110 protein-coding genes and 2 tRNA genes (2 of these 112 cut by a window edge) are annotated in these 111,335 nt (G+C 66.2%); 69 read left to right on the top strand and 43 right to left on the bottom strand.

Annotated elements, in window-relative coordinates; translation table 11 throughout:
* Window positions 1–469, top strand: partial view of a hypothetical protein gene (locus tag WKW77_RS01650; protein WP_340355085.1) — the 3' portion only. It extends 320 nt beyond the left edge of the window; the window shows 469 of its 789 coding nt (coding positions 321–789); its start codon lies beyond the left edge, outside the window; it ends in the stop codon at window positions 467–469.
* Here the strand turns inward: WKW77_RS01650 and WKW77_RS01645 are convergent.
* The gene (locus WKW77_RS01645) at window positions 466–3,495 is read right to left on the bottom strand and encodes an AAA family ATPase (protein ID WP_340355084.1); all 3,030 of its coding nucleotides are present in this window, start codon (window positions 3,493–3,495) and stop codon (window positions 466–468) included. The genes WKW77_RS01650 and WKW77_RS01645 overlap by 4 nt on opposite strands.
* 245 nt (window positions 3,496–3,740) lie before the next feature.
* Complete coding sequence (locus tag WKW77_RS01640) at window positions 3,741–4,214, bottom strand: Lrp/AsnC family transcriptional regulator (protein ID WP_340355083.1); 474 nt, start codon at window positions 4,212–4,214, stop codon at window positions 3,741–3,743.
* Window positions 4,215–4,419: 205 nt separating this feature from the next.
* Here WKW77_RS01640 and WKW77_RS01635 point away from each other — a divergent pair, with 205 nt between their 5' ends.
* The 4 genes from WKW77_RS01635 (at window position 4,420) to WKW77_RS01620 (ending at window position 8,647) form a co-directional block, all read left to right on the top strand.
* Window positions 4,420–5,397 carry an ABC transporter substrate-binding protein gene (locus WKW77_RS01635; RefSeq protein WP_340355082.1) on the top strand — a complete coding sequence of 326 codons (978 nt, stop codon included), beginning with the start codon at window positions 4,420–4,422 and terminating at the stop codon, window positions 5,395–5,397.
* A 133-nt stretch (window positions 5,398–5,530) separates the two neighbouring features.
* Window positions 5,531–6,460 carry an ABC transporter permease gene (locus tag WKW77_RS01630; protein WP_340355081.1) on the top strand — a complete coding sequence of 310 codons (930 nt, stop codon included), beginning with the start codon at window positions 5,531–5,533 and terminating at the stop codon, window positions 6,458–6,460.
* Entirely contained in the window at window positions 6,460–7,254 is a 795-nt protein-coding gene (locus tag WKW77_RS01625) for an ABC transporter ATP-binding protein (protein ID WP_340355080.1), read from the top strand. Before WKW77_RS01630 ends, WKW77_RS01625 begins: the two co-directional genes overlap by 1 nt.
* A gap of 166 nt (window positions 7,255–7,420) precedes the next feature.
* On the top strand, window positions 7,421–8,647 hold the full coding sequence (locus WKW77_RS01620) for a Glu/Leu/Phe/Val dehydrogenase dimerization domain-containing protein (protein ID WP_340355079.1): 1,227 nt from the start codon (window positions 7,421–7,423) through the stop codon (window positions 8,645–8,647).
* A gap of 6 nt (window positions 8,648–8,653) precedes the next feature.
* Here the strand turns inward: WKW77_RS01620 and WKW77_RS01615 are convergent, their stop codons facing one another.
* Window positions 8,654–10,171: a helicase HerA-like domain-containing protein gene (locus WKW77_RS01615; RefSeq protein ID WP_340355078.1), complete on the bottom strand. Its 1,518-nt coding sequence runs from the start codon at window positions 10,169–10,171 to the stop codon at window positions 8,654–8,656.
* 103 nt (window positions 10,172–10,274) lie between these two features.
* Between WKW77_RS01615 and WKW77_RS01610 the strand changes: the two genes are divergently transcribed.
* Genes WKW77_RS01610 through WKW77_RS01560 form a run of 11 tightly spaced genes read left to right on the top strand, consistent with a single transcriptional unit; the run spans window position 10,275 to window position 20,362 of the window.
* Complete coding sequence (locus WKW77_RS01610; RefSeq protein ID WP_340355077.1) at window positions 10,275–10,586, top strand: phosphopantetheine-binding protein; 312 nt, start codon at window positions 10,275–10,277, stop codon at window positions 10,584–10,586.
* Window positions 10,587–10,604: 18 nt separating this feature from the next.
* Window positions 10,605–11,228 (top strand): COG4648 family protein, encoded by a 624-nt coding sequence (locus tag WKW77_RS01605; RefSeq protein WP_340355076.1) that lies wholly within the window; start codon window positions 10,605–10,607, stop codon window positions 11,226–11,228.
* 13 nt (window positions 11,229–11,241) lie between these two features.
* Window positions 11,242–12,945 carry an AMP-binding protein gene (locus WKW77_RS01600; RefSeq protein WP_340355075.1) on the top strand — a complete coding sequence of 568 codons (1,704 nt, stop codon included), beginning with the start codon at window positions 11,242–11,244 and terminating at the stop codon, window positions 12,943–12,945.
* Window positions 12,942–13,922, top strand: coding sequence for an acyl-CoA synthetase (locus WKW77_RS01595; RefSeq protein ID WP_340355074.1), 981 nt, complete (start codon window positions 12,942–12,944; stop codon window positions 13,920–13,922). The genes WKW77_RS01600 and WKW77_RS01595 overlap by 4 nt, the downstream gene beginning before the upstream one ends.
* Window positions 13,923–13,938: 16 nt before the next feature.
* Window positions 13,939–14,520, top strand: coding sequence for a LolA-related protein (locus WKW77_RS01590; RefSeq protein WP_340355073.1), 582 nt, complete (start codon window positions 13,939–13,941; stop codon window positions 14,518–14,520).
* Complete coding sequence (locus tag WKW77_RS01585) at window positions 14,517–16,907, top strand: MMPL family transporter (RefSeq protein WP_340355072.1); 2,391 nt, start codon at window positions 14,517–14,519, stop codon at window positions 16,905–16,907. The genes WKW77_RS01590 and WKW77_RS01585 overlap by 4 nt, the downstream gene beginning before the upstream one ends.
* Before the next feature lie 35 nt (window positions 16,908–16,942).
* Window positions 16,943–17,770 (top strand): polysaccharide deacetylase family protein, encoded by an 828-nt coding sequence (locus WKW77_RS01580; RefSeq protein ID WP_340355071.1) that lies wholly within the window; start codon window positions 16,943–16,945, stop codon window positions 17,768–17,770.
* 37 nt (window positions 17,771–17,807) lie between these two features.
* The gene (locus tag WKW77_RS01575; protein ID WP_340355070.1) at window positions 17,808–18,557 is read left to right on the top strand and encodes a methyltransferase domain-containing protein; all 750 of its coding nucleotides are present in this window, start codon (window positions 17,808–17,810) and stop codon (window positions 18,555–18,557) included.
* Window positions 18,554–19,009, top strand: coding sequence for a hotdog family protein (locus WKW77_RS01570; protein ID WP_340355069.1), 456 nt, complete (start codon window positions 18,554–18,556; stop codon window positions 19,007–19,009). The genes WKW77_RS01575 and WKW77_RS01570 overlap by 4 nt, the downstream gene beginning before the upstream one ends.
* An 8-nt stretch (window positions 19,010–19,017) precedes the next feature.
* Window positions 19,018–19,749 (top strand): 3-oxoacyl-ACP reductase FabG, encoded by a 732-nt coding sequence (gene fabG / locus WKW77_RS01565; RefSeq protein ID WP_340355068.1) that lies wholly within the window; start codon window positions 19,018–19,020, stop codon window positions 19,747–19,749.
* Window positions 19,750–19,765: 16 nt separating this feature from the next.
* Window positions 19,766–20,362, top strand: a complete 597-nt coding sequence (locus tag WKW77_RS01560) for a glutathione S-transferase family protein (protein ID WP_340355067.1) — start codon at window positions 19,766–19,768, stop codon at window positions 20,360–20,362.
* A gap of 21 nt (window positions 20,363–20,383) precedes the next feature.
* Here the strand turns inward: WKW77_RS01560 and WKW77_RS01555 are convergent, their stop codons facing one another.
* The 4 genes from WKW77_RS01555 to WKW77_RS01540 are packed head-to-tail and all read right to left on the bottom strand — an operon-like array spanning window position 20,384 to window position 24,303.
* A complete protein-coding gene (locus tag WKW77_RS01555) occupies window positions 20,384–21,160 on the bottom strand; it encodes a glycosyltransferase family 2 protein (protein WP_340355066.1) in 777 nt (258 codons plus the stop codon).
* Window positions 21,127–21,912 (bottom strand): lysophospholipid acyltransferase family protein, encoded by a 786-nt coding sequence (locus WKW77_RS01550; protein WP_340355065.1) that lies wholly within the window; start codon window positions 21,910–21,912, stop codon window positions 21,127–21,129. The genes WKW77_RS01555 and WKW77_RS01550 overlap by 34 nt, the downstream gene beginning before the upstream one ends.
* A 16-nt stretch (window positions 21,913–21,928) precedes the next feature.
* A complete protein-coding gene (locus tag WKW77_RS01545) occupies window positions 21,929–22,960 on the bottom strand; it encodes a chorismate transformation FkbO/Hyg5 family protein (protein ID WP_340355064.1) in 1,032 nt (343 codons plus the stop codon).
* On the bottom strand, window positions 22,957–24,303 hold the full coding sequence (locus WKW77_RS01540; RefSeq protein WP_340355063.1) for an NAD(P)/FAD-dependent oxidoreductase: 1,347 nt from the start codon (window positions 24,301–24,303) through the stop codon (window positions 22,957–22,959). The genes WKW77_RS01545 and WKW77_RS01540 overlap by 4 nt, the downstream gene beginning before the upstream one ends.
* Before the next feature lie 172 nt (window positions 24,304–24,475).
* Between WKW77_RS01540 and WKW77_RS01535 the strand changes: the two genes are divergently transcribed.
* The 8 genes from WKW77_RS01535 to rng are packed head-to-tail and all read left to right on the top strand — an operon-like array spanning window position 24,476 to window position 31,323.
* On the top strand, window positions 24,476–25,201 hold the full coding sequence (locus tag WKW77_RS01535) for a YebC/PmpR family DNA-binding transcriptional regulator (RefSeq protein ID WP_340355062.1): 726 nt from the start codon (window positions 24,476–24,478) through the stop codon (window positions 25,199–25,201).
* A 25-nt stretch (window positions 25,202–25,226) separates the two neighbouring features.
* On the top strand, window positions 25,227–26,516 hold the full coding sequence (purD, locus tag WKW77_RS01530) for a phosphoribosylamine--glycine ligase (RefSeq protein WP_340355061.1): 1,290 nt from the start codon (window positions 25,227–25,229) through the stop codon (window positions 26,514–26,516).
* Between the two features lie 7 nt (window positions 26,517–26,523).
* Window positions 26,524–27,453 carry an oxygen-dependent coproporphyrinogen oxidase gene (hemF, locus tag WKW77_RS01525; protein WP_340355060.1) on the top strand — a complete coding sequence of 310 codons (930 nt, stop codon included), beginning with the start codon at window positions 26,524–26,526 and terminating at the stop codon, window positions 27,451–27,453.
* Entirely contained in the window at window positions 27,444–28,064 is a 621-nt protein-coding gene (nadD, locus tag WKW77_RS01520) for a nicotinate (nicotinamide) nucleotide adenylyltransferase (RefSeq protein ID WP_340355059.1), read from the top strand. Before hemF ends, nadD begins: the two co-directional genes overlap by 10 nt.
* Entirely contained in the window at window positions 28,064–28,723 is a 660-nt protein-coding gene (gene rsfS / locus WKW77_RS01515; RefSeq protein WP_340355058.1) for a ribosome silencing factor, read from the top strand. Before nadD ends, rsfS begins: the two co-directional genes overlap by 1 nt.
* A complete protein-coding gene (gene rlmH, locus WKW77_RS01510; RefSeq protein WP_340355057.1) occupies window positions 28,720–29,187 on the top strand; it encodes a 23S rRNA (pseudouridine(1915)-N(3))-methyltransferase RlmH in 468 nt (155 codons plus the stop codon). Before rsfS ends, rlmH begins: the two co-directional genes overlap by 4 nt.
* Complete coding sequence (locus tag WKW77_RS01505) at window positions 29,184–29,789, top strand: Maf family protein (protein WP_340355056.1); 606 nt, start codon at window positions 29,184–29,186, stop codon at window positions 29,787–29,789. The genes rlmH and WKW77_RS01505 overlap by 4 nt, the downstream gene beginning before the upstream one ends.
* 7 nt (window positions 29,790–29,796) lie before the next feature.
* Complete coding sequence (rng, locus tag WKW77_RS01500) at window positions 29,797–31,323, top strand: ribonuclease G (RefSeq protein WP_340355055.1); 1,527 nt, start codon at window positions 29,797–29,799, stop codon at window positions 31,321–31,323.
* A gap of 111 nt (window positions 31,324–31,434) precedes the next feature.
* Here rng and msbA read toward each other — a convergent pair whose 3' ends face one another.
* The gene (msbA, locus tag WKW77_RS01495) at window positions 31,435–33,219 is read right to left on the bottom strand and encodes a lipid A export permease/ATP-binding protein MsbA (RefSeq protein ID WP_340355054.1); all 1,785 of its coding nucleotides are present in this window, start codon (window positions 33,217–33,219) and stop codon (window positions 31,435–31,437) included.
* A gap of 148 nt (window positions 33,220–33,367) precedes the next feature.
* Here msbA and tolB point away from each other — a divergent pair, with 148 nt between their 5' ends.
* The 5 genes from tolB to WKW77_RS01470 all read left to right on the top strand — a co-directional run bounded on the left by tolB (window position 33,368) and on the right by WKW77_RS01470 (window position 36,904).
* The gene (gene tolB / locus WKW77_RS01490; protein ID WP_422823099.1) at window positions 33,368–34,684 is read left to right on the top strand and encodes a Tol-Pal system beta propeller repeat protein TolB; all 1,317 of its coding nucleotides are present in this window, start codon (window positions 33,368–33,370) and stop codon (window positions 34,682–34,684) included.
* Window positions 34,685–34,703: 19 nt separating this feature from the next.
* Window positions 34,704–35,213: a peptidoglycan-associated lipoprotein Pal gene (pal, locus tag WKW77_RS01485; protein ID WP_184522993.1), complete on the top strand. Its 510-nt coding sequence runs from the start codon at window positions 34,704–34,706 to the stop codon at window positions 35,211–35,213.
* A gap of 2 nt (window positions 35,214–35,215) precedes the next feature.
* Window positions 35,216–35,953 (top strand): tol-pal system protein YbgF, encoded by a 738-nt coding sequence (gene ybgF / locus WKW77_RS01480; RefSeq protein ID WP_340355053.1) that lies wholly within the window; start codon window positions 35,216–35,218, stop codon window positions 35,951–35,953.
* A gap of 25 nt (window positions 35,954–35,978) precedes the next feature.
* Window positions 35,979–36,779: a tRNA threonylcarbamoyladenosine dehydratase gene (locus tag WKW77_RS01475; RefSeq protein WP_340355052.1), complete on the top strand. Its 801-nt coding sequence runs from the start codon at window positions 35,979–35,981 to the stop codon at window positions 36,777–36,779.
* Between the two features lie 49 nt (window positions 36,780–36,828).
* Window positions 36,829–36,904, top strand: a tRNA-Lys gene (locus WKW77_RS01470).
* Window positions 36,905–37,505: 601 nt separating this feature from the next.
* On the opposite strand, the gene WKW77_RS01465 is transcribed toward WKW77_RS01470, so the two are convergent.
* The 10 genes from WKW77_RS01465 to argA all read right to left on the bottom strand — a co-directional run bounded on the left by WKW77_RS01465 (window position 37,506) and on the right by argA (window position 47,780).
* Entirely contained in the window at window positions 37,506–37,736 is a 231-nt protein-coding gene (locus WKW77_RS01465) for a hypothetical protein (RefSeq protein ID WP_340355051.1), read from the bottom strand.
* A gap of 165 nt (window positions 37,737–37,901) precedes the next feature.
* Window positions 37,902–38,480 carry a hypothetical protein gene (locus tag WKW77_RS01460; RefSeq protein WP_340355050.1) on the bottom strand — a complete coding sequence of 193 codons (579 nt, stop codon included), beginning with the start codon at window positions 38,478–38,480 and terminating at the stop codon, window positions 37,902–37,904.
* A gap of 18 nt (window positions 38,481–38,498) precedes the next feature.
* Entirely contained in the window at window positions 38,499–40,481 is a 1,983-nt protein-coding gene (locus tag WKW77_RS01455) for an ABC-F family ATP-binding cassette domain-containing protein (RefSeq protein ID WP_340355049.1), read from the bottom strand.
* Window positions 40,482–40,645: 164 nt separating this feature from the next.
* On the bottom strand, window positions 40,646–41,509 hold the full coding sequence (gene prmB, locus WKW77_RS01450) for a 50S ribosomal protein L3 N(5)-glutamine methyltransferase (RefSeq protein WP_340355048.1): 864 nt from the start codon (window positions 41,507–41,509) through the stop codon (window positions 40,646–40,648).
* Window positions 41,506–42,681, bottom strand: a complete 1,176-nt coding sequence (gene dapE, locus WKW77_RS01445) for a succinyl-diaminopimelate desuccinylase (RefSeq protein WP_340355047.1) — start codon at window positions 42,679–42,681, stop codon at window positions 41,506–41,508. Before dapE ends, prmB begins: the two co-directional genes overlap by 4 nt.
* Window positions 42,682–42,697: 16 nt before the next feature.
* Window positions 42,698–43,846: a PilT/PilU family type 4a pilus ATPase gene (locus WKW77_RS01440; protein WP_340355046.1), complete on the bottom strand. Its 1,149-nt coding sequence runs from the start codon at window positions 43,844–43,846 to the stop codon at window positions 42,698–42,700.
* A gap of 76 nt (window positions 43,847–43,922) precedes the next feature.
* On the bottom strand, window positions 43,923–44,747 hold the full coding sequence (gene dapD / locus WKW77_RS01435) for a 2,3,4,5-tetrahydropyridine-2,6-dicarboxylate N-succinyltransferase (protein ID WP_340355044.1): 825 nt from the start codon (window positions 44,745–44,747) through the stop codon (window positions 43,923–43,925).
* Window positions 44,744–45,955: a succinyldiaminopimelate transaminase gene (gene dapC / locus WKW77_RS01430; protein WP_340355043.1), complete on the bottom strand. Its 1,212-nt coding sequence runs from the start codon at window positions 45,953–45,955 to the stop codon at window positions 44,744–44,746. Before dapC ends, dapD begins: the two co-directional genes overlap by 4 nt.
* The gene (locus tag WKW77_RS01425; RefSeq protein WP_340355042.1) at window positions 45,952–46,398 is read right to left on the bottom strand and encodes a hypothetical protein; all 447 of its coding nucleotides are present in this window, start codon (window positions 46,396–46,398) and stop codon (window positions 45,952–45,954) included. The genes dapC and WKW77_RS01425 overlap by 4 nt, the downstream gene beginning before the upstream one ends.
* A gap of 35 nt (window positions 46,399–46,433) precedes the next feature.
* Window positions 46,434–47,780 carry an amino-acid N-acetyltransferase gene (argA, locus tag WKW77_RS01420; RefSeq protein ID WP_340355041.1) on the bottom strand — a complete coding sequence of 449 codons (1,347 nt, stop codon included), beginning with the start codon at window positions 47,778–47,780 and terminating at the stop codon, window positions 46,434–46,436.
* A 135-nt stretch (window positions 47,781–47,915) separates the two neighbouring features.
* Between argA and hrpA the strand changes: the two genes are divergently transcribed.
* The gene (hrpA, locus tag WKW77_RS01415) at window positions 47,916–51,692 is read left to right on the top strand and encodes an ATP-dependent RNA helicase HrpA (protein ID WP_340355040.1); all 3,777 of its coding nucleotides are present in this window, start codon (window positions 47,916–47,918) and stop codon (window positions 51,690–51,692) included.
* A gap of 72 nt (window positions 51,693–51,764) precedes the next feature.
* Here hrpA and WKW77_RS01410 read toward each other — a convergent pair whose 3' ends face one another.
* From WKW77_RS01410 to lptF, 6 genes are all read right to left on the bottom strand, one after another.
* The gene (locus tag WKW77_RS01410) at window positions 51,765–51,923 is read right to left on the bottom strand and encodes a DUF3309 family protein (protein WP_340355039.1); all 159 of its coding nucleotides are present in this window, start codon (window positions 51,921–51,923) and stop codon (window positions 51,765–51,767) included.
* Window positions 51,924–52,033: 110 nt separating this feature from the next.
* Window positions 52,034–53,206: a pyridoxal phosphate-dependent aminotransferase gene (locus WKW77_RS01405; protein WP_340355038.1), complete on the bottom strand. Its 1,173-nt coding sequence runs from the start codon at window positions 53,204–53,206 to the stop codon at window positions 52,034–52,036.
* A complete protein-coding gene (locus WKW77_RS01400; protein ID WP_340355037.1) occupies window positions 53,203–54,144 on the bottom strand; it encodes a CysB family HTH-type transcriptional regulator in 942 nt (313 codons plus the stop codon). The genes WKW77_RS01405 and WKW77_RS01400 overlap by 4 nt, the downstream gene beginning before the upstream one ends.
* Window positions 54,145–54,207: 63 nt before the next feature.
* A complete protein-coding gene (locus WKW77_RS01395; RefSeq protein ID WP_340355036.1) occupies window positions 54,208–54,576 on the bottom strand; it encodes a sirohydrochlorin chelatase in 369 nt (122 codons plus the stop codon).
* 11 nt (window positions 54,577–54,587) lie between these two features.
* Window positions 54,588–55,694, bottom strand: coding sequence for an LPS export ABC transporter permease LptG (lptG, locus tag WKW77_RS01390; RefSeq protein ID WP_340355035.1), 1,107 nt, complete (start codon window positions 55,692–55,694; stop codon window positions 54,588–54,590).
* Window positions 55,691–56,800 (bottom strand): LPS export ABC transporter permease LptF, encoded by a 1,110-nt coding sequence (gene lptF, locus WKW77_RS01385; RefSeq protein ID WP_340355034.1) that lies wholly within the window; start codon window positions 56,798–56,800, stop codon window positions 55,691–55,693. The genes lptG and lptF overlap by 4 nt, the downstream gene beginning before the upstream one ends.
* Window positions 56,801–56,821: 21 nt before the next feature.
* On the opposite strand from lptF, the gene WKW77_RS01380 reads away from it, so the two are divergent.
* From WKW77_RS01380 to WKW77_RS01365, 4 genes are all read left to right on the top strand, one after another.
* A complete protein-coding gene (locus WKW77_RS01380) occupies window positions 56,822–58,336 on the top strand; it encodes a leucyl aminopeptidase (RefSeq protein ID WP_340355033.1) in 1,515 nt (504 codons plus the stop codon).
* Complete coding sequence (locus WKW77_RS01375; RefSeq protein WP_340355032.1) at window positions 58,333–58,770, top strand: DNA polymerase III subunit chi; 438 nt, start codon at window positions 58,333–58,335, stop codon at window positions 58,768–58,770. Before WKW77_RS01380 ends, WKW77_RS01375 begins: the two co-directional genes overlap by 4 nt.
* The gene (locus tag WKW77_RS01370) at window positions 58,770–59,204 is read left to right on the top strand and encodes a hypothetical protein (protein WP_340355031.1); all 435 of its coding nucleotides are present in this window, start codon (window positions 58,770–58,772) and stop codon (window positions 59,202–59,204) included. Before WKW77_RS01375 ends, WKW77_RS01370 begins: the two co-directional genes overlap by 1 nt.
* Window positions 59,205–59,329: 125 nt before the next feature.
* Window positions 59,330–60,547: a branched-chain amino acid ABC transporter substrate-binding protein gene (locus tag WKW77_RS01365; protein ID WP_340355030.1), complete on the top strand. Its 1,218-nt coding sequence runs from the start codon at window positions 59,330–59,332 to the stop codon at window positions 60,545–60,547.
* Between the two features lie 62 nt (window positions 60,548–60,609).
* Here the strand turns inward: WKW77_RS01365 and WKW77_RS01360 are convergent, their stop codons facing one another.
* The 4 genes from WKW77_RS01360 to WKW77_RS01345 all read right to left on the bottom strand — a co-directional run bounded on the left by WKW77_RS01360 (window position 60,610) and on the right by WKW77_RS01345 (window position 63,131).
* On the bottom strand, window positions 60,610–61,374 hold the full coding sequence (locus WKW77_RS01360) for a carbonic anhydrase (RefSeq protein WP_340355029.1): 765 nt from the start codon (window positions 61,372–61,374) through the stop codon (window positions 60,610–60,612).
* A 238-nt stretch (window positions 61,375–61,612) separates the two neighbouring features.
* Window positions 61,613–61,703 (bottom strand) — tRNA-Ser (locus WKW77_RS01355).
* A gap of 40 nt (window positions 61,704–61,743) precedes the next feature.
* Window positions 61,744–62,673: an SPFH domain-containing protein gene (locus tag WKW77_RS01350; protein WP_340355028.1), complete on the bottom strand. Its 930-nt coding sequence runs from the start codon at window positions 62,671–62,673 to the stop codon at window positions 61,744–61,746.
* Window positions 62,674–62,699: 26 nt separating this feature from the next.
* The gene (locus WKW77_RS01345; RefSeq protein WP_340355027.1) at window positions 62,700–63,131 is read right to left on the bottom strand and encodes an NfeD family protein; all 432 of its coding nucleotides are present in this window, start codon (window positions 63,129–63,131) and stop codon (window positions 62,700–62,702) included.
* Between the two features lie 120 nt (window positions 63,132–63,251).
* On the opposite strand from WKW77_RS01345, the gene WKW77_RS01340 reads away from it, so the two are divergent.
* A complete protein-coding gene (locus WKW77_RS01340; RefSeq protein WP_340355026.1) occupies window positions 63,252–65,522 on the top strand; it encodes an Orn/Lys/Arg family decarboxylase in 2,271 nt (756 codons plus the stop codon).
* A gap of 45 nt (window positions 65,523–65,567) precedes the next feature.
* On the opposite strand, the gene WKW77_RS01335 is transcribed toward WKW77_RS01340, so the two are convergent.
* Window positions 65,568–66,443, bottom strand: coding sequence for a DNA ligase (locus WKW77_RS01335; protein WP_422823117.1), 876 nt, complete (start codon window positions 66,441–66,443; stop codon window positions 65,568–65,570).
* Window positions 66,444–66,536: 93 nt separating this feature from the next.
* Window positions 66,537–67,328, bottom strand: a complete 792-nt coding sequence (fabI, locus tag WKW77_RS01330) for an enoyl-ACP reductase FabI (protein ID WP_340355024.1) — start codon at window positions 67,326–67,328, stop codon at window positions 66,537–66,539.
* A gap of 37 nt (window positions 67,329–67,365) precedes the next feature.
* Here fabI and WKW77_RS01325 point away from each other — a divergent pair, with 37 nt between their 5' ends.
* The 13 genes from WKW77_RS01325 (at window position 67,366) to WKW77_RS01265 (ending at window position 83,893) form a co-directional block, all read left to right on the top strand.
* On the top strand, window positions 67,366–69,180 hold the full coding sequence (locus WKW77_RS01325) for an extracellular solute-binding protein (protein WP_340355023.1): 1,815 nt from the start codon (window positions 67,366–67,368) through the stop codon (window positions 69,178–69,180).
* Between the two features lie 6 nt (window positions 69,181–69,186).
* A complete protein-coding gene (locus tag WKW77_RS01320; protein WP_340355022.1) occupies window positions 69,187–70,215 on the top strand; it encodes a microcin C ABC transporter permease YejB in 1,029 nt (342 codons plus the stop codon).
* A complete protein-coding gene (locus WKW77_RS01315; protein WP_340355021.1) occupies window positions 70,208–71,260 on the top strand; it encodes an ABC transporter permease in 1,053 nt (350 codons plus the stop codon). The genes WKW77_RS01320 and WKW77_RS01315 overlap by 8 nt, the downstream gene beginning before the upstream one ends.
* Window positions 71,257–72,870, top strand: a complete 1,614-nt coding sequence (locus tag WKW77_RS01310) for an ABC transporter ATP-binding protein (protein WP_340355020.1) — start codon at window positions 71,257–71,259, stop codon at window positions 72,868–72,870. Before WKW77_RS01315 ends, WKW77_RS01310 begins: the two co-directional genes overlap by 4 nt.
* 17 nt (window positions 72,871–72,887) lie before the next feature.
* Window positions 72,888–74,093, top strand: coding sequence for a YbfB/YjiJ family MFS transporter (locus WKW77_RS01305; protein WP_340355019.1), 1,206 nt, complete (start codon window positions 72,888–72,890; stop codon window positions 74,091–74,093).
* Window positions 74,094–74,257: 164 nt separating this feature from the next.
* On the top strand, window positions 74,258–74,869 hold the full coding sequence (rimP, locus tag WKW77_RS01300) for a ribosome maturation factor RimP (RefSeq protein ID WP_340355018.1): 612 nt from the start codon (window positions 74,258–74,260) through the stop codon (window positions 74,867–74,869).
* 17 nt (window positions 74,870–74,886) lie between these two features.
* Complete coding sequence (nusA, locus tag WKW77_RS01295) at window positions 74,887–76,371, top strand: transcription termination factor NusA (protein WP_340355017.1); 1,485 nt, start codon at window positions 74,887–74,889, stop codon at window positions 76,369–76,371.
* A 24-nt stretch (window positions 76,372–76,395) separates the two neighbouring features.
* Window positions 76,396–79,326: a translation initiation factor IF-2 gene (gene infB / locus WKW77_RS01290; RefSeq protein WP_340355016.1), complete on the top strand. Its 2,931-nt coding sequence runs from the start codon at window positions 76,396–76,398 to the stop codon at window positions 79,324–79,326.
* Between the two features lie 21 nt (window positions 79,327–79,347).
* On the top strand, window positions 79,348–79,719 hold the full coding sequence (gene rbfA / locus WKW77_RS01285) for a 30S ribosome-binding factor RbfA (RefSeq protein ID WP_093158896.1): 372 nt from the start codon (window positions 79,348–79,350) through the stop codon (window positions 79,717–79,719).
* A 2-nt stretch (window positions 79,720–79,721) separates the two neighbouring features.
* On the top strand, window positions 79,722–80,669 hold the full coding sequence (truB, locus tag WKW77_RS01280; RefSeq protein WP_340355015.1) for a tRNA pseudouridine(55) synthase TruB: 948 nt from the start codon (window positions 79,722–79,724) through the stop codon (window positions 80,667–80,669).
* Window positions 80,666–82,498, top strand: a complete 1,833-nt coding sequence (typA, locus tag WKW77_RS01275; protein ID WP_340355014.1) for a translational GTPase TypA — start codon at window positions 80,666–80,668, stop codon at window positions 82,496–82,498. Before truB ends, typA begins: the two co-directional genes overlap by 4 nt.
* A 47-nt stretch (window positions 82,499–82,545) precedes the next feature.
* On the top strand, window positions 82,546–83,415 hold the full coding sequence (locus tag WKW77_RS01270) for a DMT family transporter (RefSeq protein ID WP_340355013.1): 870 nt from the start codon (window positions 82,546–82,548) through the stop codon (window positions 83,413–83,415).
* A 67-nt stretch (window positions 83,416–83,482) separates the two neighbouring features.
* Window positions 83,483–83,893: a hypothetical protein gene (locus WKW77_RS01265; RefSeq protein WP_340355012.1), complete on the top strand. Its 411-nt coding sequence runs from the start codon at window positions 83,483–83,485 to the stop codon at window positions 83,891–83,893.
* Window positions 83,894–83,958: 65 nt separating this feature from the next.
* Here the strand turns inward: WKW77_RS01265 and WKW77_RS01260 are convergent, their stop codons facing one another.
* The 5 genes from WKW77_RS01260 to smpB form a co-directional block, all read right to left on the bottom strand.
* Window positions 83,959–84,342 carry a COG4315 family predicted lipoprotein gene (locus tag WKW77_RS01260; protein ID WP_340355011.1) on the bottom strand — a complete coding sequence of 128 codons (384 nt, stop codon included), beginning with the start codon at window positions 84,340–84,342 and terminating at the stop codon, window positions 83,959–83,961.
* 45 nt (window positions 84,343–84,387) lie between these two features.
* Entirely contained in the window at window positions 84,388–85,122 is a 735-nt protein-coding gene (locus WKW77_RS01255; RefSeq protein ID WP_340355010.1) for an anti-sigma factor family protein, read from the bottom strand.
* Between the two features lie 12 nt (window positions 85,123–85,134).
* A complete protein-coding gene (locus WKW77_RS01250) occupies window positions 85,135–85,644 on the bottom strand; it encodes a sigma-70 family RNA polymerase sigma factor (RefSeq protein WP_340355009.1) in 510 nt (169 codons plus the stop codon).
* Between the two features lie 68 nt (window positions 85,645–85,712).
* A complete protein-coding gene (locus tag WKW77_RS01245) occupies window positions 85,713–86,288 on the bottom strand; it encodes an LbetaH domain-containing protein (RefSeq protein ID WP_340355008.1) in 576 nt (191 codons plus the stop codon).
* A 10-nt stretch (window positions 86,289–86,298) separates the two neighbouring features.
* Window positions 86,299–86,778, bottom strand: a complete 480-nt coding sequence (smpB, locus tag WKW77_RS01240; protein WP_340355007.1) for an SsrA-binding protein SmpB — start codon at window positions 86,776–86,778, stop codon at window positions 86,299–86,301.
* 62 nt (window positions 86,779–86,840) lie between these two features.
* On the opposite strand from smpB, the gene WKW77_RS01235 reads away from it, so the two are divergent.
* Together WKW77_RS01235 and WKW77_RS01230 are read left to right on the top strand one after the other, a co-directional pair.
* Complete coding sequence (locus WKW77_RS01235; protein WP_340355006.1) at window positions 86,841–87,287, top strand: type II toxin-antitoxin system RatA family toxin; 447 nt, start codon at window positions 86,841–86,843, stop codon at window positions 87,285–87,287.
* Window positions 87,287–87,619, top strand: a complete 333-nt coding sequence (locus WKW77_RS01230; protein ID WP_340355005.1) for an RnfH family protein — start codon at window positions 87,287–87,289, stop codon at window positions 87,617–87,619. The genes WKW77_RS01235 and WKW77_RS01230 overlap by 1 nt, the downstream gene beginning before the upstream one ends.
* 19 nt (window positions 87,620–87,638) lie before the next feature.
* Here the strand turns inward: WKW77_RS01230 and WKW77_RS01225 are convergent, their stop codons facing one another.
* Window positions 87,639–88,157 (bottom strand): DUF4124 domain-containing protein, encoded by a 519-nt coding sequence (locus WKW77_RS01225; protein WP_340355004.1) that lies wholly within the window; start codon window positions 88,155–88,157, stop codon window positions 87,639–87,641.
* Window positions 88,158–88,328: 171 nt separating this feature from the next.
* On the opposite strand from WKW77_RS01225, the gene guaB reads away from it, so the two are divergent.
* From guaB to WKW77_RS01195, 6 genes are all read left to right on the top strand, one after another.
* On the top strand, window positions 88,329–89,798 hold the full coding sequence (gene guaB, locus WKW77_RS01220) for an IMP dehydrogenase (protein ID WP_340355003.1): 1,470 nt from the start codon (window positions 88,329–88,331) through the stop codon (window positions 89,796–89,798).
* An 84-nt stretch (window positions 89,799–89,882) separates the two neighbouring features.
* Window positions 89,883–90,131 carry a type II toxin-antitoxin system Phd/YefM family antitoxin gene (locus tag WKW77_RS01215; protein WP_093160370.1) on the top strand — a complete coding sequence of 83 codons (249 nt, stop codon included), beginning with the start codon at window positions 89,883–89,885 and terminating at the stop codon, window positions 90,129–90,131.
* Window positions 90,128–90,562, top strand: a complete 435-nt coding sequence (locus WKW77_RS01210; protein WP_093158863.1) for a type II toxin-antitoxin system VapC family toxin — start codon at window positions 90,128–90,130, stop codon at window positions 90,560–90,562. The genes WKW77_RS01215 and WKW77_RS01210 overlap by 4 nt, the downstream gene beginning before the upstream one ends.
* Before the next feature lie 3 nt (window positions 90,563–90,565).
* Complete coding sequence (guaA, locus tag WKW77_RS01205; protein WP_340355002.1) at window positions 90,566–92,179, top strand: glutamine-hydrolyzing GMP synthase; 1,614 nt, start codon at window positions 90,566–90,568, stop codon at window positions 92,177–92,179.
* A gap of 112 nt (window positions 92,180–92,291) precedes the next feature.
* Complete coding sequence (locus WKW77_RS01200) at window positions 92,292–92,555, top strand: helix-turn-helix domain-containing protein (protein WP_340355001.1); 264 nt, start codon at window positions 92,292–92,294, stop codon at window positions 92,553–92,555.
* A gap of 1 nt (window position 92,556) precedes the next feature.
* The gene (locus tag WKW77_RS01195; RefSeq protein WP_340355000.1) at window positions 92,557–93,897 is read left to right on the top strand and encodes a type II toxin-antitoxin system HipA family toxin; all 1,341 of its coding nucleotides are present in this window, start codon (window positions 92,557–92,559) and stop codon (window positions 93,895–93,897) included.
* Between the two features lie 28 nt (window positions 93,898–93,925).
* Here WKW77_RS01195 and WKW77_RS01190 read toward each other — a convergent pair whose 3' ends face one another.
* From WKW77_RS01190 to WKW77_RS01180, 3 genes are read right to left on the bottom strand one after another with little or no spacing between them, the layout of a single operon-like run.
* Window positions 93,926–95,320, bottom strand: coding sequence for an L-serine ammonia-lyase (locus WKW77_RS01190; protein ID WP_340354999.1), 1,395 nt, complete (start codon window positions 95,318–95,320; stop codon window positions 93,926–93,928).
* A 7-nt stretch (window positions 95,321–95,327) separates the two neighbouring features.
* Entirely contained in the window at window positions 95,328–96,497 is a 1,170-nt protein-coding gene (locus tag WKW77_RS01185; RefSeq protein WP_340354998.1) for a M20 aminoacylase family protein, read from the bottom strand.
* A 30-nt stretch (window positions 96,498–96,527) separates the two neighbouring features.
* The gene (locus WKW77_RS01180; RefSeq protein WP_340354997.1) at window positions 96,528–97,862 is read right to left on the bottom strand and encodes a DUF3100 domain-containing protein; all 1,335 of its coding nucleotides are present in this window, start codon (window positions 97,860–97,862) and stop codon (window positions 96,528–96,530) included.
* Window positions 97,863–97,987: 125 nt separating this feature from the next.
* Here WKW77_RS01180 and WKW77_RS01175 point away from each other — a divergent pair, with 125 nt between their 5' ends.
* From WKW77_RS01175 to WKW77_RS01165, 3 genes are all read left to right on the top strand, one after another.
* The gene (locus WKW77_RS01175) at window positions 97,988–98,947 is read left to right on the top strand and encodes a LysR family transcriptional regulator (protein WP_340354996.1); all 960 of its coding nucleotides are present in this window, start codon (window positions 97,988–97,990) and stop codon (window positions 98,945–98,947) included.
* Window positions 98,948–98,960: 13 nt separating this feature from the next.
* Complete coding sequence (locus tag WKW77_RS01170) at window positions 98,961–99,530, top strand: DUF2889 domain-containing protein (RefSeq protein WP_340354995.1); 570 nt, start codon at window positions 98,961–98,963, stop codon at window positions 99,528–99,530.
* A gap of 102 nt (window positions 99,531–99,632) precedes the next feature.
* Window positions 99,633–100,403 (top strand): class II aldolase/adducin family protein, encoded by a 771-nt coding sequence (locus WKW77_RS01165; protein WP_340354994.1) that lies wholly within the window; start codon window positions 99,633–99,635, stop codon window positions 100,401–100,403.
* Between the two features lie 21 nt (window positions 100,404–100,424).
* On the opposite strand, the gene WKW77_RS01160 is transcribed toward WKW77_RS01165, so the two are convergent.
* Both WKW77_RS01160 and WKW77_RS01155 read right to left on the bottom strand, forming a co-directional pair.
* Entirely contained in the window at window positions 100,425–101,498 is a 1,074-nt protein-coding gene (locus WKW77_RS01160; RefSeq protein ID WP_340354993.1) for a DUF72 domain-containing protein, read from the bottom strand.
* Window positions 101,499–101,506: 8 nt separating this feature from the next.
* The gene (locus WKW77_RS01155; protein WP_340354992.1) at window positions 101,507–101,785 is read right to left on the bottom strand and encodes a hypothetical protein; all 279 of its coding nucleotides are present in this window, start codon (window positions 101,783–101,785) and stop codon (window positions 101,507–101,509) included.
* 43 nt (window positions 101,786–101,828) lie between these two features.
* Between WKW77_RS01155 and WKW77_RS01150 the strand changes: the two genes are divergently transcribed.
* The 8 genes from WKW77_RS01150 (at window position 101,829) to WKW77_RS01115 (ending at window position 108,195) form a co-directional block, all read left to right on the top strand.
* Entirely contained in the window at window positions 101,829–103,310 is a 1,482-nt protein-coding gene (locus tag WKW77_RS01150; RefSeq protein ID WP_340354991.1) for a sensor histidine kinase, read from the top strand.
* A complete protein-coding gene (locus WKW77_RS01145) occupies window positions 103,307–103,930 on the top strand; it encodes a response regulator transcription factor (protein WP_340354990.1) in 624 nt (207 codons plus the stop codon). Before WKW77_RS01150 ends, WKW77_RS01145 begins: the two co-directional genes overlap by 4 nt.
* 132 nt (window positions 103,931–104,062) lie before the next feature.
* Entirely contained in the window at window positions 104,063–104,572 is a 510-nt protein-coding gene (locus tag WKW77_RS01140) for a GlcG/HbpS family heme-binding protein (RefSeq protein WP_340354989.1), read from the top strand.
* A gap of 62 nt (window positions 104,573–104,634) precedes the next feature.
* A complete protein-coding gene (locus WKW77_RS01135) occupies window positions 104,635–105,282 on the top strand; it encodes an ankyrin repeat domain-containing protein (protein WP_340355578.1) in 648 nt (215 codons plus the stop codon).
* A 44-nt stretch (window positions 105,283–105,326) separates the two neighbouring features.
* Window positions 105,327–105,974 (top strand): FMN-binding negative transcriptional regulator, encoded by a 648-nt coding sequence (locus WKW77_RS01130; protein ID WP_340354988.1) that lies wholly within the window; start codon window positions 105,327–105,329, stop codon window positions 105,972–105,974.
* 1 nt (window position 105,975) lies between these two features.
* Window positions 105,976–106,203, top strand: a complete 228-nt coding sequence (locus WKW77_RS01125; RefSeq protein WP_340354987.1) for a hypothetical protein — start codon at window positions 105,976–105,978, stop codon at window positions 106,201–106,203.
* On the top strand, window positions 106,193–107,269 hold the full coding sequence (gene tadA, locus WKW77_RS01120) for a tRNA adenosine(34) deaminase TadA (protein WP_340354986.1): 1,077 nt from the start codon (window positions 106,193–106,195) through the stop codon (window positions 107,267–107,269). Before WKW77_RS01125 ends, tadA begins: the two co-directional genes overlap by 11 nt.
* On the top strand, window positions 107,266–108,195 hold the full coding sequence (locus WKW77_RS01115; protein WP_340354985.1) for an LD-carboxypeptidase: 930 nt from the start codon (window positions 107,266–107,268) through the stop codon (window positions 108,193–108,195). Before tadA ends, WKW77_RS01115 begins: the two co-directional genes overlap by 4 nt.
* A 57-nt stretch (window positions 108,196–108,252) precedes the next feature.
* Here the strand turns inward: WKW77_RS01115 and WKW77_RS01110 are convergent, their stop codons facing one another.
* Window positions 108,253–108,693, bottom strand: coding sequence for a hypothetical protein (locus WKW77_RS01110; protein ID WP_340354984.1), 441 nt, complete (start codon window positions 108,691–108,693; stop codon window positions 108,253–108,255).
* 194 nt (window positions 108,694–108,887) lie between these two features.
* On the opposite strand from WKW77_RS01110, the gene WKW77_RS01105 reads away from it, so the two are divergent.
* Window positions 108,888–109,835 (top strand): adenylate/guanylate cyclase domain-containing protein, encoded by a 948-nt coding sequence (locus WKW77_RS01105; protein WP_340354983.1) that lies wholly within the window; start codon window positions 108,888–108,890, stop codon window positions 109,833–109,835.
* On the opposite strand, the gene WKW77_RS01100 is transcribed toward WKW77_RS01105, so the two are convergent.
* Entirely contained in the window at window positions 109,836–110,501 is a 666-nt protein-coding gene (locus WKW77_RS01100; protein ID WP_340354982.1) for a YceH family protein, read from the bottom strand.
* Between the two features lie 136 nt (window positions 110,502–110,637).
* On the opposite strand from WKW77_RS01100, the gene WKW77_RS01095 reads away from it, so the two are divergent.
* A protein-coding gene (locus WKW77_RS01095; protein WP_340354981.1) for an NCS1 family nucleobase:cation symporter-1 crosses the window boundary here: on the top strand, window positions 110,638–111,335 show its 5' end (the start). The gene runs 760 nt beyond the window's last position; only the first 698 of its 1,458 coding nucleotides appear in the window; the start codon lies at window positions 110,638–110,640; the stop codon falls past the right edge of the window.

Raw genomic sequence — 111,335 nt, 5'->3', positions numbered from 1 at the left:
TGATCTGGACAATCTCCTGAACGACAGGGAGCGCTTCTTCGATTCGATCGTTCATGAAATCGGCCATGTACTGGGCATCGGTACGAGTTGGGAAGGGCAAGGGCAGGGGCCGGTGCTGGTCCGTATCGATCCAGCGAGCCAATCCACGACGGGCGGTTCGGGCGCGGTGACCATGAAGCGCAGCAAGGTGGCCATGTATATCGGTCAACATGCCCGAGACGCGTACGGGTTGGTCAAAGGGGGGGGCTCTCCGGAGGTTCCTCTGGATACCGAGTATGTGGGATCGACTCGGGCTTTCCACTGGAGCGAGGACGAGTTGAAGCACGAAATCATGTCCCCCAGGCTGGACGATCCCACCGTTGGCGTGGGGACTGTCGGCGGGAGCAATGTGATCAGCGCCGTGAGCGCCGGTGCGCTGGCGGATCTCCGCTATATCGTGGACATGAGCGGCGCGCAACCGCTTCCCTAAGTCGATCCGGCGTGCGCGCCGAACAGGCGAAGCTGCTCGACCGCGCGCCTTTCGACGCTTCCAGCCCCCTGGGCGCGCGCAAGTTCAAGTGCGTTGAGCGTTGCGAGTCGGGCAAGCGATATGTCGGCGCCTGTCGCATGCAGGAGTTGACCCTGAAGCCGGCGTAGTTCGGGGGTGTAGAAGTACCCGTCAGCCACCAGTGAATTGTCGAGGGCGAGGCCTATCGTTTCGAGCGCACGGCCGGGATCCCCCGTGGCTGCGTAGCATTCTGCGAGTAGCGCGAGCGACGAGGCCTCGAACAGCTTGGAGCCCGTTGCCCTGTAGGCCGTCAGGCCCTCTTGCAGGGCCGAAAACCCGGTCGCATGCTGTCCGAGCTGTACGAGGGCCCAGCCCTGCAGGATCGAACCCCATGAGGACCAGTAGGGCATGCCGTGCTTCAAGGCAAGCTCCCTGCCTTCCATGGCCAGTTCGAGTGCGTGTTCAGGCTCGTTTAGCAGGCAACGGACCTTGGCCGACATGACGAGGGCATACGCCAGAGGAAGCGGCATCTGGAGTTCGCGGGCAAGGTCCAATCCTTCGCGACTGCTCTTTAGTGCGCGATCCGGATTGCCGGCGAGACATTCAAGCAGGGCCGTATTGACGAATCCGACAACCCAGGGGTGAGCGCCCTGCGTGCGTACATGTTCCCGAGCCTGTATTGGATCGAAGAGCGCCAGGACGATGGAGAGGTGCTCGGCACCGGCCTTGATTTGACCATTGCAGAAGAGCGACCAGCCCAGGCAGCGGTGCGATTGGGCGCGCCAGAGCGGGTCGCCCCTCTCCTCGGCGATGGCGACGAGGTCGAGGCCCAGCGCGACAGCGGGCCGCAGCATCCCACGCACCTGGTAGAAGCCATGCAGTCCCATCAGAGCGGCGTACAGCTGCTCCGTGTCGCCAAGCGATTGGCAGAGGGAGCGCGCGCGGGCAAATGCTTCTTCGACTTCCGGCGCGGCATAGCCATGACTGGCAGTAAGCGCCGAGCCGAGTGTCGTGAGGCACTTGACCTCCCTGGCGACCTGTCGATCTCGATCGGGAAGCAACTCCAGCTGTTGCAGAGCCAGCCGCAAGTGGGCAGCCGCCTCGACGTCTGCCGAAGCTTCCAGCGCACGCTGTCCGGCGCGAAACCAGAAGTCGCAGGCGGATTCGGGCTTGCCCGCTGCCGCAAAGTGGCGAGCGGCCAGCTCCGGGTGGCGATCGATCAAGTCTTCGAAATGCGCGACCAGGACGGTCGCCGCGCGCAGGTGGTAGTCGGCGCGCCGACCCTTCAACAGCGACAGGTAGGCCGCTTCCTGCACGAGCACGTGTTTGAACGCGAAGGTCGCGTTGGGCGGCAGGCCCCGCTGGAACAGCAGTTCGGCGTCGACCAGTTCCTCGATCGCCTGCTGCAGTCGATCGTCGTCCATGTCCGACACCAGCCGGATCAGCGCATAGCTGAACTCGTGGCCAAGCACTGACGCCAGTTGGGCAATCGATTTCGATACGTTCAAGTAGTCGAGTCGGGCGGTCAGGGAACCGCGCAGGGTTTCGGGAATGCTCAGCGAGGCGGCATCGGACTGCGACGACAAGGACTCCCACTCCTCGCTGCTGCGCGCTTCAAGCAGCATCTTCGTGAGTTCCTCGATGAACAACGGGACTCCGTCGCTGCGATCGGCAATGCGCTGAAGAACCTCCTCGGGCAGTGCTGCCGCCCCGGCAACGCTCTGCGCCATGATGCGTGCCTGCGGCAGGCTGAGCCTCGAAAGTGCCAGTTCATCGAACCAGGCCTGGGCGCGCCAGGGGGGAAGAAATTCGGGGCGATAGGTCAACAGGACAAGCACTCTGCGCGAGCGAACCCGCTCCAGGATCAGGCCGAGAAAATCCAGCGTCGATGCATCGGCCCAATGCAGATCCTCGATGACCAGTGCGACAGGTACGCCGGTATCCGTCCCGAGCACCCATTGAATGAGCCATTCGAGCGTCCGCTCTCGTTGCGCTCTGGCAGAGTCTTCCACGACGGGCACGCTTTCCATTGGGAGCGCGAGCAGATTCCCGATGAGGGGCAAAGCATCGGGGGCCGGCACGCGGCCGGACGCAAAAGCGATGCGCAGCGCCGCGGCCTGCTCTGCGGCCGACCGTTCGCGACCAAGGCCGAGGTCGCGTTGCAGCAGGTCTATCAGCGGATACAGAACACTGTTGGCGAACTGCTCCTGACACTGAGTGATCAACACGCGGCTGCCTGTTCTGTCGAGCCGCGAGAGAAACGCGTGCAGCAGACGTGACTTGCCAATGCCGGGTTCACCCCGGATCAAGACGACCTGTCCTTGTCCCTGGCATGCGAGTTTCCATCGTTGCTCGGACAAGCTGAGTTCTTCGCCGCGGCTGACCAGGGGCACAAGCGCCCGACCGTCGAACCGTTCGACAGTGCTGGAAGGGCTGCGCTGCCGGAGGATCCGGAATACCTTGACGGGTCGGGGTAGTCCCTTCAGATTGAGCGGGCCAAGCGGCTGAACTTCGAACCGGTGTTCAACCATGCGGACGGTCGTCGCGCTGACATACAGGTTGCCCGGTGGGGCAAGATCCTGCAGTCGCTTTGCAACGTTCGGTGTCTGCCCAATGACGCGCGGACTTGGATGCCCGCCGATATCCGGTTCACCCGCGACCACTTCGCCGGTATCGATGCCGATGTGCACGCTGAGGCGACAGCCCAGCCGATCCCCGAGCTGCGCGACTGCCGAGATGATCTCCAGCGCTGCAAATACAGCGCGTTGCGCATCGTCGTCGTGCGCAGTCGGGTATCCGAAATAGACACGCAGAGAATCGCCTTCCTCGCGGTCGACGTAGGCCCGGTAGCGCTTGAATGTCGAGTTGCAGAGTTCGAAATAGGCCGCGATCAATTCGCCGAAGTCCTCGGCATCCATGCGTGCGGACAGTGCCGTTGAATCGACGAGGTCGCAGAACAGGATCGTCAGTTGCCGTCGCTCTCGGTGCGTCGCGAGGGGGGCGAGCATGGGGTCCTCGGACAGCCGTGCCGGCGAGATGCTGGACAAAGGCTGCCCGCACTGACCGCAGTAGCGGAACTCCGCTGGCGAGCCGAACCCGCACGCAACGCAAATCATGCCCTGCGACATACGTGGGAGCGCGGTCGCGATGGCTGCGTTACGCGGGCGGGCACTTCACCTCCGAAATCCCACTGATGAGGCGAGTCAGTATAGGCGGCTTGCGCGTCAAGGTGGCGTTGCCATCGGCGTGATACTCACTCCGGCAGAGGAAGCGCGCTCGTGCACTTGAACTCGTCCAGGCACACGCTGGAGCGCACGCCGTCCACGCCCGGCAGCCGCATCAGCTTCTCGATCAGGAACTGCGACAGCCCCTTCAGGTCGCGCGCGATGACCTTCATGACGAAGTCGTAGTCGCCGGTGATCGAGTAGCACTCCAGCACTTCCGGCAAGTCGGTCACCACGTTGGTGAACTTCGACAGGTCGCGGATGTGGCCCTTTTCCATCGCCACGAGGATGAAGGCGACCACGTGGAGGTCGAGCCGGGCAGGGGCCAGCCGGGTCTCGTAACGGGCGATGTAGCCGGCTTCTTCCAGGCGTTTGTGGCGGCGGTGGCACTGCGCGGGCGACAGGCCGGCGGCCTCGGCCAGCTCCAAGTTCGATGCTCTGCCGTGCTCCTGCAGGAAGCCCAGGATTTTGCGGTCGATACGGTCCAGATCGGCTTCGTACAAGATCTTCTCCTCATTTGACGTGGAAGAGAAATTCTATTTCTCGCCCGAGGGTTCGCCCGGGTCTGCGATGAAAGCAGATTTTTCCCGCGGAAGCTCACACTTCTCGACCTGGAAAGCAGCGATTCGATGCGGCTCAAGAGGCTCTCATGACGGAGCGCTTTCCTGAATTGAAACCTACTCGACTATTTCCCATCAGGACTTCAACGTGAAACATTCTTTCGTGCGTTCCGCCCTCGGTCTTCTCGCCTTCGCGCTCGCCGGCGCCGCCGCTCCCAGCCACGCCTCCGACAAGACGGTCTCGGTGGCCGTCACCTCGATCGTCGAACACAAGGCGCTCGACGCGGTGCGCGACGGCGTCAAGGATGAGTTGAAGTCCGCCGGCTTCGAGGCCGGCAGGAACCTGAAGTACGAATTCCAAAGCGCCCAAGGCAACAACGGCACCGCCGCGCAGATCGCGCGCAAGTACGTCGGCGAGCGCCCGGACGTGATCGTCGCGATCGCCACGCCCTCGGCGCAGGCCGTGGTCGCGGCGAGCAAGGACATCCCGGTGGTCTACAGCGCGGTGACCGATCCTGTGGCGGCCAAGCTGGTGAAGAGCTGGGACGCCTCCGGCACCAACGTGACCGGCGTGTCGGACCTCTCGCCGCTGGACAAGCACCTGGCGCTCATCAAGCGCGTCGTGCCCACCGCCAAGCGCGTGGGCGTGATCTACAGCCCGGGCGAGGCCAACTCGGTCGCGATCGTCGAGGCGCTGAAGAAGGCGACGCCGGCCGCCGGCCTCACGCTGGTGGAAGGCGCCGCCGCCCGCACCGTCGACGTGGCGAGCGCCGCGCAGAGCCTGGTGGGCAAGGTGGACGTGATCTACGCGCCGACCGACAACAACGTGATGTCCGCCTTCGAGGGCATCGTGAAGGTGGCCCAGCAGGCCAAGATCCCGGTCGTGGCTGCCGACACCGACGCCGTCAAGCGCGGCGCGGTCGCGGCGCTGGGCCTCAACTACTACGACATCGGCCACCAGACCGGCAAGATCGTGGTGCGCATCCTGCAAGGCCAGGCGCCGGGCACGATCGCTTCGCAGACCAGCGACAACTTCGAACTTCACGTCAACCCGGGTGCGGCGCAGAAGCAGGGCGTCACGCTCTCCGATGAGATCGTGAAGTCGGCCCAGGTCGTGATTAGGTAACTCGCCCCCAGGCTCGCGCACTTCGTGTCGCTCTCCACCCCCGACCGGGGGCGATACCAGCGGCCCGGCGAAGCCGGTTCCGCGGTATCCCTGAAATGGGTTGCGGCGTTTTCCACTATTGGAAATAACTGATATGTCACTCATCGCTTCACTGGGTGCGATCGAGATCGGCCTGATCTTCGGATTGGTCGCGCTCGGCGTCTACCTGTCGTTTCGCATCATCAACTTTCCGGACCTGACGGTCGACGGCAGCTTCCCGCTCGGCGGCGCCGTCGCGGCGGCGCTGATCGTGGCGGGGTGGAATCCCTTCGCCGCGACCGGTGCGGCCATCGCGGCCGGCGCGCTGGCCGGCTGGCTCACCGCGTGGCTCAACGTGCGGCTGCGCATCATGCAACTGCTCGCCAGCATCCTCGTGATGATCGCGCTGTACTCGGTCAACCTGCGCGTCATGGGCAAGCCCAACATCGCGCTGATCGACGAGCCCACGGTGTTCAGCATGGTGTCGTTCGGCGGCATGCCGGACTACCTGCTCAAGCCGCTGGTGCTGCTGGTCATCGTGGTCGCGGCCAAGGTGCTGCTGGACCTGTTCTTCGCCTCCGAAGCCGGCCTCGCGATGCGGGCCACCGGCGGCAATCCGCGCATGGCGCGTGCGCAGGGCATCTCGACCGATCGCCAGACCATCTCGGGCTTGGCGCTGTCGAATGCACTCGTCGCGCTGGCCGGTGCGCTCTTCGTGCAGAGCCAGGGCGGGGCGGACATCTCGATGGGCATCGGCACCATCGTGGTCGGGCTCGCGGCCGTGATCATCGGAGAAACCATCCTGCCGGCGCGCAGCCTGGTCGTGACCACGCTGGCCTGCGTGCTCGGTGCGGTGCTCTACCGCTTCTTCATCGCGCTGGCGCTCAACAGCGACTTCATCGGCCTGAAGGCCCAGGACCTGAACCTGGTGACGGCCGTCCTCGTTGCGTTCGCGCTGCTCGTTCCAGCCTGGAAGCGCAAGCTGCCGGCACGCCGCGCGGCCACGCACTCCGTTTCTTCGATCGCTGCCAAGGGGGTTCGCTGATGTTGCACGCCAAAGGTCTCGAAATCACCTTCAACCCCGGCACGCCGATCGAGAACCGCGTGCTGCGCGGGCTGGACCTGAAGATCCCGACGGGCCAGTTCGTCACCGTGATCGGCTCCAACGGCGCGGGCAAGTCGACCTTCCTGAATGCGGTCAGCGGCGACCTGCTGGTCGATCGCGGCTCGATCCACATCGACGGCGAGGATGTCACGCGGCGCGCCGCATGGCAGCGCTCGGACCTCGTGGCGCGTGTCTTCCAGGACCCGATGGCCGGCACCTGCGAGGCGCTGACGATCGAGGAGAACATGGCGCTGGCCTGGAAGCGGGGCGCGCGCCGCGGCTTCGGCCTGTCGCTCACGCGCAGCCTGCGGGAGTTCTTCCGCGAGAAGCTCAGCATCCTCAACCTCGGCCTGGAGAACCGGCTGGCCGATCGCATGGGGCTGCTGTCGGGCGGCCAGCGACAGGCGGTGAGCCTGCTGATGGCCTCGCTGCAGCCCTCGCGCATCCTGCTGCTCGACGAGCACACGGCGGCGCTCGATCCGAAGACCGCGGCCTTCGTGTTGGAGCTCACCGCGCGTATCGTCGAGGCCGGCAAGCTCACGGCGATGATGGTCACGCACAGCATGCGTCAGGCGCTGGACTACGGCAGCCGCACCGTGATGCTGCATGAGGGCCGCGTCATCCTCGATGTCGCTGGCAAGGAACGCACGGGCATGGATGTGCCCGATCTGCTCGAAATGTTCGAGCGCACCCGCGGCGAGAAGCTCGACGACGACAAATTGCTTCTGGCCTGAAGAACAAGCTCGCCCCCAGGCTCGCGCACTGCGTGTCGCTCTCCACCCCATTCCGGGGCGATACCGGCGGCCCGGCGAAGCCGGTTCCGCGGTATCCCTGGGCTTGGGCTGCGCAGGAGATGCGCGTTTTGCTGAACCACCGATTCCCCAACATTGAGAGATAGAAATGAAAGAACTGCTCACACGCTTCGAGAACAAGGCGCCCGAGATCGTCTTCGAATGGCACGACGCCGAAACGCCCGCCAAGGGCTGGGTCGTCATCAATTCGCTGCGCGGCGGCGCCGCCGGCGGCGGAACGCGCATGCGCGCCGGGCTGGACCGGCGCGAGGTCGAGTCGCTGGCCAAGACCATGGAGGTCAAGTTCAGCGTCTCCGGCCCGGCCATCGGCGGCGCCAAGTCGGGCATCGACTTCGACCCGGCCGATCCGCGCAAGAACGACGTGCTCCGACGCTGGTACAAGGCGGTGACGCCGCTGCTCAAGACCTACTACGGCACCGGCGGCGACCTCAACGTCGACGAGGTGCACGAGGTGATCCCGATCACCGAGAGCTACGGCCTCTGGCATCCCCAGGAGGGCGTGGTCAACGGGCATTTTTCGCCGAGCGACAGCGAACGCATCCAGAAGGTCGGCCAGCTGCGCATGGGCGTGGCCAAGGTGGTGGAAGACCGCCAGTATTCGCCCGACATCGCGCGCAGGTACGTGGTTGCCGACCTGATCACCGGCTGGGGCGTGGCCGAGTCGGTGCAGCACTACTACCGGCTGTACGGCGGAAGCGTCGCCGGCAAGCGCGTCATCGTGCAGGGCTGGGGCAATGTCGGCTCCGCAGCGGCGTACTACCTTGCTCAGGCCGGCGCGAAGGTGGTGGGGATCATCGACCGCGAAGGCGGGCTGCTGAATCCGGACGGCTTCGACTTCGATCAGGTGCGCCAGCTATTCCTGGAGAAGAAGGGGAACCAGCTGTCGGCGAAGTACATGCTGCGCTTCGACGAGATCAACAACCTCGTGTGGAGCGCGGGCGCCGAGATCTTCCTGCCGTGCGCCGGTTCGCGGCTCGTGACCCGCGAGCAGGTCGATGCGCTGGTCGAGGGCGGGCTCGAAGTGGTGTCCAGCGGCGCGAACGTGCCCTTTGCCGACAGCGAGATCTTCTACGGCCCGATCTACGAACAGGCCGACTCGCAGGTCGCGGTGATCCCCGACTTCATCGCCAACTGCGGCATGGCGCGCGCGTTCGCTTTCCTGATGGGGGGCGATGCGGAAGTGTCCGATGCGGCGATCTTCGGTGACGTATCGGACACGGTGGCTGCGGCGCTGGCGCGCTGCCATGCGCGTTCGGGCGGCCGCACCGGGATCGCGCGCACGGCCTTCGAGAACGCGCTGACCCAGCTGGTCTGAGGCCTGTCAGCGCTTCTTCGCGCCGAAGATGCCGCCCAGAACCCCGCGCAGGATTTCCCTGCCCACGGTGGTTCCCATGGTCCGGACGGCCGACTTGGCCATGGTCTGCGCCAGCCCGTCGTGCTTGCCGCCGCGCGGGCCGGTCGATCCGAACAGGATTTCATTGAGACTGCCCATCAGTCCGCCGTCGCCCTGTGCCGTTCCCGCTGCGCCGGGCTTGCCCGCGGTGGCGGGGGCGTTCGGCGCGGTCTCGGCGCGACCCTTGAGCTTTTCATAGGCCGACTCGCGATCGACCGCCTTTTCGTAGACGCCCGCGACCAGCGAGTTCGCGAGGAGCGCCTGCCGTTGGGCAGGCGTGATCGGCCCGATCTGGCTTCCGGGCGGCAGCACGTATACGCGTTCTGTCACGGAGGGGCGGCCCTTGTCGTCGAGGAAGCTGACCAGCGCCTCGCCCACCGCGAGCTCGGTGATGGCCTTTTCGATGTCCAGGCCCGGCTTCTGCCGCATCGTGGTCGCGGTCGCCTTGACCGCCTTCTGGTCGTGCGGCGTGAAGGCCCGCAATGCGTGCTGCACCCGGTTGCCGAGCTGGGCAAGCACCGAGTCGGGGATGTCGAGCGGGTTCTGCGTGACGAAGAAGACGCCCACGCCCTTGGAGCGCACCAGCCGCACCACCAGCTCGATGCGTTCGATCAGCGCCTTGGGCGCTTCGTTGAAGAGCAGGTGGGCTTCATCGAAGAAGAACACCAGCTTGGGCTGGTCCGGGTCGCCGATCTCGGGCAGGTGCTCGAAGAGTTCCGACAGCATCCAGAGCAGGAAGGTCGCGTAGAGCCGCGGCGAGTTCATGAGCTTGTCGGCCGCGAGGATGTTCACCACGCCCTTGCCGCCCTCGGTCTGCATGAAGTCGGCGATGTTGAGCATCGGCTCGCCGAAGAACTTGTCGCCGCCCTGGCTTTCGATCTGCAGCAGGCCGCGCTGGATCGCGCCGATGCTGGCCGCGCTGATGTTGCCGTACTCGGTGGTGAACTGGCTCGCGTTCTCGCCCACGTACTGGAGCATCGCGCGCAGGTCCTTGAGGTCGAGCAGCAGCAGGCCGTTGTCGTCTGCGATCTTGAACGCCAGGTTGAGCACGCCGGACTGCGTGTCGTTGAGGTCGAGCATTCGGCCCAGCAGCAGCGGCCCCATGTCGGAGATGGTGGCGCGCACCGGATGGCCCTGTTCGCCGAACACGTCCCACAGCGTGACGGGGCAGGCGAAGGGCGCGGGCGCATCGATGCCGCGATCCTTCAGCGAAGCGGCCATCTTCTCGCCGATGCTGCCTTTCTGGCTGACGCCGGTCAGGTCGCCCTTGACGTCGGCCATGAACACCGGCACGCCGATGGAGGACAGCTTCTCGGCGATCGTCTGCAGCGTGACCGTCTTGCCGGTGCCGGTCGCCCCGGTGATCAGGCCGTGGCGGTTGGCCAGTCCCGGCAGCAGGCTGCACTCGACGGCGTCGTGGCGGGCAATGAGGAGGGGGTCGGCCATGGTGAATTCCGGTCGTTGCGGGAGCAGCCAGTCTAGCGAAGCGGGCCTCCCTATAATTCCAAGAACCCGAGCGATAGTTTTTCACAAGTTCCGGAGTTCTCTTTTGTCATCGACCGCACAATCTCCCGTTTCCGCCGCTGGCGACGCTTCCGAACAGTCCCCCCTGGAGAATGAATTGGCCGTGCTTCTGGTCGAATCGCTCAATCTGGAAGTCGCCCCGGCCGACATCGCGCCCACCGCGCCGCTCTACGGCGAAGGCCTGGGTCTCGACTCGATCGACATCCTCGAAGTGGCGCTGGAAGTTTCGCGCAAGTACGGCTTCCAGCTGCGCTCGGACGACGAGCGCAACCAGCAGATCTTCTCGTCGCTGCGCAGTCTTGCAGCGCATGTCGCGCAAAACCGCGGCACTTCCTGATCCATGTCTCGATGGCGCATGGCGCTCCTGCTGATCGCGGGGGTGGGCTATGCCTTTGTTTCCCACTGGATGATGCTCTACCACGCGGCGGAGCCGTGGGCGATCGTGGTGCTGCTCGGCCCGCTGTGGCTGACCGCCATGGGGCTCGCCGGCAGCCGCTTCGGAAGCCGGGGGCTCGCGCTTTCGGCCATGGTGGGCGTCGTCCTGTTCGCGCTCGTCATCCGTGGCGCGGTGGGCGATCCGAACCGGCTCTACATGCTCCAGCACGCCGGCATCAACGCGCTGCTGTGCGGCTGGTTCGGTGGCACGTTGCGTGCCGGGCGCCTGTCGCTCATCGGGCAGTTCGCGCAGCGCGTGCATCCGCTGTCGCCGGCCCACGTGGCCTACACCGCGCAGGTCACGCGGGTCTGGACGCTCTATTTCGCCTCGATGGCCATCGCTTCGGTCATCGTCTTCGAAACCCTGCCGTTCGCGGTCTGGTCGGTGCTCGCGAATCTGTTGACGCCGCTGCTGATCGGTGTGCTCTTCCTGGGCGAACACCTGCTGCGCTATAGGCTCCATCCCGAATTCGAACGCACTCGCCTCGTGGATGCGGTGCGTGCCTTCTACAGTACGCCGGCCAGTGGCACCGCCCGGCGTTGAACCGGACTCTGCGGTGACAACCAAATCCCAATTCCCGCTGCTGGCGGACCGTGACCTCGACCAGCCGCTCGCATGGCGCGCCGGCGTGCCCGTGAGCGCGCGCGAGTTCCTCTCCGACGTCGCCCGCTTCGCGCCGCAGTTGCGCGAGGGTGGCCCGGTCGTGAACCTGTGCGTGGACCGCTACGCCTTCGCGGTCAGTCTCGCGGCCGCGCTGGTCCGCGGGGAAACCAGCTTCCTGCCGCCCGATGCCCGGCCCGATACGCTCGCGCGGCTGCACGAAGTCGGCGACCCGGCGTTCGCGGTGATCGACGACGCCGCGATCGAAACGCCCGGCCTGCCGAACGTTCTTTTCGACAAGCACCCCCCCGCGGATCGCTCGGCCGAGGCGCCCCTGCCGGCATTCGATCGCGACATGCACGCGGCGAGCCTGCTGACCTCCGGCTCCACCGGCGCGCCGCAACCGCACGCCAAGACCTGGGGCAGCCTCGTGGGCTGCATCAAGGCGGCGGTCGCGCGCCTGTCGAGCCTGCTGGAGCGTCCCTCGCTGTCCGGCCTGACGCTGGTCGCGACGGTGCCCGTGCAGCACAGCTACGGCCTCGAATCCTCGGCGCTGCTCGCGCTGCTCGGTGGCGCGGCGTTCGACAGCGGACGGCCGTTCTTCCCGGCCGATGTGGCGAAGGCGCTGGCCTCGGTGCCGCAGCCGCGCGCGCTGGTGACCACGCCTTTCCACCTGAAGACCTTGCTGCTTGCCGGCATCGAGCTGCCGCAGGTCGACCTGATCCTCTCGGCCACCGCACCGCTGTCGCCGCAACTCGCGGCCCAGGCGGAGCAGGCGATGGGCGGCAAGCTGATCGAGATCTACGGCAGCACCGAATCCGGCCAGGTCGCCACGCGCCAGCCGACCCGGAGCGAAGTGTGGGAAACCTTCGGCGACGTGCGCGTCCACCGCGAGCAGGACGCCGCCGGCAACGAGCGCTTCGTCGTCTCGGGCGATTTCATTCGCGAGCCGACCCCGATGGCGGACATCCTCGAGCTGCAGGACGATCGCCGGTTCCGCCTGCTGGGCCGCGCGAACGACCTGATCCACGTGGCGGGCCGGCGCAGTTCGCTGGGCTATCTCAACCACCACCTGAACAGCATCCCGGGCGTCGTCGATGGGGCCTTCTGGCTGCCGGACGACGTGGTCGACGGCGTGGTGCGGCCCATCGCCTTCGTCGTGGCGCCGACCCTCGATGCGCAGGCGATCATCGCGGCGCTGCGCGAGCGGCTCGAGGCGGTGTTCGTGCCTCGGCGCGTGGTGCATGTGGATGCCTTCCCGCGCGAAGGGACCGGCAAGCTCACGGTCAAGTCGTTGCGCGAGTTCGCCCTGGCGCATCTGGCTTCGGACGCGACGCCTGTGCAGCTGACGCGCGAGGTGCCCGAGGACCATCCCGCCTTCGCCGGCCATTTCCCGGGCCAGCCGCTGTTGCCCGGCGCGTTGCTGGTGGCGGAGGTGCTCGAAGCCGTGCGTGGTGTGCCGGCGCTCTCGGCGCGGCTGGGTCCCAGCCCGACGCTCGCAGCGGCCAAGTTCCTCGCGCCCGTACGACCTGGCAGCGCGCTGCTGATCGATCTCGTTCCTGAGTCCGGCGCCTCGCGCGGGCTGCGGTTCGAAGTGCGCTGCGGCGAGGTCGTCGCCGCAAGCGGGCGCTGGACACCCGGCGTCGGCACCGCGTCATGAGTGCTTCGCCGCCAGAGAGCGGCGATTCCCGTCCCGCGCAGGCCGACTGGGCGCGCGCACCCGAGCGCAGCAACATGCTTGCGCTGCAAGTCATCAGTTGGATCGCGCTGAAGCTCGGCCGGCCGATCGCGCGCTTGGTGCTTCATCCCATCGCGCTTTATTTCCTCCTCTTTTCGCCGACGCCGCGCCGCCACATCAAACGCTATCTGCTGCGCGCGATCGGGCCGAAGGCCGGATGGGGCGACGGCTACCGGCTGCTGCATGCCTTCGCGTCGACGGTGCTGGACCGGCTCTATTTCCTGCGCGGCCGTCTCGACCTCTTCGATGTGCACGTGCGCGGCCACGAGGCGGTCGAGGCCGAGGTGAACGCGGGGCGGGGCGCCTTCATGCTCGGCGCACACGTCGGCAGCTTCGAGGCGCTCGGCGCCACGCGGCAGAAGGAGGAAGCTCCTGCCGACATGCGGCTCGCGATGCTGATGTACCAGGACAACGCGCAGCAGATCAGCGCCCTGCTCAATGCGATCAGCCTGCCCGAGCACCGGCCGCACATCATCGCGCTGGGCCGTCCGCACGCCATGCTCGAACTGCGCGACTGGCTCGACTCCGGCGGCCTCGCCGGCCTGCTGGCGGACCGCACGCTCGCCGGCCCCGAAGAGGCGGGCCAGCAGCGGGGCAGCAGCGTCGAATTGCCATTCCTCGGGCAACCCGCGATCTTCAACGACGGCCCCTTCCGCCTGGCCGCACTGTTGCGCCGCAAGGTGTTCTTCATGGCAGGCCTCTACGTGGGCGGCGCCCGCTACGATGTGATGTTCGAGCCGCTGGCCGATTTCAGCGAACGCATCGCCGATCCTGCGGAGCGCGAACGGCGCATCCGCGCGGCGCTCGAAAGCTACGTGGCCCGGCTCGAGGCGCTGTGCCGCGCGTATCCGCACAACTGGTTCAACTTTCATGATTTCTGGCTCGAAGATTCGGTTTGATCGCTGGTGCAGGGCGATGCTCGCGGCGCTGATGCTGGCGTTGTCGGCGTCGCCCGTCTGGGCGTTCGATGTGCCCGAGCTGATGAGCCTGCTGGCGCAACGCAGGAGCGGGGACGCCACCTTCACCGAACAGCGCTTCGTGCGCGGCCTCGAAGGCCCGCTGGACGCCAGTGGCGTGCTGAGCTTCACCGCGCCCGACCGCCTGATGCGACGCACGATCACGCCACGTCCCGAGACGATGAGCGTCGAGGGCAACACGCTGACGCTGTCGCGCGGCGGCCGCACGCGCACGATGGCGCTGGACAGCATGCCCGAGCTGCTCGGCATGGTCGAAGCGATGCGGGGCACTCTGAGCGGCAATGCGCAAGGCCTGCAGCGCTATTTCCGCAGCACGCTCACCGGCACGCGCAATGACTGGGCTTTGGAGCTGAAGCCCGTCGATGAACGCCTCGCGGCACAGGTGCGCAGCATGCGCCTGACCGGCCGCGGGGGCGAAGTGCTCGGCGTCGAGATGGAGTTCATCGGCGGCGACCGGTCGGTGATGAACATCACCCCCGATCGCGGCCCCGTCGGCGCGCCGACGCGATCGACGCCGTGACGCGCGTCGCTTCATCGGCGGGCGGGCGCCCCGGCAGGCTCGCGCTGTGGCTCTGGCTGGCGCTGCTGGCCGTGGGCATCGCGGTGATCGCGCGCTCGCACTTCAGCGCCGACCTTTCTGCATTCCTGCCGAAGAGCCCCGACGCACGGCAGCGGCTGCTGATCGAGCAACTCCAGAGCGGCATCGCGTCGCGCACCATTTTCATCGGCATCGAGGGCGGCAAGGATGCGGCGCAGCGCGCCGATGTGTCGCGCGCGCTCGCATCGGCAATGCGCCAGGGCGGACGCTTCGACCAGGTCCAGAACGGCGACACCAGCGAATGGAAGGAATCGGGCACCTGGGTCTTCGACCACCGCTACCAGCTTTCGCCCGAGGTGACCCCGCAGCGCTTCACCACCGAGGGCCTGCGCGATGCGATCGTCGATACGCTGTCCATGCTCGGAGCGCCGGCGGGCAACGCGCTCAAGCCGCTGCTCGATCGTGACCCGACCGGGGAGACGCAGCGCATCGCCGAAGGATTGATCCCGGCGAGTTCGCCGCGCAGCGAGGAGGGCGTCTGGGTCTCGCGCAGTGCGCCGCGCGCGGTGATCCTCGCGACCACGCATGCGTCGGGCAGCGACCTCGATGAAGTCGCGAAGGCCATTGCGCAGGTCCGCGGCGCGTTCGACGCGGCCACGACGGGCCTCTCGGGCGACCGCCCCAAGCTCCAGATGACCGGCGCACCGATCTTCTCGGTCGAAAGCCGGGACCAGATCAAGACCGAGGCGATCCATCTCGCGGTGGTGGGCGGCATCGTGATGGGAGCCTTGCTGCTGCTGGCTTTCGCATCGCCACGCGCGCTCGTCGTCGCCTTTCTGCCGGTCGCGACCGGCGTGGTCTGGGGGACAGCGACGGTCAGCCTCGTCTTCGGCTCGGTGCATGGCCTCACGATGGGCTTCGGCAGCACGCTGATCGGCGAAACCGTGGACTATGCGATCTACTACCTGATCCAGGCGCGCGGCGCGGCCACGCCGGGCACCGGATGGCGGCGGTGGCGCGACATTCATTGGCCGACGGTGCGCCTGGGCCTGCTGACGTCCGTGTGCGGTTTTGCGGCGCTGGTGTTCTCCGGCTTTCCGGGGCTGGCTCAGCTCGGTGTGTTCTCGCTCGCGGGTCTGATCGCGGCTGCGCTGGTCGCACGCTTCGTGCTGCCGGTCCTCGCGCCGGATGGCGCCACCGGCATGGGCATGCGCGCCCGCATGGCCCATGTGGCCGGGTTCCTTGTGCGCGGGCTGCCGCGTCTGCGATGGGTGTTCGCCGCACTGGGCGTCGCCGCGCTGGTCCTGGTGCTGTGGCAGGGCGGCGATCTGTGGCGCGCGAACCTCGGTGCGATGAGCCCGGTGCCGCAGGCCACGCAGAAGCTCGACGCAGAACTGCGATCGGACATCGGCGCGAGCGACGGCGGGACGCTGGTCGTGATCCAGGGCGCCGATCTGCAATCGGCGCTGCGCAACACGGAGGCCGCCGGCGCGCGGCTCGACGCCCTGGTCGACAAGGGCGATCTCGCGGGCTACGAAACCGTCACGCGGCTGCTGCCGAGCGAAGCGGCACAGAAGGCGCGGCTCGCGAGCCTTCCCGATGCAGACACCCTGCGCGCCCGGCTGGTGGACGCAACGCGCGGATTGCCCTTGCCGGCGTCGCGGCTCGAACCCTTCATTGCGGACGTGCAGTCGGCCAAGGCCCTGCCGATCGTCCAGCGCGCCGATCTGAAAGGCGGTCCGCTCGACGCGGTGCTCGGTGCGTTGATGTTCGAGCGGCAGGCGGGCGGGTGGGCCACGCTGGTTGCGTTGCATCCGGGCGCGAGCTTCGACGCGGGGCGGCTCGCGGCCGCGCTCGAAGGGATGTCGGACGTACAGGTCGTGAACGTGGGGGACGAACTGGCGAGTCTCTACCAGCGTTATCTGCACGAGGCCTTCGTCCAGGTGATGCTCGGTGCGCTCGCGGTGGTGATTTTGCTGGGTGTGTACCTGCGGTCCGGCCGCCGGCTGCTGGCGGTGTGCCAGCCGCTCGCGGTGGCGGTGGTGCTCACGATGGGCGGCATGGCGGCGCTCCATGTGCCGCTGGGCATCCTTCATCTCGTGGGCCTGCTGCTGATCGTGGCGGTCGGATCGAACTACGCGTTGTTCTTCGATCAGCTGCGCGAGACCGGGCGGGCCGACGAAGACACGCTGGCCTCGCTGATGCTGGCGAACCTGACGACCGTGATCTCGTTCGGGTTGATCGCGATCTCCAACATCCCGGCGCTGTCATCGATCGGCCGCGTGGTCGCGCCGGGCGCGTTGCTGGCGCTGCTGCTCTCGGCCGCGTTCGCGCGTGCGACCGCGCCGCTCGCTCCCAAGGTGCGCTGATGGGAGAATCGTCGAGCCGCACCTGCCGAGAGTCCATGTCGCAAGTCATTCCCGCCTCCCATCGCGAATCCTGGCCATGGCCCCCGGTCATTCAGGCCAGCGCACTGGTGCATGTCGCGGCGGTCGGTGCGGGACTGATGGTGCCCGGTGCATGGCCGTGGGCGATCGGCGCGCTCGTGCTGAACCATGCGGTCATCACCGCGGCCGGCCTGACGCCGCGCAGCAGCCTGCTCGGCCCGAACGTCACGCGGCTGCCGGCAAGCGCGGCGGCCCGGCGCGAGATCGCGATCACGATCGACGATGGCCCTGATCCCGAAGTCACGCCGCAAGTGCTGGACCTGCTCGACGCCTGCGCGCAGCGCGCCACCTTCTTCTGCATTGCCGAGCGGGTGCTCGAGCATCCCGCACTGGCGCGCGAGATCATCGCGCGCGGCCACAGCATCCAGAACCACACGGCGCGGCACCGCCACAACTTCTCGTTGCTCGGGCCGGGCGGATTCGCGAAAGAGATCTCGCGCGCACAGCAGGTGCTCGAGGACGTCACCGGCCTGCGGCCCGACTGCTTCCGTGCGCCCGCCGGTCTGCGCAACCCCTTCCTGGCCCCGGTGCTGCACCGCATGGGGCTGTCGCTGGTGAGTTGGACGCGGCGCGGCTTCGACACCCGCGAAGGCAACGCCACGACCGTGCTGGCGCGGCTCACCGACGGTCTGAAGGCGGGTGACATCCTGCTGCTGCACGACGGCCACGCAGCGCGCACCGCGCGGGGGCAGGCGGTCATCCTCGAAGTGCTTCCCAGGCTGCTCGAAAGGCTGCAGGCGGAGGGCCTGCGTGCCGTGACCTTGCCGGAGGGCCTCTCGGCATGAGCCGTCAGTCGGTCGCTGCTTTTCCCAGAGTTCTTTCATGAGTGCCCAGATTTCCACGGACGCCGCGTGGCGTCGATTGCATGAGCGCGCGAGCGCGCCTTACAGGAAGGCCGGCAAGTTCGCGTGGCATTTCGCGCGCGGCAAGCTCGGGCGCGATCCGGTCTTTCGCGGGTTGGTCGAGCGTGGATTGATCGGCCGGAGCCGGGCACGCGTGGTCGACATTGGCTGCGGGCAAGGCCTGTTCGTGAGCCTTCTTTCGGCCATGAGCGCGATGCAGGCGCAGCCGGGCGAATGGCCGGCGACCTGGCCTGCGACGCCGGGCTCGGCCAGCTACACCGGCGTCGAACTGATGCCCAAGGACGTGGCGCGCGCCGAGGCGTCGGTGGGCCATCTGCAGCCCACGCCCCGCTTCGTCTGCGGCGACATGTGCACGACCGAGCTGCCCGCCTGCGACCTCGTGGTGATCCTCGACGTGCTGCACTATGTCGACCTCGGCGCGCAGGAAGGTGTTCTGCGCCGCGTCCGCGAAGCCCTGCAGCCCGGCGGGCGGCTTCTCCTTCGCGTGGGCGATGCGGACAGCCGGCGAGGCTTCGCGATCAGCCAGTTGGTCGATCGCACCGTCACGCGCATCCGGGGGCACCAGGTGTCGCCGACGTGGGGCCGGCCGCTCAAGGATTGGAAGGCGCTGCTCGAGCGCCTCGGTTTCACGGTCGAGAGCATCCCGATGAGCGAGGGCACGCCCTTCGCGAACGTGCTGCTGGTGGCCGATCTCAAGGATTCCCGATGACCGCACCTCAGACCATGGACCAGGCCGGCATTGCCCGCCGCATTCCGCACAGCGGCACGATGTGCCTGCTGGAACGCCTGGAGTCGTGGGACGCGAACCGCATCCACTGCACGACGACCACCCACACGCGCCAGGACAATCCGCTACGCACCGCCAGCGGCCTGCTGTCGCCGAACCTCGTCGAATACGCGGCGCAGGCGATGGCGTTGCATGGCGGGCTGCTCGCGCCGGACGACAGCGAGCCTTCGGCCGGCTTCCTGGCGAGCGCGCGCGGCGTGCGGCTGGCCGTCGAGCACATCGACGAGGTGGCCGGCGCGCTGCATGTGCACGCCGAGCGGGTTTCCGGCGATGCGACGCAGATCCTCTACGAATTCGCGGTGAAGGACGGGCAGGGCCGGGCGCTCGCCGAAGGCCGTGCCGTCGTCGTGCTCAACACACCGATTGCCAACTGAAGGAAATCATGAGTCTCACAGGAAAACGTGCGCTGGTGACCGGCGCGAGCGGCGCGCTCGGCGCCGCGATCGCCCAGCGTCTTGCGCGTGATGGCGCGACCGTGCTGCTGCATGCCAATTCGCGCCCCGAATCGGTGGAGCAGCTTGCGGCCACGATCGCGGCGGCCGGCGGCAAGTCGGAATGCGTGGTGTTCGACCTGCGCAGCGACGAGGCCGCGCGCGCCGCCTGCGAGCGCATGCTGAAGGACGGGCCGGTGCAGATCATCGTCAACAACGCCGGCGTGCATGACGACGCGGTGCTGCCGGGCATGCAGCCCGAGCAGTGGCACAAGGTGATCGATGTGTCGCTCAACGGATTCTTCCGCGTGACGCAGCCGCTGCTGCTGCCGATGCTGCGCACGCGCTGGGGACGGATCCTGAACATCTCCTCGGTCGCGTCGCTGACCGGCAATCGCGGGCAGGTCAACTACGCGGCGGCGAAGGGCGCGCTCAACAGCGCGACGAAGTCGCTGTCGCTGGAAGTGGCGGCGCGCGGCGTGACGGTGAACGCGATCGCGCCGGGCATCATCGCCTCGCCGATGGCCGACGGCGTGTTCGACACGGCGATGATCAACCAGCTCGTGCCGGCGAAACGCGCCGGCACGCCGGAGGAAGTGGCCGCGCTGGCCGGCTTCCTCGCCAGCGACGACGCTGCCTACATTACGGGGCAGATCATCTCGATCAACGGCGGCATGATCTGATTCTGAAAGGCAGGCGATGATCAAGCTCTTCCATGCACCGAACTCGCGCTCCTCGCGCATGATCTTTCTGCTCGAAGAACTGGGCGCGCCGTACGAGATCCGGAAGGTCGACATCCGGCGCGGCAATGGCACCGGCGCGGCCGACCCGGCCAACCCGCATCCCCACGGCAAGGTCCCCGCGATCGAGGACGACGGTGCGCTGGTGTTCGAGTCCGCCGCGATCGCCTGCTATCTCACCGACAAGTTTCCCGCGGCCGGCATCGGCCCGCTGGTGGGCTCGCCGCTTCGCGGGGCCTACCTGACCTGGCTGGCCTACTACGCCGGCGTGATGGAACCCGCCTGGGTCGGCAAGTTCATGGGCGTGACGCCGCCGCGCGGCACGGCGGGGTGGGTCGATCCCGACGAAGTCATGGTCCATGTGAACCGCACGCTGGAGCGCGGGCCGTTCCTCCTGGGAGAGCAGTTCTCCGCGGCCGACATCCTCGTGGGCACCACCTTCGCGCTCTTCCTCGGCAGCCCGATGCTGCAGCGCACGTCCTTGCTCGACGACTATGTGAAGCGCGTGACCGGCCGCCCGGCCTTCGCGCGCGCACAAGCCCGCGAGAACGCCTGAGCAGGCCGGAGTCGCGCCCCCTCAGGGCTGGAAGGGCGGCGCGCCGCGCAGCCGGCGCCACAGCAGCCCCGGCAGCCTGAAGACGAACTCGATCACCAGGCGGGTGTGCATCCACGTCAGCAGCACGTTGTCGCGCCCATAACGGAAGTGCGATACGCCGCCTTCCTCGGCCGTGAGGTACTTCACCGGCGCATCGATGTTGACCGGCTTGACGCCGCGCCATGCGAGCCGCACCACGGCCTCGGTGTCGAAGTCGAAGCGGCGCATCCAGGGTTGCGCCTCCATCACCGACTTCAGGTCGGCGAGGGGATAGACGCGGAAGCCGTACAGCGAATCGCCAATGCCGGCGAACAGGGTTTCGAGCTGGGTCCAGCTGTTCGAGACGCGCCGGCCGCGCACCCGCAGCAGCGGTGCGCTCGCATCGAAGACGGGGCGGCCGAGCACCATCGTCTCGGGGCGGTCCTGCGACGCCTGCATGAAAGCCGGGATCAGGTCGGCGGGATGCTGGCCATCCGAATCCATGGTCAGCACGTGCGTGAAGCCGGCCGCCTGCGCCTCGCGCAATCCGTGCAGCACGGCGGCACCCTTGCCCTGGTTGTCGCGGAGGATCGAGACGCGCAGGCCCGGATCGGACGCCGCCATGGTCTGCAGCCGCTCGCCGGTGCCGTCGGTGCTGCCGTCGATCACGACCCACACCGGATTCCACTGCGCGCGGGCCGCTTCGACCGTCGAGAACAGGCGCTCACCCGTGTTGTAGCTGGGGATCAGGACAAGGTGGGTGCGCGAGACGTCTGGCATGCGGGCTGCGCATCTGGAGTGCGCTGTTCCATGGATTGGCGGAAATACTGTTCGAGTTGCTTCAGCAGCGCGTCGCTGTCCTGCGAGGGCGTGAACCGCTGGCCCAGGCGCAGCCGGAAGACGATGGGCAGCGGTGGCACTCGCCACAACGGCCAGCCCTTGGCGAGATAGGGCGTATCGGTGTCGATGAAGACCGTCTGGATCGGGGACTGCGCGAGCTTGGCGATCAGCGTGATGCCGGGCCGGAAGGCGTTCAGCGGCGGCGTCACCGTTCGCGTTCCCTCGGGAAAGATCACGAGCTGTCCGCCGTTCTTCAGATCTTCCACCGCGAGCTTGACCATGGTGCGGGCCGAGTCGTTGCGGATGTAGCGTGCCAGCCGCGCGCCTGCGCCCAGGAAGACGTTGCGCATCAGGTCGGCCTTCATGATGCAGGCGCTGCGCGGCAGCCTGGCCACCAGCAGCAGGGCGTCGAGCATGGTGGGATGGTTGGCGACGATGATCAGGCCGCGCTCGTTGCGCAGTGCGTCGAGGCAGCTCGCGTCGATGCGCATCATGCCGCACAGCGAGGCCGAGGCCCAGAAGAGACGGTACGCATGCGCGATCACGCCGCGGCCCAACGCTCGTCCGGCTTCGGCCGGAAGCAAAGGGTAGAGCAGCATGGCGGCGAAATTCCAGACGAGCGAGATGACGCCGAGCATCGCGAGCAGCGCGTAAAGCGGCAGCGCAAGCGCCGGGCGAAGCAACCGGTTCATGGCTTGGATGGTGTCCTCAGCCTCGCAGTGCGCCGCGCGCGACCGCGTGGGCTTCGATTTCCACCAGCAGATCCTGTCGGCAGATGTCGGCTTCGAGAAACACCGCATGGCTGAGCGCGTGCGCGTCGGGGCCGAGCGCTTCTTCCATGACCCGCCGCACGACCGGTGCATCGGCCACATGACGCACATAGACCACGCAGTCGATCGTCGAGAGGTCGAAGACGGCGGTGGTGCGCTCGTTGGCCGCGGCGATCACCGCGCGCAGGTTGCGCAGAGTTTCCTGTGTCTGCGCCAGGACCTCGCCGATGTGGACCGTCTCGTGGCCGACGATGCTCGCCGTGCCGGAGATGAACAGCGCCACGTCGCCGCCGCCGATCTCGGCCAGGGCGGCCCGCGAGAACGTGGGCGCGCGCGGCCCGTAGGTTTTGGGATAGTGGTAAGCCGAGACCTGCCGGGGGTTCTCGACCGGCACCGGCGCGCTGCGGCCCGCCAGGAACCGGATGCACAGCGCGCCCTGGTGAATCCCGAGCGCGCACGCGGCCGGGGCGCCTTCGAATGCGGCCTGGTTGGCCTCGACGAAGGCCTGCTGGCGGCCCAGGTTGAACTGCCGGTAGCGCTCAAGGCCGCCGCCGTCGCCGTTGATCTGCGGCAGGTAGTTCCAGATGCGCAGCAGGTGTGTGCACCCGGTCTGCTCCAGCGCCTTGAAGAGGTCGTGATAGGCGCGCTGGGAGAGGGCGGCCAGGCCCTGCTTCTCGACCGTCTCGTCGAGGTCGATGGCGCCGAGCATCCAGTGGCCGTCGCAGCGCCACCGCACCACGCCGGTGGTGCCGGATTCGATGTGCTCGCTGGCGTGCCAGACGTCCGCCATGGCGCCGCGCGCCGAAAGAACGCGTGCGTTCACGGTCGGCATCCAGGCCAGGTCGTCGGGCGTGCCATAGCCGAGCGCGCCGAACGGCGAGGAGCCGCCAACTGCGAGCGACAGGCTGTCGGACAGGGAAAGGCGCTCGACGCGCAGGGGCGGCGCCCCGAGGGGTTCTCTTGCAGTCACTTGGTTCCGATGATGTTTTCGCCGGCGAGCGGACCGAGATCGCGGATGTTCCGCCGGCGGCGCTGCCACGCATTCCACGATCTGCGCGGATTCACGGCGCAGACGGCGAAGTAGATGGTCTTGAGGATACGCAGCGAGCCCCAGATCGGCGTCTTGCCGTGGATGTCGCCGGCCAGCAGCGACAGCAGGGCTTCTTTGACGCGAAAGGGGTTCTGCGGGTACATGAAGAAATCCCGCATCGTCGGATTGGTGACGCGGAAGATGAACCACGAGAACTCCCGTGGTCCGTGGCGCATGTCGCGCTCGAATCGCCGTCGCGATGCCGCGGCCCTTGCGGGGTGGTCCAGCGTGGCGGCCACGACCTTGGCGCCTTCGAAGGCGCTGTGCATCGCGAGGTAGACGCCCGATGAGAACACCGGATCGATGAAGGCGTAGGCATCGCCGAGCATCAGGTAGCGCTCGCCGCTGCAATGGGTGCTGGTGTACGAGTAGTTGCCGGTCGCGTAGACCGCGTCGTCCACCAGCGTGGCGTCCTTCAGGCGCTGCGCCAAGGGTTCGCACATCGCGATGGTGTCGGCGAAGAATTCCTGCAAGGGCTTCTTGCGCGACTTCAGGTAGTAGGGCCAGCAGACCGCGCCGACGCTCGTGGTGCCGTCGGCCAGGGGGATGTACCAGAACCAGCCATGGTCGAACCAGAAGATCGTGATGTTGCCTTCGAGCTTGCCCGGCAGTCGCTCGGCATTCACGAAATGGCCGAACAGCGCGGAGCTGTTGTGGCGCGGGTTCTTCAGCTTGGCCTTGAGCTTGTTCGACAGAAAGGTGTCGCGGCCGGAGCAATCGAGCACGAAGCGCGCTCGCCAATGGCGAGGGGACCCATCGTCGAGCACCGCATCCACATCCGCGCCGTCGGCGTCGAAGCGGACCTCGCGCACGCGGCAGCCTTCGACAGCCTCCGCACCGCGCGCCGCGGCGTTGCGAAAGAGGATCTCATCCATTTCGGAGCGCCGCACCTGCCAGGCATAGGGCATCGACTTGTCCCAGGCGTCGGCGAATTCGACGCGCGCGGTGTGATCGTGATCCGGCGAAACGAATTCCACGCCGAACTTGGGCATGCCGATGCGCTCGAGCTGGTCGCGAACGCCCAGCCTGTCGAACAGCGCGACGTTGGCCGGCAGCAGCGATTCACCGATGTGGAATCGCGGGTGATGCGCCTTTTCGACCATCACCACCTTGCGCCCCTCGCTCGCGAGCACCGCCGCGGCCGTTGCGCCGGCAGGTCCGCCGCCGATCACCAGGACGTCACAGGTTTCGACATGCTCGGACGTGATGGTAGGAATGTTCATGCAGAGGGGCTGGAGTGAATCCGGAGCAAGGCTGCTCGGAAGAGTGCGTCTTTCAGCGCGGGGATTATCCCAAAAAGGCATCCGGTTCCCTGACATCGGCCCGGGCGCCGTGCGCGCCGGACAGTAAACTCGCCCTTTGGTTTGAAAACACAAGACAGCGAGAGTTAGAGCCATGGCCGGACACAGCAAATGGGCAAATATTCAGCATCGGAAAGGCCGCCAGGACGAGAAGCGAGGCAAGCTCTGGACCCGCGCCATCCGTGAAATCATGGTGGCCGCCAAGGCCGGCGGCGGTGATCTCAGCGCCAACCCGCGGCTGCGGCTGGCGGTCGACAAGGCCAAGGCGGTCAACCTGCCCGCCGACACCATCAAGCGCAACATCGACAAGGCCACCGGCAACCTCGAAGGCGTGAACTACGAGGAAATCCGCTACGAAGGCTACGGCATCGGCGGGGCGGCGATCATCATCGACACGATGACCGACAACCGGGTGCGCACGGTGGCCGAGGTGCGCCATGCCTTCAGCAAGCACGGCGGCAACCTGGGCACCGAGGGCTCGGTCGCCTTCCAGTTCAAGCACTGCGGGCAACTCATCTTTGCGCCGGGCACCAGCGAGGACAAGGTGATGGAAGTCGCTCTCGATGCGGGTGCGGAGGACGTCATCGCCGACGACGACGGCGCGATCGAGGTGCTGACAGCGCCCGGCGACTTCGAAGCCGTCAAGAACGCCCTGGAGGCCGCGGGTCTCAAGCCGGACGTGGCGGAGGTCACGATGCGGGCCGAGAACACCATCGAACTCGCCGGCGACGACGCCGCGAAGATGCAAAAGCTGCTCGACGTCCTGGAGGACCTCGACGACGTGCAGGACGTCTATCACAACGCTGCGCTGCCCGATTGACGGAAGCGCGAACGAAAGCACGCGAATGAAAGTACTGGTGATCGGGGGAGGGGGCCGCGAGCACGCTCTGGCATGGCGGCTGGCGCAGTCCCAGCGCGTGAGCAAGGTGTATGTCGCGCCCGGCAATGGCGGCACCCGCGCGGATGCGCGCTACGAGTGCGTCGATGTCTCGGAACCCGCCGCGTTGCGCGAGTGGGCGCAGAAGGAAAAGATCTCGCTGACCGTCGTCGGCCCCGAGGCGCCGCTCGCGGCCGGCGTCGTGGACGAGTTCCGCGCGCATGGCATGCGCATCTTCGGACCGACCCAGGCCGCCGCGCAGCTCGAGAGCTCCAAGGCTTTCTCGAAGGCGTTCATGAAACGCCATGGCATTCCCACTGCAGAGTACGAGTCGTTTACCGACGCGGCCGCTGCCCATGCGTATGTCGATGCCAAGGGCGCGCCGATCGTGATCAAGGCCGATGGCCTCGCGGCGGGCAAGGGTGTCGTCGTCGCCACGACCCTGGCCGAGGCGCATGAAGCCATCGACTTCATGCTGCTCGACAACAAGTTCGGCATCTCGCACAACGAAGGCGGTGCCCGCGTCGTCATCGAGGAGTTCCTGCAGGGCGAAGAGGCGAGCTTCATCGTGCTGTGCGACGGCAAGAACGTCACCGCGCTCGCGACCAGCCAGGACCACAAGCGGCTGCAGGACGGCGACCAGGGGCCGAACACCGGCGGCATGGGCGCCTATTCGCCCGCGCCGGTGGTCACCGCGGAGGTGCATGCGCGCGCGATGCGCGAGATCATCCTGCCGACGATCCGGGGCATGGAGAAGGACGGGATTCCATACACCGGCTTCCTCTATGCCGGCCTCATGATCGACGCCTCCGGCCACCCGAAGACGCTCGAATTCAATTGCCGCATGGGCGATCCGGAAACGCAGCCCATCATGCTGCGGCTCAAGTCCGACCTGTTCGAGGTCTTCTGGCATGCGACCGATGGCACGCTCGACCAGGTCGAACTCGAATGGGATCGTCGCGTCGCACTCGGGGTCGTGATGGCCGCGCACGGCTATCCGCTGTCGCCGCGCAAGGGGGATCGAATCCGCGGCATCCCGGCGGAAGCGGCCGACGCGGTCGTCTTCCACGCCGGCACGACGCTGGAAGGCGGCGAGCTCAAGACCAGCGGCGGCCGCGTGCTCTGCGTGACCGTGCTGGCCGACAGCGTCAAGCAGGCGCAGCAGCGCGCCTACGAGGTGGCGGCGCGCATCGGCTTCGATGGCGCCCAATACCGCAAGGACATCGGACACCGCGCGGTTCACGCGCGCGGCGCCTGAGCCTCGGATGCAAGCCAACCCGCTCGAAGCCGGGCCGCAGGAGGTGGGCGACTACCTGCGCGGACTGCAGAAGCGCATCGTTTCGGCGATCGAGTCGGCGGATGGCAGCCAGTGCGTGCGCGACGAGTGGCACAAGGCGCCGGGCGAACCGCTTCAAGGCAGCGGCCTGACCTGCATCATGGAGGCCGGCGGTCTCTTCGAGCGCGCGGGCTGTGGCTTCTCGCAGGTGCGCGGCCCGAAGCTGCCGCCGTCGGCGACCCAGCATCGGCCGGAACTGGCCGGCGCGCCATTCGAGGCCATGGGCGTGTCGCTGGTGTTCCATCCGCGCAATCCCTACGTGCCGACGGTGCACATGAATGTGCGGATGCTCGCCGCGCTCCCTGCCGATGCGCCGCCGGTCTGCTGGTTCGGCGGCGGCATGGACCTGACGCCGTACTACGGGTTCGAGGAGGACGCGGTCCATTTCCACCGCGCCTGCAGCGACGCGCTCGCGCCTTTCGGCGACGACAAGTACCCGCGTTTCAAGACGTGGTGCGACGACTATTTCTTCCTCAAGCACCGCAACGAGCAGCGCGGCGTGGGCGGCATCTTCTTCGACGATTTCTCCGAGCTCGGTTTCGAACGCAGCTTCGCGATGCTGCGTTCCGTCGGCGATGCCTTCCTGCCGGCCTACCTGCCGATCGTCGAGCGTCGCCGCGACACGCTCTACGGCGAGCGGGAGCGCGGATTCCAGTTGTACCGGCGCGGCCGCTATGTCGAGTTCAACCTGGTGTGGGACCGCGGAACGCATTTCGGCCTGCAATCGGGCGGGCGTACCGAATCGATCCTGCTGTCGATGCCGCCGCTCGCGAGCTGGGCGTATCGCCAGGAACCCGAGCCGGGCAGCCCCGAAGCGGCGCTGTACCGCGACTTCATCGTGCGGCGTGAATGGCTTTGAGGAAGCCCAGGGTCGGGGTCTTCGGCGGGGCGTTCGATCCGCCCCACAACGCGCACGTGGCGATGGCGCAAGCCGCGCTCGACCACCTCGACCTGTCTGCGCTGCGCATCTTTCCCACGGGACAGGCCTGGCACAAGGACCGGCCGCTGAGCGCGCCCGAGCATCGCCTCGCCATGTCGCACCTTGCGTTCGATGATCTGCCCCGCACCAGCGTCGATGCGCGCGAGATCCTGCGCGCCGGTCCGACCTACACGCTCGACACCTTGCGCGAACTCCAGCAGGAACTGCCCGACGCACAACTCGTGCTCATCATGGGCGCCGACCAGGCCAACGCCCTGCATCGCTGGCACGGCTGGGAGGAGGTTCTGTCGATCGCTATAATTTCCGTAGCATATCGCGCACTAGCCACGGGCTCTGACGGGCAGTTCGATCCATCATCGCTGCCTCCCGTGCCGCCCGGCGCCCACTTCGAAAAGCTCCAACTCCCGCCGATGGACATCAGCGCGACCGACATCCGCGCGCGCGCCACGCGGGGGGAGGATCTTCGCCAACTGGTTCCGCCGGCGGTTGCACGCTATATTGAACAACACCACCTCTACCGATCCGCCTGATGAGAACTGAAGCCGCCGCCAAGAAAGACACCCAGAAACTCCAGAGAGCCATCATCGACGGCCTCGAGGACGTCAAGGCGCAGGACATCCAGGTTTTCGATACCGAGCATCTTTCCCCGCTCTTCGAGCGCGTGATCGTCGCTTCCGGAACCTCCAATCGACAGACCAAGGCGCTGGCGGCGAGCGTGCTCGACGCAGTACGCGAGGCAGGCTTCAACAAGCCGCGCGTCGAAGGCGAAGCCAACGGCGAGTGGATCATCGTCGACTGCGGTTCCGCTGTCGCCCACATCATGCAGCCGGCGATCCGCCAGTACTACCACCTCGAGGAAATCTGGGGCGACAAGCCGGTGCGCGCCAAGCTCGGCGCGACCAAGCCGATCGCGGTGAGGGCATCGGAAGAGGCCGACAAGGCACCGGCAGCGAAGAACACCTCGCTGCGGCGTTCGAGCGCGGCGAAGACCGCCGCCCGGACTGCGGAGCTGGCCGGCAAGCGGCCGGCGGCCAAGAAGGCCGCTGCGAAGAAGGCGCCCGCCAGGAAGGCCGCGGCGCCGAAGCCGGCCAAGACCGTCGTCGTTAAAGCCCCGGCCAAGAAGGTCGCGGCCAAGAAAGCGGCGCCGGCGAAGAAGGCCGCGCGCAAGACCACGTCCGCCCGGTCATGAAACTCCTGGTGGTCGCAGTCGGGCAGCGCGTGCCCGACTGGGCGCAGACCGCCTGGGACGATTACGCAAAGCGCTTTCCACCCGAGCTCAAGCTCGAACTGCGCGCGGTCAAGACCGAGCCGCGCGGCTCGAAGACCCTGGAGACGCTCTACGCCGCCGAGCGCGAGCGCATCGAAGCCGCGATCTCCAAGGGCATGCGCATCGTCGTGCTCGACGAACGAGGGACCTCGCTCACCACCAAGGCGCTCGCTGCCCGCCTGCAGGCATGGCAGGGCGAGGGCGACGACGTCGCGCTGGTGATCGGCGGGCCCGACGGACTCGACCCCGCTTTCAAGGCGGCGGCGCACGAACGCATCCGGCTGTCCGATCTCACGCTGCCGCACGCGATGGCGCGGGTGCTGCTCGTCGAACAGCTTTATCGCGCCTGGTCGGTCAATGCCGGTCATCCTTACCACCGCGAATGACCCCCGAATTCATCTATCTCGCGTCGCAGAGTCCGCGACGCGCCCAACTGCTCGGCCAACTGGGCGTCAAACACGAGTTGCTGCTCGCCCTGCCAGACGAAGATGTCGAAGCGCTCGAAGCGGTGCTCCCGGGCGAATCGCCCACGGCCTACGTCCAGCGGGTGACCTCGCTGAAGCTGGACGCGGCCATGGCGCGCTGGGAGCAGCGCAGCCTGCCGCGCGCGCCCATCCTGTGCGCCGACACGACCGTGGCGCTCGGGCGGACGATCCTCGGCAAGCCCGAGGACGCCGCGAACGCCGAGCGGATGCTTGCGATGCTTTCCGGCCATACGCACCGCGTGATGACGGCGATCGCACTCCAGCACGGCGCCGAGCGCTGGGCATTGCTGAATGTCTCGCACGTGCGCTTCGCGCCGATCGATGCCGACCGGATCGCCGCGTACGTCGCCACGGGCGAGCCGCTCGGAAAAGCCGGCGCATACGCCATCCAGGGCCGTGCCGCCGCATTCATCGAACACATCAGCGGCTCGCATTCGGGCATCATGGGCCTCCCGATGTTCGAGACCGCCCGGCTGCTGCGCCAGGCGGGGTTCAGGCTTTAGACAACAGATGCAAGACATCCTGATCAACTGGTCGCCGCAAGAAACCCGCGTTGCGGTGGTGGAGCACGGCGCGGTCCAGGAGCTTCACCTGGAGCGCACCCTCGAGCGCGGGCTGGTCGGCAACATCTATCTGGGCAAGGTATCGCGGGTGCTGCCGGGCATGCAGTCCGCCTTCGTCGACATCGGCCTCGACCGGACTGCCTTCCTGCATGTGGCGGATATCGTGGCGCCGTTCACGCCGGGTTCGCGGCCCAGCTCGATTTCGGCCGACCGGGATCATCGCAATGCCGGCGGCATGGTACCGATCGAGAAGCAGGTGTTCGAGGGGCAGTCGCTGCTGGTGCAGGTCATCAAGGACCCGATCGGCACCAAGGGCGCGCGGCTCTCGACGCAGATCAGCATCGCAGGCCGGCTGCTGGTGTTTCTCCCGCAGGACAACCATATCGGCGTCTCGCAGAAGATCCCGCCCGATCTGCGCGATGCGTTGCGCTCGCGCATGCAGGCGCTGATCGAGGCCGCGGCGGCCGCCGAAGCCGGCGGCGTGGTGCCCGCGAACACGGGCGGCTTCATCCTGCGGACCAACGGCGAGGATTCCAGCGATGCCGAGCTCGCCGAGGACATCGCCTACCTTCGCAAGACCTGGTCGCGCATCCGGGAGCTGTCGGTGCGCATGCCGCCGATGTCCTTGCTGCATCAGGACCTGAGCCTGCTGCAGCGCGTGCTGCGCGACATGACCAGCGAGGACACGCAGACGATCCGCATCGATTCGCGCGAGCAGTTCGATTCGCTGCTCAAGTTCGGACTCGAGTTCATGCCGCAGGCAGCGGGCAAGCTGCAGCTCTACAAGGGCGAGCGGCCGATCTTCGATCTCTATTCGATCGACGAGGAAATCGCCAAGGCGCTGGGACGGCGCGTCGATCTCAAGTCCGGCGGCTACCTGGTGGTCGACCAGACCGAGGCGCTGACGACGGTCGACGTGAACACCGGCGGCTTCGTCGGGGCGCGCAACTTCGACGACACCATCTTCAAGACCAACCTGGAGGCGGCGCAGGCCATCGCGCGCCAGCTCCGGCTGCGCAACCTGGGCGGCATCGTGATCGTCGACTTCATCGACATGGCCCGCGACGATCATCGCGAACAGGTGCTGGCCGAGTTCCGCAAGCAGCTCGCGCGCGACCGCGTGAAGACGACGGCGGGCGGGTTCTCCCAGCTCGGATTGGTCGAGATGACGCGCAAGCGCACGCGCGAGTCGCTGGCGCACATGCTGTGCGAACCGTGCATTGCATGCGGCGGACAGGGGATTGTGAAGACCGCCCGCAGCGTGGCTTACGACGTGCTGCGCGAGATCCTGCGCGAGGCGCGCCAGTTCACGCCGCGCGAGTTCCGCATCGTCTCGTCGCCGCAGGTGATCGAGCTCTTCCTCGACGAGGAGAGCCAGCATCTGGCCGGGCTCAGCGATTTCATCGGCAAGCCGATCTCGCTGCAGGCCGAGCCCGCGATGGGGCAGGGCCAGTACGACATTGTCTTGTTATAGCTCGGCCCCCAGCCTCGCCCACTGCGTGTGGCTCGGGCACCCCCCTGCCGGGGGGCAACACCGGTGGCCCGGCAAAGCCGGTTCCACGGTGTTCCTGGTGTTTCGACGCGGTCAGATCGTGGGGTCTTGGCCGGGGGTGGCGCCTCGGATTGCGAGATGCTGCAGCCTTGCGTAGAGCCCATCGAACGCCATCAGCTGCGCGTGGCTGCCTTGCTCGGCGATGCGGCCGTGGTCCATGACGACGATGCGGTCGGCGTGCTGAATGGTCGACAGGCGGTGCGCGACGATGAGCGTGGTGCGGCCTTGCATGAGGCGCTGCAGTGCCTCCTGCACCAGGCGTTCGGATTCGGTGTCGAGCGCCGAGGTGGCTTCGTCCAGCAGCAGGATCGGCGCGTTCTTGTACAGCGCGCGTGCGATCGCGAGACGCTGGCGTTGTCCGCCCGAAAGCTGCGTCGCGTTGTGGCCGAGCACGGTGTCGATGCCGTTGGGCAGGCTTTCGACATGCACCGCGAGGTTGGCGGCCGTGACGCATTCGGCGATCCGGTCGCGGTCGATCTCGGCGCCAAGCGCCACGTTGGCCGCGAGCGTGTCGTTGAGCATCACGACGTCCTGGCTGACCATGGCGAACTGCGCGCGCAGGCTCTTGAGCTGCCATTCGGCAACGTCCAGGCCATCGAGCAAGACCTGGCCGCCGCTCGGCAGCACGAACCGCGGCAAGAGGTTCACGAGGGTCGTCTTGCCGGAACCCGAGGGCCCCACGAAGGCGATGACTTCGCCGGGCTCGATCACCAGATCGATGTCGTCGAGGGCGCGTGCCTCATCGCTTCCGCGGTAGTTGACGCGCACCTTGCGAAGCTCGATGCGGCCGGTGGCGCGCGAGACTTCATGCTGGCCTTGCGTCTCGGGCCCGACCGAGTCGAAGAGATCGAGGCCACGTTCCAATCCGGCCAGTCCGCGCGTGATCGGATTCGCCACGTCGGCAAGGCGACGAATCGGCGCGATCAGCATCGCCATGGCGGCCACGTAGGCCACGAAGCCCCCAACGGTCAAGCCTTGCTCGTTGCTTTGCCAGAGCGCGATCACCACCACGATGGACAACGCGACAGCGGCCAGCAACTGCGTGAGCGGCGTCATGGCCGCCGAAGCGATGGTGGATTTCAACGCCAGCCGGTTGACGCTGTGGCTCAGGCGCTCGAAGCGACCCAACTGGCTCGCCTGGGCGTTGTGCAGGCGCACGACCCGATGCGCGAGCACGTTCTCTTCGACGACATAGGCGAGTTCGTCGGTCGCGAGCTGACCCAATTTCGTGAGGTGATAGAGGCGCTTCGAGAGGGTCTTCATGATCCACGCGACACCCGGCACCATGACGCAAATGATGAGCGTCAGTTTCCAGTTGAGGTAGAGCAGGTAGATCACGAGCGCGATCAGGGTGAGCCCATCGCGGGACAATCCCAGCAGGGCCTGTATCAGCAGCATCCCTCCGGTCTGCACTTCATAGATGACGGTGTTGGACAGCGCGCTGGCCGACTGGCGCGAAAACAAGGCGAGCTCGGCCGCCATGAGTTTCTGAAAGAGCATGCGGCGAAGGCGCTGCATGCCTTCGTTCGCGATGCGCGAGAGTGCGTATTGCGAAGCGAACTGCGCGAGCCCGCGGACTGCGAAGAGCGAGATCATCGCGGCCGGCACCATCCAGAGCTGGAGTTGGCCCTTCGTGAAGCCCCGGTCGAGCAAAGGCTTCGTGAGCGCAGGCATGAGCGCTTCGGTCAGTGCAGCGATGCTGGCGGTAAGGAATCCGATGGCCCACCATTGGCGCGAACCGCCGAACCAGGTCATCAATCGCGCGAGTCGACGCGTCAGCGGGGGCCGCTCATCGGGGGCGGCGGGGGAGGGTTGCATGGCGGCGCATTCTACGTTCGCGCCTTTCTGTAGGACCGGACCGGCTCTTGTACACGTTTTGTGACTCGGGCCGCATCGCAGTGTGTACCATGTGATCCCGTCAGGTCCGAGGCAGGAAACTTATTCCTCGGAAATCTCTCCGAACCGCATGAAAAAGCCGTTGCAAGACTTCTCCCCAACCCCTTCTTCATCGTTCCTCGCTCGCCGCGCCTTGATTGCGGCTCTCGCTGCCTCCCCCGTTCTTCCTGCACTCGCCCAGTTCCGGGTCGAGGTGTCGGGTGTGGGGTTGACGCAGCTGCCCATCGCGCTCGTTCCCTTCAAGGGTGAGGACAGCTCGCCCCAGAAGATCTCTGCCATCGTGCAGGCCGACCTCGAGCGCAGCGGCCAGTTCCGTGGCGTCGACGCTTCGGGCCAGGCGCTCGACGAGAACTCCCGTCCCGACTTGAGCCTCTGGCGCCAGCGGACGGCGGACTCTCTCGTGGCAGGCAGCGTGACACGCCTTGCTGACGGCCGCTACACCGTGAGCTTCCGCCTGTGGGACGTCGTTCGCGGCCAGGATCTCGGCGGTCAAAGCTATACCGTGCCGCAGGGCGATCTGCGCCTCGCCTCGCACCGCATCGCCGACTACGTCTACGAGAAGCTCACCGGCGAGAAAGGCATCTTCTCGACCCGCATCGCCTACGTCACCAAGGGCGGCAGCCGCTACAGCCTGTGGGTGGCCGACGCCGACGGCGAGAACGCGCAGGCCGCGCTTGCCAGCCCCGAGCCGATCATCTCGCCGCGCTGGTCTTCCAATGGCACGCAGCTCGCCTATGTGTCCTTCGAATCGCGCAAGCCGGTGGTCTACGTGCACAACGTCGCGAGCGGTCAGCGCCGACTGGTCGCCAATTTCCGCGGCTCCAACAGCGCGCCGGCCTGGGCGCCCGATGGCAATACGCTCGCCGTCACCCTGAGCCGTGATGGCGGCTCGCAGCTCTACACGATTTCGTCCGCTGGCGGGGAGCCCCGCCGCCTGACGCAAAGCAACAGCATCGACACCGAGCCGGTGTACTCGGCGGATGGCAGCACCATCTACTTCGTGAGCGATCGCGGCGGTGCGCCTCAGATCTACAAGATGAGCGCCAGTGGCGGCAATCCGACCCGCGTCACCTTCAGCGGCACCTACAACATCTCTCCGTCCATCAGCGGCGACGGGCGGTGGTTGGCCTACATCTCGCGCGTCAACGGCGGGTTCAAACTCCATGTGATGGATTTGCAGTCCGGCAACGTGCAGGCCATTACCGACACCACCGCCGACGAGCGCCCCAGTTTTGCACCCAACAGCAAATTGATCGTCTACGCGACGAAGCTTCAAGGCCGGGAGGCCCTGATGACAACGACGCTGGACGGAAAGATCAAAGCCCGCCTGGCAGGACAGGCAGGAGACATCCGCGAACCGGACTGGGGTCCGTTTCAAAAGCAATGATTAACTTGAGGAGTTCGAAATGTTGAAACGTACGATTTATTCGCTGGCCATCGTGGCGCTCATCGCAGGCTGTTCGTCGGGCACGAAGCTCAACGAAGCCCCGGTGACGGACCGCGGCGGCCAGGGCTCGGGCGGGGCGGCCAGCGGCGTCGCACCGGTCACCATCGATCCGAACGCGCAAACCGCGCAGGGTCCGGTCGGTGTGGCGCGGATCATCTATTTCGACTTCGACAGCTACACCGTCAAGCCCGAATTCCAGTCGTTGATCGACGGCCACGCCCGCTTCCTGAAGGCGAATCCGCAGCGCCGCATTTCGATCGAAGGCCACACCGACGAACGCGGCGGCCGCGAGTACAACCTGGCCCTCGGCCAGAAGCGCTCCGAAGCCGTGCGCCGTGCGCTGGTGCTGCTCGGCGTGTCCGACAGCCAGATCGAGGCCGTGAGCTTCGGCAAGGAAAAGCCGGCGGCCCAGGGCACGGGTGAGGACGTCTGGGCGCAGAACCGCCGCGCCGAAATCACCTACCGTTGATCATGCGCGGTGCTTTCTTGCGAGGCAGCGCCCTTGCAGCCGCATTGCTGTGCGCCTCGATGGGCACACAGGCCGCTCTCTTCGAAGACGACGAGGCTCGGCGCGCGATTCTCGACCTGCGTCAGCGGGTCGAGACCATTCGCACGCAAGGTGCCGAGGAAAACGCGCAGCTTCGGCGCAGCATGCTCGATCTGCAAAACCAGATCGAGCAGATGCGCGGCGACCTGGCCCGCATGACGGGTCAGAACGAGCAGCTCACCAAGTCGCTCTCGGAGATGCAGCAGCGTCAGACCGACCTGGACACGCAGATCAAGAAGAACGAGCCCTCCAAAGTCGCGATCGACGGACGCGAGTTCAATGCCGATCCGCGAGAGAAGGCGGACTTCGAAGCGGCGTTGGGCGTCTTTCGTGCGGGGCAGTTCGCGCAGGCGCAGACCGCTTTCGCCGATTTCGTGAAGCGCTATCCGCAGAGCGGCTACAACGCTTCGGCGCTGTTCTGGCTCGGCAACGCGCAGTATGCGACCCGCAACTACAACGAGGCGATCGCGAACTTCCGCTCGATGCTTTCGCTCGCGCCCGACCATGCAAAGGCGCCCGAAGCGGTGCTGTCGATCGCGAACTGCCAGATCGAGTTGAAAGACACGAAGGCGGCGCGGCGCACGCTCGAAGACCTGACGAAGGCCTACCCGCAATCCGAGGCCGCGCAGGCCGGACGCGAGCGGCTTTCGCGGCTGCGTTGAGCGCGGTCCTTCATCGCGCCACATCATGACCCCGGCCGTCGCTTCGCACGATGCGGATCTGGCTCGCCGCTTTGGCGGGCTCGAACGCCTCTACGGCGTCGCGGGCGCGGCTGCGATCCGTTCGTCGCACGTGATGGTCGCCGGCATCGGCGGGGTCGGTTCGTGGGCGGTCGAGGCGCTCGCGCGAAGCGGGGTCGGACGACTGACGCTGATCGACCTCGACCACGTCGCCGAATCGAATATCAACCGCCAGATTCACGCGCTGGACGCAACGATCGGGCAGGCCAAGGTCGAGGCGATGCGGGAACGCATTGCGCAGATCAATCCTTCGTGCAAGGTGTTGGCGATCGACGAGTTCGTCGAGCCGGGCAACTGGGAGATGTTGCTTGCCAATGCACGTGAAGCGCAGGGTATGCCGACGGCGGTCATCGATGCATGCGATCAGGTGCGGGCCAAGGTGACGATGGCGGCTTGGGCGCGCGCCACCAAGGCCGGTTTCATCACGGTGGGCGCCGCCGGTGGCAAGCGCTTGGCACACAAGGTCGACATCGACGACCTTTCTTTGGTGACGCACGACCCCTTGCTCGCCCAGTTGCGCCAACGCCTGCGCAAGGACCACGGCGCGCCGCGCGAAGGCCGGAAGCTCGGAATCGCCTGCGTGTTCAGCCGTGAGAGCGTGGCGCCTCCCGACGCTTCGTGCGCGCTCGCGGGCGATGGGTCGCTCAACTGCCATGGCTATGGGTCGGTCGTCAGCGTGACGGCGACTTTTGGCCAATGCGCCGCCGGGTGGGTTCTGGACAGGATTGCCAGAATCCGCACGCTATAATCTCTGGCTTTGCCGGATTCGACGTCGGCAAAGATGCCGGAACAGGTAGGGGACGTTAGCTCAGTTGGTAGAGCAGCGGACTTTTAATCCGTTGGTCACTGGTTCGAATCCAGTACGTCCTACCAGTCAAGCACACAACAGGGAAAGCCTGCCCTCGGAAGACGATGGCAGGTTTTTTTTGTCTTTGCGGACGGAACTGCCGCCCTATGAAGTCGAGCCGGGCGCGGGCGGATTGTCCTGCTGCGGTTTGGGCGGCGGTTCCGGGGTACTCGGCGAAGGTGCGCGCCGCTTGCAGATCATGCGACCCGTCTGCCGGTCCCAATTGCAGGACCTCGATTTGTTCGATGACGAGGCCGCTGCGCCAATCTCGGGTGCCAGCAAGGCGAAGCAGGCGAGGGCGATGAGGGGGAGGTGTTGCTTCACGCGGGCAGCTTACACCGTGATCGCGATGCGCCCAAATCCGGGTCTGTCCCACATGGCGCCGATTCGCGGCTTTCTACACCTGCAGGTGAATGGCGGTGCGCAGGCCGCCGTTGCGCGCGGCCGATGGAGACTAGCCATGAGATCCGGAAACACGCAAGACATGGTGAAAGCGGTGCTGACGGCCGCGATCGCTGACGACGGACGGCAGCTACAGAGATCTGCGAAGTGGCGGAAACCTACCCCTCCGGCATGTAGGGCCGTGCAATAAGAAAAAGGCCGCGGAGGCGGCCTTTTCAAATGTCGTTACGCGGGGGCGTCGTTGTCATGCAACGATGGCTGTCGGGACCCCGACATGCTGGAAACGAGACCGACGGCGCTGGCGCGGATCAGTTCCTGTCGCAGCGCGGCTTCGAGCAGGCGGCGGGCAGTGTCCGGCCTGTCGTGGTCGTATTCCTCGTCCAGTTCGCAGTGCAGGTAGTAGTCGACGCGAGCCATCAATCGCTCTACCGACGCTGCAAGATCTGTCTCGTTCATCTTCCGCCCCTCCGCGTTGCATCGCGGAAAAACTTGCTTGACATGTGGGCCAACTCCTATTCACTGATAGGAAATTTCACGTGAGCCTCGGCATTATCCCCCGTTCGCTCAATTGCGTTCTTCTTGCTGTCGTGCTAGTCCAACAGATCAGAAGGGATAAATGGCTCAGTCGCCTTGGCGCAACCTGAGCCGATGCCAGGCGCCGCTGATCCGCGACGTGCGGTTGGGTTCGCCAGGCGTCTTCGGTGAAGAAATGGGAGAGGGGAGCAGGTGGCGGACGGACTGAGCCACCTTGACGCAATCCTTGATGTGCAATTCGCCGAGCGCCCGCAGCGCGGCGTAGCTCAGCGTGGCCGAGACGGCCTGCCCCACGATAGGGACGTACTTGGCCGCCTGCTGGGCAGTCAGCTTGACGCCGGCATGACGTGCCAGGGTGACCAGCAATTCGCGCGTCACCAGCCGGCCGACCAGCAGCGCACCGACGGCGCCCGCGGCTTTCTGGACACGTTCCCGGTCATAGGGGGCGAGCCGATCGAGCTGCGTGACGGAAAGCCCGAACTCGGCGCTGATCTGCGGAATGACCCGCGACAGCAACGTGGCGTCGGCGGCCCAATCAAGGCCCGGCACCGGCACCGCGCCGACTGCGGCGGCCATCATCGCCTTGCGGCTCAGCAGTCGCCGGCTGCGCCGGATGGCGGCGATCAGTTCTGGATCGCCCTGGGCAAGTTCGACGGCGGAAGGCATGGCCCCACCTTATCAGACTCAGGCGAGCGCTTCGAGCTGATCGGACAAGTCCAGCCAGCGTTCCTCGAGCTGTTCGATTTCGTCGTTCAGCGCCTTCAGTCGCTTGCCGGCTTCGGCGATCTCGGGGGCGGGCAGCGGTTGCGCCAGACGGGATTCGAGGGCTGCCTTTTCGGCGCCTGCGTCGGCAAGCCGCTGGTCGACCTGGGCGAGCTCGCGCTTGAGCGGCTTGGCGCGTTCGCTGCGCTGCTGGCGGTCCTGGGCATCCTGCCGGCGCTGGTCCTTGCCGGCCGGAGGTGTTTCCTGCGCGACCGGTGTGAGCTCGACCGCGACTGCATTCATCGCCGCCTTGGCTTCTTCGCGCAGCCGCTTCGATTCCTCCAGCAGATAGCGCTGGTAATCGTCCAGATCGCCGTCGAAGTCGCTGACCACGCCCCGACCCACGAGCCAGAACTCGTCGCACACCGAACGCAGCAGTGCCCGGTCGTGGCTGACCAGCATCAGCGTGCCCTCGAACTCGTTCAGCGCCACCGCCAGCGCCTCGCGCGTCGCGAGATCGAGGTGGTTGGTCGGCTCGTCGAGCAGCAGCAGGTTGGGCCGTTGCCAGACCATCATCGCGAGCACCAGCCGCGCCTTTTCGCCGCCGCTCATGGTGCCGACCGGCTGCTTCACCATGTCGCCGCTGAAGTTGAAGCTGCCGAGAAAACCGCGCAGGTCCTGTTCGCCGGTGCGCTCCCGGGCCGCCGCGCCGAGTTCACGGGCGAGGCGGACCATGTGCTCGAGCGGCGTGTCCTGCGGCCGGAGCACGTCGAGTTCCTGCTGCGCGAAGTAGCCGATGTTGAGGCCCTTGCCTTCGGTGATCGTGCCGGCCAGCGCGCCCATTTCGCGTGCGATCGTCTTGACCAGCGTCGACTTGCCCTGGCCGTTGGCCCCCAGGATGCCGATCCGCTGGCCGGCCAGCACCGACCGGTTGACGCCGCGCAGGACGATCCTGGTCGGCTCGTCCTCGGACTGGTAGCCGAAGCTCCCGTCGCTGATGGTCAGCATCGGATTCGGGATGTTGCCAGGCTCCTTGAACTCGAAGCTGAAATCGGCTTCCGCCAGCAGCGGTGCGACCTTTTCCATGCGCTCGAGCGCCTTCACCCGGCTTTGCGCCTGTTTGGCCTTGCTGGCCTTGGCCTTGAAGCGGTCGATGAACTTCTGCAGATGGGCGATCTTGTCCTGCTGCTTGGCGTAGGCGGCCTGCTGGAGCTCCAGTTGCTGGGCGCGAAGCGTCTCGAAGGCGCTGTAGTTGCCGCCGTAGCGGTTCAGGCGGGCATGTTCGATGTGCAGCGTCACGTCGGTCACGGCGTCGAGGAACTCGCGGTCGTGGCTGATCACGATCATCGTGCCGGCGTATTTCTGCAGCCACGCTTCGAGCCAGACGAGGGCGTCGAGGTCCAGGTGGTTGGTGGGCTCGTCGAGCAGGAGGAGGTCGCTCGGGCACATCAGCGCGCGCGCCAACTGCAGGCGCATGCGCCAGCCGCCCGAAAAGCTGTTCACCGGCTGGTCGAGTTCGTGCGGCTTGAAACCAAGCCCGAGGATCAGCGCCTGCGCGCGTGGCACCGCATCGTGCTCGCCCGCGTCGGCCAGGTCGGTATAGGCGTGGGCGAGGGCCATGCCGAGGTCGGCATCGTCCGGGTCGGCCTCGTGACCGGCCTCCGCAGCCGCGAGCGCCTCGCGCAGTTCGACCAGGCGCGTGTCGCCGGTGACGACGAAATCGGTCGCCGACTCGTCGGTCTCGGGCATGTTCTGCGCGACCTGCGCCATGCGCCATTGCTTCGGGATCGAGAAGTCGCCACCGTCTTCATGCAGCGTGCCGTTGAAGAGCGCGAACAGGGTCGACTTTCCCGCGCCGTTGCGCCCCACGAGCCCGACCTTCTCGCCGGGGTTGATGGTGACGCTGGCGCCGTCGAGCAGCACTTTGGCGCTGCGGCGCAGGATGACGTTCTTGAGGGTGATCATTTCAGTTTCGGTTTCCTACCCGCGTTCACATGACCCCGCACCGCATGCGACCGGGCCAGCTGAGGCCAGGAACACCGCGGAACTGGCTTTGCCAGGCCGCTGGTGTTGCCCCCGGTAGGGGGTCGGCGAAGCGACACGAAGTGCGCGCAGCCTGGGGGCGAGCCTCATCCCAGGGATTCGCGCGGCACCAGCAGCACCTGGTCATCGCCAGCGCTCGTGGGGAGCCACACGACTTCGAGCCGTGGAAAGGCCGCTTCGAAATGCGCGCGTTCGTTGCCGATTTCAAGCACCAGCACGGCGGATTCGCTCATCCTGGCGGGCGCATCGGCGAAGAGCTGGCGGATGAAGTCCATGCCGTCGGCGCCTCCTGCGAGGGCCAGTTCGGGCTCGGCGCGGTATTCGGCGGGAAGCTCGCGCATGCTGTGCGCGTTCACGTAAGGCGGATTGCAGAGGATGAGGTCGTAGGGCCCGCGCACCGAAGCGAGGCCGTCGGATTGGAGCAGGGTGATGCGCGCATCGAGCTGGTGGCGCGTGACGTTGATCGCCGCGACTTCGAGCGCTTCGGTCGAGATATCGGCTGCGTCGACCGAGACATCGGGATAGGTCATGGCCGCGAGAACCGCGAGGCTGCCATTGCCGGTGCAGAGGTCGAGTACGTTGTGCGTGCGGTCGCTGAGCCACGGATCGATCGAGCCGTCGGCCAGCAGTTCGGCGATGAAGCTGCGCGGCACGATCGCGCGTTCGTCGACGTAGAAAGCCACGCCCTGGAGCCAGGCTTCCCTCGTCAGGTACGCGGCGGGCTTGCGCGTCTCGATGCGCTGGTCGAACAGTGCGGCGACGCGGGCCGCATCGGCCGTCGCGACCGGACGCTCCGCGACGCCGTCGAGGTCGTCGAGCGGCAGGCCGAGCCTCCAAAGCACCAGCCACGCCGCCTCGTCGAAGGCGTTCGTCGTGCCGTGCCCGAAGGAAACGCCTGCATCGGCCAACTGCTTCGCGCCGGCCTCCACGAGTTGGATCACTGTGCTCATGCGTGAAGCAGCGCTTCGAGCCTGTCCAGCGTGCGGCGATAGATGTTCTTGAGCGGCTCGATTTCCGCGACAGCGATGTGCTCGTCGATCTTGTGGATGCTGGCGTTGGTCGGGCCCAGTTCCACGACCTGCTTGCAGATCTTGGCGATGAAGCGCGCGTCGCTGGTGCCGCCGCTGGTCGAGAGCTCGGTCTCGATGCCGGTCTCGTCGTGGATCGCCTTCTGGACCGCCTCGACCAGTTCACCCGGTGGGGTCAGGAAGGGCAGGCCGCCGACGGTCCAGGCGAGCGTGTAGTCGAGCCCGTGGGCATCGAGCACTTGATGAACGCGCTGCTGCAGCGACTCCGGCGTCGACTCCGTCGAAAAACGGAAGTTGAAGTCGATGACCGCCGAGCCCGGAACCACGTTGCTGGCGCCGGTGCCCGCGTGGATGTTGCTGATCTGCCAGCTCGTTGGCTGGAAATACTTGTTGCCGGCATCCCAGCCGGCGGCATCGTTGATGGCGACCAGTTCCGCCAGGGCCGGCGCGAACTGGTGCACCGGATTCCTGGTGAGATGCGGATAGGCGATATGCCCTTGCACGCCCTTGATCGTCAGTTTGCCGCTCATGGTTCCGCGGCGGCCGTTCTTGATCATGTCGCCGCAGCGCTCCACGGCGGTCGGCTCGCCGACGACGCAGTAGTCGATGCGCTCGCCGCGTGCAGCAAGCGCATTGCAGACGATCACGGTGCCATCGACGCCCGGACCTTCCTCGTCGCTGGTCAACAGCAGGGCAAGCGTCAGCCGCGGATCGGGCGTGGCGCCGAGGAATTCCTCGATGGCGACGACAAAGGCAGCGAGCGAGGCCTTCATGTCGCACGCGCCGCGACCATAGAGCTTGCCGTCGCGATGCGTGGGGGTGAAGGGGTGGCTGGTCCACTGTTCGAGCGGGCCGGTGGGGACCACGTCCGTGTGGCCGGCGAAGACGAGGGTCCGGCTTTCAGCGCCGGCAGCCCCGCTGCGCACGGCCCAGAGGTTGGTCACCCGGAAATCCGCCGGCCCGCTTTCGATGGTCTCGAGCCGGAAGCCCAGCCGCGCCAGCCGCTCGCCAAGAATCCCCTGGCACCCCGCATCGTCCGGGGTGACCGAGGGTCGGGAAATCAGTTGTTCGGCAAGCTGGAGCGTTCGGGACATCGACGGGGCAGGTGGCTCACAGACGCACGTCGAGCGTGATGTCCGTGAAGGTGGGTTCCTCGACTTGTTCAAGGAAGGAGCGTTCTTCGTTGTGCGTGGGCGGCGCCTTGCGGTTCTGCAGGCGCCACATCAGGTTGGTCGGCGAATCGGATTGCGCCAAGCCTTCCTCGCGGGTGACCAGATTTTCGGTGATCAGCCGGGCGATGTCTTCTTCGAAGGTCTGCGACCCTTCGGCCATCGATTGCTCCATGGCTTCCTTGACCGCGGTGAAGTCGCCCTTGGCGATGTGTTCGGCGATCAGCGTGGTGTTGAGCATCACTTCAAGGGCCGGCACACGCGCGCCGCTCGGGGTACGCAGCAGGCGCTGGGCGACGATCGCGCGCAGCGCGCCGCTGAGGTCGCCGAGGAGCGTGGGACGCACTTCCACCGGATAGAAGCTCAGGATGCGATTCAGCGCTCGGTAGCTGTTGTTGGCGTGCAGCGTGGCCACGCAGAGATGGCCCGACTGGGCATAGGCGATCGCGGCGGTCATCGTCTCGCGATCGCGGATTTCGCCGATCTGGATGACGTCGGGCGCCTGGCGCAGCGCGTTCTTGAGCGCGATCTGAAGCGACTGCGTGTCGCTGCCGACGTCGCGCTGGTTCACCAGCGACTTCTTGTTGGAGAAGGTGAATTCGATCGGTTCCTCGACCGTCAGGATGTGGCCCGTGGCGTTCTCGTTGCGGTAGTCGAGCATCGAGGCCAGCGTGGTGCTCTTGCCGGCACCGGTGGAGCCGACCATGAGGATCAGGCCGCGCTTTTCCATCACCAGCGTCTTGAGGATCTCGGGCAGGTTCAGATCCTCGAAGGCCGGGATGACCGACGCGATGTGCCGGATCACCACAGCGTAGGTGCCGCGCTGGCGCATCGCACTGATGCGGAAGTTGCCTGCGCCTTCGAGCGCGATCGCCATGTTGAGCTCGCCGGTGCGTTCCAGTTCGGCGATGCGGCTTTCGTCCACCACCTCGGCCAGCAGGCTCAACGGCGCTTCGGGCGGGAGGATCTGCGCATTGATCGGCAGGCAATTGCCGTTGATGCGGATCTGCGCAGGGGCGTGGGCCGATAGGTAGATGTCGGAGGCCTTGCGTTCGGCCATCAGGCGAAGAATCCGCTCCATCGTGTTCATCGGCTCACTCTCCTCGACGTATCTATTGTGAATGGATTTCGACGTCCGGCCGCCCCTGTCGGCGGCCGGGGTTCGATCAGTCGCGCAGCAGGTCGTTCAGCGAGGTCTTGGCGCGGGTTTGCGCGTCGACACGCTTCACGATGATGGCCGCGTACAGGCTGTAGCGGCCGTTGTCCTTGGGCAGCGTGCCGCTGATCACAACCGATCCGGCGGGCACCCGGCCATAGGTGACTTCACCGGTAGCGCGGTCGTAGATGGGGGTGCTCTGGCCGATGTAGACGCCCATCGACAGCACCGAGTTCTCCTCGATCACCACGCCTTCGACCACTTCGGAGCGGGCGCCGATGAAGCAGTTGTCCTCGATGATGGTCGGGCCGGCCTGCAGCGGCTCGAGCACGCCGCCGATGCCGACGCCGCCCGAGAGGTGCACGTTGGCGCCGATCTGCGCGCACGAGCCGACCGTGGCCCAGGTATCGACCATCGTGTTTTCGCCGACATAGGCGCCGATGTTCACGTAGGAGGGCATCAGCACCGCCCCCTTGGCGATGTAGCTGCCGCGGCGCGCGACGGCCGGGGGCACGATGCGCACGCCGGCTTCCTTCAGCTCGCCGGCCGACAGGTGCGAGAACTTGGTCGGCACCTTGTCGTAGAAGCCGAGCGAGCCGGCCTGCATCTGTTCGTTGTCGCGCAGGCGGAACGACAGCAGCACGGCCTTCTTGATCCACTGGTGCACGGTCCACTGGCCGACGGCTTCGCGCGTGGCGACGCGCAGCTTGCCGTTGTTGAGCTCGGCGATCACGTGCTCGACGGCGGCGCGCACTTCCTTCGGAGCACTGGCGGCGGAAATGTTGGCGCGGTCTTCCCACGCTGCGTCGATGGTCTGCTGGAGTTGTTGGGTCATGGAAGAACTCGGTTCTGGATGAATTGGACGATGCGTTGCGCGGCTTCGGTGCACTCGGCGGTGTCGGCGACCAGCGCCATCCGGATGCGCCCGCGCCCCGGGTTGCTGCCGGCCACGTCGCGGGCGAGATAGCTGCCGGGCAGCACCGTGACATTGTATTGAGCGTAGAGCTCGCGGGCGAAGGCCTGATCGTCGCCCTGCCACGAGGAGGGAACCCCGGCCCAGAGGTAGAAGCTCGCGTCGGGCAGGCGCACGTCGAGCACCGGCGCCAGGAGCGGCGTGACGGCCGCGAACTTGGTGCGGTACTGCATGCGGTTTTCGAGCACGTGCGACTCGTCGCCCCAGGCCGCGATGCTGGCCGCCGCGACCGTGCCGCTCATCGCGCTCCCGTGGTAAGTGCGATAGAGCAGGAAGGACTTGATGATGGATGCATCGCCCGCCACGAAGCCGCTGCGCAGCCCCGGTACGTTGCTGCGCTTGGACAGCGAGGTGAGCGCGACCAGGTTGCGGAAGTCGCCGCGCCCGAGCCGCTCGGCTGCTTCTAGCCCGCCGAGCGGCGGTTCGTCGCGGAAGTAGATCTCGCTGTAGCACTCGTCGGAGGCGATGACGAATCCGTGGCGATCCGAGAGTGCAAAGAGCTTCTTCCACTCGTCCAGCGGCATCACGGCGCCAGTCGGATTGCCCGGCGAGCAGACGAAGACGAGTTGGGTGCGCGCCCAGACATCCTCCGGCACGCTGTCCCAGTCGACCGCGAAATTGCGCGCCGGCACGCTCGGTACATAGTACGGCTCGGCGCCCGAGAGGAAGGCCGCACCTTCGTAGATCTGATAGAACGGATTGGGCGACATCACGATCGGCGCGGGCGATCGGCTCGCGTCGACCACGGTCTGCGCCAGCGCGAAGAGCGCCTCGCGAGATCCGTTGACGGGCAGCACTTGCGTGGCGGGGTCGAGGCTCAATCCATAGCGGGTCTGCAGCCAGCCGGTGAAGGACTGGCGCAGATTCAGGTCGCCGGCCGTCGCCGGATAGACCGCGAGGGCGCCGAGCCCAGCGGAGAGCGCGTCCTTGATGAACCCGGGCGTCGGATGCTTGGGCTCGCCGATGCCCAGGCTGATGGGCGCGTACTGAGGATTCGGCGTGACGCCCGCGAAGAGTTGTCGCAGCCGCTCGAAAGGGTAGGGCTGCAGTTTGGCGAGCAAGGGATTCATGGTACGGAATTATCGTGGCCGAGCCGCGGAGCCGGTGTCTGCAGGCGTGCCTGCACCGAGAGGATCAGCATTTCGTGCGCGGCTGGATCGGCTTCGCGCAGCTTGTCGAGCGCGGCGATCGCCGCATCGGCGAGCTCGACGCGGCTTTCTTGCTTGACGGCTTCGATCTCGAGATAGGCGGCCTCGAGCTTGCGCAGCGACGCGTCGGCCTTGCCGGACGCGACCGCGTCGGAGCCCTTTGCCGCAAGAAGGACTTCGGTGATCCAGCCGAGCTGCCGCCCGTAGCTGGCCACATCGAAGGCCTTCTTTTCGAGCAGGCCGTTGCCTGCCGATGAAGGAATTCCGGCGAAGAACCAGTTGGTGTCCGGCTCGATCTGCTGTGCGACGCTGCCGCTGAAGGGGAGATGAAACACCGGAGACCAGAACCAGAGCCACGGAAACATCGTCTTCTCCTCGTCGGTAGGGTCTTGGGGATCGATCAGAGCTTCTTGACGAGCACCTGGCTCTTGCGGTCCCAGTTGTACTTGCGCTTGCGCGCTTCGGGCAGCCAGTCGGGGTTGACCTGCTGGAAGCCGCGCTTGAGGAACCAGTGCATCGTGCGCGTGGTGAGCACGAAGATGCTGTCCAGCCCCTGCGCCTTGGCGCGGTGCTCGATGCGCTTGAGGATGCGCTCGCCGTCGCCCTGCGCCTGCGATTGCGGCGACACCGTGAGCGCCGCCATCTCCGCGGTCTTGGCCTCGGGATAGGGGTACAGCGCCGCGCAGCCGAAGATCACGCCGTCGTGCTCGATCACGGTGTACTGGCCGATGTCGCGCTCGATCTCGGTGCGGCTGCGCTTGACCAGCGTGCCGTCGCGCTCGAAGGGTTCGATGAGCTGGATGATCCCGCCGATGTCGTCGGCCGTCGCTTCGCGCAGCGATTCGAGCTTCTCGTCGATCACCATCGTGCCGATGCCGTCGTGCACGTAGATCTCCAGCAGCAGCGAACCGTCGACGCTGAAGGGGATGATGTGGTTGCGCTCGACACCGGCTTCGCAGGCCTTCACGCAATGCTGGAGATAGAAAGCGGTGTCGGTCGGCCGCTGCGCCGGTGCCAGCGAGGCGAGCAGCTTCTTTGCCGCGTCGAGCGGCAGTTCGGTGTCGATCGGGTTGTCGTCGCTGATCGGCTGGCTGGCATCCACCGGAATGCCGGGGATTTCGGTCAGGAAGATCAGCTTGTCCGCCTGGATCGAGATGGCCACGCTGGTCGCGACCTCTTCCATGGTGAGGTTGAAGGCCTCGCCGGTGGGCGAGAAGCCGAAGGGCGACATCAGCACCATCGCGCCGAAATCCAGTCCGCGCCGGATGCCGGCCGCATCGACCTTGCGCACGAGGCCGGAGTGCTGGAAATCGATGCCGTCGACCACCCCGACCGGTCGCGCGGTGATGAAATTGCCGGAGATCATCCGCACCGTCGAGCCTGCCATCGGCGTGTTCGGCAGGCCTTGGCTGAACGCGGCCTCGATCTCGTAGCGCAGCTGCCCGGCGGCTTCCTGGGCACAGTCCAGTGCCACCTCGTCGGTGATGCGCATGCCGTGCGAATACTTCGCCTCGTGGCCCTTGGCGCGCAGTTGCTCATTGACCTGCGGCCGGAAGCCGTGCACCAGCACCACCTTCACGCCCATGCTCTGGATCAGCGCCAGATCCTGCGCGATGCTTTGCAGCTTGCCCGCCGCGATCGCCTCACCGGCCAGGGCGACCACGAAGGTCTTGCCGCGATGCGTGTGGATGTACGGCGCCACCGAGCGGAACCAGGGGACGAAGGTGAAGTTGAAGACGGTGGACATTGGCGGGAGTAGGGCGGCGGAGTGCCGGTCGCAAGATAATTGGCGATTTTCCCCGAACTGCCCGCCTTGTCTTCGCCCCCACTTCGAATCGAGTTTCCAGAATCCCTGCCGGTGTCGGCCCGGCGCGACGAAATCATGGCCGCCATCGCGGCGCACCAGGTGGTCATCGTCTGCGGCGAGACGGGTTCGGGCAAGACCACGCAGTTGCCCAAGATCGCGCTGGCGCTCGGGCGCGGCAAGCTGAATGCGCCGCCCGGCAAGGGCCGGCTGATCGGACACACCCAGCCGCGCCGGATCGCGGCGTCGTCCGTGGCCAAGCGCATCGCCGAAGAGCTGAAGACGCCGCTGGGCGAGGTGGTCGGCTTCAAGGTGCGCTTCCAGGACCGACTGTCGCGCGATGCCTCGGTCAAGCTGATGACCGACGGCATCCTTCTGGCGGAAACGCAGACCGATCCGCTGCTCAAGGCCTACGACACGCTGATCATCGACGAGGCGCACGAGCGCTCGCTCAACATCGACTTCCTGCTCGGCTACTTGAAGGAGATCCTGCCGCGGCGGCCGGACCTGAAGGTGATCGTGACCTCCGCGACGATCGATGCGGACCGTTTTGCGCAGCATTTCGTTTCCGCGAAGGGCCCGGCGCCTGTGATCATGGTGTCTGGGCGCACCTTCCCGGTGGAGCAGCGCTACCGGCCCTTCGAGGAATCGCGCGATTTCGACCTCAACGACGCGATCGCCGACGGCGTCGACGAACTCTGGCGCGATCCGCACAACGCCGGCGACATCCTCGTCTTCCTCCCCGGCGAGCGCGAGATCCGCGAGGCGGCGGACCATCTTCGCAAGCACCTGAGCCACCAGCCGGTGATGCGCAATGCCGAGGTGCTGCCGCTCTTCGCGCGCCTCTCGCAGGCGGAGCAGGACCGCATCTTCGACGGCCACACGGGCCGCCGCATCGTGCTGGCGACCAACGTGGCGGAGACTTCGCTGACGGTGCCGGGCATCCGCTACGTGATCGATGCCGGCACCGCGCGCGTCAAGCGCTACAGCTTCCGCAGCAAGGTCGAGCAGTTGCTGGTCGAGCCGATCAGCCAGGCGGCGGCCAACCAGCGCGCGGGCCGATGCGGACGGGTCGCCAACGGCATCTGCATTCGGCTGTACGACGAGAAGGACTTCGACGGCCGGCCGCGCTTCACCGATCCCGAGATCCTGCGCTCGTCGCTCGCGGGGGTCATCCTGCGGATGAAGTCGCTGCACCTCGGCGACGTCGAGCGCTTTCCGTTCCTCGAAGCGCCGCAGCGGCGCGCGATCGCCGACGGCTACCAGCTGCTCAACGAGCTCGGCGCGGTGGACGATGCGAACGAGCTCACGCCGACCGGCGTGGAGCTGTCGAAGCTGCCGCTCGATCCGCGCGTCGGCCGGATGATCCTGGAGGCACGCTCGCGCGGCGCGCTCGAGGAGGTGCTGGTGATCGCCAGCGCGCTGTCGGTGCAGGACGTGCGCGACCGCCCGCTGGAAGCGCAGCAGCAGGCCGACCAGGCCCACGCGAAGTTCGATGACGACCGCAGCGAATTCAGCGGCTACCTGCGCCTTTGGAAGTGGATCCATGATGCGCGCGGCGGGCATGGCGACCACAAGCTCAGCAACCGGCAGTACGAGCAGTTGCTGCGGCAGAACTTCATCAACGTGCGGCGCGTGCGCGAGTGGCGCGACATCCATTCGCAGCTGCTCACCGTCGTCACGGAACACAAGTGGCGGATCAACGCGCAGCCTGCGACCTACGACGCGCTGCACATGTCGATGCTCTCGGGCTTGCTGGGCAACATCGGCTGGAAGCTCGAAGACGACGAGGCCTACCTCGGTGCGCGCGGCATCAAGTTCTATCGACACCCCGGCGCGCACTTGAAGAAGAAGCCCGGGCGCTGGATCGTCTGCGCCGAACTGGTCGAGACCACGCGCCTCTTCGGCCGCGGCATCGCCAACATCGAGCCGCAGTGGCTCGAACAGGTCGGGGGGCACCTTCTCAAGAAGCAGTTGCTCGATCCGCACTGGGAGAAGAAGGGCGCGCAGGTCGCGGCACTGGAGCGCGCCACGCTCCACGGGCTCGTGGTGTACAGCGGGCGCCGCGTGGACTTCAGCCGGGTCGACCCGGCGGCGGCGCGGGAGATCTTCGTGCGCGAGGCGCTCGTGGGGGGGCAGTGGGAGAGCAAGCTGCCATTCCTTGCCGCCAACCGGAAGCTGGTGCGCGAGGTCGAGGCGCTGGAGCACAAGTCGCGCCGCCAGGACGTGCTGGTCGACGACGAGCTGATCTACGCGTTCTACGACGCACAGGTGCCGGCGGATGTCGCGAGCGGCCTGGCCTTCGAGAACTGGTATCGCGCGCAGTCGAAGGACGCACCGCGGCTGCTGTATCTGACGCGCGACGAGCTGATGCGCCATCAGGCGGCCGGCATCACGACGCAGGCATTTCCCCCGACGCTTCGCCTCGGCGGTGTCGATTGCGCCGCGACCTACCTGCACGAGCCGGGCGATGTGAAGGACGGCCTCACGGTCACGGTGCCGCTCTTCGTGCTGAACCAGGTCAGCGAAGAGCGGTGCGAGTGGCTGGTGACGGGCATGCTCAAGGACAAGCTCCAGGCGCTGCTCAAGAGTCTTCCGCAGAAGCCGCGCGCACGGCTGGTGCCGCTGCCGGAAACCGCGACGCGCCTGGCCGAATTGTTCGGCGCGCCGGAGGTATTCGGCCACGGATCGCTGACCGATGCGCTGCAGAAGCGCGTGCGCGAGGAAACCAGCCTCGATGTGAAGCGCACCGATTTCAAGCTGGACATGCTGCCGCCGCACCTGTTCATGAACCTGCGTGTGGTGGACGAGCATGGCCGTCAGCTCGGCATGGGTCGGAATCTCGGCGCGCTGAAGGCGGAGCTGGGCGCACAGGCGCGCGGCGCGTTCCAGGCACTCGCGGGGCTCAACCTGAAGAAGGCGCCGGAAGCCCCGGCGACACAGGCCGGCAAGCGCGACGAGCGGCCGGCGAAAACGGCCGAAGCGCCTGCGGCCGCTGCACCCGCGGGCCAGCGCTACACCGCATGGACCTTCGGCGAGTTGCCGGAGCTGATGGAAGTGCGGCGCGGCGCGCAGTCGCTGATCGGCTTCCCGGCGCTGGTCGACGGCGGCGATGCGGTCACCATCGAAGTCTTCGACGAGCCTGCCGTCGCGGCCGCGAAGCATCGCATCGGCCTGCGGCGGCTCTTCGCCTTGCAGATCAAGGACGCGCTCAAGTACCTCGAGAAGAACATCCCCGATCTGCAGAAGATGGCTGTGGCCTTCATGCCACTCGGAACGCTGGAGGAATTGCGCGCGCAGATCATCGATGTCGCGCTCGATCGCGCGTTCCTGCAGGACCCGCTGCCGACCGATGCGGCCGGCTTCAAGCGCCGCGTGGAAGAAGGACGCGGGCGGCTGACGCTGATCGCCAACGAGGTGGCACGGCTCGCCGGCGTGATCCTCGCCGAGTACGCCGTCGCTGTGCGCAAGATCAAGGACACCAAGATCCAGCCGACCGCCACCGCCGATGCGTCGCAGCAGTTGCAGCGGCTGGTCGGCAAGCGCTTCCTGGTCGACACGCCTTGGCCGCGGCTGCAGCATTTCGCGCGCTACCTCAAGGCGATCACGCTTCGGCTCGACAAGCTGCGCGCCGACCCGGACCGCGACGCGCAGCGGCTGGCCGAGCTTCGTCCGCAGGAGCAGCGCTACTGGCGCCTGCTGGCCGAGCGCAAGGGAGCAACCGACGAGCGCATGGGCGAATTCCGCTGGCTGCTCGAAGAACTGCGCGTGAGCTTCTTCGCGCAGGAATTGCGCACGCCCCAGCCGGTGAGCGTGAAGCGGCTGGACAAGCTCTGGGTGCAACTCGAGAGCTGAACTGTTTTCGGGCGCGCATGAAAAAGCCCGCCGAAGCGGGCAGTTCGCGTTTGCATGCGAGGGGGGAGGGCGCTATATCCGTCCCATGAGGAGCAGCACGACCACGACCACGAGCACCAGGCCCAGGCCGCCGCTCGGGCCGTATCCCCAACTGCGGCTGTAACCCCAGCTCGGGAGTGCGCCGATCAGCAACAGGACCAGGACGATCAGCAGAATCAACGAAAGTGACATGGACTTCTCCTTGGGCGGAATCAACCGAGGAGCCCATGGTCGGGGCGGGTCGTCGAATCCATCGCCGGAAGGCACCCCCTCCGGCGGTCAGGACTCTCCTACCGTTTCTGTCAGAGCCGGGCCAGCCGCTCCAGGGCGCTGTAGAGCGTTTCGTCCTTCTTGGCGAAGCAGAAACGCACCACGCGCTGGTCGAAGCCGTCGCCGTAGAAGGCCGACAGCGGAATCGCGGCGACGCCGATCTCGCTGGTGAGCCACTGGCAGAAGTCGGATTCGTCGAGGTCGCTGACGTCGCTGATGTCGACGCACTGAAAGTAGGTGCCGGCACTCGGCAGCAGCTTCAGCCGCGTCTTGGCGAGGCCTTCGGCGAACAGGTCGCGCTTGCGCTGGTAGAAGGCAGGCAGTTCGAGGTAGGGCGTCGGGTCGACCATGAAGCTCGCGAGCGCGTGCTGCATCGGCGTGTTGACCGTGAACACGTTGAATTGATGCACCTTGCGGAATTCCGCGGTAAGGGCCGCGGGCGCGGCAACGTAGCCCACCTTCCATCCGGTGACGTGGTAGGTCTTGCCGAAGCTGCTCACGATGAAGGTGCGTGCCGCCAGCCCCGGGAAACGCGCCGCGCTCTCGTGCTTCCCACCGGCATAGACCATGTGCTCGTAGACCTCGTCGCTGATCACCAGCACGTCGGTCGGCGCGAGCAGTTCCTCGAGCCGGCGCATCTCGGACTCGGTCCACACGGTGGCGCTCGGGTTGTGCGGCGTGTTGATGATGATCGCGCGCGTGCGCGGCGTGAGCGCGGCGGCGATCTTGTCGAAGTCGGGCCGGAAGGTGCCCGGCGTGAGCGGCACGCGCACCACCTTGCCGCCCGCAAGATCGATGTTGGGCACGTAGCTGTCGTAGCAGGGCTCCAGCACGATCACTTCGTCGCCCGGGCGGACCACCGCGAGGATGGCGGTGATGATCGCCTGCGTCGCGCCTGCGGTGACGGTGATCTCGGTCTGCGGGTCGTAGCTGTGCCCGTACAGCGCGGCGATCTTCGATGCGATCGCCTGCCGCAGCGCAAGGATGCCAGGCATCGGCGGGTACTGGTTGTGCCCCGCGGCCATGGCATCGGTGACGGCCTGCAGCAGCTTCGGATCGCACCCGAAATCGGGGAATCCCTGCCCGAGATTCACCGCCTTCTTCTCGACGGCGAGCGCCGACATCACGGTGAAGATGGTCGTGCCCACGGCGGGCAGCTTGGTCTGGACTTCTGGGGTGCGTGCGGTCACGGTGGGAGTACTCACAGGTCGTAGTCTTGATGCTGGCCGCTCAATGCCTTGGCGATCAGGTTGCGGTCGAGCCGGTCCGAAAGGAGTTCGGCGAACTTGAAGACGAAGTTGCGAAGGTAGGCGCTGCGCTTGAAAGCGACGCGGGCGATGTTGACGCCGAAGATGTGACCCATCGGGCGCACGACGAGGTCGCTGTTGGATTCGTCGCGCACCGCCATCTCGGCCACGATGCCCACGCCGAGGCCGAGCCGCACGTAGGTCTTGATGACGTCCGAGTCGATCGCTTCGAGCGCGATGCGCGGCGTCAGCTTCTTGTGCGCGAAGGCATGGTCGATGCGCGTGCGGCCGGTGAACGAAGGGTGGTAGGTGATGATCGGCTCGGAGGCGAGGTCCTCGAGCGAAATGCGCTCCTTGGCGGCCAGCGGATGTTCCTTGGGCAGCACCAGCACGTGCTGCCACTCGTAGCAGGGCATGGTCACGAGATCTGCGTAGTCGGACAGCGATTCGGTCGCAATGCCGATCTCGGCGATCTCGTCGATGACCATCCGCGCCACCTGGTCGGGCGAGCCCTGGTGCAGGCTCACGTTGACTTTGGGGTAGGCCTCCCGCAGCTTGGCGACCGGCACCGGCAGCACGTAGCGCGCCTGGGTGTGCGTGGTGGCAATGGAGAGCGTGCCGCTGTCCTGGGCGCTGAACTGCTCGCCGATGCGCTTGAGGTTGCCGACCTCGCGCATGATCAGCTCGATGCTCGCCAGCACATGCTGGCCCGGTTCGGTGACGCGCTTGAGCCGCTTGCCGTGCCGCGCGAAGATTTCCACGCCCAGTTCTTCTTCGAGTTCGATGATGGCCTTGGAGACGCCGGGCTGCGAGGTGTGCAGCGCCTTGGCGGCTTCGGTCAGGTTGAGGTTGCGTCTCACGGCCTCTTGCACGAACTTGAACTGGTGAAGATTCATAACAAATTCCGTCTTATTCGGGGATTCATTATGCCTTCGGAATCTATGAAAATCACCGCGGTTTCAGGATTCGAGCGCCTTTCTCGCGAGCAGCTCGATGACCTCGGGCTCCTCGCCCACGGCACCGGCCAAGGTGAATTCGACCGCAGGATGCAGCGCGCGCAGATCATCGAGAAGGCGAGGGAGGTCTTCGCGCACATGCCGGCCCATCCCGAGGAAGAGCGGCAGCACCCGGATGGTGCGTGCGCCCTGGACGATCAGGGTTTCCGCCGCGCCGCGCAGATCAGGCTGGACCAGTTCGAGGTAGGCGCAGGAGACCCTGGCCTGCGGATCGAGTTCGGCGACCCGCCGCGCTACCGCTTCCACCGGCGCACGCCAGCGCTCGTCGCGCGAGCCGTGCGCAAAGAGGATGATGCCGCGAATGGCGCTCAAGCTGCGGCCCCCTAGCGCCGGAGCACCAGCCAAGTGAAGGCGCCCAGCGACATCACCGAATAGATCAGCCCCGGCGCGGCCGCCGTCATCCATGGCAGCCAGTTGCCGAGATTGCCGAGATAGCCGAACACGTTGTTCAGCAGGAAGAAGCTGATGCCGATCATCACGCCGACGAACACGTAGGTCGTGATGCCGGACTGGCGGAAATGGAGGTACGCGAACGGCAGCGCCAGCACGACCATCACGAGGCATGAAAGGGGATAGAACACCTTGCGCCAGAACTCGATCTCGTAGCGCTGCGCCGTCTGGCCGTTGGCCTCGAGATGGCGGATGTAGTCGAACAGATCGAGCGTGCGCATGCGATCGGGCCGCAGCAGTGCAACCGACACCATCTCGGACGTCAGCGAAGTGGGCCATTCGACCATCGGGATCTTGGTCGTGACGATGCGGGCATTGCCGGATCCGCGCGTGTCGTATTCCTCCCGGCTGACATCGACGAGCGTCCAGTGTCCGTCGCTGGCGTGCGCCGATGCGGCAGTCGTCTGCGAGGTGATGAAGCCCTTGCTGTCGAATTCGATGATGCGCGGCTCTTTCAGTTCGCCGCCGCGGCCCATCGTGGCCACGTTGACCGCGTAGGAGGTGTCGCCCTGGCGCTCCTTGAGCCACGCGCCGGTGTTGCCTACCAGCGAGAAGATGTTCTGGTAGCGCACCTTGAGCAGTTGCGCCGTACGGTCGCTCAATGGCGCGACGTAGTCGCCGATCGCGAAGGTGAGCACGACGAAGCTGAGCCCGAGGATGAGTAATGCCCGAAGCGCCCGCCAGGGTCCGAGGCCGCTGGTACGCAGGATGGTGAATTCGGAGCTCTGCGCGAGCCGCGCCATCACGAAGATGGTCCCGATCAGCACGGCGATCGGCAGCAGGTCGTAAAGGTGGCTCGGAATCAGCAGCGCGACGTAGAGCAGCGCCTGGGCCCCACCGTAGCCCAGCGTCTCGGGGCGGCCGATCGATTGCAGCTCATCGACGAAGTCGAAGAAGAAGAACAGGCTCAGGAAGCCGAGCGCGACGAAGGCCACCGCCTTCGCCACCTCCACGTAGATGAGGCGACGGATTGTTTTCACGCGGTGTCGGTCTTTCGGGCGCGGCCAAGGCGAAGCGCCGCCAGCAGGCTCCAGTTGTAGTGCCGCTTCGCGAGCCAGGCGAGGCCGAGCAGGAAGGCTCCGCCGTGCAGGGCCAGCATGAAGCCGCCCATGCTGTACTTGCCCGAGCCCACCCAGTTCTGCCCGAGATTGAGCAGGTTGTAGTAGAGAACGAAGGCGAAGAGGGCGAAGAGATAGTTGCCGCTGCGGCCCACGCGCGGATTCACGCTCGAGAGCGCCAGCGCGAGCAGCACGAAATTGGCGCCCGCGAGCAGCATGCCCATGCGCCACGCGAGTTCGCCGAGATTGAGTGGCGTCGGTTCGCGCAGCAGCTGCAGCGTGGTGCGCGTGCGCACCGGAGCGTCGTCGAGCGAGTTGCCGCTGCTGCTGCCGACCTTGGCGCCATACGTCTGGAATTCGCTGATCTTGGTGCCTTCGGCATTCAGCGAGCGCTCCAGCCGTTGGCCGTTGCTCAGGAGCAGGAAACGCTTGCCGTCGATGTCCTCCATGTGACCGCGACGGGCGGAGGTGATGATCTGCAGATTGCGCTCGATCGACTGGATGAACACGTTGTTGGCCGTGGCACTGTCGGGCGCGTCCTTGTCGATGAAGAACACGCGCAGCCGGCCGGCGGATTCGCGGAACTCGCCCGGCGCGACGCGCTCGATGTCGCTGCGCCGCTCGTAGCGCTCCCGCATGCCCTGGGTCTGCGAGTTGGCCCAGGGCCAGCCCACCAGCGCGAGAGCCGCGATCAGCACCAGGATGGGCCATGCGAAGCCGAACAGCGGCCGCAGGAACTCGGCCAGCCCGCGCCCGCTGGAGAACCAGATCACCATTTCGCTGTCGCGGTACATGCGCGACAGCGTGCCGACGATCGACACGAACAGGCACAGGCTCAGGATGGTCGGCATGTAGCCGAGCACGGTGTACGTCATCACGAGGAAGACCTCGCGAGGATTCACGCTGCCCTTGTTTGCCAGGCCGAGCGTGCGGATCAGCATCATGGTCATCACGATCGTGACCAGCACCACCACGGTGGCTCCGAAGCTGCGCGACAGCTCCTTGCGTAATGAGGAATGGAATAACATCGTCGAGGGAAAAAAAGGATTATGGACTTTCAACTCAAGACCCTCTCCGCCGCCCAGGCTGCCGCCGAAAAGGCCGATGTGCTCATCGTGCTCGTGGCAGCCGGGTCCACCACCGCCAAGGACGCGCTTTCCGCACTGATCGCCGACGCCCGCAAGGCCGGCGACCTGCCTGACAAATCCGGCAAATTGCTGGCGCTGTACAGGCCCGCCGGGATCGCCGCGCCGCGTGTGGTGCTGGTGTCGTCGGGGGACGGGAAGGCCGCTTCGGTCCGCTCCGCGGTGGCCGCTGCGGTCGGTGCGGCGAAGGGATCGAATCCCAAGCGAATCGTCATCGCAGCCACGCAGCCGCTGGATGGCGCCGCGCTGGGGAGTGCCGTGATCGCGACGGCCGATGCCAGCTACGTCTACGGCACCACCAAGTCGAAGGCGGAATTGCGGACGATCAAGCAAGTCGTGTTCGGTCTCCCGGACGCCGGCGGGCTGCGCCGGGCATTCGACGAAGCGGCCGCGACCGTGGCCGGCATCGAAGTCGCCAAGGAATGGGCGAACCGGCCGGCCAACTACTGCACGCCGACCATGCTGGCCGGCGCCGCCGAAGAACTTGCCAAGCTCCCGAACGTGAAATGCGAAGTGCTCGGGCCCAAGGAGGTCGCCAAGCTCGGCATGGGTGCGTTCTCGGCCGTGGCGCAGGGCTCGGCGGAGCCGCTGCGCTTCATCGTGCTGCGCTACCACGGCGCGCCGCGGCACCAGGCGCCTGTCGTGCTGGTCGGCAAGGGCATCACATTCGACACCGGCGGCGTTTCGCTCAAGCCCGCCGCCGAAATGGACGAAATGAAGTTCGACATGTGCGGCGCGGCGAGCGTGCTCGGCGTGTTCCGTGCGCTGGGCGACATCCAGCCGGCGATCAACGTGATCGGCCTCGTGCCGGCGTGCGAGAACATGAACGACGGCCGCGCCGTCAAGCCGGGCGACGTCGTGACCAGCATGAGCGGCCAGACCATCGAGGTGCTCAATACCGATGCGGAAGGCCGCCTGATCCTTTGCGATGCCCTGAGCTACGCCAAGCGCTTCGAGCCGTCGACCGTCGTCGATATCGCGACCCTCACCGGCGCCTGCGTGGTGGCGCTCGGTGGCGTGCGAAGCGGTCTTTTCTCGAGCGACGACGCCTTGGCCACCGCATTGACCACGGCCGGCGAGCAGTCGCAGGACCGCTGCTGGCGCATGCCGCTCGACGACGACTACGCCGAGGGCCTCAAGAGCAATTTCGCCGACGTCGCCAATATCGCGGGCCGCGCAGGCGGCGCGATCACGGCCGCCAAGTTCCTGCAGCGCTTCACCAGCGACTTCCCGTGGGCTCACCTGGACATCGCGGGTACGGCCTGGAAGAGCGGGGCGGCCAAGGGCGCGAGCGGCCGGCCGGTCGGCCTGCTGCTCAATTACCTGCTGACCGAGAGCCGCAAAGGCGACGCCGGATCGGCTTCGGTCAAGGCGCCCAAGACCGCGCGAAAGACCACTCCAAAGGCGCGCGCCAAGTGACTGAGATCGACGGCCACTACAACATGCCGGACAAGGTGAGCTACGCCTGTCGTCTGCTGCGAAAGGCCGTCGGCGCGCACGGCGCACGTCTCGTGGTCATGGCCGATCCGGCGACGCTGGATGCGATCGACCAGTCCCTCTGGACCCTGCAGCCAACCGAGTTCATCGCGCATTGCCGCAGCGGCGACGAAGACCATATCGTCGAGCGCTCGCCTGTCGTGCTGGCTGAGAGTGGCACGACCTCGCTGCCGGACCGGCCGATCCTCGTCAACCTCGGCGCGGAACTGCCGACCAGGTTCGAACGCTTCGAACGCCTGATCGACATCGTCGGCAGCGACGACGCCGACAAGCAGGCCGGCCGCGCCCGTTGGCGCCACTACAAGGACCGCGGGTACGCGATCCGTACGTATCCCTACGGCGCAAGCGCAAACTGATGTCGACGCCACGCACGCCGCCGCGCTTCGTTCCGACGTTGACGACGGTGTTCGAGCCGTCGCAGGAAACGCCGCCGGTTTCGCCCCTTTTGACCGCGCCGTCGGACACCCCGCCGATCGAGCCGCCGCCCGTGGTCACGAAGCTTTCCGAGGCGGTCGCGCTGAGCCCCGAGGCACGGCTTTCCGAGGCCGAGGCCTTCAGGCTCGAAGAGCAGTTGCTGCACCGCGTTCTGCAGCGTGTGGACCTCTCGCTCGAGGAGCGGGTGAGCGACGCGGTGTCAGCCGCCGTTCAGCATCACCTGGACACGATGATCCCCGCGCTTCGCAAGCAAATCGAAGCGGTTTTGCGTGATCTGGTGAGCGAATCCTTGGCCCGTGAACTAACGGAAAACCCCGGGTCTACGCCAACGTTTGCCCCTCGATCCTTGGGCTAAACTGCGCGCCAGGTCGGAGAGCGCGTGGGCGCCAAGCGACCGCGGCGCGATATTTGCTGAGTCGAAAGCGCCGGGTTCGCAAGACCGGTTTTCAACTTCACTCAATCATGTTCTGGAGGTTCCCCATGCAATTGAAATGGACTGCGGTCGCACTGGCTGCTCTCGCGCTCGTGGCCTGTGGCAAAAAGGAAGAAGCTGCTGCACCCGCTGCCACTCCTGCCCCGACCGCAGCGGCGCCGGCACCGGCTGCACCTCCGGCTGAAACGCTGGTCGTCAAGATCGGTCACGTTGCCCCGACCAGCGGCGCCATTGCGCACCTCGGCAAGGACAACGAACTCGGCGCACGCATGGCCGTCGAGGACCTGAACGCCAAGGGCATCAAGATCGGTGACAAGGTCGCCAAGTTCGAACTGCTCGCCGAAGACGACGCAGCCGATCCGAAGCAGGGCACCGCAGTTGCACAGAAGCTGGTCGACAGCAAGGTCAACGGCGTCGTCGGTCACCTGAATTCCGGCACCACCATCCCGGCTTCCAAACTGTACAGCGACGCGGGCATCCCGCAGATCTCGCCGTCGGCGACCAACCCCAAGTACACCCGCCAGGGGTTCAAGACCACCTTCCGCGTGGTGGCTGACGACACGCAACTCGGCGGCACGCTCGGCAAGTACGCCGTCGAAAAGCTGAACGGCAAGAACATCGCCGTGATCGACGACCGCACCGCGTACGGCCAGGGCGTCGCAGAAGAATTCGAGAAGGCCGCCAAGGCCGCCGGCGCCAACATCGTCGGCCACGAATTCACCACCGACAAGTCGACCGACTTCAACGCCATCCTGACGAAGCTCAAGGGCGCCAAGCCCGACATCCTCTTCTTCGGCGGCATGGACGCCGTCGGCGGCCCGATGCTCAAGCAGGTCAAGCAACTCGGCATGAACGTCAAGTTCATGGGCGGCGACGGCCTGTGCACCGGCGAACTCGCCAAGCTGGCGGGCGATGCGATCGGCGAAGACATGGTCGTGTGCGCCGAAGCCGGCGGCGTGGAAGGCGACTTCAAGGCACCGCTGGATGCCTGGAAGACCAAGTTCAAGGAAAAGAACGGCGTGGAAGTGCAGATCTATGCACCCTATGTCTATGACGCCGTGAACGTGCTGGCCGCCGCCATGGAAAAGGCCGGCTCCGCCGATCCCGAGAAGTACCTGCCTGAAGTTGGCAAGATCGAATACAAGGGCCTGACCGGTCCGATCGCTTTCGACGAGAAGGGCGACGTCAAGAACGGTGCGCTGACGCTCTACACCTACAAGGGTGGCCAGCGTACGCAGATCGCCGTGGTGCGCGGCGCGAGCTGATCGGCAGCGCAGACCATGAAAAAAGGGCCCTTCGGGGCCCTTTTTTTTCATGCGCACTCGGATCACATGGCCGCTTCCTCGACCACCTTGCGCCCATGGCCCCGCTGGACGGGGCGGTGGTTATCTCGGAACAGCTTCTGGAAAGCCTGGATCTGCTGGCGCGACATCTCGATCGGCTGCTCCATGACGATCCAGTTCACCTCCTCGGAGCACGGCGGCGTGGTCAGCGATCCGCCATAGACCATGGCTTTGCGTGACGCCGGCAGAAGCGAAGCGAGGTCGACTTCCCCAGTCTTCGGCGCCGCATCCGGCGCCGGCAAGTGCTCCCACAGCCCGGCCAGTGCCGCGTTCTTCGCGCCTTGCCTGATGAAAACACCCACGACGGTGATCTTTCCGCTGGCGTCCTTGTTCACCAGATGCATTTCCATCGGGAACGACTTGCCATTGAGGTGATGCTCGCTGGGCGTATGGAAGTGGAGCTGCGCGAGCGCATAGCTGCCGGCCTTGTATGCGACGGTGTTGCTCGCAGGGCCGTCCACATTGAACTGGATGGTATGGCCGTTGTTGACCCACTGGCCTTTCGCCAAGCCGTAGTGGATCGAGATGTCGTGCTCGTTCAAGCGCTTCGATTCGCGCGTCTTGAGCGCGATGGGGGATTGCTGAAGTCCGCTTTTGCAGAGCTGGTTGTCAGGGTCGAGTGCGGCCCATTGCGCGGGCCCGGTGCCGCTCCTGTACGACCAGTGCGCGTGTTCGGCAGCACTGGCGCCGAGAGTGAGGGCTGAAACGAGAAGCCCCGCGACAAGGCTGGGGTGATGAAAGCGTGCCATGGGATGAGTCCGGAGGTCGAGGGTCAAACAAGACGGCTGCTGGCCGCCTTGCAACACTCTATTTACTCCGGGGTGCGGAGCCCATCAGATGTCTCTCAATCCGACGCGCTGGCCGAGTTGCTTCGACGTTTGTCCTGCTCGCGTGCACGCCCCGTTGCAGACGCAAAAAAGCCCCGGCGAGCGGGGCTTTTTGGACGGTTCCGACGGCAGTTGGAGGCTGCCTGCAAATCGTTTTTTTTGGCGGAGCAGGCGGGATTCGAACCCGCGGAGGGCTATTAACCCTCACACGCTTTCCAGGCGTGCGACTTAAACCGCTCATCCACCGCTCCGAAGCCCACGATTGTAGCAGTGCGCGGGCCCCTATCCCATTCAGGTGCTCGATGTCTTGCCCGCTTGCACCATCCGCATCGCCGATGCGATGAGGGCAGCGGTCTCGTTCATGGTGCTCGGGACGATCAACGTGGTCGTCGCGTCGGCAGCCACCTTGCCGTAAGCGTCCACGGCACGTTCCGCCACCTTGAGTTGCACCGCCTGCTCGCCGCCCGGCTGGCGGATCGCGGCGGCAATGCGCTCGATCGCGCCGGCAGTGGCTTCGGCCACCGCGGTGATGGCGGCTGCCTCGCCCTGCGCGTTGTTGATCTGCGCCTGCTTCTGGCCTTCGGACCGTGCGATGAAGGCCTCGCGCTCGCCCGTGGCGATGTTGATCTGCTCCTGGCGGCGGCCTTCGGAGGCAGCGATCAGCGCGCGCTTCTCGCGTTCCGCCGTGATCTGGCGCTGCATCGCGTGCAGGATCTCGTTGGGCGGCGTGAGGTCCTTGATCTCATAGCGAAGCACCTTCACGCCCCAGTTGAGCGCCGCCTCGTCGATGGCCGAGACCACCTGGGCGTTGATGATGTCGCGCTCCTCGAAGGTCTTGTCCAGTTCGAGCTTGCCGATGACGCTGCGCAGCGTGGTCTGCGCGAGCTGCGTGATGGCCATGACGTAGTTCGACGAGCCATAGCTCGCACGCATCGGGTCGGTCACCTGGAAGTACAGGATGCCGTCCACCTGCAACTGCGTGTTGTCGCGCGTGATGCAGACCTGGCTCGGCACGTCGAGCGGGATTTCCTTCAGGCTGTGCCGGTAGGCGACGCGGTCGATGAAAGGGACCAGGAAGTTGGGTCCCGGTGACATGGTCCCGTGATACCGCCCGAGCCGTTCGCGAACCCAGGCGTTCTGCTGCGGCACGAACTTGATCGATTGGGTGATGAAGATGATGGCGATCCCCAGGATGACGAGGGGAACGAGGGCGTATTCCATTGAGCGGTTTCCTTCCTTTTCCTGACTCAGAGCTTCTCGACGACGAGGCGGCTGCCGACCACTTCGACGACCCTGTGCTGTCCGGCAGCGGGGACGTCGCCGGCGCGTGCGACCGCGGTCCACTGTGTGCCGCGATAGCGTACGAGGGCGGTGCCGTCCGCGTTCCAGGCATCGACCTGCACGTGCTCGCCGATGTCCAGGTTCACGTCGGGATTGGCGGAGACGGGCGGTCCCGGAGGGCGCCGGCGGCGGATGGCGTGCCAGACGATCACCGCCGACACGCTGACCACGGCCGCGACGATGAACTGCGTCCCGAGCGAGGCGCCCAGATGCGTAGACACCGCCGCGGCAGCGAAGCCGCCGCCGATCAGCAGCAGATAGACCGTGCCGGTCCCTGAAATCAGCTCGAGCACGATGGCCGCCCCCGTCATGAGCCACCAGACGGTGGAACTTGCCATAGCCAATCCTCTCAGTGCGTTTAGACACGGCGATTGTGGCAAAGGCGAAGGACGACATGCGCCTTCATCTGAATTCCGTACACTTCGCGCCTATTTGCTAGCCCTTCCGGAGCCACGCTCATGAAATTTCGTTTTCCGATCGTCATCATTGACGAGGACTTCCGCTCCGAGAACACCTCGGGGCTCAGCATTCGCGCGCTGGCTCAAGCTTTCGAGAATGAAGGTTTCGAGGTGCTTGGCGTCACGAGCTACGGCGACCTGAGCCAGTTCGCCCAGCAGCAGAGCCGCGCCAGCGCGTTCATCCTGTCGATCGACGACGAGGAGTTCTCGGTCGGGCCGGACCTGGATCCGGCCGTTCTCAATCTGCGCAATTTCATCGGCGAAGTGCGGCGCAAGAACGCCGACGTGCCGATCTACATCTACGGCGAGACCAAGACCTCGCGGCACATCCCGAACGACATCCTGCGCGAGCTGCACGGCTTCATCCACATGTTCGAGGACACGCCGGAGTTCGTGGCCCGACACATCATTCGCGAGGCCAAGAGCTACCTGGAGGGCGTGCAGCCGCCGTTCTTCAAGGCGCTGATCGACTACGCGGAAGACGGTTCGTATTCGTGGCACTGCCCGGGGCACTCGGGCGGCGTGGCCTTCCTGAAGAGCCCGGTCGGCCAGATGTTCCATCAGTTCTTCGGCGAGAACATGCTGCGCGCCGACGTCTGCAACGCGGTGGAGGAACTCGGCCAGCTGCTCGACCACACCGGCCCGGTGGCGGCCAGCGAGCGCAACGCGGCGCGCATCTTCAACGCCGACCATTGCTTCTTCGTGACCAACGGCACCAGCACCAGCAACAAGATGGTGTGGCATCACACGGTGGCGCCGGACGACGTGGTGGTGGTGGACCGCAACTGCCACAAGTCGGTGCTGCACGCGATCATCATGACCGGCGCCATTCCCGTCTTCATGAAGCCGACGCGCAATCACTTCGGGATCATCGGCCCGATCCCCAAGAGCGAATTCGAACCGGCCGCGATCAAGGCGAAGATCCGCGCCAATCCGCTGCTCTCGCATGTGGATGCCGACAAGGTCAAGCCGCGCGTGATGACGCTCACGCAATCGACCTACGACGGCGTGATCTACAACACCGAGACGATCAAGGGCATGCTCGATGGCTACGTCGACACGCTGCACTTCGACGAAGCGTGGCTGCCGCATGCGGCCTTCCATCCGTTCTACGGCGCCTATCACGCGATGGGCAAGCGCCGTGTGCGGCCCAAGGAATCGCTGGTGTTCGCGACCCAGTCCACGCACAAGCTGCTCGCCGGCATCAGCCAGGCCAGCCACGTGCTGGTGCAGGATTCGCAGAACCGCGCGCTCGATCGCGACCTGTTCAACGAGGCCTATCTGATGCACTCGTCGACCAGCCCGCAGTACGCGATCATCGCGAGCTGCGACGTGGCCGCCGCGATGATGGAGCCGCCCGGCGGCACCGCGCTGGTGGAGGAAAGCATCCTCGAGGCGCTCGATTTCCGCCGCGCCATGCGCAAAGTCGAAGCCGAATTCGGCAAGGACGAGTGGTGGTTCAAGGTCTGGGGCCCCGAGCGGCTCGTGGAAGAAGGCATCGGCCGAGCCGACGACTGGATCATCAAGGGCGAGTCGCGCACCGCGAAGTGGCACGGCTTCGGCGCACTGGCCGATGGCTTCAACATGCTCGACCCGATCAAGTCGACCATCGTGACGCCGGGGCTGGACCTGAACGGGAAGTTCGCCAAGACCGGCATTCCGGCGGCGATTGTCACGAAGTTCCTCGCGGAGCACGGCGTGATCGTGGAGAAGACGGGCCTCTACAGCTTCTTCATCATGTTCACGATCGGCATCACCAAGGGCCGGTGGAACACGCTGCTCACGGCGCTGCAGCAGTTCAAGGACGACTACGGGCGCAACCAGCCGATGTGGCGGATCATGCCGGAGTTCTGCCAGCAGCATCCGGGCTACGAGCGGCTCGGACTGCGCGACCTGTGCCACCACGTGCACGAACTCTATGCGCGCTACGACGTCGCGCGGCTGACCACCGAGATGTACCTGAGCGACCTGACACCCGCCATGAAGCCCAGCGACGCCTTCGCCCACATCGCGCACCGCAAGACCGAGCGCGTGGAGATCGACGAGCTCGAAGGCCGCATCACCACCAGCCTGATCACGCCGTATCCGCCCGGCATTCCGCTCCTGATCCCGGGCGAGGTGTTCAACAAGAAGATCGTCGACTACCTGAAGTTCGCGCGCGAGTTCAACACGCAGTGCCCGGGCTTCGAGACCGACATCCACGGGCTGGTCGCGCGGATCGACGACTCCGGCAGGAAGCGCTACTACGCCGATTGCGTGCGCGCCGCTTGACCGGGCTGCAGCCGCCGCAGGCTTTATTGCGGCGGCTGCGCGCGATCAGAAGTCCATGTCCTCGCGCACGCGCAGGAAGCGGGCGAATCGCGGCACGCCGGACGGGTTCGTGCCGTTGTAGCGGTAGGTCACCCATGCGCCGACCGGGGGCGGGTTCTCGCGCTCCGCATCGGTGAAGCCGCCGCCGAGTTTGAATCGCTTGCCCTCGGGCATCTCGACGAGCAGGGCGCCGAGGCGCCCACCATGCTTGCCACGTCCGCCGACATGTCCGACCACTCGCGCCTCGGCTTCGTCATACGCCTTGACCTTGAGGAGGTCGTTGCTGCGCTCTGCGTGATAGCGCGATGCGCCGCGGTGCAGCATCAGGCCTTCGCCGCCCATCTGCATCGTCTTCTCGAGTAGGGCCTCGAGATCCTCGGCCGTCGTAGCGCGCTGCTGCGGGACCGCGACGACCCAGGGCACGCTCGTGATGGGCAGCAGCTTGCGCAGGTACGCGAGCCGCGCGGTGAAGTCGCCGGGCTGGGCCGGCACGTCGAAAACCATGAAGCGGATCTCGCGCCAGGCCGCGTCCGACGGCGGTTGGCTGCGTACGGTCGAGACGGTCTGGGAGAAGCGGCCTCGACCGGCCCAGAGCTCGCCGTCCAGGGGCTCGGCGGGCAGCGCTTCGGTGAACCAGCGGGGCGCGGCGATGAGTTCGCCACTGCGTGTCCACAACTGCTTGCCGTCCCAGTAGCCTCGGATGCCGTCGTACTTCTCGCTGACCCAGTAGTCGTCCAGCGGCATGCCGGGGCGGTACACCTCGGCCAGCATGACCGGAGCGGGCGCCTTCTGCGCAGGTTGCGCGCCCGCATCCGGGATGCGGGCAAGGCCGAAGGTTGCGCCGGCAGCAGCCAGCAGGAACGATCGGCGCGAAATGGCCATGCGGGCCTCGCGGCCCAGGCGAATGGAAAAACTCACTGTCTACTCCCTGGCGTCTCTAGGTATGCCAGGATTATCGTGCGCGACAGCCGGTGTTCAGGCGGCCGGTTCGGCGATGCCTCCGACGACGTGGCTGAAGCCGCCGTCGACATAGGTGATCTCGGCCGTCACGCCGCTCGCGAGGTCGCTGAGCAGGAAGGCGGCGACGTTGCCCACTTCCTCGATCGTGATGTTGCGGCGGATCGGCGCGACCTCGGCCACGGCCGACAGGATCTTGCCGAAGCCCTTGATGCCGCTCGCCGCGAGCGTCTTGATCGGGCCGGCGCTGATGCCGTTGACGCGCATGCCTTTCGGTCCGAGCGATTCGGCCAGATACCGCACCGAGGCCTCGAGCGAGGCCTTGGCCAGGCCCATGGTGTTGTAGTTGGGCAGCGCGCGCACCGCGCCGAGGTAGGTCAGCGTGAGCAGCGCGGACTTGTCGTTGAGGTAGGGCAGGGCCGACTTGGCCATGGCCGGGAAGCTGTAGGCGCTGATGTCGTGCGCCGTCTTGAAGGCATCGCGCGAGAGACCGTCGAGGAAATCGCCGGCGATCGCCTCGCGCGGTGCGAAGCCGATGCTGTGGACGAAGCCGTCGAACTTGGGCCACGTCTGGGCCAGGTCGGCGAAGAGCTTGTCGATCTGCGCATCGTCGGCGACGTCGCAGTCGAAGACCAGCTTGGAGCCGAACTCGGCTGCGAATTCGGTGATGCGGTCCCTGAATCGCTCGCCCACGTAACTGAACGCCAGTTCGGCGCCTTGCTCGTGGCAGGCCTTGGCAATGCCGTAGGCGATGGAACGATTGCTCAGAACGCCGGTGATCAGAAGTTTTTTGCCGGAAAGAAAGCCCATGGAACGACCTCGTGAAAATCTTGGGCAGAATTCTCGCATGCGGCTTCTCTGGTGCTGGTGGTTGATGGCATGCGCGTTTCCCGCATGGGCGGCGCACGGCTATGCGATGTGGGACGATCTCAAGTACCCGGCGGGATTTCCGCATTTCGACTACGTCAATCCTGATGCACCGAAGCGTGGCGAACTGCGGCTCGTGAGCAACCTGCGCTACTCCACCTTCGACAAGTACAACCCGTTCACGATCAAGGGCGCGCCGCCGGCCTACCTGGGCGGGCTGATGTTCGATTCCCTGCTGGCGGGCTCCATGGACGAGACCGCCTCCGGGTATGGTTTGCTGGCGAAGGACATCGTCGTCTCCCCCGACCGACTCAGTGCGACCTTCACGCTCCGGCCGGAGGCGCGCTTCCATGACGGCACGCCGGTCGAGGCCGCGGACGTCAAGTACAGCTACGACACGCTGGTCGGGCCGTATGTCTCGCCGTCTTACAAGACCCTGCTGGAGGACGTCGATGGCACCGAGGTGGTCGATGCCCACACCATCCGCTACAAGTTCAAGAAGCCTAATCGCGAGCTGCCGCTGATCGTCGGCGGCCTGCCCGTCTTCAGCCGGCGATGGGGCATGGAAAACGGCAAGGCCAAGCCCTTCGATCAGGTCGTGATGGACATCCCGATCGGAAGCGGTCCCTACAAGATCGGACCGGTGCGCTTCGGCAAGGACATCACCTATGTGCGCGACCCGAACTACTGGGCGCGCGACCTCAACGTGCGGCGGGGGACCAGCAACTTCGATCGCATCACGATCAAGATCTACAAGGACAACACCGCTCGCCTAGAAGCCCTGAAGGCGGGGGAGTTCGACATGATGAGCTTCTACTCGGCCGGCGACTGGGCGCGCCGGGTGACGGGCAAGCGCTTCGATTCCGGCGAACTGGTCAAGCGGGAGTTCACCCACCGGTTGCCGTCGGGATTTCAGAGCTACGTGCTGAACAGCCGGCGTCCGCTGCTGCAGGATCCGCGCGTGCGCGAGGCCCTGGGTCTTGCGCTGGACTACGAGTGGATGAACCGCCAGATGTTCTACAACGGCTATCCCCGCGTGCGGGACCTCTTCGGCAACACCGAATGCGCGGCCGAAGGTTTGCCGTCGCCGCAGGAGCTCAAGCTGCTCGAGCGTTGGCGCGGCAAGATGCCCGATGCGGTGTTCGGACCGATGTACACGCCGCCCACGACCGATGGTCCCGGGCAGTCCCTGCGCAACAACCTGCGGCGCGCGCGTGAGTTGCTCAAGGAGGCGGGCTGGGAATATCGCGACGGCGCGCTGCGCAATGCGAAGGACGAGCCGATGGTGCTCGAGTACCTCGACAGCAAGGAAGGCGGCGTGCGGACCGTGTCGCCGTGGATGCGCAACCTGGAGAAGCTCGGCGTCACGCTCCGCTTCGCTTCGGTCGATTTCGCGCTCTACCAGCAGCGCCTGGACAAGTTCGAGTTCGACATCACGACGATCAACTTCCCGGGCACGAACAACCCCGGCCAGCAACTGGCGGACATCTTCGGCAGCAAGGCGGCCAAGACGGAAAGCTCGGGCAACTACATGGGTGTGAGCAGCCCGGTGGTCGATGCTCTGGTTGCGGAGATCGTGCGCGCCGAGACGAAGCAGGAGCTTCTGCCGGCCTGCCGTGCGCTGGACCGCGTGATCATGCAGAGCCACTACCTGATTCCGCAATGGACGCTGACGGCGCACCGCGTCGCCTACAACGCATGGCGGCTGGACTACAAGCCGCCGATGCCGCCCTATGCGTCGGCCGAGGACTGGATCATGACGACATGGTGGGCCCGCGAGGGCGACCGGAGGTAGACGCGCATGCTGGCCTATGTTCTGAAGCGGCTTCTGTTGTTCATCCCGACCCTGCTCGGCGTGCTGCTGGTCACCTTCGTGGTCATCCAGTTCGTTCCGGGCGGCCCGGTCGAGCAGTACCTGGCCGAGGCGAGGGCGAATGTGCGCGGCGGCGTGGAGTCCGGCGGCTCCAACTACCGGGGCGACCAGGGAGTCGACCCCAAGCGGCTCGCGGAGATCAAGGCACTGTATGGCTTCGACAAGCCGGCGCACGAGAGGCTCTTGCAGATGCTGGGGCAATTCGCGCGCTTCGACCTCGGTCGCAGCTTCTTCCAGAACAAGGACGTATGGACGCTGATCCTCGAAAAACTCCCGGTATCCATCAGTCTCGGGCTCTGGACCTTTCTGATCAGCTATGGCGTCGCGGTGCCGCTTGGCGTGGCGAAGGCGGTTCGCGCCGGCACGCGATTCGACCTGGTCACGACGCTGCTGATTCTTGTGGGCTATGCGATTCCAGGCTTCGTGCTCGGTGTGGCGTTGCTCGTGGTCTTCGGCGGGCAGTTGCAGTGGTTTCCGCTGCGCGGCCTGACCTCCGCAACCTGGGACGACATGAACTGGGGAGCGCGCATCGTCGACTACCTCTGGCACATCACGCTCCCGGTGACCGCGATGGTGCTCGGCAGCTTCGCGGTCACCGCGATGCTGACCAAGAACGCGTTTTTGGAGGAAATCCGCAAGCAGTACGTCTTGACTGCGCGGGCCAAAGGCCTGGGCGAACGGCAGGTGCTCTGGAAGCACATCTTTCGCAATGCGCTGATTCCGATCGTGACCGGGCTGCCGGCCGCGTTCATCGGCGCGTTCTTCGCCGGATCGCTGCTGATCGAAACGCTGTTCTCGCTCGACGGTCTCGGCCTGCTGGGCTACGAAAGCGTGATCCGGCGCGACTATCCCGTGGTGCTCGGCACGCTTTACATCTTCACGTTGATCGGCCTCTTGACGAAGCTCATCTCCGATCTTTGCTACGTGTGGGTCGACCCGAGGGTGAAGTTTGACTAGCGCGCCGCCCGCCCAGCCCGTATCGCTGAGCCCGGGACGCCGCGCGTGGCTGCGCTTCAAGCGCAACCGCCTGGGCTTCTGGAGCCTCGTGATCTTTGCCGCGATGGTGGTGCTGAGTCTCTTCGCGGAAGTGCTTTCGACCGATCGGCCGCTGGTCATGCGCTACGAGGGCAAGGTCTATTTCCCGGTATTTCGGGACTACTCGGAGAAGACCTTCGGCGGTGACTTCGAGACGCCGGCCGACTATCTCGATCCGTTCATCCGCGATCGCATCACGCAGGGCGGCAACTGGGCGATCTATGCCCCCAACACCTACGGGCCGAAGACGCTCAACTACTTCGCCAAGTCTCCGAGTCCCGCGCCGCCGACGCGCGACAACTGGCTCGGCACCGACGATCGCGGGCGCGACCTGCTGGCGCAATTGATCTATGGCTTCCGGGTGAGCGTGCTGTTCGGCCTCGCGCTCACTGCGATCGGCACGGTGCTGGGGGTGGCCGCGGGCGCGGTGCAGGGCTACTTCGCGGGCAAGGTCGACCTGGCCTTCCAGCGCTTCATCGAAATCTGGGGCTCCATGCCCGAGTTGTATCTGCTGATCATCTTCAGCGCGGTGTTCGCGCCCAGCGTCGCGCTGCTGCTGATCCTGCTGAGCCTGTTCGGGTGGATGGGACTGTCCGACTACGTGCGCGCGGAATTCCTGCGCAATCGTCAGATGGATTACGTGCGCGCCGCCCGCGCGCTGGGAGTGGGCAATCTGCAGATCATGTGGCGGCACATCCTGCCGAACAGCATGACGCCGGTCGTCACCTTCCTGCCGTTCCGCATGAGCGCGGCCATCCTGGCGCTGACCTCGCTCGATTTCCTCGGCCTCGGCGTACCGCCGGGAACGCCGTCGCTCGGCGAACTGCTGAACCAGGGCAAGGCCAACATCGATGCGTGGTGGATCTCGCTTTCGACCTTCGGCGTGCTCGTGATCACGCTGATGCTGCTCACCTTCATGGGCGACGCCTTGCGCGACGCACTCGACCCCAGGAAGGCGGATCGATGAAGCAATCCTTGCTCGAGGTGAAAGGCCTTCGTGTCGCCTTCGGCGACAAGGAAGTCGTGCATGGCATCGACTTCCAGATCGACCAGGGCGAAAAGCTCGCGCTGGTGGGCGAATCCGGATCCGGCAAGACGGTCACTGCGCTGAGCCTGCTACGGCTGGCCCAGAACGCCGACGTGACGGGTGTCGCAAACTTTGCGGGCGAGGAGGGCGGCGCTGCCCGCGATCTTCTGGCCCTGCCGGAATCGAAGCTCCGCGGCATCCGAGGCAAGGAGATCGCGATGATCTTCCAGGAGCCGATGACCGCGCTCAATGCGCTCTACCCGGTGGGCGATCAGATCGCCGAGGTGCTCGAACTGCATCAGGCGCTCTCGGCCCGGGCTGCGCACGAGGCGGCGGTGCAACTGCTCGCGGATACCGGCATTCCCGAGCCGGCGAGACGGGCGAGGGCGTTTCCGCACCAGTTGTCCGGCGGACAGCGCCAGCGCGCCATGATCGCCATGGCCCTGGCTTGCCGGCCCAGGCTGCTGCTGGCGGACGAGCCGACCACCGCGCTCGACGTCACCGTGCGTGCGCAGATCCTCGATCTCCTGACCGATCTGCAGCGCAGGTACGGCATGGCGGTGCTGCTCATCACGCACGACCTCAATCTCGTGCGGCGGTTCGCGGATCGGGTGGCGGTGATGGAGAACGGGCACCTCATCGAGCACGGCGCCGTAGCCACCGTCTTCGATGCACCGCGACATCCGTACACCCGCAAGCTGATCGACAGCCGGCCGCAGCGGGATGTGGCGCCTGTGACTGCGCGCCAAGCGGAGCCGGTGCTGGCAGCGAAATCGCTGCGCGTGATCTACCCCGTGCCGCGCCCCGGCTTTGCGGGCTGGTTCCGCAAGGGCGAGTTCGTCGCGGTGCGGGGCGCCGACTTCCGCATCGCGCCGGGCGAGACGCTCGGAGTCGTCGGCGAATCCGGCTCCGGCAAGTCCACGCTGGCGCTCGCGGCGCTGGGCCTGCTCAAGCATCAGGGCGAACTCGACGTCGCCGGCCGGCGCTGGAATGCCGGCGGCGCCAGCGACCGCGCCTTGCGGCGCGTGATGCAGGTCGTCTTCCAGGATCCCTTTTCCTCGCTGTCGCCCCGGATGACAGTCGAGCAGATCGTGGGCGAGGGCCTGACGGTCCACGCGCCGGAACTCGACGCGGCCGCCCGGCGAACGCGCTCGCTCGATGTGCTTGGCCAGGTCGGCCTGACCGAGGCGCAGTTCCCGGCGCTGCTGGACCGCTATCCGCACGAGTTTTCGGGCGGCCAGCGCCAGCGGCTCGCGGTGGCGCGTGCGCTGATCGTCGATCCGAAGCTGCTGGTGCTCGACGAGCCCACGAGTGCGCTGGACGTGACCATCCAGAAGCAGGTCCTCGGGCTGCTGCAGCGCCTGCAGCGCGAACGGGGCCTGAGCTATTTGCTGATCACCCATGACGTGGAGGTGATCCGGGCCATGGCGCACCAGGTCATCGTGATGAAGGACGGTGCGATCCTCGAATCCGGCCCGGTCGGGCAGGTGCTCGACGCACCTGGGCATCCCTATACGCAGAAGCTGGTCGCTGCGGCCCTGGCCGATTAGAGGTGTCTGGAGCGCGAATGTCGCTGATCAGTGATGACAGGCGCGATGCCTGGCGCGCAGCGCTGGCGTGCATGGTGGCCCTCTCGGTCGCCATGGGACTGGGGCGGTTTGCGTTCACGCCGATGCTTCCGGTCATGCTCCATGAAGGCAAGCTCGACCTGCAGGCGGGCGGTCTGCTTGCATCGCTGAACTACCTCGGCTACTTCGTGGGAGCGCTCAGTTGTGCCGCCATTCGCGTCCGTCCGGCCAGCATGGTGCGCGGCGGGCTGGTTGCGACGGCCGCGCTGCTGCTCGGGATGGGACTTCTGCAGGGCTTCGCCGCATGGAGCGTCCTGCGGGCCGCCGCTGGAGTCATGAGCGCGTGGACCTTCGTCTTCGCATCCGGCTGGGGACTGCGGCGGCTCGCGGAAACCGGGGCACCGGCTCTGGGCGGGGTCATCTATGCCGGACCAGGGATCGGCATCGCGGTCACCGGCCTCCTGGGTGGCACCGTGGGACGCTGGGGATCCGAAGCGGGATGGATCGGCCTCGGCCTGATGGCGCTCGTGCTCGTCGCGGTGGTCTGGTTCGTCTTCAGCGACGGCGCGCAAGCGCATGCAGCCGCGGCAAGTGCCGCCGTTGCGGCGCCGGCGCCGGCCGAGGCGACCACCCTGCGCAGCGACGCACGCTGGCTTGTCGCCTTATACGGGCTTGCCGGGTTCGGCTACATCATCACGGCGACCTTCCTGCCGGTGATTGCTCGCCATGCGCTCCCCGGATCGCCGTGGCCCGACCTGTTCTGGCCGCTTTTCGGGCTGGCGGTCGTCCCGGGCGCCCTGATCGGTGCGCGCGCACCAGTGCATTGGGACAACCGACTGCTGCTGGCGGTCGCGTACCTGCTTCAGGCCCTGGGAGTGGTGCTATCCGTGGTCTGGCCCACGATTGCCGGTTTCGCGCTGGGAAGCCTGCTGTTGGGCATGCCTTTCACGGCCATCACTCTTTTTGCGATGCGGGATGCGCGCCGCCTGCGCGGCAATTCATCTTCCGGATTGATCGGGTATGCAACGGCCTCGTATGGCGTGGGGCAGATTCTCGGGCCTCTGTTTGCCGCGCCGCTGGCCCAGCGCACGGGATCATTCACGATGCCGTTGCTCGTCGCCGCGGCAGCTTTGACCATCGGCGCGATGCTTTTTTCCTGGGTGTGGTGGCAATCCCGTGCTTCGATGACGTCCGCCGGCCGATAGAAACTGCTATTACGTAACGCATTTGGCATATAATTCGAATCTCACGACCAAACGGGCGGGTACCAACCGCCCGTTTTTTATTGGTCGATGCTTTTTTGGTGCGCTCACGCGGGACGGGCGGCGCCGGCAGGGCAAGCAAACATTTCAAGGGCGCATACAGACACGTGGCATTGCAGCAGACAGTGGAAAAAACCGTGGCCGGACTTGGCTACGACCTGGTCGAGATCGAGCGCTCGGCCGGTGGATTGCTGCGCGTCACGATTGATTTGCCATGGAATGGCCCCAATTCACCTGATGCGGCCGGCGAAGCGCCTGAGCCGTTCGTAACGGTCGAGGATTGCGAAAAAGTCACTCGGCAGCTGCAGTTTGCGCTCGAGGTCGACGGTGTTGATTACAAGCGTCTCGAGGTGTCATCGCCGGGCATTGACCGCCCGTTGCGCAATGAGCAGGATTTCGAGCGTTTTGTCGGCGAAGTGATCGACATCACGCTCAAGGCGCCGATGGGCGCTGCCGCGGGTGGGCAGGTGGCAGCCAACCGCAAGAAGTTTCGCGGCACGCTGGAGCGGGTCGCGGGGGCCGGCGGCTCGCAGGGCTGGCAGATCGTCTGGAGTGACGAGCCAGCGCCGAAGCCCGGCCAGAAAGTCAGCAAGAAGCGCGCGCCCGCCCAGTTGCAGGCGCTCGGTTTTGCCTTGGACGAGTTGCGCGAGGCGCGACTCGCGCCAATCGTGGATTTCAAGGGGCGTAGGCCCAAACCTGGCACGTCGGTGTCGGACTGAACGAGGAGAGTGGTGGCATGAATCGCGAAATGTTGATGTTGGTGGATGCGATCTCGCGCGAGAAGAACGTCGAGCGTGACGTCGTCTTCGGCGCCGTCGAGTCCGCCCTTGCACAAGCGACAAAGAAGCTCTATCCGGGTGACGTGGACATTCGCGTGGCGATCGACCGCGAAAGCGGCGACTATGAAACCTTCCGCCGCTGGCATGTCGTGCCCGACGAAGCCGGCCTGCAGATGCCCGACCAGGAAATCCTGCTCTTCGAAGCCAAGGAAGAGATGCCGGACATCGAGATCGACGAGTACATCGAAGAGTCCGTCGAGTCCATGCCGATCGGCCGCATCGGCGCGATGGCCGCCAAGCAGGTGATCCTGCAGAAGATCCGCGACGCGGAGCGCGAGATGCTGCTCAACGACTTCATGTCGCGCGGCGAAAAGATCTTCACCGGCACCGTCAAGCGGCTGGACAAGGGCGACATCATCGTCGAGGCCGGCCGTGTCGAAGGCCGTCTGCGCCGCAGCGAGATGATCGCCAAGGAAAACCTGCGCAACGGCGATCGCGTGCGGGCCATGATCATGGAGGTCGACCTCACGCTGCGCGGCGCGCCGATCATCCTGTCGCGTGCCGCGCCGGAATTCATGATCGAGCTGTTCCGCCAGGAAGTGCCCGAGATCGAGCAGGGACTGCTGGAGATCAAGAGCTGCGCCCGCGACCCGGGCTCGCGCGCCAAGATCGCCGTGCTCTCGCACGACAAGCGTGTCGATCCGATCGGCACCTGCGTGGGCGTGCGCGGCACACGGGTGAATGCGGTCACCAACGAACTCGCCGGCGAGCGCGTCGACATCGTGCTCTGGAGCGAAGACCCCGCCCAGTTCGTGATCGGCGCGCTGGCGCCGGCCAACGTGACCTCGATCGTCGTCGACGAGGAAAAGCACGCGATGGACGTGGTGGTCGATGAGGAAAACCTCGCGATCGCGATCGGCCGCGGCGGCCAGAACGTGAGGCTCGCCTCCGATCTGACCGGCTGGAAGATCAACATCATGGATGCCAACGAATCGGCACAGAAGCAGGCGTCGGAGACCGACGCCAGCCGGAAGCTTTTCATGGAAAAGCTCGATGTGGACGAGGAAATCGCGGACATCCTGATCTCCGAAGGCTTCACGAGCCTCGAAGAAGTGGCTTACGTGCCGATCTCGGAAATGCTCGAGATCGAGGCTTTCGACGAAGACACGGTCAACGAACTGCGTTCGCGCGCCAAGGATGCGCTGCTGACGCTGGAAATCGCCCGTGAAGAAAACGTCGAGAGCGTTTCCCAGGACCTGCGGGACCTCGCCGGACTCGATCCGGTGCTCATTCCGAAGCTGGCCGACGCGGGTGTGCATACCCGCGACGACCTGGCCGACCTCGCGGTCGACGAACTCACCGAGATCACCGGCCAGAGCGCCGATGACGCCAAGAACCTCATCTTGAAGGCCCGCGAACACTGGTTCGCCGGCCAAGAGTGATGGTCATGGAGGCACGAAACGAATATGTCCAGTACCACTGTCGCCGAGTTCGCACACGAGCTCAAGAAGACTCCCGAAATCCTGCTTGACCAGCTCAAGAGCGCGGGCGTGCCCAAGGCCGCCGCAACGGATGCGCTCACCGAGTCGGACAAGCAACGCTTGCTTGGTTTCCTGAAGGCCAGCCACGGCACGGTCGAGCCTGAGCGCAAGAAGATCACGCTCACCAAGAAGTCAACCAGCGAGATCAAACAGGCGGACGCGACGGGCCGCGCCCGGACCATCCAGGTCGAAGTGCGCAAGAAGCGCACTTTCATCCAGCGCGACGACGGGCATCCGGCTGGCGCTGAAGCGGTTGCGCCGCAGGTCGAGGCCCAGCCTGCAGCCGCTTCCGCAGCACCGCGCATCGACGAAGTCGAACTCGCGAGGCGCGAGGAAGAGGCTCGACGCCAGGCCGAGCTGATCCGCCGGCAGGAAGAGGAACTCGCAGAGAAGCGCCGCCTGCGCGAGGAGGCGGAAGCGCGTGAACGCGCCCGCGCCGAGGAAGCGGAGCGCGCGGAGCAGGAAGCCAGGGCTGCTGTCCAGAAGAAGGCTGCGGAAGCCGCAGCTGCGGCCGCCGTCACGGCCGATGGCCCTGAAGCAGCCGAGGAAGCGCCGGCGGAGACGAATCGCAAGGTTGCCGAACCCTCCCCCGAGCAAGTCAAGGAAGATGCCAAGGCCAAGGCTGCCGCCGAGTCGAAGGCGCGCGCCGAGGAAGAAGCCGCACGCGCCCGTGACTTGGACGAGCGCCGTCGCAAGGCGTTGGCTGAAGCCGAGGCCATCCGCGCGATGCTGAATTCGCCGGCGCGCGTGCTGGTGCCGAAGCAACCCGAGAAGCCCGCCGCCGCCCAAGCGAAGGCAGGCGTCAAAGGCACGCTGCACAAGCCGACCGCGCCTGCGGCCCGTACGGCCGCACCGGCTGCGCCTGCGGGCGCTCAGGCGCCCGCCCCCGCTGCGGGTGCCGGAGCGGGCAAGGAGGTGAAGTCGGCCAAGCTCTCGTCGAGCTGGGCGGGCGACACCGCCAAGAAGAAGGAAATCAAGACCCGCGGCGATGCCAGCGGTGGCGTTGGCCGGGGCAACTGGCGCGGTGGTCCGCGCGGCCGTCGCGGCAACGATCGCAACGGTGTGGAGGAACGCGCACCGGCGGCGCCGGTCGAGGCGCGCATCATCGAAGTGCACGTGCCCGAGACCATCACGGTGGCGGAGCTCGCGCACAAGATGTCGATCAAGGCATCGGAGGTCATCAAGCAATTGATGAAGCTTGGCCAGATGGCCACCATCAACCAGTCGCTGGACCAGGACACCGCGATGATCATCGTGGAGGAAATGGGCCACAGCGCCGTGGTTGCGGCGCTGGACGACCCGGAAGCCTTCACCGACGAGGACGTCTCGGCACAACAGGCCGAAGCGCTGCCGCGCGCGCCGGTCGTGACCGTCATGGGTCACGTCGACCACGGCAAGACCTCGCTGCTCGACTACATCCGCCGCGCCAAGGTCGCTGCGGGCGAGGCCGGAGGCATCACGCAGCACATCGGCGCCTATCACGTCGAGACGGAACGCGGCATGGTGTCCTTCCTGGACACCCCGGGCCACGAGGCGTTCACCGCCATGCGTGCACGCGGCGCCCAGGCGACCGACATCGTCATCCTGGTGGTGGCCGCGGACGACGGCGTCATGCCGCAGACCAAGGAAGCCATCAAGCACGCGAAGGCCGCCAAGGTGCCGATCGTGGTGGCGATCAACAAGATCGACAAGCCCGATGCCAACCTCGACCGCGTGAAGCAGGAGCTGGTGGCAGAAGAAGTCGTGCCTGAAGAGTACGGCGGCGACACGCCGTTCGTGCCCGTGTCCGCCAAGACGGGGCAGGGCGTCGACGATCTGCTCGAGCAGGTTCTTCTGCAGGCTGAAATCCTGGAACTGAAGGCGCCGGTGGATGCCGCCGCCAAGGGTCTGGTTATCGAAGCGCAGCTCGACAAGGGCCGCGGTCCGGTCGCGACGGTGCTGGTGCAGTCCGGCACGCTCAAGACCGGCGACGTGGTGCTGGCGGGTTCGACCTACGGCCGCGTTCGCGCCATGATCGACGAAGACGGCAAGCCGGTGAAGTCTGCGGGTCCGTCGATCCCCGTCGAGATCCAGGGCCTGACGGAAGTGCCGCAGGCCGGCGACGAGTTCATGGTGATGGGCGACGAGCGCCGTGCGCGCGAAATCGCGACTTACCGCGCGGGCAAGTTCCGCAACACCAAGCTCGCGAAGCAGCAGGCCGCCAAGCTCGAGAACATGTTCGCGGACATGACCGCGGGCGAAGTCAAGACGGTGCCGATCATCATCAAGGCCGACGTGCAAGGCTCGCAGGAAGCGCTCTCGCAATCCCTGCTCAAGCTCTCGAACGAAGAGGTCAAGGTGCAGGTCGTGTATGCGGCCGTCGGCGGCATCAGCGAGTCGGACATCAACCTCGCGATCGCGTCCAAGGCGATGGTCATCGGCTTCAACGTGCGTGCCGACGCCGGCGCGCGCAAGCACGCCGAAGGCAACAACATCGAGATCCACTACTACAGCATCATCTATGACGCTGTGGACGATCTGAAGACCGCGATGGCCGGCATGCTGGCTCCGGAGCGGCGCGAAGAGGTCATCGGCTCGGCCGAGATCCGCACCGTGTTCGTGGCGTCCAAGATCGGTACGGTCGCGGGTTCGTACATCACTTCCGGCTTTGTCAACCGCAACGCGCATTTCCGCCTGTTGCGCGACAACGTGGTGATCTACACCGGCGAGATCGAATCGCTCAAGCGCTTGAAGGACGATGTGCGCGAAGTGCGCGAAGGCTTCGAGTGCGGTATCAAGCTCAAGAACTACAACGACATCAAGGAAGGTGATCAGCTGGAGTTCTTCGAGATCAAGGAGATCGCGCGGACGTTGTAAGCGTCGGGATCGATCACGACCATGCCCAAGAGAAAATCCGCAGCCCCCAACCGCGCCTTCAAGGTGGCCGATCAGATCCAGCGCGATCTGACGGAGCTGATCGCGCGCGAGTTGAAAGATCCGCGGGTGGGCATGGTGACGATCCAGGCGGTCGAGGTCACGCCCGACTACGCGCATGCGAAGGTTTTCTTCAGCCTGCTCGTGGGCGACCCGGTCGAGACGACCGAGGCGCTGAACCAGGCGGCGGGTTTCCTGCGTAACGGTCTTTTCAAGCGTCTGCACATCCATACCGTGCCGACACTCCACTTCCAGTTCGATCGCACGACCGAGCGCGCCGCCGACATGAATGCGCTGATCGCGCAGGCCGTCGCTTCCCGTTCCAAAGACGACTGAAGATGAACGCGCCACGCACACGGGTGCAGCGGCGCCCTGTGCATGGGGTGTTGCTGCTCGACAAACCGCTGGGTCTCTCCAGCAACCAGGCCTTGCAGAAGGCCAAGTGGCTGCTGCGCGCAGAAAAGGCCGGGCACACCGGAACGCTCGACCCCCTCGCGACGGGCGTACTGCCGCTGTGCTTCGGGGCCGCCACGAAGTTCAGCCAGCTCCATCTCGATGCGGACAAGACCTACGAGGCCATCGCCCGCCTCGGCGTCAAGACGTCCACCGGGGATGCGGAAGGCGAAGTGATCGAACGCCGCCCGGTCGCCGTGAATGCCGGCGATCTGGCACGCGTGCAAGCCCGATTCACGGGCCCGATCCGCCAGGTGCCGCCGATGCACAGCGCCCTGAAGAAGGACGGCAAGGCGCTGTACGAATACGCCCGCGAAGGACTCGAAGTCGAGCGCGCGCCGCGCGACGTCGTGATTCACAGCCTTTCGATCACCGCCCAGCCGGGCAGCGATGACATCCGCATCCGGGCCACCGTGAGCAAGGGGACCTACATCCGCACGCTCGGCGAGGACATCGGCGAGGCGCTGGGTTGCGGCGCCCACCTCGTTGCGCTTCGGCGCGTCGCCACCGGCGGCTTCCACGAGAGCCAGTGCGTGACGCTGGCAGCCTTCGAAGCCATGGACGAAAGCGAACGCCTGGCCAGGCTCCTGCCTGCCGAGTCGCTCGTGGCCGATCACACCCGTGTCACGCTCGGTGCCGAAGATGCCGGGCGCTTTCTTTCGGGCCTGCGCAGGCGCGGCGGCTGGGGCGATTCGCCGGCCGTGGCCGTGTTCGGCGACACACCTCGCACCTTTCTCGGCACCGCCCACGTGAAGGCCGGCGAACTCATTCCGGGGCGCTTGCTGAGCCCCATCGAAATCCAGCAAACACTATTGACCGAAGCGACACCATGAGCACCAATCAGATTCGCAACATTGCCATCATTGCCCACGTCGACCATGGCAAGACCACGATGGTCGACCAACTGCTGCGCCAGTCGGGCACCTTCGCCGAGCACGAGAAAGTCGTCGACACGGTGATGGACAACAACGCCATCGAAAAAGAGCGGGGCATCACGATCCTGGCCAAGAACTGCGCCGTCACCTGGAAGGGCACCCACATCAACATCGTGGACACCCCCGGGCACGCGGACTTCGGCGGCGAAGTGGAACGTGCGCTCAGCATGGTCGACGGCGTCGTGCTGCTGATCGACGCGCAGGAAGGCCCGATGCCGCAAACGCGCTTCGTGACCAAGAAGGCGCTGGCGCTCGGCCTCAAGCCGATTCTGGTCGTGAACAAGGTCGACAAGCCGGGCGCGCGTCCGGACCACGTGGTCAATGCCGCCTTCGACCTGTTCGACAAGCTGGGCGCGACCGATGAGCAGCTCGACTTCCCGGTCGTCTACGCCTCGGGCATCAACGGCTGGTCGTCGCTGGAAGAGGGCGAGCCGGGCGAGCAGTGGGGACCGGACATGTCGGCCCTGTTCGACACCGTCCTGAAGCACGTGCCTGCGCATGCCGGCGATCCGGATGCGCCGCTGCAGTTGCAGATCTCCGCCCTCGACTTCTCGACCTTCGTGGGCCGCATCGGCGTGGGCCGCGTCAACGCCGGGACCATCAGGCCAATGATGGACGTCGTCGTGATGGAAGGACCGGACGGCAAGGCGGTCAAGGGACGCGTCAACCAAGTGCTGACGTTCCAGGGGCTCGACCGCGTGCAGACCAAGGAAGCGGGACCTGGCGAAATCGTCCTGATCAACGGCATCGAGGACATCGGCATCGGCGTGACGGTGACCGACCCCCTCAAGCCGGCGCCGCTGCCGATGCTTCGCGTCGACGAACCGACGCTGACCATGAACTTCTGCGTGAACACCAGCCCGCTCGCCGGCCGCGAAGGCAAGTTCGTCACCAGCCGCCAGATCTGGGACCGCCTGCAGAAGGAGCTGCAGCACAACGTGGCGCTGCGCGTGAAGGAAACGGACGAAGAAGGCGTCTTCGAAGTCATGGGCCGCGGCGAATTGCACCTGACGATCCTGCTGGAGAACATGCGCCGCGAGGGCTATGAAATGGCCGTGTCGAAGCCGCGCGTGGTGTTCAGGGACATCGATGGCGTGCGTCACGAGCCGATCGAGATGGTCACCGCGGACATCGAAGAGCAGCACCAGGGCGGCGTGATGCAGGCGCTGGGCGAGCGCAAGGGCGATCTGGTGAACATGGAGCCGGACGGCAAGGGCCGCGTGCGTCTCGAATACCGCATTCCGGCGCGTGGCCTGATCGGGTTCAGCAATGAATTCCTGAACCTCACGCGCGGATCGGGCCTGATCTCCAACATCTTCGACGGCTACGAGCCGCACAAGGGCGACATCGGCGGGCGCAAGAACGGCGTGCTGATCTCGATGGACGATGGCGAGATCTTCACCTACGCACTCGGCAAGCTGGACGATCGCGGCCGCATGTTCGTGCGCGCCAACGACCCGGTCTACGAGGGCATGATCGTCGGCATCCACAGCCGCGACAACGACCTCGTGGTCAACGCCACGCGGACCAAGCAGCTCACGAACTTCCGCGTCTCGGGCAAGGAAGACGCGATCAAGATCACGCCGCCGATCGATCTCACGCTCGAATACGGGGTCGAGTTCATCGAGGACGACGAGCTGGTCGAGATCACGCCCAAGAGCGTGCGTCTTCGCAAGCGCTACCTCAAGGAACACGAGCGCAAGCGCGCCTCGCGCGAGGCTGCCTGATGCGGGCCGCGGGTCGTGGACTGACCCATGGCCGTGCGGCCTGGTTGATGGTCGCCGTGACCCTGATGTGGGCCACGGCCGGCCTTGTCACACGGCACCTCGAGCATGCGCGAAGCTTCGAGGTGACGTTCTGGCGCAGCTTCTTCACGCTGATTGCGCTGCTCGTCATCCTGCCGCTGTGGCAGGGGCCCGCGGTGTTCGCCAAGATCCGCCGCGGCGGTCGCGAACTGTGGATCTCCGGCGTGTGCTGGAGCGTGATGTTCACCGCCTTCATGGTGGCGCTCACGCTGACCAGCGTGGCCAATGTGCTGGTGACGATGGCCGTCGGGCCGCTGCTCACGGCGCTCGTCGCGAGAATCTTCATCGGGCACAAGCTGCCTGCTCGGACCTGGTCCGCCATCGTGGTGGCAGGCCTGGGCATCGGCTGGATGTACGGCACGCAGCTGGGGGAGGGCCTGCTCGTCGGCACGCTCGTGGCCCTGTGCGTCCCGCTCGCGGCGGCGTGCAACTGGACCGTGGTCCAGCATGCGCATGCGAAGGGGCATGACATCGACCTCGTCCCGGCGGTGCTGATCGGTGCCGCCATCTCGGCCGGGGTGACGCTGCCGCTCGCGTGGCCCTTTCAGGCCAACGCGCACGACCTGAGCCTGCTGGCCTTTCTCGGCCTCGTGCAACTCGCGATCCCATGCGTGCTTTCGGTGATCTGCGCCCGCGTGCTGAAGGCGCCCGAAGTGTCGCTGCTCTCGCTGCTGGAGGTGATCTTCGGCATCGCGCTGGCCTGGGTCGGCGCCGGTGAAGAGCCGCCGCCGAGCGTGCTGACCGGGGGCGCCCTGGTGATTAGTGCGCTGGTGTTCAATGAGTTGCTCGGCATGCGCGAGAGACGCATACCCCGTGCAGCGCTGAGCGGTACGCCTTGACGGCAGGGCAAGCACTGTCCACCGGGCGTGGGCTGCTACGTTCAATGGTTTTCGAAGGAAGGTATTGATGCGACTTTCATCCACTCTCCTGGCTTGTGCGTTGGCCGCAGCACCGTTCTGCGCATCGGCGCAGGTCTCGATCAACATCAACGTGCCCAGCATCGTGGCGGTGGCGCCACCCGCGCCGCGCTATGAGCCGGTACCGCCGGCGCGCGTCGGCTATGTCTGGGTCCCCGGAGTCTGGCAGTACCGGCATGACGCCTACGCCTGGCAGCAAGGCTACTGGCAGCCGGCAAGGCCGGACTACGTCTATGCGCCCGGCCGCTGGGTGCGCGCCGAGGGCGGATGGCGCTGGGTCGAGCCCGAATGGAAGGCGGCCAAGTACAAGGAGCCGAAGGGTCACCGCCACGATCACGGCGACTACGACGGTGATCACTATCACTGTCCTCCGGGGCAGGCGAAAAAGGGTCGGTGTTGAGCGATCGCCTTGAACAAATGAAAAAGGGCCGGTGACCGGCCCTTTTTCTTTGTGCCTGCCCAGGTTCAGGGGCGAGCGACCTTCCAGGCCCCGTTCAGCATGCCGTCACCGGTCTTGTCGCCGGGCTTGGCGTCCTTTGACCAGTAGTACAGCGGCGCGCCCTTGTAGGCCCACTGCTTCTTGCCGTCGTCGCGCATGACGATCGTGTAGGCGCCCATGGGCTTGGCGGTGTCGGCCACCGGGAGCGGCGGCCAGTTGGTGGCGCACGGACCGTTGCAGGCCGACTTGCCGCTGTTGGGCGTGTCACGGTCGAAGGTGTAGAGCGTCATGCCCGTCGGGCCGATCAGCACGCCGTCGGCGGTGCGGGTGGGCGTGTCCGGTGCGGGCGACATGCTTCCGCAGCCTGCAAGCAGGGCGGCAGTGAGGATCGAGGCGCTGAGCAGTTTCATGAAGTTTTCTCCTTCGGTTGAAAAAAAGCGGTACGAGGTCGCAGTCTATCCATCGGCCTTTTCGAGCTGACGGAACACCGCGGTGGCAAGCGTGAGCAGGGCGTCCCGCGAGAGCGGGCCGGTCAGTGCATAGCCGAAGCCGCGGTCGACCCAGTAGAAGCTGGGGACCGGGCCGTCGGCCGAGAAGCGGAATGCGGTTTCGTCGGCGCGCGGAGCACTCGACGATGGCCCCAGGCTGCCGACATAGAGCGTGAGCCTCTCGCCGCCGGCGCGCTCGAACATGAACTGCGCGCGAGCGCCTTCGCTGCCCGGCAGGAGCCGACCACCGACGAGCGCATACCCCTGCGCCGAAAGATCGGGCACCCGCAAGGGCTTGTCGAGCCGCTTGGACAGCCATTGGACGAGATGCTGCTGCTCGCCGGCGGCCACTTCGACCGGATGACGTTTCTCCGGCGCATAGACCACGTGCGCCACCGCGGCAGCATGAACGAACTCCCGTGCCGCCGGCGATCGCGCGAGCATCGAACCGGCATGGGCCCCGGACCATTGCGCACTGGCCAGCCAGCCCGCGCCGAATGCCATGGCGATCCCTGCAGCCATGCCGCCCCAGCGCGCCCACATGGCCTTGCGGGCGTGCGAGCGCGCGGCCAGTCCCGCCGCGGCCAGCAGGTTCGGCGGAATCGGCTCGTCCAGCACGTCGCGATGCAACTGCCGCAAGGCGTCACGCTGCGCCTTCCAGTCGGGGGAGCCGTCGTCGAAATCGGTATCGGTGGTCTTCATGACGTTGGCCGGCTATTTGAGGCGCCGCAGACCAGGGCGGGTCGTGACCGGCGGCGGCGCTGCTTCCATCAGTTCTCGGAGGCGATCGCGCGCCCGCGAAAGGCGCGACATCACGGTGCCGAGCGGAATGCCGAGCACCTTGGCGACCTGCGCATAGGACAGGTCTTCCAGCGCCACCAGCAGCAGCACGGCGCGCTGGTCCTCGGGCAGGAGCAGCACGCAACGCTGGAGATCGATGGCCTGGTCGCGATGTGACTCGACGACGCGCAGTTCGTGGATCACGTCTTCGACGTCGACCGTACTGCGTGCGGGTGCGCGGCGAATCTGGCTCGCGAACACGTTGTGCATGATCGTGAAGAGCCATGCACGGAGATCGGTGCCGGCGCTCCACAGGCGCCATTTGCCGCAGGCGCGTTCGAGCGTGTCCTGCACCAGGTCGTCGGCGGCCCATGCGTCACCCGTCAGCGCACGCGCATAGCGGCGCAGGCTCGGGATGTGTTCGACGATGGCGCTGGAATCCATGGATGCAGTGTGGCTGATGCTGCATGAACGCCTGGGGACCGGCGTTTATTCCACGCCCCGGAAAAAAATCAGCCGGCGTCTCTCAGGACGCGCCGCTTGAGCGGCTTGGCGGGGTTGCCACCATAGACGGTCCACGGGTCGAGCGAGCGGAATGCGACGCTGCGGGCGCCCAGCACCGCGCCTTCGCCGACTTCCACGCCGGGGCCGACGAAAGCCTCGGCCGCGATCCAGGCCTGCGGGCCGATCGTGATCGGCCGCGCGATCAACTGGAACGCAGGCGAGGAGATGTCATGGGTGCCGGCGCAGAGATGCGCGCCTTGCGACACCAGCGCACCGCGTCCGAGCGAGATCGGCGCCATGTTGTAGCAAGTCACCCGCTCGGCCAGAAGCGCGCGATCGGCCAGATGCAGGTGAGGGGGATACCAGACTCTCGCGCTGCCGCGCACGTCGCACGCCTGTCCCAGCTTGGCCCCGAAGAGCTTCAGGAGGAAGCGGCGCCAGAAGCCCATCTGCGGCGGCGTCCAGGACGCGAAGACCGCCCAGGTCACGTTCCAGACGGCGCGCAGGATCCGGTTGCCAAGCGAAAAGCTCGGGCCGCCTTCGAGCGGATTGACGCGCGAGGCGTCGAGGGGTCGCAGCGCCATCCGGGGTTCCTCAGCGGTTTCGGGTCTTCATGGCCCGTTCGACTTCACGCTTGCCTTCACGGTCCTTGATGGTGTCGCGCTTGTCGTGCTCGGCCTTGCCCTTCGCCAGGGCGATCTCGCATTTGACCTTGCCGGCTTTCCAGTGAAGGTTGATCGGGATGAGCGTGTAGCCCTTCTGTTCGACCTTGCCGATGAGACGGCGGATCTGCTCCTTGTGCAGAAGCAGCTTCTTGGTGCGCACCGAATCGGGCGTGATGTGGGTCGACGCCGAGCGCAGCGGGTTGATCTGGCAGCCGATCACGAACAGCTCACCTTCGCGGATCACCACGTAGCCGTCGGTCAGTTGGACCTTGCCTTCGCGCAGCGACTTGACCTCCCAGCCTTCGAGGACCATGCCGGCCTCGAAGCGTTCCTCGAAGAAATAGTTGTACGCGGCTTTCTTGTTGTCCGCGATCCGGGAAGTGGGGTCCTGCTTCTTTTTTGTGGCCATGGTGAGTCAAGTGAGGTCGGCATGGCTTCAATACAATCCGTCGCGCACGCTGTGCCCATTCTATGAAAACAGTCCACAAGTCCATCCTCATCTGGTACAGCGCCGACGAGATGTACGCCCTGGTGACCGATGTGGCCAAGTACCCGGAGTTCCTGCCGTGGTGCGACCGGTCCAAGGTGATCGAACAGGACGACTTCGGCATGACGGCCGAAGTCGGTCTTGCGTTCAGCGGCCTGCACAAGAGCTTCACGACGCGAAATACCCATGTGCCCGGCCGCGAGGTGCATCTGAAGCTCGTCGACGGACCTTTCTCCAATCTTGATGGCGTCTGGAAGTTCACGCCGGTGGGAGAAGAGGGCGAGCGGGCCTGTCGCGTCGAACTGAACCTCAGCTACGGCTTCAACAGCATCGCGCTGCAGACCCTTGTCGGCCCCGTGTTCGACAAGATCGCTTCCAATCTGGTCGAAGCCTTCGTGAAGCGCGCCGAGCACATCTACGGCGCTGCCTGATGCTGCAAGTGACGGTGGTTTGCTCGCCCGCGCCGCGCGAGGTCTTCGAGGAAATCGTGACCGTTGCCGACGGGGCGTCCGTGCGCGATGCGGTGCTTGCGAGCGGTCTTGGCGCGGCGTATCCGGCGTTCGACTGGCAGGCTGCGATGCCCGGGATCTGGGGGCGTTCCGTCGAATGGACCCAGGCAGTGGCCAATCTCGATCGCGTCGAACTCTGTCGCGCTCTTGCCGTCGACCCCAAGGTGGCCAGGCGCGAGCGCTTCAAGCAACAGGGAGCCCGGGGGACGGGGCTGTTCGCACGCCGCCGCAAGGGCGGGAAGGCGGGCTATTGACGGGCAGCTGCAGGGCCGCTCACTTGCAATCCGAATTGATCACGCCCTGAAGCCGTTTTTGTTCGGCGGCGCGCATGTCGTCATCGATGATCTCGCGTTCGCCCTGCGCATTGACGCGCGCCACGCGGATGCCGCTGTCCATCGTGGCCTTGCCTTCGCGGGCACGCTTGCAGTTGTCTGCCCTGGCCTGCGCGATCTTCTGCTCTTCGGCGGCCTGCTTGGCTTTTTCTGCTTCCTCGGCCTTGCGCGCCTTTTCCTCGAGTTCCTTGTCGACACCGGATGGCTTGGCGGCGGCGGTTGCGGCGGGCGCGGAGGAGGGTGCGTTCGCGCCGGCGCCCTCGGCTGCGGCCGGCGTGCTGAAGTTCAGGCGCTTGGCAGTGTTGGGCCTGCGCAGGATGTTCTTCTCGGGAATGTCGACCGGAGGCGCCTGATCGCTGAAGACTTTCTTGTTTTCCTTGTCGATCCATTGCCATTGCGCCTGGGCGCCCAAGGGCAGCAGGAACACCGAACCAATGACGAGGAGATGCGCGAGTTTCATGGGCGGCAGTTTAGCGTTCCCTTACGTTTTGCAACCAGAAGTCTGGCGTTTTCGCAACGCTCGAATCCGGATTCTGACCGGGTTTATGCCCTTGCAGGTGGGCAGATCCAAGCCCCTGCACCTGGGAAATGGCCGAGCGATCGTTACAATCCGTCTTTTGGAGCTTCACCCATGCGCCTTCTCGGCAAAGCGCTCACCTTCGACGACGTGTTGCTGGTGCCAGCCTATTCCCAGGTCCTCCCGAAGGACACCTCCCTCGCCACCCGGCTCTCCCGAAACATCACCCTGAACCTGCCCCTGGTCTCAGCCGCCATGGACACCGTGACCGAGGCCCGCCTCGCGATCGCGATGGCGCAGGAAGGTGGCATCGGCATCATCCACAAGAACTTCACGCCGGCCGAACAGGCCGCGCAGGTCGCCAAGGTCAAGCGCTACGAGTCCGGCGTCCTGCGCGACCCGGTCGTCATCACGCCGGCCCACAGCGTGCGGCAGGTGATCGCTTTGTCGGAACAACTCGGCATCTCGGGCTTCCCGGTGTGCGATCGCGGCAAGGTGGTCGGTATCGTGACCGGCCGCGACCTGCGATTCGAAAGCCGCTACGACGCGCCGGTAAGCGAGATCATGACGCCGCGCGAGCGGCTCATCACCGTGCCGGACGGGACCACCCTCGCCGATGCGAAGGCGCTGCTCAACAAGCACAAGCTCGAGCGGCTCCTCGTCATCAACGATTCCTGGGAGCTCAAGGGCCTGATCACCGTCAAGGACATCACCAAGCAGACCAGCTTCCCGAACGCAGCGCGCGACGCCAGTGGCCGCCTGCGCGTGGGTGCGGCCGTCGGCGTGGGCGAGGGCACCGAGGAGCGCGTCGAGGCACTGGTCAAGGCCGGTGTCGATGCGCTCGTCGTGGACACCGCGCATGGCCACAGCCAGGGCGTGATCGAGCGCGTGCGCTGGGTCAAGAAGAACTACCCGCAGGTCGACGTGATTGGCGGCAACATCGCGACCGGCGATGCAGCCCGCGCGCTGGCCGATGCCGGCGCGGATGCGGTCAAGGTCGGCATCGGCCCGGGCTCGATCTGCACGACGCGCATCGTGGCCGGCGTGGGCGTGCCGCAGATCATGGCGATCGACAACGTCGCGACCGCACTGCAGGGCACCGACGTGCCGCTGATCGCCGACGGCGGCATCCGCTATTCGGGCGACATCGCCAAGGCCATCGCAGCCGGCGCGAGCACGGTGATGATGGGCGGGATGTTCGCCGGCACGGAGGAAGCACCGGGCGAGATCGTGCTGTACCAGGGCCGCAGCTACAAGAGCTACCGCGGCATGGGCTCCATCGGCGCGATGCAGCAGGGCAGCGCCGATCGCTACTTCCAGGAATCGACGACCGGCAATCCCAACGCCGACAAGCTGGTTCCCGAAGGCATCGAAGGCCGCGTGCCCTACAAGGGCTCCATGGTGTCCATCGTCTACCAGATGGCAGGCGGCCTGCGCGCCAGCATGGGCTACTGCGGCTGCCCGACGATCGAGGACATGAAGAACAAGGCCGAGTTCGTCGAGATCACCGCCGCCGGCATTCGCGAGAGCCACGTGCACGACGTGCAGATCACGAAGGAAGCGCCGAACTACCGCGCCGAGTGATCGCTTGAAGCGGCATTCTGGCCAGACTTCAATTTCTGGCCGGAATGCCTATAATGGCCAGACTTTCCAAATCTGGTCAGACTCATGCAATACACCGGCATCTATGAGGCGAAGAACAACTTCTCGGCCCTGATCGAATCGGTCGAAAAGGGCGAGGAGGTTCGCATCACCCGGCACGGCAAGGAAGTGGCGCGCATTCTCCCGGTGCGTCGCAAGCCGGTGATCACCGACGAGCAGATCCAGCGCGAGCTGAGCCAGATCGACGCCTTGCACGCGATGATCCGGCCCGGCCCATCGGTGCGTGAACTCCGCGACGAAGGCCGGCAGGGATGACTGCCTTCGTCCTCGACGCTTCGGTGACGGCGGCTTGGCTGCTGCCCGACGAAGCGAACGAACATACCCGGCGCCTCTACGCGCTGATGCGCCGCGACGAGGTCGAGCCGCAGGCGCCGAACCTCTGGCAGTGGGAGTGCGCCAACATCATCGCCAACGGCGTGCGGCGCGGCCGGATTCCGCAAGCGGCCGTCGAGGGCCTGTGGTCGGTGCTCGAGGCGGTCCGGCATCGCGTCGAACTGCACGAAATGGCGCCTCCCCAGCACAAGGCATCGCTGGCCATCGCCATGGACAGCGGGCTTTCTTCCTATGACGCGGGCTACCTCTGGCTGGCTCGATCGCTCAATCTTCCCCTGGCCACCTTCGACAGGAAGCTGGCCGAAGCGGCGACCCAGTCCGGCATCCGCCTTCTCGATCTCTCCACGCTCTGACCTATGCAACACGACAAGATCCTCATCCTCGACTTCGGCTCGCAGGTGACGCAACTGATCGCGCGCCGCGTGCGCGAAGCCCACGTGCTCAGCGAAGTCCATCCCTGCGACGTCACCGACGACTGGATTCGCGACTACGCGAAGGACGGCCACCTGAAGGGCGTGATCCTTTCCGGCAGCCACGCCAGCGTGTACGAGGAAAGCACCGACAAGGCGCCCGAGGCCGTGTTCCAGCTCGGCGTGCCGGTGCTGGGCATCTGCTATGGCATGCAGACCATGGCGCATCAGCTGGGCGGCAAGGTCGAGAGCGGGCACAAGCGTGAATTCGGTTTCGCGGCGGTCCGTGCGCGCGGCCACACCGAGCTGCTGCGCGACATCGCCGACTTCACCACCGACGAAGGCCACGGCATGCTCAACGTCTGGATGAGCCACGGCGACAAGGTCACCGAACTGCCGCCGGGATTCAAGCTGATGGCCTCGACCGAAAGCTGCCCGATCGCCGGCATGGCCGACGAGGCCCGACACTTCTACGCGGTGCAGTTCCATCCGGAAGTCACGCACACGCAGCAGGGCAAGGCGATCCTCGAGCGCTTCGTGCTCGGCATCTGCGGCGCGAAGCCCGACTGGATCATGCGCGACCACATCGCCGAAGCCGTCGAGGCGATTCGCCAGCAGGTCGGCGACGAGGAGGTCATCCTGGGCCTTTCGGGCGGCGTCGATTCGTCCGTGGCGGCTGCGCTGATCCACCGCGCGATCGGCGACCAGCTCACCTGCGTGTTCGTCGACCACGGCCTGCTGCGCCTCGACGAAGGGGACATGGTCATGGACATGTTCGTCGGCCAGCTGCATGCGAAGGTGATCCGCGTCGATGCGAGCGAGCTGTTCCTCGGCAAGCTCGCCGCCGTGAGCGACCCCGAAGCCAAGCGCAAGATCATCGGCGGCGAGTTCGTGACCGTCTTCAAGCAGGAAGCGGCCAAGCTCACCAGTCAGGGCGCGAAGGGCGCGAAGTGGCTGGCGCAGGGCACCATCTATCCGGACGTGATCGAGTCCGGCGGCGCCAAGAGCAAGAAGGCGGTCACGATCAAGAGCCACCACAACGTCGGCGGCCTGCCTGAGCAACTGGGTCTGAAGCTGCTGGAGCCGCTGCGCGACCTCTTCAAGGACGAAGTGCGCGAACTCGGCGTCGCGCTGGGCCTGCCGCCCGAGATGGTCTATCGCCATCCGTTCCCCGGCCCGGGCCTGGGCGTGCGGATCCTGGGCGAGGTGAAGAAGGAATACGCGGACCTGCTGCGCCGTGCCGATGCGATCTTCATCGAAGAGCTGCGCAACTTCGTCGACAAGGAGTCCGGCAAGACCTGGTACGACCTCACGAGCCAGGCCTTCACCGTCTTCCTGCCGGTGAAGAGCGTCGGCGTGATGGGCGACGGCCGCACCTACGACTATGTTGTGGCGCTGCGGGCGGTACAGACCAGCGACTTCATGACGGCGGATTGGGCGGAACTTCCCTATGCGCTGCTCAAGAAGGTGTCCGGGCGCATCATCAACGAGGTTCGCGGCATCAATCGCGTGACCTACGACGTGAGCAGCAAGCCGCCGGCGACGATCGAGTGGGAGTGAATTGACGCTTGGGGGGCCGATCAGCCACTGCACTCATAGTTGTTTTTCAGATATTTGACGAATATCTGTATTTCAACTATTGTGCATTTAGCTGATTTTCAGGTATCCGACCATGCTGCCCACATCCCATGCACTGATCACTGCCGTCCAACTCGGCTCGGTACTGCAGGCGGCGCGCAAGGCGCAAGGCCTGACCCAAGCGGCGCTGGCGGGTCGCATCGGCCTGAGCCAGTCTCGGGTCTCCCATCTCGAATTGAACGCCGAGGAGTTGAGCGTCGGGCAACTCCTGGCCTGGTGCGCTGCACTGGGCTTGGAATTGACGGTCGGCACCCGCGGCAGTCCTGCGGCATCCTCTGCCACACACGCGGATTGGTGACATGGGCCGTCAATCGCACAGCCGCAGCTTGTCGATCTGGACCAACGGTGTTCGGGTCGGGCGATGGACCATTCCTGCTCGCGGAGAAATGGAGTTGCGGTACGACGGGGATTGGGTCGGCGCCGACATCGGCCGGCCGCTTTCGTTGTCGCTGCCGTTCAACTTGCAGAACCTGCCGCTCAAGGGCGAGAAGGTTGCGAACTACTTCGACAACCTGCTTCCGGACAGCGATGCCATTCGCAGGCGGGTGGCCGAGCGATTCAAGACAGGATCGACCGCCCCCTTCGATCTGCTGAAAGCCATCGGGCGCGATTGCGTGGGGGCGGTGCAGATCCTGGACGAGGACGAGATACCGACGGGCTTCGACCGCATCGACGGCGTGCCCCTGTCCGAAGAGGACATCGAGCGGCACCTGATCGAAACCGTCTCGCCGCAATCCTTTGCCGCGGCTCGGCTGCCGGATGCGGACTTCCGCATCTCCCTGGCCGGTGCCCAGGAGAAGGCCGCTTTCCTGCGGTGGGATGGACGGTGGCTCGCACCACGCGGCGCCACGCCGACGAGCCACATCTTCAAGCTCCCGCTGGGCTTGATGGGCGGGCGGCGCGCAGACTTCAGCACTTCCGTCGACAACGAATGGCTGTGCCTGCGACTGCTGAAAGCCTATGGGCTGAACGTCGCCGACGCCCGCATCGCGACCTTCGGCCGGCAGCGCGTGCTGGTGGTGGAGCGCTTCGACCGTCGTGTCTCGCCGAATGGAGAGTGGCTGATGCGCCTGCCCCAGGAGGATTTCTGCCAGGTCGAGGGCTGCTCGCCGCTTCGCAAGTACGAGAACGAGGGCGGTCCGGGACTCAAGGCTGTATTCGCCACGCTGCGGCAGTCGATGAACGCCGAGGCCGACATGAAAACCTTGATGGCGGCGCAAGTGCTGTTCTGGCTCCTGCGAGCGCCCGATGGCCATGCCAAGAACTTCAGCATCCAGCTTCTGCCGCGCGGCCGCTTCCAGTTGACCCGGCTGTACGACGTGATGTCGGCCTATCCGGTATTGGGCGACGGCCCCAACCAGTGGTCGCCGTACGAAATCAAACTGGCGATGGCTTTGCTCGGCAGGAACAGGCATTACGAGATGCACAACATCCAGCGCAGGCACTTCAACAGCACCGCGCGGAAAGTCGGCTTTGCCACGACCGCCGAGCCGATCATCGAAGAACTCCTCGAACGCACGCCAGCGGTCATCGCCGAAGTCCAGGGCGAACTGCCGGAGGACTTTTCACCGCGCGTCGCCGACACTCTCCTGGGCGGACTTGCACAGGCCGCCAAGGCCATCGGCGGGATGGTGCCGTAAGCCGGAAAGAACGCGCCTCGCGTCCTCGTCAGCACTCCACCACGTTGACCGCGAGCCCGCCGAGCGACGTTTCCTTGTACTTCGACTTCATGTCCTCGCCGGTCTGCATCATCGTGCGGATCACCGCGTCGAGCGACACGTAATGGCTGCCGTCGCCGCGCAATGCCATGCGCGCGGCGTTGATGGCCTTGACCGCGCCCATCGCGTTGCGTTCGATGCACGGGATCTGCACCATTCCGCCGACCGGATCGCAGGTGAGGCCGAGGTTGTGTTCCATGCCGATTTCTGCCGCATTCTCGACTTGGGCGGGCGACCCGCCGAGTACGGCTGCCAAGGCGCCGGCTGCCATCGAGCACGCGACGCCGACTTCGCCCTGGCACCCGACTTCGGCGCCCGAGATCGAGGCGTTGGCCTTGTAGAGCATCCCGATGGCCGCCGCCGTGAGCAGGAAGTCGACGATGCCGTCGTCCGAGGCACCGCGGCAGAACCTCGCGTAGAAGTGCAGAACGGCCGGCACGACGCCGGCGGCGCCATTGGTGGGCGCCGTCACCACGCGGCCGCCGGCAGCGTTCTCTTCGTTGGCAGCCATCGCGAAGGCGTTGACCCAGTCCATCGCGACTAGCGGGTCCGCGCCTTCGGCACTGCCGTCGCGTGCGAGCAGTTCGCGGTAGAGCTGCGGCGCACGACGCCGAATGTGCAGCGTGCCGGGCAGATGCTCGTTCGCCGACGGGTTGTCGATGCCGAAGCCTCGTCGAACGCATTGCTGCATCACCTGCCAGATGCGCAGCACGTCCGTGCGCACGTCGGCCGGAGCTCGCCAGACGCTTTCGTTGGCAAGCATCAGTTGCGCGACCGAAAGCCCGTGAGCCCGCGCCTGCGACATCAGTTCGTCGCCCGTCCGAAACGGATGCGGCCAGGTCGTGGCGGAGGCTTCACCTGCGGCGTTGCTCGGATCGCCTCGTTCGACGACAAAGCCGCCGCCGACCGAGAAGTAGCAGCGATCGGCCAGCGTCGCGCCGTCCGGTGCCCGCGCGATCAGCCGCATTCTATTGGGATGTTCGCTCAGCGACTCCTGCCCGGCGAATTCGATGTCGCGCAGCGGCTCGAAGGCGATCGGTTGTCGCCCCAGCAACCGCAACTCGCCCGATCGTCGGAGTTCCTGAATGCGTGCCTGCACCGCTCCTGGATCGACCGTGTCCGGCGCCTCGCCCATCAGGCCGAGGATGACGCCGACGTCGGTCGCGTGCCCATGGCCCGTCGCTCCGAGCGAGCCATAGAGCGTCACATGGACCCGCTCCGTGCGCGAAAGCAGTCCATCGTGCGCCAGTGCATCCGCGAACAGGCGCGCGCCGCGCATCGGCCCCACCGTGTGCGAGCTCGACGGCCCGATGCCGATCTTGAAGATATCGAAGACGGACAGCATCGACACACTATGCAACCGGAAGCTGCTGCCTGACCAGCGCCACCCAGTAGGCCGCGCCGAGCGGAAGGATGTTGTCGTTGAAGTCGTAGTAGGGGTTGTGCACCGGCGGGTCGTTCGGGCCTTCGCCGGCGCCGATGCCGATGTAGGCGCCGGGCCGCTTCAGCAGCATGAACGCGAAGTCCTCCGAGCCCATGGCCGGCTTGATGTCGGTGTCGACCTGCGCCTCGCCGACCAGGCTCGCTGCGGCCCGGGCCGCAGCGGACGTTTCTGCCGGGGTGTTGACCACGCCCGGATAGCCGCGCATGTAGTGGAGCGCCACGGTCGCGCCGTGCGTCTGTGCCATGCCGGCGCAGATCTGTCCCATGGCGGCCTGGAGCTTGTCCTGGATGGCTGCATCGAGCGTGCGCGCGGTGCCGCGCAGCACCACGGATTCTGGCACCACGTTCCAGGTGTCGCCGCCGTGGATCTGCGTCACGCTGACCACGGCCGATTCCGTCGCGCCGATGCGGCGGCTCACGATGGTCTGGAGGGCGTTGATGAGCTGCGCGGAGATCATCACCGGGTCGATGCCGGTTTCAGGCATCGCGCCATGGCAGCCCTTGCCGGTGATCACGATCTCGAAGGTGTCGAGGTACGCCGTCATCGTGCCGGTGCGGATGCCGAAGCGGCCGCGCGGCATGCCGGGGAAGTTGTGCATGCCGTACACCGCATCGGCCGGAAACTGCTCGAAGAGGCCGTCCTCGACCATCTTGCGGCCGCCGCCTTCGTTCTCCTCCGCGGGCTGGAAGACGAAATGCACCGTGCCGCGGAACGGCTTGTGGCGCGCCAGGTGGTGCGCCGCGCCGAGCAGCATCGCGGTGTGGCCGTCGTGCCCGCAGCCGTGCATCTTGCCGACGCAGGTGGACTTGTGCGGACGATCGCCCAGCTCGGTCATGTTGAGCGCGTCGAGATCGGCACGCAGCGCGATGCTGGGGCCATCGCCGTTGCGCAGGGTGCCGACCACGCCGGTGCCGGCCAGTCCGCGATGCACCGGAATGTCCATCAGCATCAGCGCGTTGGCCACGAGGTTGGCGGTGCGGTGCTCCTCGAAGGCGGTTTCCGGGTTGGCGTGGATGTCGCGGCGCCACGCCAGCATCTGGGTGCGGGTGTCTTCGGCGATCTCGGGTTCGCGGTACATGGGCAGTCCGTTCAATTCGTGGGGGAGGGGTCAGTGGAAGAACTCGGCGATCAGGGTGGCGCCGAGGAAGGTGCCGGCCGTCGCGGTGAGCGACACCACCACGATGCGCCAGCCGAGCTGCCGGAAGATCGGCAGGTCCTTGGCGACCGAGAAGCCCGCCAGCGCCAGCACCGGCGTCGTGAATGCAAGGAAGTTGAGCTTGGCCGTCGCCGCGATGAGCGCGTCCGAGAACGGCAGCAGGCCGGGAATGCCGACGATCGTCGCGACCAGCGAGAGCAACAGCACCATCGGCATCCTCGGGACGAGGCGCTTGGCGGTGTCGACCAGCAGCACGATGGCGATGATCGCGAGCATGCCCGCAAGCGATTGCAGCAGCGGCACCTTGTACGAGAGCAGGTTGCCGATCATCACGCCGCCGGTGATGACGCTCCAGGCGATCAGCTTGTCGGCAAAGGAGAGATCCGGTGCGTGGATGCCGGCCGATGCCAGTGGGGCCGTTTGAGTCGGCTGGCGCTTCGAGAAGCGGCCCAGCACCGGTTCGAGCTTGCCGTAGAGCCACGAGCACAGCGGCAGCGACAGGAAGAGTGTGAAATAGAAGCCGACCACCGTGGTCAGCAGGTTGGACGCGGCGGCGATCGCCGTGAGCTGCGGCACCATCTCCGCCGGCTGCTGGGCGCCGATGGCACCGATGGCCGCGGCCATCAAACTGCCCGAGCCGACCCCGGCGCCCATCGCGAGCGAGCGCGGATCGAAGATGTGCAGGCTTGTGATGAAGCCCGCGAGCACCGCGATGAACAGCGCGCCGAGCACCGTGCCGGTGATGTATTCGGCCAGCACGCCGCGGCCCTCGGGAGAGGCCATGCCGTACTTCTCGCCGATGATCACGAGATTGCCTTCGCGGCCGACCGAGAAGGTCGCGCCGACGGCTTCGCGCTTGATGCCGAGCAGCAGCGCCAGCGGCAGGCCCAGCGCGAGCGTGCCGAGTGCATGGCCGAACTCCTGAAAGACGAGCGCCCAGCCTGCCTGGCGGACCTGCGGCAGCGCCGCGCCCACCGTCAGGCCCAGCTTGACCATGAAGAGCAGAAGCCCGGCATTGAGCAGCCCGCCCGCATAGGCTTGCAAACCGGCCGTCACACGGCCGACCTGGGGCACGTGGCGCGCGGCGATTCCCCAGGCGGCCGCGATGAGCAGCGCCCACAGCATGGGCAGCAGCACCACCTTGCCGGGACCGAGCTTGAACTGTGCGGACCCGATCAGCTCGGCGATCGCCACGACGATCAGCGAAACGACGACGAGCTTGAATTTGCCTGTGCCGGACTCGTCCAGTGATTCGGACGCAAGCGTGGCGGAAGCGGCGGAAGTCATGTGGGGCGGAACCTTGAGTAAGAGGTTAAGACGGCGCGCCAAGTCTGAAAGAAAGCCCGACGTGCATCAATGACAGAATCACAGGATCTTTGTTGCATTGAATGCAACGCTCGGAGAGACGCGCCATGGACGACAAGCTGGAAACCCGCCGCCTTCGGTACTTCATGCAGGTGCTTGAGAGCGGCTCCGTTCGCGGTGCTGCGGAGGTCCTCGGCATGGATGCGTCGGCGGTCAGCCGGGCGGTGGCCCTGCTGGAGACGGAATGCGGCGCCCGACTGCTCGAGCGGCGCGGCCGGGGCGTCGCGCCCACCGATGCGGGCGACCTGCTCGCCAGCTACCTGCGCCGCCAGCAAAGCCAGAAGCAGCATCTGCTGGCACAGCTCGACAGCATCCGCAAGATCGAGCGCGGCCACATCGACATCGTGGCCGGCGAGGGCTTCGTCGACTGGCTGATGCGCAACAGCCTGCGCACCTTCATGCAGTCGCATCCCAAGATCACGATTGCGCTGGATGTGGGCAGCAGTGACGAGATCGTCAAGCGCATCGTGGACGAGCGCGCGCACGTCGGCATGCTGTTCCAGCCGCCGAAGGACGAGCGCCTGCGCTCGCACCATTCCCACCCGCAGCCGATCCAGACGCTGGTGCTGGCGAGCCACCCGCTCGCGCGGCTCGGACGGCCGCTCAAGCTGGCGGACCTGCAGGCCTATCCAGGCGCGACCCTGCATCGCGGCTTCGGTGTGCGACAGCACATCGAGGCCGCGGAGATCAGCGAAGGCGTGCGCCTGAACGCGCTGCTCACCACGAGCTCGTTCAGCGCGCTCGGGCACTTCGTGGCGGCAGGGTTGGGGTATGCACTTTCGACGCGCCTCTCGCTGCCGGCGCATCTGGACACGGCCGAGATCAGCGCATTGCCGATGAAGAACCCGCTGCTGCACCAGGGCCGCACCCACGTGATATCGCGCCACGGCCGGGTGCTGTCCCCGGCGGCGATGGAATTGCTGCGGCAGATCGTCAGCGATACCGCCGACCCGCTGCGAAGGGTCAACCAGTGCCCGCAAGACGACTTCCCCGACGCTCGGGCATGATCGTGCGCCAGCCATGCCATTGCCACCACCCACTGCAGAACGCGACCCTGTGCACGGGCGCACCATCACCCTCCGCGGCTATCGCCGCAGCGACGGCCTCTGGGATGTCGAAGGCCATCTGTGCGACGTGCGCGACCAGCATTTCGTCTTTCCTGGCGGGGAGCGGCCCGGCGGGGAAGCGATCCATTCGATGCGACTACGCCTGACCGTCGATTCGACGGCGCTCATCGTCGACGCGGTGGCATCGACCGATGCCGCCCCGTTCCCGAATGCCTGCGGCGACATCGCGCCCGACTATGCGCGGCTGATCGGCCTGCGCGTCGGCCCGGGGTTCAGCCGGCAGACCGCCCGGCTCTTCGGCGGCGTTCGCGGCTGCACGCACATGTCGGAGCTGCTGCGCACCATGGGCACCGGCGTGCTCCAGACCTTGGCCGGGACCCGGCTCGGCGTGTCCGAAACCGAAAAGCCTCTCCAGCTCGACGGGTGCCATGCGCTCGCGACCGACGGACCGCGCGTCGCCGCGTTCTATCCGCGCTGGTACCGGCCCAAGCGCGAAGAAGCCGAAGCGTCCGATCCGTCGTAGGCGAGGGCACCGGCGCGTTCGCCGGTTGCACAGGTTCGGGCGATCTGATTCACTACGCCGACCGGCGTCGAGCCGGCACTCCCCCGACCCCAGGAGGCCATCGTGCAGATCGGCGTGCAGAACTTCGTGACCCGAACCCCGCCGCGCTTCGACACCAAGGAGGCCGAGCGAACGCATTCCCTGCAGCGCCTCGCCGCCGCCTGCAGGATCTTCGGGCGGCGTGGCTTCTCGGAAGGCCTCCTGGGCCATGTGACGGTTCGCGACCCCGAGCTGCCCGACCACTTCTGGGTCAACCCGGTCGGAGTCGCGATGCATCAGGTGAAGGTGTCGCATCTGGTGCAGGTCGATCCCGAAGGCAAGGTCGTGTGCGGCAGCGGCATGGTCAACCCGGTCGGACTGCTGCTTCACACGGCGGTCCACCGCGCACGCCCGGAAGTGAACGCGGTCTGCCACGCGCACGCGCTTCATGCGTCGACCTGGTCGTCCTTCGAACGGCTGCTGGACCCCATCACGCAGGACGCGTGCATCTTCTTCGGGAACCAGGCGCTGATCCGCGAGCCGCGCGTGGTGCGCGATCCCGAGGCGGCAAGCCGGTTCGCAGCCGGTTTCGGCGAGAGCCGCGTCGCGATCCACGCCGGCCACGGCATCTTCACGACGGGCCAGAGCATCGACGAAGCGGCGTGGTGGTTCGTGCTGATGGAGCGCTGTTGCGAAGCCCAGCTCATGGCCGAAGCCGCCGGCAAGCCGACGCATTGGCGCGAGGAGGACGCGCGCTGGCTTGCATCGGTGCTGGGTTCGCCGACCTTCGGCTGGTTGTCTTTCCAGACCTTGTGGGACGAGATCATCGCGAGCGATCCGGATCTGGTGGATTGACGCGCTCACCGGCGCGCGTTCTCAGCGCTTCGCCGCGAGCTGCCGGTGGATCTCCTCGGCCAAGGCCTGCACCGTTTGGGGCGCAGAGCCCTCGGCCTTGTTGCTGATGGTGACGTAGGCGCGCTGGCCCGCGCCGGTGGCGCCGACGATCACGCGCGCGAGCGTTGCCCGGGTCGCGGGGTCGACGTCGACCAGCTTGTCGAAAGGCTCGTAGAGCGCCTTCGCGTCCTCGTAGCCGTAGGCGCCGTGCAGCCGATTGAGGTTCCAGCGACACACCAGCGGACCGGGCCAGAGCGCGCGCAGGAGCGGAAGCTGCGCCTCGATCGGCGGCAGCTTGGGATGAAGGCCCAGGCAGTAGGTCGCGCCCGCGTCGCGCAGCACGTCGCAAAAGGCGGGCGTGAGGAACTCCGGGTTGCGCACTTCCACTGCGATCACGCCGTCGGGCGCGACCGGCCGCAGCGCAGGCAGTGCACGCAGCATGGTGCCGAGCCGCCCCAGAATCTCCGGCATGCGGGCGAGCATCGGGCCGGGCAGGGGGCTGAGCTGGAAAACGAGCGCGCCCACCTTGTGACCCAGCCCGTCCAGCGCCGGCTGCACGAATTCCATGGCAGCCAGCGCCGGATCGAGGAAGGCCGGGTTGGCCTGCATGCCGCGCCCGTCCTCGCCGCGCACCATCGCGTCCGCGACGAGGCTCGGCGCCTTCACGGTGAAGCGGAAGTCCTCCGGCACCTGCGCCGCGTAGACCGCGAATTGGGTCGCGGTGAGCGGCTTGTAGAAGCTGCGGTCGATGCTCACGGAGCGGAACAGCGGATGCTGCGCATAGGCCGCGAGCCCGTGCTTCGACAGCACCGACTGTTCGTATTCGCCCTCCCAGACCATGCAGGCCCAGCCGGGGAAGTGCCATGACGAGGTGCCGAGCCGGAGGTTGGACGGCAGCTCGCGTGCAAGCGCCTGCAGGACGGGATCGGGCGGCGCCGGCAGCACCTTGGTCGTGCGCGCCGGGGCGCGCTTCTTCTGCGCGGGCGCGGGCTCAGGCTCGCGCGCTGCAACGGGTTCGTCCGCACCCTCGAAATCGTCGAACAGCGAGTTCTGCATGCGCCGCCTCACTCGGGTTCTGCAAGCACGAAGCTCGTCTTCAGGCCCTGCGTCGCCGAAGGGCCGAGCCACAGGTCGAAGACACCGCCCTCAACCGTGGGCTTCAGCACCTGGCCGATGAACATCGGCGAATAGGGGCTGGGCTGGCCGACCTTTTCCTCCACCGTCATCCGGCCTTTGGGTGATTCGATGCGCGCATCGGCCATCGCCTGCTGCCTCGCGTCGGTGGAACAACCGGCGGCGAGAACCACGGCCAGCGCCGCAAGGGCAAATCTCCAAACTGTCATCGTGCGGGATTTTCGCGGAAGCGCGCCGGGCACAATCCGCGCCATGAGGCAATGGTTGCGCACACACGGGGGCTGGTGGCTCGCTTGGCTGCTGGTCAGTGGCGTCGGTGCGGCCTGGATCGCGCGCGGCGAGATCCGGCAGTTGCAGGAGGACTTCGAGGTCAATGGCCGCATTGCGCACCGGCTGATGAGTCAGCAGGTGGTGCAGTACGACGCGGTGCTCGCGACACTCGCGCTGCTGGAGCCCGCACCCGCGGGCGCGCCCGAACGGCGGCTGTCGTCGGTGTATCCGTCGATCCTCGCGGTTCAGCGGCACGAAGCCGGCACCCCGTGGGCGGACCCCGCGTTGGCGGCGGCGGAAGCCCGCTCGCGTGAATTGCGCAGGGCGGAGTACGTGGCCGACGATTTCGCAGGCGGGCGCTACAGGCTGATGATCGGCGCAGCGCCCCTCAGCTACCTCGTCGACGTCGACCTCGCGGCCACGGTGCCCTGGCGCGACTGGCCGATGGACCCGAAGACCAGTCCCGTGCGCGTGGTGCTCGACAAGGACGGGCAGCACTTCGTCGTTCAGCCGGGGGACACAGCCGCATCCGGTGGATGGCGCTTCGACTTTCGCAAGACGCTCGCCTCGGACAGCCAGGGTTTCGAACTGATCGCGGACCGCCATGTCTCGTGGCGCGAATTGCCCTGGGGCACGATGGCCGGGTGGGCGCTCGCGGTAGCGGTGGTGCTCGGCGGCGCGCAGGCCCTGCGGCGACAGCGCATCGAGCGGCGCCGCGCGGAGGATCTGCTGCGCCTCGGGCAGGTCGCGCGCCTCAACGCGCTGGGCGAACTCGCGGCCGGCATGGCGCATGAGTTGAACCAGCCCTTGACGGCGGTGCTCGCCAATACGCAGGCCGCGCGGCGGCTGTTGGACGACGATCCGCCGGAACTCGCCATCGCGCGGGATGCGATGAAGCAGGCGAGCGAACAGGCGCGCCGCGCGGCGGATGTGGTGGGGCGGCTGCGGCGGGTGATCGAGCGGCCGGACCGGTCGGGAAGCACCCAGCCCGTGGTCGTCCAGGACGTGGTGCGCGGTGCGCTCCATCTGCTCGCGCCCGAGTTCGCGCGCCGCGCCGTCACCCCGGCCTTCGAGGACACGGTGCAGGCACCCGTCGTGGTGCTGGCGGAGCCGGTCGCGCTCGAACAGATCGTGCACAACCTGCTGATGAATGCATTGCAGGCACTCGAAGACGTGCCGGCCGGCGAGCGCCGCCTGCATCTGGCGATCGGCCATCAGGGCACCCAGGGCGTGCTGACCGTGACCGACAGCGGGCGCGGCATCCCGCCCGATGCCTTGCCGCGCATCTTCGAACCCTTCTTCAGCACGCGCGAAGGCGGTCTGGGCCTCGGCCTCAGCCTGTGCGAGACATTGGCGGTCGGCATGGGCGGCACGCTGAGCGCCGAACAGGCAGCGCCGCGTGGCGCGCGATTCATCCTGCGACTGCCGCTGGCGGCTGCGGACACCGGGAAGCCGAGCGCATGAACGAGCCGCAATCCCCCCTGATCCATCTGATCGACGACGACCGCGCGGTGCGCGAGAGCCTCGCGCTGCTGATCGGCACCGTCGGGCTTCGTGCACAGAGCTGGTCCGACCCGCTAGCCTTCATGGAAGGCTTCGACCGCAACAGCATCGGTGCGATCGTGCTCGATGTCCGCATGCCGGGCATCAGCGGGCTCACCGTGTTGGACACGCTGATCACGCAAGGTGTCGACCAGCCGGTGATCATGCTCACCGGCCACGGCACGGTGGAGATGTGCCGGCGAGCGTTCAAGTCGGGCGCGGCGGAGTTCCTGGAAAAGCCGGTGGACGACGAGCAGTTGCTCGAAGTGGTGCAGCAGGCGGTGCGCCAGCACGTGCGGTCACGCGAGCGCACCCAGGCCGATCAGGCGGCGCGGGACCGCTATGCGCAGTTGTCGGAGCGCGAACGCGAAGTGCTGGGTTTCATCGTCACCGGCCTCACGAACAAGGAGATCGCACGGACGCTCGCGCTATCGCCGCGGACGGTCGAGACCCATCGCGCCAATCTCTTCGCCAAGCTCGAATGCGATTCTCTGGCGCGACTGATCCGGCGCTATGCGGCGCTCGTGGACGGGGACGGCTGACACGGGCGCTCCGTAGTTCTACGGAGCGCCGCGCGTAGCCGTACGAATACCTTTGCGGAGGCGGGACTCCTAAAGTTGCCCTGCGGCTGGCGAAGCGCTGGCCCCAAGCAACCACAACCTTCGGAGATCCTCATGCATTCGTCCCTTCGCCTCGGCGCTCTTGCCGCCGTTCTCGCAGCTGCCGCGGTCACCGCGCAGGCAGAGAGCCCGGCCCCCGCCGTACGCACCGAAAAGAACATGTCGCTCGCCCTCGCGAACCAGATCGCTGCCGAGACCGTGGCGGCCTGCGCTGCCAACGGCTATTCGGTGAGCGCGACCGTGGTCGATCGCTCCGGCGTCGTGCGCGCCGTCCAGCGCGCCGACAACGCAGGTGCGCATACGCTGGGTGCGAGCGAGCGCAAGGCCTGGACTTCGGCTTCTGCCAAGGCACCGACCTCGGCGATGATGGAAAACGCGCAGAAGAATCCCGGTGCGGCCAACCTGGTGAACATCCCCGGCTTCCTGCTGCTGGGCGGCGGCGTTCCGATCAAGTCGGGCAATGAAGTGATCGGCGCCGTGGGCGTCGGCGGCGCGCCGGGCGGTCACCTGGACGAGCAATGTGCGAACGCCGCGCTCGAGAAGGTCAAGGCGCAACTGGGCTGAGCGACGTGAGCGGCATGCTGCTTCGGTGCGGGTGCGTCGTCGTCTTCGGCGCACTCGCCGCAATGGCGCCGACGCTGTCGAACGCGCAGGTGCCACCTTCCGCCGCGGAGGCCCAGGCCTACGCGGGCCTGCATCAGGCGGCATGGCGTGGCGATGCGGCCAAGGTCAAGGCCCTGATCGCGGCCGGAGCCGACGTCGATGCCCGCGATGCGCAGGGCCGCACGCCGCTGCAGGTCGCGACCTATGCGCGGCAACGTGACACGATCACGCTGCTCGCCAAGGCGGGTGCGAAGCTCGATGTCCTCGAGAACGACCGCTACGATGCCGTCACGATTGCCGCGGTCGCCGACGACCCGCAGACCTTGTCGCTGCTGCTCTCGCTCGGTGCGAAAGCCGGGCAGACCACCAGCCGCTACGACGGCACCGCGCTCATCGCCGCGGCCCACCTCGGCCACGACGAGGTGGTGCGCATCCTGATCCGCGCCGGCGCGCCGCTCGATCATGTCAACAACCTGCATTGGACGGCACTGATCGAGTCCATCGTGCTCGGCGACGGCGGGCCGCGCCACCAGCGCACGCTGGTCGCGCTCGTCGATGCCGGTGCCAACACGCAACTCGCCGACCGTCAGGGCAACACACCCCTGCAACTCGCCAAGGCACGTGGCTACGAGGCCATGGTCGAAAAGCTGAAGTCCGCCGGCGCACGCTAGCGCGGTCGCGCACAATCGGGCGATTCCTGAGACAGGATTCGCCCATGTACATGCCTCCCCAGTTCAATTCCACCGACCGCGAGGTCGCGATGGAATTGATGCGCTCGCATCCCTTTGCCAGCCTTGTCTCGACGGATGACGAGGGCGTGCCTTTCATCACCCACCTTCCGCTGGTGCTGGACGATCGAGGGGAGGGCGGCTGGTCGCTGCTCGGCCACTGTGCCAAGCCCAATCCGCATTGGCGCTATCTGCAGGCACGGCCGAAGGCGGTCGCGTCCTTTCTCGGACCACACGCCTACCTGTCGCCATCGGTCTATCCCGACTTGGCCCGCGTGCCGACCTGGAATTACCTCGCAGTGCACTGCACTGTCGAGGCCCGCCTGATCGAAACACCGGACGACAAGGATGCGCTGCTCAAGCGGCTCATCGCGCAGCATGAACCCGCCTATGCGCAGCAGTGGCGCGATCTCGGCGGGGAGTTCCAGCACAAGATGCTGGGCGGGATCGTTGGCTTCGAGCTGCGCGTGACCGCGCTGCAATGCAAGATCAAGCTGAACCAGCATCGCAAGGAGTCGCATCTCGCGATGCATGCACGCTATTGCGAGGGCTCGCCGGACGAACGTGCGCTGGCCGGATGGATGGAACGCCTGGGCATGCAGGTCGCCGATTCGGCGCAGATCGGAGAAAGCTGAGATGCGCGCCATAGGACTGATTGGACTCGTGCTCGCGCTGCTCTTGGTCGGGGTCTTGGCCAAGAAGCAAATGAGTCCGGCTGTCGCGCCGGCGCTGCCGCCCGGTGCACAGGCGACCCACCCAGCCCCGGCAGGCGACGCCCGGACGCAGAGCCGGCAGATCCAGGAACAGATCAAGCAATCGCTCGACGCCGCGCAGCAAAGGCGTCCGATGCCGGATGACGACTGACGCGCACTGGATGCGGCTCGCGCTGGCCGAAGCCAGCCGCGCGGCCGATGCCGGCGAAGTACCGATCGGCGCAGTGGTGGTGAAGGATGGCGGGGTGGTTGCGGTCGGGCGCAATTCGCCGGTGACGCAACACGATCCGAGCGCGCACGCGGAAGTCAACGCGCTTCGTGCCGCCGGCGCGGCGCTCGGCAACTACCGGCTGGACGGCTGCGAGCTCTTCGTCACGCTGGAACCCTGTCCGATGTGCGCCGGCGCGATGCTTCACGCGCGGCTGAAGCGTGTGGTGTTCGGCGCGGCGGACCCCAGGACCGGCGCGGCCGGATCGGTGGTCGATCTGTTCGCTCCGCCGCAACTCAATCACCACACGTCGGTGCAGGGCGGCGTGCTCGCGTCGGAATGCCAGGCGCTTCTCCAGGGGTTCTTTCAGGATCGCCGCAGCGAGGCTCGCATGGCCGCCGAACCGCTGCGAGACGACGCATTACGCACGCCGCTCGAACGCTTCGGCTCGCTGGCCGACTATGCCTTCGAAGCGAACTACGTGAGCGACCTGCCGGCGCTGCGCGGATGGCGGATGCACTACCTCGACGAAGGTCCGAGGCATTCGGACCGGGTGCTGCTCTGCATCCACGGACCCGGCGAGTGGAGCTATTTCTTCCGCCATCTCGCGCGCTCGAATGGCGTGCGGGTGTTGGCGCCGGACCTCATCGGCCTGGGCAAGAGCGACAAGCCCAAGCGCGAGGCCGTCCACCAACTGGATTGGCATCGCGACGTCTTGCTGGGGTGGCTCGAGCAAATCCGTCCCGGGCCCGTGGTGCTGGTCCACAGCGCCGGCGGCGCCCACTTGGCATCGTTGCTGGCCTCGGCGGAACCCGCGCGCTTCCTGCATGTGATGGTCGCACCCGACGCGGGCGAAAACGTCGCCGATGCGTGGCGAGCACCCTTTCCCGATCGCGGTCACGAAGCCGCACTGCGCGCCCTGGGCCGCACGCCCAAGCACGTGTCCGGCCCCGACACCGCGCAGGCGGAACAGATCATCAAGAATGCAATGGGATACTTCGCCCCGTGAAAAAGCACATCTACATCTATTCGCCGTCGAGCGCAGTGCGCGACAAGGCGGCGTTCAAGCGCGGCGTCAAAAGGCTTCGGGCACTCGGCCATGAGGTCGAGATCGACGAGGCCGCACTGGCCACCCACCAGCGATTCGCAGGCGACGATGCCACGCGTGTCGCCGCCATCTCGCGGGCGGCGGCGAGCGGGGCCGACGTGGCGCTCATCTCGCGCGGCGGCTACGGGCTCACGCGCATCCTCGATGCCATTCCCTACAAGGCAGTGGCTAAGGCGATCCATGATGGCACCGAGTTCGTCGGGCTCAGCGACTTCACCGCATTTCAGAACGCGCTGCTCGCCAAGACCGGCAGCGTGACGTGGGCGGGGCCCGCAGTCGGCGAAGACTTCGGCGCCGAAGGCGGGGCGGACGACATCATGGAAGCGTGCTTCGACGATCTACTTGGCGGGCAAGGGGAGGGCACCGGCTGGCGCATGCCCGCCCGCGACGTCGACGGCCTGGCTCCGTTGCGCGGCATCCATGGCGCGGTGCTCTGGGGCGGGAATCTCTGCGTGCTGACCAGCCTGCTCGGGACGCCGTACTTCCCGTCGATCGACAAGGGCGTCCTGTTCCTGGAGGACGTCAACGAACATCCGTATCGCGTGGAACGCATGCTCGACCAGCTACGGCAGGCGGGCGTACTGGCCAGGCAGAAGGCGGTCATCCTTGGGCACTTCACCGGCATTCGCAAGGTCTCGCACGATCGCGGCTTCAGCATGAAGACGGTGGCTGCGCGCCTGCGCGAACTGATCAAGCCGCCGGTTCTGACGGGACTGCCGTTCGGCCATGTACCAACAAAAGTGTTGCTGCCCGTGGGCGCCAAGGTCGAGGTCGCAGCCGACGGTCGCGACGTTTTCATGGTCTGGGGACATCGGCACGCGCACTGAGGGGCCGAGGGCAAAAAAAAAGAGGCCGTGGGCCTCTTGCGTTTCGTCGGATGCGTCTCAACCCGCGATTCGCTGATGGGTGCGCGGCCCCATCGCGTGCGGCAAGCCGCCCTTGAAGAGGCGATTGATCTGTCGCATTTGGCGGCGAGCGGCGACTTCGCCGTCGACCGCGCTCAGTGCGGTCAACACATCCTGGCGCAGATACCAGAGCGCTTCCAGGTCGCCGGCGAAGCGAACACGCTGCGCCACCCTTTGAACCGAATGGCCGCCGTGAACCTGCAACAGCGACAGCATCGCAGTGCGGATCTGGCCCATCTGACGATCCGCGGAACGGCGCGAGCCGAAGCCGGGAAGGGACAGAAAGCGGAGGAGCCTGCTGAAGAACATTGCGAGGAAGGCGGGTTGCCAGAAGCCTTGATGGGTGCCTACGTTAAGCGCGGCCTCGAAGCCGCACAAGTGTGGAAACATCATTTCATGTTTAAAAACAACATACTTCACGAATCAGTTCAAGTGTTGGCCTAAGAACTTAAACCTAAGTGTTACTTTTAAAAACGAAAGTGTTCGCCGCCTTTGTGACTAAATGAAAAAGCAACAGGGTCCGCCCGGAAGTGGCGCGATTTGAAGCATTGAGAGGGTGTTTTCATGCCGCTTTGCCATAATCCAAAGGCGAGGGCTACCAAAAACTGCACAACATGGGCGTCAATTCGACTGTCGTTTTCGCTGATCTGACAGGGAGTACCAGGGTCTTCGAGGCCATGGGAAATGCGCGCGCCACCGAAACGGTGACGCGGCTGACGCAATGGATCGGGGGCGTCTGCGAGTCCCACGGCGGTCGTGTCGTGAAGTCGCTGGGCGATGGTGTCTTCGCGATCTTCGGAAATGGCGTCACGGCGACGCGCGCGGTGCTCGAGATGCAGCGCAACCATCAGAAGCGGCTACAGACCTGGCCGACTCCGCTGCGCATGGAACTGCAGATCGGCGTGGCGAGCGGGGAGGTCGTGGAGGTCGACGGCGATTGCTACGGGGATGCCGTGAATCTCGCATCCCGCCTCAGCGACCTCGCAGGTCCCGGCCAGATCTGGGCCACGGAATCGGTGATCGATCAGTTGCACGAGGGCGAGGTGCGCCATCGTAGCCTGGGGCCGATCAACATCCGCGGCAAGAACGAAATGCCGATCGTCCATCGCATCGACTGGCAGGACGAGGTGTCCGAGTTCCTCACGATGCCGGCCTCTCTGGTTCCGTCGGCGCGCGGTCCTGACTCGTCGTTCGGCCAGATCGAGCTGGCGTGGCTCGACGTTCGCACGCTGTTCCGTGTGGAGGACCTGCCGATTCATCTCGGGCGGGTCGACGAGGCGCAGTTCGTCGTCAACGATCCGCGCGTTTCACGTCTGCATGCGCGGATCGAATTGCGGCACGGCAGCTGCGTGCTCGTGGATGTCAGCACCTATGGCACCTGGGTTCGCTTTCACGGCACGGCGGGCGCAAGCGGCGAGATTGCACTGCGGCGTGATGAATGCGTGCTGCATGGCAGCGGCGAGATCGGCCTCGGGGCGCCCCTGAGCGACTTCAGCGCGCCGACCATCTCCTTCAATACGACTGGCGGCAACGTGCTGCTGGCGCACCGCGACGTTCGCTAGCTACGAAGCGTCGCTGATCCCAAGCTCCGAGCAGATCCGGCCGACCAGGGCCTTCATGCCGTCGAGTTCCGCCTCCAGCCGGGCCACATTGGCCTTCAGAGCGGCCACTTCACCCAACGACACGTCCTCGCTGCCAGCGATGGGATAGGGGGAGGGCGTATCTTCTGCCGGCGCACCGCCGAGAAGATGAGCCCATCGACTTTCTCTCGCTCCAGGCAGGCGAGGCAGCTTGACGACCAGTCCGCCCGCGGGCCTCTCGGCCAGTTCATCGAGAAAAGCCTCGACTGACGAAATGTCCGCGAAGTTGTGCATGCGATCGGATGCGATGCGCAGTTCACCCGCCGTCTGCGGTCCCCGCAACATCAACACGGTGAGCAGGACGATCGATTGGGACGGAATCCTCAGCACGCCGTCGATGTTGTGCGCGTAGCGGTAAGCGCGCCCGCCGCTCGACTCGGTCACCAGACTGAGTGACTTGAGGCTGTCGAGGGTGGCCTGCGCTTCGGCCTCGGAAACGTCCAGGATGGGATTGCGGCTCGTCTTCTGGTTGCAGCCCGCGACCAGCGAATTGAGCGTGAGCGGATAGCTGTCGGGGACCGTGCGCTGCTTCTCCGAGAGGACGCCGAGCACGCGGATTTCGAGAGGGGAGAGGGCTCGAAGGGACATGGATTCAGATCGAATGCGGGTCGGCAAGTGCCACCTGCGCGCAAGCAGCATACAGGACCGAACAGGCGCGCAGGGGCTCCCCAAGATGGTGCAGACATGCTACTGTCCGCCGAGTGATAGCCATGAGGAGACAGCCATGGAGATCCGCAATCCTTCCCCAGGCCTCTACAACGAAGATCTGGCACCGGCGCGGGAGCGTCGATGGGGTGCCTTCAGCATCTTCAACGTCTGGACTTCGGACGTCCACAGCCTCTGGGGCTACTACCTCGCCGCCAGCCTGTTCCTGCTGTGCGGCAGCTTCGTCAATTTCCTGCTGGCCATCGGGCTCGGCTCGCTGGTGATCTTTGCGCTGATGAACCTGATCGGCTATGCCGGCGAGAAGACCGGCGTGCCGTACCCGGTGCTGGCGCGCGCCTCTTTCGGTGTCTGGGGCGCCAACCTGGCGGCCATGGTGCGGGCCGTGGTGGCCTGCTTCTGGTACGGGGCGCAAACAGCCGCGGCCGCAAGCGCGGTGGTCGCGCTGCTGATCCGCAACGATGCGATGCTCGATTTCCACAAGAACGTGCATTTCCTCGGGCACACAGGGCTCGAAGTGATCTGCTACGTGGTGGTCTGGGGACTGCAGTTGCTGATCATCCAGAAAGGCATGGAGACAGTCCGCCGGTTTCAGGACTGGGCGGGTCCGGCGGTCTGGGTCGCCATGCTGATCCTGGCGGTCGGGCTCTGCGTCAAGGCCGGCGGCTTCTCGTTCGAGCACGGGATTCCGATGGATCAGCTGCTCGAAAAGACCAAGGATGCCGGCGTTTCCGGTGAGCCCGGCTCCTTCTGGGCGTT

Source organism: Variovorax ureilyticus (assembly GCF_037889935.1).
In the GTDB taxonomy this organism is placed as follows: Bacteria; Pseudomonadota; Gammaproteobacteria; order Burkholderiales; family Burkholderiaceae_C; genus Variovorax; species Variovorax ureilyticus.
Note: the sequence above shows the minus strand (reverse complement) of the source record. Positions and strands in the feature narration are given on the sequence as shown.

Excerpts from the sequence above, each read along its gene's own strand:
- WKW77_RS01645 (WP_340355084.1), bottom strand. The coding sequence starts at position 3,495 with ATGCTCGCCCCCCTCGCGACGCACCGAGAGCGACGGCAACTGACGATC.
- WKW77_RS01630 (WP_340355081.1), top strand. The coding sequence starts at position 5,531 with ATGTCACTCATCGCTTCACTGGGTGCGATCGAGATCGGCCTGATCTTC.
- WKW77_RS01625 (WP_340355080.1), top strand. The coding sequence starts at position 6,460 with ATGTTGCACGCCAAAGGTCTCGAAATCACCTTCAACCCCGGCACGCCG.
- WKW77_RS01620 (WP_340355079.1), top strand. The coding sequence starts at position 7,421 with ATGAAAGAACTGCTCACACGCTTCGAGAACAAGGCGCCCGAGATCGTC.
- WKW77_RS01615 (WP_340355078.1), bottom strand. The coding sequence starts at position 10,171 with ATGGCCGACCCCCTCCTCATTGCCCGCCACGACGCCGTCGAGTGCAGC.
- WKW77_RS01605 (WP_340355076.1), top strand. The coding sequence starts at position 10,605 with ATGGCGCTCCTGCTGATCGCGGGGGTGGGCTATGCCTTTGTTTCCCAC.
- WKW77_RS01595 (WP_340355074.1), top strand. The coding sequence starts at position 12,942 with ATGAGTGCTTCGCCGCCAGAGAGCGGCGATTCCCGTCCCGCGCAGGCC.
- WKW77_RS01590 (WP_340355073.1), top strand. The coding sequence starts at position 13,939 with ATGCTCGCGGCGCTGATGCTGGCGTTGTCGGCGTCGCCCGTCTGGGCG.
- WKW77_RS01580 (WP_340355071.1), top strand. The coding sequence starts at position 16,943 with ATGTCGCAAGTCATTCCCGCCTCCCATCGCGAATCCTGGCCATGGCCC.
- WKW77_RS01575 (WP_340355070.1), top strand. The coding sequence starts at position 17,808 with ATGAGTGCCCAGATTTCCACGGACGCCGCGTGGCGTCGATTGCATGAG.
- WKW77_RS01570 (WP_340355069.1), top strand. The coding sequence starts at position 18,554 with ATGACCGCACCTCAGACCATGGACCAGGCCGGCATTGCCCGCCGCATT.
- fabG (WP_340355068.1), top strand. The coding sequence starts at position 19,018 with ATGAGTCTCACAGGAAAACGTGCGCTGGTGACCGGCGCGAGCGGCGCG.
- WKW77_RS01560 (WP_340355067.1), top strand. The coding sequence starts at position 19,766 with ATGATCAAGCTCTTCCATGCACCGAACTCGCGCTCCTCGCGCATGATC.
- WKW77_RS01555 (WP_340355066.1), bottom strand. The coding sequence starts at position 21,160 with ATGCCAGACGTCTCGCGCACCCACCTTGTCCTGATCCCCAGCTACAAC.
- WKW77_RS01550 (WP_340355065.1), bottom strand. The coding sequence starts at position 21,912 with ATGAACCGGTTGCTTCGCCCGGCGCTTGCGCTGCCGCTTTACGCGCTG.
- WKW77_RS01540 (WP_340355063.1), bottom strand. The coding sequence starts at position 24,303 with ATGAACATTCCTACCATCACGTCCGAGCATGTCGAAACCTGTGACGTC.
- WKW77_RS01535 (WP_340355062.1), top strand. The coding sequence starts at position 24,476 with ATGGCCGGACACAGCAAATGGGCAAATATTCAGCATCGGAAAGGCCGC.
- purD (WP_340355061.1), top strand. The coding sequence starts at position 25,227 with ATGAAAGTACTGGTGATCGGGGGAGGGGGCCGCGAGCACGCTCTGGCA.
- hemF (WP_340355060.1), top strand. The coding sequence starts at position 26,524 with ATGCAAGCCAACCCGCTCGAAGCCGGGCCGCAGGAGGTGGGCGACTAC.
- nadD (WP_340355059.1), top strand. The coding sequence starts at position 27,444 with ATGGCTTTGAGGAAGCCCAGGGTCGGGGTCTTCGGCGGGGCGTTCGAT.
- rsfS (WP_340355058.1), top strand. The coding sequence starts at position 28,064 with ATGAGAACTGAAGCCGCCGCCAAGAAAGACACCCAGAAACTCCAGAGA.
- rlmH (WP_340355057.1), top strand. The coding sequence starts at position 28,720 with ATGAAACTCCTGGTGGTCGCAGTCGGGCAGCGCGTGCCCGACTGGGCG.
- WKW77_RS01505 (WP_340355056.1), top strand. The coding sequence starts at position 29,184 with ATGACCCCCGAATTCATCTATCTCGCGTCGCAGAGTCCGCGACGCGCC.
- rng (WP_340355055.1), top strand. The coding sequence starts at position 29,797 with ATGCAAGACATCCTGATCAACTGGTCGCCGCAAGAAACCCGCGTTGCG.
- msbA (WP_340355054.1), bottom strand. The coding sequence starts at position 33,219 with ATGCAACCCTCCCCCGCCGCCCCCGATGAGCGGCCCCCGCTGACGCGT.
- tolB (WP_422823099.1), top strand. The coding sequence starts at position 33,368 with ATGAAAAAGCCGTTGCAAGACTTCTCCCCAACCCCTTCTTCATCGTTC.
- pal (WP_184522993.1), top strand. The coding sequence starts at position 34,704 with ATGTTGAAACGTACGATTTATTCGCTGGCCATCGTGGCGCTCATCGCA.
- ybgF (WP_340355053.1), top strand. The coding sequence starts at position 35,216 with ATGCGCGGTGCTTTCTTGCGAGGCAGCGCCCTTGCAGCCGCATTGCTG.
- WKW77_RS01475 (WP_340355052.1), top strand. The coding sequence starts at position 35,979 with ATGACCCCGGCCGTCGCTTCGCACGATGCGGATCTGGCTCGCCGCTTT.
- WKW77_RS01465 (WP_340355051.1), bottom strand. The coding sequence starts at position 37,736 with ATGAACGAGACAGATCTTGCAGCGTCGGTAGAGCGATTGATGGCTCGC.
- WKW77_RS01460 (WP_340355050.1), bottom strand. The coding sequence starts at position 38,480 with ATGCCTTCCGCCGTCGAACTTGCCCAGGGCGATCCAGAACTGATCGCC.
- WKW77_RS01455 (WP_340355049.1), bottom strand. The coding sequence starts at position 40,481 with ATGATCACCCTCAAGAACGTCATCCTGCGCCGCAGCGCCAAAGTGCTG.
- prmB (WP_340355048.1), bottom strand. The coding sequence starts at position 41,509 with ATGAGCACAGTGATCCAACTCGTGGAGGCCGGCGCGAAGCAGTTGGCC.
- dapE (WP_340355047.1), bottom strand. The coding sequence starts at position 42,681 with ATGTCCCGAACGCTCCAGCTTGCCGAACAACTGATTTCCCGACCCTCG.
- WKW77_RS01440 (WP_340355046.1), bottom strand. The coding sequence starts at position 43,846 with ATGAACACGATGGAGCGGATTCTTCGCCTGATGGCCGAACGCAAGGCC.
- dapD (WP_340355044.1), bottom strand. The coding sequence starts at position 44,747 with ATGACCCAACAACTCCAGCAGACCATCGACGCAGCGTGGGAAGACCGC.
- dapC (WP_340355043.1), bottom strand. The coding sequence starts at position 45,955 with ATGAATCCCTTGCTCGCCAAACTGCAGCCCTACCCTTTCGAGCGGCTG.
- WKW77_RS01425 (WP_340355042.1), bottom strand. The coding sequence starts at position 46,398 with ATGTTTCCGTGGCTCTGGTTCTGGTCTCCGGTGTTTCATCTCCCCTTC.
- argA (WP_340355041.1), bottom strand. The coding sequence starts at position 47,780 with ATGTCCACCGTCTTCAACTTCACCTTCGTCCCCTGGTTCCGCTCGGTG.
- hrpA (WP_340355040.1), top strand. The coding sequence starts at position 47,916 with ATGGCCGCCATCGCGGCGCACCAGGTGGTCATCGTCTGCGGCGAGACG.
- WKW77_RS01410 (WP_340355039.1), bottom strand. The coding sequence starts at position 51,923 with ATGTCACTTTCGTTGATTCTGCTGATCGTCCTGGTCCTGTTGCTGATC.
- WKW77_RS01400 (WP_340355037.1), bottom strand. The coding sequence starts at position 54,144 with ATGAATCTTCACCAGTTCAAGTTCGTGCAAGAGGCCGTGAGACGCAAC.
- lptF (WP_340355034.1), bottom strand. The coding sequence starts at position 56,800 with ATGTTATTCCATTCCTCATTACGCAAGGAGCTGTCGCGCAGCTTCGGA.
- WKW77_RS01380 (WP_340355033.1), top strand. The coding sequence starts at position 56,822 with ATGGACTTTCAACTCAAGACCCTCTCCGCCGCCCAGGCTGCCGCCGAA.
- WKW77_RS01370 (WP_340355031.1), top strand. The coding sequence starts at position 58,770 with ATGTCGACGCCACGCACGCCGCCGCGCTTCGTTCCGACGTTGACGACG.
- WKW77_RS01365 (WP_340355030.1), top strand. The coding sequence starts at position 59,330 with ATGCAATTGAAATGGACTGCGGTCGCACTGGCTGCTCTCGCGCTCGTG.
- WKW77_RS01360 (WP_340355029.1), bottom strand. The coding sequence starts at position 61,374 with ATGGCACGCTTTCATCACCCCAGCCTTGTCGCGGGGCTTCTCGTTTCA.
- WKW77_RS01350 (WP_340355028.1), bottom strand. The coding sequence starts at position 62,673 with ATGGAATACGCCCTCGTTCCCCTCGTCATCCTGGGGATCGCCATCATC.
- WKW77_RS01345 (WP_340355027.1), bottom strand. The coding sequence starts at position 63,131 with ATGGCAAGTTCCACCGTCTGGTGGCTCATGACGGGGGCGGCCATCGTG.
- WKW77_RS01340 (WP_340355026.1), top strand. The coding sequence starts at position 63,252 with ATGAAATTTCGTTTTCCGATCGTCATCATTGACGAGGACTTCCGCTCC.
- WKW77_RS01335 (WP_422823117.1), bottom strand. The coding sequence starts at position 66,443 with ATGGCCATTTCGCGCCGATCGTTCCTGCTGGCTGCTGCCGGCGCAACC.
- fabI (WP_340355024.1), bottom strand. The coding sequence starts at position 67,328 with ATGGGCTTTCTTTCCGGCAAAAAACTTCTGATCACCGGCGTTCTGAGC.
- WKW77_RS01325 (WP_340355023.1), top strand. The coding sequence starts at position 67,366 with ATGCGGCTTCTCTGGTGCTGGTGGTTGATGGCATGCGCGTTTCCCGCA.
- WKW77_RS01320 (WP_340355022.1), top strand. The coding sequence starts at position 69,187 with ATGCTGGCCTATGTTCTGAAGCGGCTTCTGTTGTTCATCCCGACCCTG.
- WKW77_RS01310 (WP_340355020.1), top strand. The coding sequence starts at position 71,257 with ATGAAGCAATCCTTGCTCGAGGTGAAAGGCCTTCGTGTCGCCTTCGGC.
- WKW77_RS01305 (WP_340355019.1), top strand. The coding sequence starts at position 72,888 with ATGTCGCTGATCAGTGATGACAGGCGCGATGCCTGGCGCGCAGCGCTG.
- nusA (WP_340355017.1), top strand. The coding sequence starts at position 74,887 with ATGAATCGCGAAATGTTGATGTTGGTGGATGCGATCTCGCGCGAGAAG.
- infB (WP_340355016.1), top strand. The coding sequence starts at position 76,396 with ATGTCCAGTACCACTGTCGCCGAGTTCGCACACGAGCTCAAGAAGACT.
- rbfA (WP_093158896.1), top strand. The coding sequence starts at position 79,348 with ATGCCCAAGAGAAAATCCGCAGCCCCCAACCGCGCCTTCAAGGTGGCC.
- truB (WP_340355015.1), top strand. The coding sequence starts at position 79,722 with ATGAACGCGCCACGCACACGGGTGCAGCGGCGCCCTGTGCATGGGGTG.
- typA (WP_340355014.1), top strand. The coding sequence starts at position 80,666 with ATGAGCACCAATCAGATTCGCAACATTGCCATCATTGCCCACGTCGAC.
- WKW77_RS01270 (WP_340355013.1), top strand. The coding sequence starts at position 82,546 with ATGGTCGCCGTGACCCTGATGTGGGCCACGGCCGGCCTTGTCACACGG.
- WKW77_RS01265 (WP_340355012.1), top strand. The coding sequence starts at position 83,483 with ATGCGACTTTCATCCACTCTCCTGGCTTGTGCGTTGGCCGCAGCACCG.
- WKW77_RS01260 (WP_340355011.1), bottom strand. The coding sequence starts at position 84,342 with ATGAAACTGCTCAGCGCCTCGATCCTCACTGCCGCCCTGCTTGCAGGC.
- WKW77_RS01255 (WP_340355010.1), bottom strand. The coding sequence starts at position 85,122 with ATGAAGACCACCGATACCGATTTCGACGACGGCTCCCCCGACTGGAAG.
- WKW77_RS01250 (WP_340355009.1), bottom strand. The coding sequence starts at position 85,644 with ATGGATTCCAGCGCCATCGTCGAACACATCCCGAGCCTGCGCCGCTAT.
- WKW77_RS01245 (WP_340355008.1), bottom strand. The coding sequence starts at position 86,288 with ATGGCGCTGCGACCCCTCGACGCCTCGCGCGTCAATCCGCTCGAAGGC.
- smpB (WP_340355007.1), bottom strand. The coding sequence starts at position 86,778 with ATGGCCACAAAAAAGAAGCAGGACCCCACTTCCCGGATCGCGGACAAC.
- WKW77_RS01235 (WP_340355006.1), top strand. The coding sequence starts at position 86,841 with ATGAAAACAGTCCACAAGTCCATCCTCATCTGGTACAGCGCCGACGAG.
- WKW77_RS01230 (WP_340355005.1), top strand. The coding sequence starts at position 87,287 with ATGCTGCAAGTGACGGTGGTTTGCTCGCCCGCGCCGCGCGAGGTCTTC.
- WKW77_RS01225 (WP_340355004.1), bottom strand. The coding sequence starts at position 88,157 with ATGAAACTCGCGCATCTCCTCGTCATTGGTTCGGTGTTCCTGCTGCCC.
- guaB (WP_340355003.1), top strand. The coding sequence starts at position 88,329 with ATGCGCCTTCTCGGCAAAGCGCTCACCTTCGACGACGTGTTGCTGGTG.
- WKW77_RS01215 (WP_093160370.1), top strand. The coding sequence starts at position 89,883 with ATGCAATACACCGGCATCTATGAGGCGAAGAACAACTTCTCGGCCCTG.
- WKW77_RS01210 (WP_093158863.1), top strand. The coding sequence starts at position 90,128 with ATGACTGCCTTCGTCCTCGACGCTTCGGTGACGGCGGCTTGGCTGCTG.
- guaA (WP_340355002.1), top strand. The coding sequence starts at position 90,566 with ATGCAACACGACAAGATCCTCATCCTCGACTTCGGCTCGCAGGTGACG.
- WKW77_RS01200 (WP_340355001.1), top strand. The coding sequence starts at position 92,292 with ATGCTGCCCACATCCCATGCACTGATCACTGCCGTCCAACTCGGCTCG.
- WKW77_RS01195 (WP_340355000.1), top strand. The coding sequence starts at position 92,557 with ATGGGCCGTCAATCGCACAGCCGCAGCTTGTCGATCTGGACCAACGGT.
- WKW77_RS01190 (WP_340354999.1), bottom strand. The coding sequence starts at position 95,320 with ATGCTGTCCGTCTTCGATATCTTCAAGATCGGCATCGGGCCGTCGAGC.
- WKW77_RS01185 (WP_340354998.1), bottom strand. The coding sequence starts at position 96,497 with ATGTACCGCGAACCCGAGATCGCCGAAGACACCCGCACCCAGATGCTG.
- WKW77_RS01180 (WP_340354997.1), bottom strand. The coding sequence starts at position 97,862 with ATGACTTCCGCCGCTTCCGCCACGCTTGCGTCCGAATCACTGGACGAG.
- WKW77_RS01175 (WP_340354996.1), top strand. The coding sequence starts at position 97,988 with ATGGACGACAAGCTGGAAACCCGCCGCCTTCGGTACTTCATGCAGGTG.
- WKW77_RS01170 (WP_340354995.1), top strand. The coding sequence starts at position 98,961 with ATGCCATTGCCACCACCCACTGCAGAACGCGACCCTGTGCACGGGCGC.
- WKW77_RS01160 (WP_340354993.1), bottom strand. The coding sequence starts at position 101,498 with ATGCAGAACTCGCTGTTCGACGATTTCGAGGGTGCGGACGAACCCGTT.
- WKW77_RS01155 (WP_340354992.1), bottom strand. The coding sequence starts at position 101,785 with ATGACAGTTTGGAGATTTGCCCTTGCGGCGCTGGCCGTGGTTCTCGCC.
- WKW77_RS01150 (WP_340354991.1), top strand. The coding sequence starts at position 101,829 with ATGAGGCAATGGTTGCGCACACACGGGGGCTGGTGGCTCGCTTGGCTG.
- WKW77_RS01145 (WP_340354990.1), top strand. The coding sequence starts at position 103,307 with ATGAACGAGCCGCAATCCCCCCTGATCCATCTGATCGACGACGACCGC.
- WKW77_RS01140 (WP_340354989.1), top strand. The coding sequence starts at position 104,063 with ATGCATTCGTCCCTTCGCCTCGGCGCTCTTGCCGCCGTTCTCGCAGCT.
- WKW77_RS01135 (WP_340355578.1), top strand. The coding sequence starts at position 104,635 with ATGGCGCCGACGCTGTCGAACGCGCAGGTGCCACCTTCCGCCGCGGAG.
- WKW77_RS01130 (WP_340354988.1), top strand. The coding sequence starts at position 105,327 with ATGTACATGCCTCCCCAGTTCAATTCCACCGACCGCGAGGTCGCGATG.
- WKW77_RS01125 (WP_340354987.1), top strand. The coding sequence starts at position 105,976 with ATGCGCGCCATAGGACTGATTGGACTCGTGCTCGCGCTGCTCTTGGTC.
- tadA (WP_340354986.1), top strand. The coding sequence starts at position 106,193 with ATGACGACTGACGCGCACTGGATGCGGCTCGCGCTGGCCGAAGCCAGC.
- WKW77_RS01105 (WP_340354983.1), top strand. The coding sequence starts at position 108,888 with ATGGGCGTCAATTCGACTGTCGTTTTCGCTGATCTGACAGGGAGTACC.
- WKW77_RS01100 (WP_340354982.1), bottom strand. The coding sequence starts at position 110,501 with ATGTCCCTTCGAGCCCTCTCCCCTCTCGAAATCCGCGTGCTCGGCGTC.